The organism is Ruegeria sp. CDSC002 (genome assembly GCF_059610905.1).
On the sequence record NZ_JBXWOM010000009.1, the window covers coordinates 57,083 to 172,425 of the forward strand.

Below are 115,343 nucleotides of genomic sequence, written 5' to 3' on the forward strand. Positions count from 1 at the left end.
ATCCCAACTGCTGGAACCATTCGGGCCAGGTGGTCCAGGTGCGGTCTTCTGACTCCAGATGGATCAGCCGTTCAGAAGTCAGATCCTCAAGACCGGCATCCGCAAGCCGTTTTGCCATCTCCGGGCTTCCGACCGGGACTAGCTGGTCGCGAAACAGCGGGGTGTGTGACAGGTTGGGATCGCTGTCCCGCCCGTAGCGGATGAAAAAGTCGACGTCGGGCCGGTCACGAAAGGGTCGGTCCTGCGACAGCTGATCAACATTGACCTCGGGCATGTCCCGCCAGAACCGAATGACGGCCGGAGATAACCACAACGCGGCAACCGCGGTTGTCGATCCTACGGTCACCTTTCCGGCTGTCGATCGGTCGCGGATCATGCTCAGCGTTTTTGAGATGCGGCCGAAGGACGTGGACAGCGCGTCATAAAGCGCCTTGCCATCCTCGGTCAGATCAACGCCGCGATGCTTGCGTTGAAACAACGGTGTGTCCAGATCGCCTTCTAGTGCCTTGATCTGGTGACTGACCGCGCCGGGTGTGACAGACAGTTCAACGGCGGCGTTCTTAAAACTCAGATGGCGGGCGGCGGCCTCAAAAGCTGACAAGGTTGTCAGCGGCGGCAGGTTGTAGTGGCGTCTGGACATCGAAGCTGGTGAATCGTTTTTCGGTTTAGTTTAATTTTTATCAACTCAGTTTTAGTTTTTTTGAAGGTGAAAGCTATAGCGCTTTTGATGATTTGATGTTTTTCTGGCTCAAGTTAAAGGCGGATGTCGCATTTTTCGTCAATGCGTCGGTTCTGGCCGAATTTAGAACGGAGCGCCACTATAGTCAGTTCTACCAACAAACGTTGTGTTTTTCGGGCTTTTCGAGAGAATTTTCCGGACGTCGCAAGACGGTACTGCGACACAATGATGTCCCGAACTGACAAACGGGAAAGGTCGAAAGGGGAAGTGAAGGAGGCGCGAACCCATTCCCAGTTGGTAAGACCGAGTATCGCCTGATTGCACGGTGTGTTGAATTCAATGCAACTCAGAAGGCGTAAGACCATGCGGCGGTGCCGCATTTCTGAAACACAGAAACGAAACAAGAAAGAGCCGATACGTCTGCTGCAGCACCTTCCCCATCGTTCGAGGCGATTGGGCGAATTGCGTGAAATGCAGAGACAGTTTCGCAATTGATACAGCACCACGGAGGAGCAACATGTCGATACCCGAACCCTTTACGGATCTAGAAATAGAAACGGCCGATGCCGGATTCTATGAAAATTACAGCGTCCCAATCGCCCTAATCAGTAAGGGCATCATGGTTGCCCTTGTACTGTGGGCACTTGTCTTCCCGGCCAATGCCAACAGCACACTTGGCAGCTGGAATGGAAAGTTGCTGGAAATCTTCAACAGCTTCTACGTGGTCATTGTCGGCCTGTTTGTCATCTTCCTCGTCATTGTTGCCATCCTTCCAACGACCGGAAAGCGGGTTATGGGAACAGCGGGCGAAAAACCCGAGTTTTCGAACTTCTCCTGGTTCTCGATGATGTTCGGAGCAGGTCTGGGTGTCGGCCTGATGGTTTTTGCCACCGCTGAACCGTTGGGTCTGTGGGGATCGAACCCCGAGGTCGTGGCCGGTGCAGTTGCAGGCAATGATCCAGAGTCCGTTCAATCCGCGTATCGGTATACCTTCCTGCATTATGGCTTTCATGCCTGGGCAATTTACGTGGTGACCGGCTTGTCGCTGGCCTACTACGCCTATACTCGTGACATGCCTCTGACCATTCGCGCGGCTCTTACCCCGCTTTTCGGTCGTCTGATGAACGGTTTCCTCGGCCACGTCGTTGACGTTCTGGGCGTTGTTGCAACGATCCTGGGTGTGTCCGTTACGATCGGGTTTGGTGTCAGCCAGTTCATCGACGGTCTGTATGCAATCACCGGCATGGAATGGATCATGGATTTTGGCGGTGAAGTACCCACGCCAAGCAAAGTTGGTCTGATCGCGGGTCTGGTTGTCATCATGGGTCTGTCGATTATTTCGGCGGTCTCGGGTGTTGGTCGCGGTGTTAAATACCTGTCGAACCTGAACCTTGTTCTGTCGATCATCCTGCTGGGCACCTTTGTGATCTTCGGCTCTTTCGTATTCGCCATGACAACCTATGGCACAGCACTGTTTGACTACCTTCTGCACTTCCTCTCGCTGAGCTTTGGAGCATACGGTCCGTTGTCGACCGAAGCGTTTGCAGCGGCTCTGCCTGCAGAAGCGCAGGCGCATGCGGCTGATCTGGTGGGTGGCGCAACCAACGCATGGGGCAGCTTTGACGGCTTTAAGAGCGGTCTTGAAGGTGCTGCGGCTGAGTTGAGTGACGACACGCTGGCGGCTGTTTATGCAGCAGGTGAGCAAGGCCGTCAGTTTGGCTGGCAGTCGGGCTGGACCACCTTCTACTGGGCTTGGTGGATTGCGTTCTCACCGTTTGTGGGCCTGTTCCTGGCGCGCATCTCCAAGGGTCGGTCTGTGCGTGAGTTCATTCTGGGCTGCGTATTGGCGCCGGCGCTGGTTTGCTTTGCGTGGATGACTGTTCTAGGTGGTACTGCGATTGATCTGGAATTGGCTGGTGCAGCTGAAGGCGCGATCATCGGTGCGTCGAACACCAACAAGCTGTTCGTGACGCTGTCTTACATGATCGACGGTGGGCTTCTGTCCATGCTGAACGTCATGTGCGTGATCCTGATCATGACCTTCCTGGTGACCTCCGCGGACTCGGGCATTCTGGTTATGAACACCATCATGTCCGGTGGCAGCCAGGAAACCGGCGTCAAGCACCGTATCATCTGGGGTGTTATCCTGACCGCCGTGATCGGTGCGCTGATCTTGGCCGCTGGTGAAAACAACCCGATGGACGCGTTGCGCAATGCGATGATCATTGGTGCTCTGCCCTTTACTGTTGTTATGGGGCTGATGATGGTTTCGCTGACCAAGGCGCTTTATCGTGATGGTCGGCGCGACAAGCATGCTGATGCAAGCACGCAGGCCGCTGAATAAGCGCAGGTCTTAATGCCAAAACAGACGCCGCCCCAGTTGGGGCGGCGTTTTTCGTTCCGGGTTCCCGTGTCGTTTCCTGCAAACAGATATCGCAATCAGTGAGGCGCGCCGCCGCCGAATCCGTCAATCTGAAAAGTAAGATTGGAGGATTGCCCCGTGAACATTCGTACTGCGACGCGCTCGGGCGGACGCTCTGCCCGTCGCGCCCTGCGCACTGCCCCGAACTTTGAAATGCTGCCCGGCCTGACCAGAGGTATCCCCTTGTGTGAGGTGATGGATGGTGCCCAGGTCGAACGCATCGACAGTGCCTCGATGGACATCCTTGAGAACGTTGGCGTTCAGTTCCGAGACCCCATCGCGCTAGAAGACTGGAACAAGGCCGGTGCCAAGGTCAATGGCGAGCTGGTTTACCTCGACCGTGGTTTGGTGCGCGAGTTGATTGCCACCATACCCAGCGATTTCACATATCACGCGCGGGACCCGAAAAAGAATGTGCGGCTGGGCGGTAAGCACTCGATCTTTGTGCCTATGACCGGCGCCCCATTTCTGCGCGATCTGGACGACGTGCGCCGAAATCCGTTGCTGGAAGATCTGGCGATGTTCCACAAACTCAGCCACATGATGCCTGCGCTGCATTCCTCGGCGCACCACATCGTGGAACCTTATGACCATCCGATCAGTCAACGCCACCTGCGCATCACCTATTCGTCGATGAAACACTCGGACAAGACGTTCATGGGCATGACCACCTCGCCCAAGAACGCCGAGGACGTGCTGGACATGTGTGCGATCCTGTTTGGGGATGACTTCCTTGAGGATCACCCCGTCACAACAGGTAATTGCAACGGCAACTCGCCTTTGGTTTGGGACGAAACCATGCTGGGCGCTTTGCGCGCCTTCTGCCGTCGCAATCAGCCGGTTTTGTGCTCGCCCTTCGTTCTAGGAGGGGCCAATACCCCGGCATCCGTTCCAGCCACGGTGGCGCAATTGAATGCCGAGGCGCTGAGTGCGCTGGCCTACACGCAGGTCATCCGCAAGGGGGCTCCGGCGATCTATGGCCACTACCTGTCGACAGTGTCCATGAAATCAGGCGCGCCGATGGCAGGCACGCCCGAGATCAGCCTAATGAACTTCATGATTGGCCAGATGGCGCGGCACTACGATGTTCCGTGGCGCACCTCCAACACGCTGGGTGGGGCAAAAACGTTCGATGCGCAGGCCGGGTATGAATCCGCGACCACATTGCAGGCGGTCATACACGCTGGTGCCAACTACATCTGGCATTCAGCCGGATGGAATGAGGCCGGGATGCACTGTTCCGTCGCCAAGTTTATCGTCGACGCCGAACAATGCACGATGGCTTATTGCATGGCTGAGGGGCCGAAATGGCACGATTTCGATCAGGCCCTCGCAGCGGTTCCGGATGTTGGACCCGGTGGTCACTATCTTGGTCACCCCCATACACAGGACAATTTCCAGAGTGCATTCTTCATGCCCGAGCTGTTCGACAACAACTCGATCGAACAATGGCAGGCCGAAGGCAGCGTCGAAATCACGGAACGTGCCCTGAACCGCGCCCGGTCGCTGTTGGCCGAGTATGAGGAACCTAAGTTGGACGAAGCTAAGAACGAGGCTCTGCTGGACTATATCGCACGGCGCGAGCGTGAGATCCCCGCGGCTGATGAGCTGAACCAAAGTTACTGATATAATCTCCCTGAAACTCACCCGCCCGGACCATTGGGCGGGTTTTTTCCTTTCAATAACAGTACGGAATGCAAGCCGTGAAAATCGCCGAAATTCATATCTATAGCCATGATCTTCCGGTCAAAAACGGCCCATACACAATGGCCAAGGCCGAGGTCTGGGCACTGGACACCACCTTGGTCAAGCTGGTGGCCGACAATGGACTGGTCGGTTGGGGAGAGACGTGTCCAGTCGGTCCCACCTATGCCGAGGCGCACGCCGCGGGTGCCCGCGCCGCGCTGGTGCAGATGGCCGAAGGTTTGTTGGGGGCAGAGGTCTCTCCACTTGGGCTGCACAGACGGATGGACGGTCTTCTGAACGGACACAACTATGCCAAAGCAGCCCTCGACATCGCTGCACATGACCTGCTGGGCAAGCAATATGGAATCAGTGTTTCGGATCTGCTCGGCGGGGCCGAAGTCGACAAGGTACCTTCATACTATGCTACAGGCGTCGGCGCTCCGGATGATATCGCCCGTCTGGCCAGGGACAAACTGGCGGAAGGTTATCCGCGCTTGCAGATCAAGGTCGGTGGCCGGCCGGTTGAGTTGGATATCGAAACGATCCGCAAAGTGTGGGAGGTCATCGGTGGGTCCGGCATGCGTCTTGCCGTGGATGGGAACCGCGGCTGGACAACCCGCGACGCGCTGCGCGTCAGCCGCGAATGCCCGCACATCCCGTTTGTCATGGAACAACCTTGCAACACGATCGAAGATCTACAGAAAATTCGGTCACAAGTGAGCCACGCGATCTATATGGATGAGAACAGCACCAGCCTGAATACGGCGATCACCGCGGCGGGCACCGGTCTGGTGGATGGCTTCGGCATGAAAGTCACACGCATTGGCGGACTGCACCCTATGCGCGCATTCCGGGACCTTTGCGAAGTGCGAAATCTGCCCCATACCTGCGATGACAGCTGGGGCGGGGACATAATCGCCGCTGCCTGCACGCATATCGGCGCGACTGTTCGGCCTGATCTGCTGGAAGGCGTCTGGTTGGCCGCGCCATACATCGAAGGTAATTATGATGCCCAAAATGGAATCCGCATTGACTGTGGGTATATCCCAATTCCGACCGGGCCGGGGCTGGGTGTCGTGCCAGACGAAGATTGTTTTGGCGCACCAGTTGCGTCTTTCTGATGGAGCAGGTCATGGGATTTGAAGGAAAGTCGGCTTTGGTCACGGGGGCTGCTGGCGGAATCGGAACCTCTCTGGTGCGCCGCTTGCGTGCCGCCGGCGCGCAGGTTGCCGTTGCTGACCGCTTGACCGACGGGATTGAGGCCGAGGCTCATCTGCCTGGCGATTTGATGAACCCGGCCTATGCAGATGCTCTGCCGCAAAGGGCAGCGGATGCGCTGGGCGGGTTGGACATTGTTGTTAACAACGCAGGTGTCATTACGCGGGGTGCCGTCACTGAAACCTCGGATCAGGATTGGTCTCTGTCTCTGGGCGTGAACGTCGAAGCCCCCTTTCGCATTTGCCGCGCTGCGATCCCGACTATGGCTGCCAACGGAGGCGGTGCGATCGTAAACACCGCATCCTGCTGGGGCCTGCGCCCCGGTCCAAACCACGCTGCCTATTGCATGACCAAGGCCGCGATTGCCTCTCTGACTCAATGCATGGGGATGGACCACGCCCATCAGGGCATCCGCATCAACGCGGTTTGCCCGAACGAGGTGAACACGCCTATGTTGCGATCCGGTTTTGCCAAGCGCGGCTTCGACCCGGACACAGCTGTCGCCAAGCTGGGGCAGACTGTTCCCTTGGGGCGAATTGCTGAACCCGAAGACATTGCTGATGTAATCCTGTTTCTGGCCTCGGATGCGTCGCGCTATATCTGCGGCGCGGTGCTTGAGGTGAACGGAGGCAAGCCAGTATCATGACCCGATTTGAAGGCAAAACCGCCCTTGTCACCGGCGGACGCAGCGGGATCGGTCGGGCTATTGCTGAGCGATTGTGTCAGGACGGGGCGCAGGTGTTTACCGCGCAGCGCGGGCAAGATCCCAGGTTCGAAGGGATCGAGGCAGATTTTGGTGATCCGAGCAGCCCGCAATCTGTGGTAAATCAGGTCGTTGAGCGGGCAGGGCGTCTGGATATCCTCGTCAACAACGCGGGCATGATGCAGGAAGTCCTTGTCGAAGACATGAGCCTGGAGGATTGGCAGCGCAACCTGACAGTCAACCTGACGGCTCCTTTTCTGCTGATCAAGGCGGCGCTGCCCCATCTGCGGCAGACGCAAGGGAACATCGTCAATATCGGCTCAATCGAAGGATTGGGCTGTAATCCTGGCCATGCGGCCTATTGTGCGACCAAAGCCGGGTTGCACGGATTGACCCGTGCCGTCGCCGTGGATCACGGGGCGGAGGGGGTCCGGTGCAACGCGGTGGCGCCCGGCTGGATCGACACTGAGCTGAACATGGGTTTCATCGACGCTCAGCCGGATCCGGATGCATTTCGCCGCGACATTGGCCTCATTCATCCCGTCGCCCGGACTGGCCGACCAGAGGAGGTCGCGGCAGTGGTAGCGTTTCTTGCGTCCGAGGACGCAAGCTTTGTCACCGGTCAGATTTACACGGTGGATGGGGGTCGCATGACCAAGCTCAGCCTGCCCTGACAGGTCATTCCTTTCCTGAACGCCACTCTTTCCAAATCAGATAGCTATTTGCACCCAATGATGCGAACGGCTCTGGCGGCAGGCGCGACGGCATCGGTTGGGTCAGGAAATGATCCGCGATGTCCGATCCGCCCTGCGTGAACAATTCCGCCACTGCCATGCCCTGCAATGTCCCTCGGGCAATTCCCAAGCCGTTCTGACAACAGGCCGAGAAGACACCCTCATCCAACTCTCCGAATGCTGCTGATCCGTTTCGGCTAAGGCAAAGCATTCCGGCCCAACGATGCTCCATTTGCACCTGGGGCAGATGCGGGAACCGTTCGCGAAATTTGCGGTCGTGCACCCAGCCTGCATTGCGCAGGCGCATTGGGCTGGTCTCGATGGTCGGGTGAAAAGTTGAACAGGACCGGATCAGGATCCGGTCGCCATAGCTGCCCGAGACCCGCCGGACCGAGGTGCCCATCGGATCAGCCGGAGTGACCGACCAGCGGGATTGACCGCCCAATGTCGTGATCTGTTCAGGCGTCAAACGCTCCGTGATCGACGCGTAAAGGCAGATATGCATCAGTCGGCGTTCGAAAAAGCCGAAACTCTCCAGATGGCCGTTATTGGCCAAAATGACCTGGCCCGCCGAAACCTGCGCTTCAGGTGTTTTCACCAGCCATCCCGCGCCTTGTTTTTCAAAGCCGGTAACGGGAGAGTTTTCGAACAGATCAACCTGTGACGACAGGTGAGAGGACAGAGCCCGAATGTAACCGGCGGGCTGGATCATCACCGTGCCGGGCGCATAAAGGCCCGAGGAATAGTGCGGACTGCCCGTGATCTCTTGCATCTGTTGGCGGTCAAAAAGCGTGCTGGGCTCTCCCAACCGATCCAGATGTGCGGCGAATGCGCGGTTGTGTCTGTCCCCGGCTCGTGTGGCGGCGGCATTGTACTTGCCACATGGGTCGAACATTTCCTGCGGCAGGTCGCATTCATCTGCCACGCTCGTTGCAAATCTTATTGCGCGGCGGTTTAGGGCTATGGTTGCGCGGTCCGCTTCCAGCCCGCCTCCGGCGTAATTGTCCGAGGCCAGATCATGGGGCAGATCGATCATGAAGCCCGAATTACGGCCAGCGGAACCTTCCGCAAAGCGACCAGCCTCTAGCAGAACAACCTTGAGCGCTGGGTCAAGCTGGCGCAGCCTGCGCGCGGCGCTCAGCCCGGCAAACCCGCCACCGACAATTGTGACGTCGGCTGAGGTGTTCTGTTCAAGTCGGGGTCGCGATGTTTGGGGCGGCAGAATGGCGTTCCACCCCGCCGGCCCGGTCTGTCGTGGCAGCCGTTTTGCAGTATAGGCCGTCAATCGATCGCCTCGTCCGCGTCATCGGCCAGATCAATCCAGATGGTTTTCAACTGGGTGTACTGGTCGTGGGCGTGGACCGAGTTGTCGCGGCCACCAAAACCGGATTGTTTGTAGCCGCCGAAGGGGGTGGTGATGTCACCCTCGCCAAAGCTGTTCACCGTCACGGTTCCGGCGCGGATCGCCCGCGCGCCGCGGATGGCTCGCTTGGCGTTAGCCGTAAAGATCGAAGCACACAGGCCATAGTCGGTGTCATTGGCAATCTTGATGGCCTCGTCAAAGCCAGACACTTCGATCACCGACAGAACGGGACCAAAGATCTCTTCGCGCGCAAGAGTGCTGTGATTGCTGGGCACTTCGACCACGGTCGCTTCGACAAAACCCTTGTTGGCATTGCCACCAATCACCACGTTTTCGGCTTGTTCTAAGTAGCCGCAGACCTTGTTGTAGTGGCCTTCGCTGACCAACGCACCCATTCGGGTTTCCGGGTCCAGCGGATCACCGATGTTCCACTGCTTCGCGTGATGGGCGATCCGCTCCAGCAACTCGGCCTTTACGTCCTTGTGCACGATCAGACGGGACGAGGCGGAACAGTTCTCACCCATATTCCAGAACGCGCCATTCACGACATGGGCCGCCACGCGGTCAAGGTTCTCGGCGTCATCCATCACGATGGCCGGGTTCTTGCCGCCCATCTCCAACACAACCTCCTTGGCGTTGCTTTCCGCCGAATAGGTCAGGAACCGTTTGCCAGTGACGGTCGAGCCGGTGAAAGAGACCATGTCGATATCCATGTGTCGACCAATCGGCTCACCGACATCAGCACCGCCGCCCGGAACGATGTTCAGAACGCCGCGCGGCAGGCCCGCCTCCATCGCCAGTTCCGCGAGGCGCAGGGCGGTCAGCGTGGTTTCGGTTGCCGGTTTCACCACAACCGAGCAGCCCGCCGCCAAGGCAGGCCCGATCTTCCACGCCAGCATCAGCAGCGGGAAGTTCCACGGCAGCACCAACCCCACAACTCCGATGGGTTCGCGAACCACCATGGCGATGTGGTCGTCGCTGGCGGGCGAGACCTGATCATAGATTTTGTCGATCGCCTCGGCATGCCATTTCAGGCAGTGGATCGTTTCGGGGATATCCACGGTTTCGCAGTCATAGATGGTCTTGCCGCTGTCGATACTCTCCATCACTGCCAATTCACGGGCATTGCGAGTCATCAACTTGGACAGCCGGATCAGTATGTCCTTGCGATCCGAGGGGTGCATTCTGGACCAGCGTCCATCGTCAAACGCCTCGCGCGCTTTTTCGACGGCAAAATCCACATCCGCCGCGTCGCAAGCGGCAATATCGGCCAGATTCTCACCTGTAGCAGGGTTCACCGTCTCAAAAATCTTGCCAGAGACAGCCGGGCGGAAAGCGCCGTCGATGAAGGCCCCGGTGGGCAAGGTCAGGCCCGCAGCGATGGATTTGTATTCGTCTTGTGTCAGCAATTCCATGCCTTAGCCCTCCGCCACGATATCTGCGATTGTTTTCTTCAGCACGCGCGTCACCTGTTCCAATGCGCGTTTGTCATCCTTGTTCAGCCCCTTAAGCGGGGGCCGCATCGCGCCTGCGTCGATCCCGTTCATGGTGACGCCATGCTTTATGGTCTGGATGAACTTGCCGCCCTGTTCCAGCACCCGCATCAACGGCATCATGGCGGACATAATGCGGCGGCCCTTGGCGAAGTTCCTTTCGACAACGCAGGCTTGATATAGTGCTACATGTTCGGCTGGCAGGAAGTTCGACCCACCGCAGACCCAGAACGGTGCGCCCCAGGCGAAGAATTCCAGCGCCTGATCATCCATGCCGCAGCCAAGCTGGATATGCGGGTAATCCCGCGCCAACAAATGCACCCGGTTGATATCCCCCGAGCTTTCCTTGATGCCGCAGAAGTTTCGGCTGCGCCCCACGCGGTCAAGGAATTCTTCCCCCATCATTGTACCGGTGCGGTGCGGGTAGTTGTACAACATCACCGGCAAGTCAGCGGCCTTGTCGATAGCCAGCGCGTTCAGGGCGTTTTCCCGATCGGTCGGCACAGAATAGGGTGGGCTGGCCAGCAGGATCGCGTCCGCGCCAATCTCACGCGCGCCCGAGGCCAGCGCGATGGAATCCGGCGTCAGCATCGCTCCAGTTCCGACAACCAGAGGCAACCGGCCTTTCAACTGTTTATGCGTGAACGACGCCAGTTCCAGTCGTTCTTCGACAGTCTGGGCATAGTTCTCACCCGTTGATCCGCCCGATATCAGCCCGTGCACACCATTCTCGATCAGGTATTCGATCACGTGGGACAGGGCATCCCAGTTCACGCGGCCATCTTGGTGATAGGGCGTGACCACCGGGGTATAGATCCCCTCAAATCTGAAAATCGGGTTCATTCCGTCCTCATGCAGGTTTCGAAAGGGGCGGGATACCCATCGGGATATCCAGCGCAGCAGGCATCACGAACAATTCGATTTGGTCGCGTGACAGGTTCCAGTGATCCTCGGCCAGCTGCGCAGCCGCCGCCTCATCGCCCGCCTCGATGGCGGCGATGATGGCGTCATGCTGGCGACTTGCTTCAGACAGATTCTCGGTCTTGTGCACGGATTGGGGTCTATAGAAGGTCATCCCGATCCGGGCATGGTCGATCAGCAACCGGTTGAATGATGGCCGCAAGTAGACATTGCCTGACATCTCTCCGGTCACATCATGAAAGCGGTTATTGGCCAGCGCCCGATCTTCGGCGGATCCGGATTGCAACGCAGCCTTGAACGCCTGTTGCGCGTCTTTCAGGTCGTTGATCTGAGTTCGTGTGGCGTTCTGCGCGGCAAGTCGCAAAACCGCGCCATAGACCATGGGTGCAGCCAGAAAGAAGTCACGCAGGGTGGTATAAGACATCTCGGACACCCGGGCACTGCGATTGGTGCGCAAGTCCAGATAGCCTTCGCCCGCCAGTTGCCGGAACACTTCACGCAATGGCGTGCGGGACAGGCCGAAAGCGTCGGACAGATGCGCTTCGTCCAAATCTGTGCCTGGTTGCAGGCGCAGCGTCAGGATCGACACCTTCAGGTGCTCCATCAACTCTGCCTTACGGGATTTGGCGTCGTCTTTCATCCGTTCCTCCAACAGTCGCTGCGCGAATCGTGTCGGCTAATTCGTTCATTCTCTGTATTCTAAAAAAATACAAGTTGTATACAGAAAAGAATCGTGCAGCATAGGGCGTCGACCACGTCAAACTGAAACGGACGTCTATGCGCCAACCCCGTCACATCACTTTCATCCTGATCGAGGAATTCTCGCATCTCGCCTTTTCCTGCGCGGTCGAGCCGCTGCGCATTGCCAACCTCGTCAGCGGTCAAGATCTGTATGAGTGGTCTTTTGTATCCGAACACAGCAAGCAGGCCGTCTGTTCCAACGGGTCGGTGACTTTGGTTCATGGTGGACTGAATGCGCTGCCAAAGACTGACCAGCTGTTCGTGCTGTCAGGTATTCATATGCGCAACCATGTCTCGCGCCCTTTGCTTGCAACCCTGCGGCGCGAGCGGGCGAGAGGTACGGCCATCGGCGCTTTGTGTTCGGGCGCGTGGTTGCTGGCCGAGGCAGGATTTCTGGACGGGATGCAGGCCGCTATTCACTGGGAATACCATGATGCCTTTATGGAAGCCTTTCCCGAAGTGAACCTGGTGCGCAGTGTCTTTGTCGCCGATGAAAAGCACATCACCGCCTCGGGTGGCACGGCGACCGCCGACCTGATGTTGCACCTGATTGAAAGGGACCACGGCGAGGAGTTGTCCATCGCGGTTGCTGACCAGATGGTCTACAACGCCGTGCGCAATGCCACGGCCAAACAGCGCGTGTCCCTTCAATCGCGCAACGGGATGCGTAACGCGCATCTCGCCAAGGCAATTCATATCATGCAGGACTGCATCGAGGCACCGGTTTCCCCATCTGATATTGCCGGGGATCTGGGGATTTCAACGCGCCAGTTGGAACGGCTGTTCGGTAAATACCTCAACACGTCGCCCAAGAAGTACTTTATGGAGCTTCGGCTGGAGCGCGCCCAGAAGCTGTTATTGCAAACCGAGGCATCCGTGACCGAAGTGGCAATGGCCTGCGGGTTCGAAAATCCGGGACATTTTTCGCGCGTTTACCGGTCGAGTTTTGGCGTGACGCCACATGCTCAAAAGAACAAGATAGACTAAGTGATAAGGACGGGGGGAGCGTCTCTGTCCTAAGGCGAGCCTGGCTGAACAGGCGCTCACCCCCTGATCCTGCTTCGTACCCCCTCGTTAAAACTTTACTGGTAAACTGGTCAGCAGGATTGAGTATTCATACATATCGAAGTGGGCATAACTATTACAAGATCGTGTCAGATATGTGTGCTTTTTGTTTAAAACATTAACGTTTGCGGTGTTCACCAGTTGACCAAATGGCTCAAAACAGGCCAACTTATAGGGTGAAATGTATAGACAGACTCTGAAGTTGGCCAAAAAAGACGACAAATCGGGAAATTCTGACCGCAATTCCCATGCCGGCGATGCCGTCAGATTTTATATCTTCATCACAATTTGACGGTGGAGGATATCAATGCACTTGGAAATCGGTAAATCTGACTCCTGCTTCGCCAACGGCGCGGTTTCTCGTGCCAGTCGCGAGCGTCAGATTTGCGATGCGGCCAAATTGGCTGAAGCTGCCTTTTCCGAACTGACCGCTGTTGCGGGTCGCGCGCCGGATATGGCGGCGTCCAACGGTCAGGTTTTTCAGGTGTTCCGTTGGTATTTCTTGTCGGCTTATTGCACGCGACTGCTGACCAACGCCGCCCATCGGCTAGAGCGTCAAACTTTACAGGTCTCGATGGACGTGTTCAGCGCCGTTAGAATGGTCCTGCCGGACACAGAGGTTGAAGCATCCATGGCCCTGGCTCAGGGTGAAGTGACAACACCGGCCGCGGCGCGCTTGAACAAGATCGGATGCCGTGGACATTCTGCGGGCTGGATCGCCGCAAAGCTGAATCAGCAAGGTCGGGACATCCCATCAGAGATCAAGAGCTCGCTTGCGGGCGCATTGTCAGCGTCGGAACGGCGCATTTGACGTGACCGGGGATCCCAGCACGCGCTGGGTAGTTTCGACAAAAAATAATTCAACGCACTGTCGGTTTCTCAATGGGAGAGTCGATCGACAAATTCAAGTTTATCCCGGCAAGTGGGGCTTGCATACGCAAGTCTCACCCCCGTTTGAGGAAGGTTGCATTCATACTCCGGGAACAAGGCGTTGAGCTGAATGGTTCAAAGTAAACTCAACGCGTCACGCGCAATTCGAACCGCGCTATTGGGGCTTGATGCGCCCATGGCACATGCAAGCGGGTACTGGACTGCCATGCTCATAACCGAGCAACGTGTGCATTATTCAATGGAGATTATATGGTGCTGCTGGAGAGAATTGAACTCTCGACCTCTCCCTTACCAAGGGAGTGCTCTACCTCTGAGCTACAGCAGCGCTGTGGGCGGGTGATTAGACTCAAACGAAACGCGGCGCAAGGGTGTCTGGACGGTTTTTTTCGTCTCCTGTAGAGAAAGACAATGGCAGATAAAAATTCACCTAAAAAAGACGGTAAATCCGGGGACGCGCGCGAAGAACGGCTTAAGGCCGCGCTTAAGGCGAATATGGCGCGGCGCAAGGCGCAGGCCAAGGCGCGGGCGGCATCCGAGGACAAGACCGGCAAGGACGAGGGATAAGAGCAGATGGATTCGATTTTGGTAACGGGCAACGGGCCGCTGAACGGTCAGATACCGATTGCGGGGGCCAAGAACGCATGCCTGACGCTGATGCCCGCAACGTTGCTCAGCGAAGAACCGCTGACGCTAACCAATGCACCGCGACTGAGTGACATCAAAACAATGACTGCGCTGTTGCAATCGCTCGGGGCCGAGGTGTCCTCGTTGCAGGATGGTCAGGTGCTGGCGATGTCCAGCCATGATCTGACCAGTCAGACAGCGGATTATGAGATCGTGCGCAAGATGCGGGCGTCCAATCTGGTGCTGGGTCCTTTGCTGGCGCGTTTTGGACAGGCCGTTGTGTCGTTGCCGGGGGGGTGTGCCATCGGTGCGCGGCCGATGGACCTGCATGTCGAAGGTCTTGAGGCGCTGGGCGCCGAGATCGAGCTTAAAGACGGTTACTTGCACGCCAAAGCCCCGGGTGGGCTGAAAGGCGCAGTGCATGAGATGCGCTTTGCCTCGGTGGGCGCAACTGAGAACATCGTTATGGCCGCCACGCTGGCCAAAGGCACGACCGTTCTGAAGAACGCCGCGCGTGAGCCTGAGATTGTTGACCTGGTTGAGTGCCTACGCAAGATGGGTGCGCAAATTTCGGGTGAGGGGACCTCGACCATCGAGATTCAGGGCGTTGATCGCCTGCATGGTGCAACGCATCAGGTGGTGACCGACCGGATCGAACTGGGCACATATATGTTGGCCCCGGCCATGTGCGGCGGTGAAGTTGAGTTGTTGGGTGGTCGGATGGCTTTGGTCGAATCTTTTGCGGCCAAGTTGGATGCGGCAGGAGTGCATGTCGAAGAAACCCCAAATGGCCTGAAGGTCGCCCGTAAGAACGGACGTGTTAACGCTGTGGATGTTGTGACCGAGCCGTTTCCCGGTTTCCCGACGGATTTGCAGGCGCAGATGATGGCGCTGATGTGCACGGCCGAAGGTACCTCGGTTCTGGAAGAACGTATCTTTGAGAACCGCTTCATGCATGCCCCGGAATTGGTGCGCATGGGCGCGAATATTGAAGTGCACGGTGGTACGGCGACCGTGACCGGGGTTGAACGTCTGAAGGGAGCGCCCGTGATGGCGACGGATTTGCGGGCCTCAGTCTCGTTGATTCTGGCCGGAATGGCGGCTGAAGGGGAAACGACAGTCAGTCGGGTCTATCATCTGGACCGCGGATATGAACATGTGGTGCGTAAGCTGGAAGGCGTGGGCGCAAAGATTGAACGGATCAAAGGCCAATGACAGATGCAAGTTTCGAAGACGGACGCGAAGCCCCACTGAATCTGGGGGCCGAGGATGCTGATGACCTTCAGGTGATTTCGACCCTGGCGCAGGATGCGATTTTCCCAATCACCGAGATGACGTGGCGGCCCTCTGAGCGTCGCTTTGGCCTGTTGCTGAACCGGTTCCGCTGGGAAGACAAGGATGCTGCCGCCCGCCGCGACCGCCCGTTTGAACGGGTACAGTCGGTTCTGGTTTTCGATTCAGTGCTGTCTGTGGCGAGCCAGGGGGTCGAACGCGGCGACAAGGAAATGGTGATGTCCCTGCTGTCGATTGATTTCGAAGCGGGCGAAGACGGTGCCGGGCAGATCATGCTGACACTGGCCGGAGACGGTACGATCCGCTTGTCGGTCGAGGCGCTGGATGTCACCCTCAAGGACGTGACCCGACCGTATCAGGCCCCATCCGGTCAGGCACCGCACCATCCGGAATAAGCGCGGCATAGCGCAGGCATTCACCGGACCCCCACAGGGTTTGGTGCTGCGCCGTGCGACCGTTTTCGACGTGTTCGATCTGAGCCGTGTTCTGATCCGGTCAATTACCGACCTTTGCACGGCGGACCATCAGGATGATCCTGAGGTGATCGCGCAATGGGTCGCAAACAAGGATCTGGAGACGATCAGAGGCTGGATCAGGAACGGGGCACAAATCTGGCTTGCCGAGAATAACGGGCAGCCTGCAGCCGTTGGTGGGCTGACCGAAGCCGGAGAAATCACCCTGTTGTATATCGATCCCGATCATACCGGTTGCGGTATTGGCGGCGCTTTGTTGAAGACGCTTGAGCAGGAACTTATCGCCTTTGGCTGTACCGAGGGACGGCTTGAAGCCACCCAAACGGCACAGGGTTTCTATGTGCGGCACGGCTGGGAAGCCACCGGAAGATGCAGTCAGCGCAATGACGTGTCCTGTCTGAGTATGCGCAAATCGCTGCACCTACAGGACTGAGGGTTGAGGCCGGTCCATCTGGGCGGTATGTCCCGATCAAACGCTCCGGAGTGCCAGTACATGCCTGTTTTCCTCGACACGACGTCGTCTGAATTCGAGACCGCCTTCAAAACACTATTGTCCGCCAAGCGCGAGGACAGCCCGGATGTGGACGCCGTTGTCGCCGGGATTATCGATGACGTGCGGAAACGTGGCGATGCGGCGGTGATCGAGCTGACCGCCAAGTTTGACCGACTGGAGCTGACGCCCGAAACAATGGCCTTCAGCGCTGAAAAGATCACCGAGGCTGTGGATCAGGTCTCGTCCGAAGATCGGGCTGCTTTGGAATTGGCCGCTGAGCGCATCAGATCCTATCACGAAAAGCAGTTGCCAGAGGATCACGAGTGGACAGATTCGTCGGGCGCAATGCTGGGTTGGCGTTGGTCTGCTGTGTCGGCTGCCGGTCTCTACGTGCCCGGCGGGCTGGCATCGTACCCGTCTTCCGTGCTGATGAACGCAATCCCCGCGAAGGTCGCTGGGGTTGAGCGTCTGGCCATTGCCGTGCCGACACCGGACGGGCAAGTGAACCCGTTGGTCCTGCTGGCGGCGCAGCTTTCCGGTGTGGACACGATCTATCGTATTGGCGGGGCACAGGCGATTGCCGCACTGGCCTATGGCACCGACACAATTGCAGCGGTCGACAAGATCACGGGTCCGGGCAACGCATTTGTAGCCGCCGCCAAGCGCCGCGTATTCGGGAAGGTTGGCATCGACATGATTGCAGGCCCGTCCGAGATTCTGGTCATCGCCGACAAGGAGAACGATCCCGACTGGATCGCACTGGACCTTCTTAGCCAGGCAGAACATGACGAAAGCGCGCAATCGATCCTGATTACAGATGACGCAGGATTTGGACAGGCTGTCGCCAAAGCCGTCGACAAACGCCTGGAAACCCTGCAGCGCCGCGCCATCGCGGGCGCAAGCTGGCGTGATTTTGGCGCGATAATCACCGTACGTGATTTGGACGAGGCGGCGGCATTGTCGAACCGCATCGCGCCCGAACACCTGGAGCTGTGCGTGGCGGACCCAGTGGCGCTGAGCGCTAAGACTGTCCACGCCGGGGCCATCTTCTTGGGCCAGTACACACCGGAGGCCATTGGCGATTATGTCGGTGGTCCCAATCACGTGCTGCCAACAGCGCGTTCGGCCCGCTTCTCCTCTGGTCTCAGTGTGATGGATTTCCTCAAGCGCACGACACTCAGCCAAATGACACCAGAAGCCCTGCGTGCGATTGGACCCGCAGCCGAGCAGCTGGCCCACTCCGAAAGCCTTGAGGCGCATGGACTTTCAGTAACGGCGCGGTTGAAGCGACTGAACGGCTAAATCCTTATGGCCTAAGGGTCACACCCGCCGCGAACCTGCACGGATTATGTAGGTAGGGACTTGAAACAACCGGTTGTTCAACGGCGCCTTGACAGAAGGGCCTGACAAATAGGAGCCAGACTTGGAACGCGTGGCAACACTCTGGATCGGCAAGCGGTTTAGTTTTCTGGAGCATTTGTGCCTGAAATCCTTCGCGGATGTGGACCAGAAGCCGATCGTCTACCACTATGGCGACCTAGAGGATATTCCGGACTACATTGAGGCGCGCGACGCACGCGAAATTTTTGATACGTCCGAGATTTACCGTGATCCAATCACCCGATCCGTTGCCGTTCATGCGGATCTGTTCCGCCTGAAACTTATGCAGGATACGGACTATATCTGGGTGGATGCCGATGCCTATGCGAACAGACCGTTCGAGACGAACCAGGGCTACCTGTTCCCGCAAGGGAACCGTAACAAACAACGGTTGATGAATGGCGTCCTGGCCTTTCCATCTGGAAGCCTAGCGTTAAAGCAGATGTGCGAATTTGCATTCGAAAGCGATCTTGTTCCGCCCTGGTGGCCGGAAGATCAGCAACAAGCCTACCTGCGTATCTTTGGAAAATCCACGTATTGGAGTTTGCCCCTGTTTAGCCTGGGGCCTCCAATGCTGTATTACTATGTCTCTAGAAGCGACGAGAATTCGATGGCAACGCCGCGAACCGAATTGTATTCAATTCCGCCGCGCTTCCGTGCTTTGTGGAACGACCCAGATATCTCAAAGCTGGATTTTCTCGAGTGGCAGGACAAGATGTCGATCCACTTTTATGGATCATGGTTCCGTCGGATGTTTTCAGGCGTAAAGAGCTTCAATGAAGGCTCTCTGATCGATCAGCTTCTGAAAAACCATCAAATCGACCCTGCGGAGCATCCGATTTGATCTGCTCTTGCGTTGTTCATCATTTTTAATTGCGATAAGTCTGTCCCGACCTGAACGGACCACGCATTATGACTCGTATCTCGCACATCGAACTAGATGACCGAAACCTGCCACCGCCGACCCCCGAAATCGAGCAGGAGCGTAAGGTTGCGATCTATGATCTACTGGAAGAAAACAGCTTTGCGCTGCCTGTACGCGATGACCGTGTCGTGCCCGACGGACCGTACCGTGTGCAGCTATCGATCCGCGACAAACGGCTGGTCTTCGACATCGCCACAGAGGCTGAGGAAAAGGCGGCAGAGTTTCATCTGTCACTGGGGCCGTTTCGCCAGGTGGTCAAAGATTACTTTCAGATCTGCGAAAGCTATTTCAACGCGGTAAAGACCCTGCCGCCCAGCCAGATCGAAACCATCGACATGGCCCGTCGCGGCATCCACAACGAAGGCAGCCGCGTTTTGCAAGAACGTCTTGAAGGTAAGGCTGACATCGACACCGATACCGCACGCCGTTTGTTCACGCTGATCTGCGTGCTGCATTTCGGGGGCTGACGCGTGAAGCCTTTGCCGCAGTCGGTCCTGTTTTGTTGCGACCATAACGCGGTTCGGTCCCCTATGGCCGAAGGGCTCATGAAAAAGTTCTACGGCACCGGCACCTACGTACAATCCGCCGGTGTGCGAAATGACCTTGAGATTGACGGGTTCTGCATCGCGGTTTGCCAAGAAGTCGGCGTTGAACTGTCCCGTCACCGGTCACGCTCGTTTGATGAAATGCAGGAATGGGGCGACGACCTAAGCTCGTTCGACCTGATCGTTGCGTTGTCGCCGGCCAGTCAACGCCAGGCTCTGGAATTGACGCGCATTTTTCACTTGGATGTCGATTATTGGCCAATAATGGACCCTACCGGACTGGGCGAAAGCCGCGCGGACAAGTTAATTCACTACCGACAGACCCGCGACCAGATCATTCAGCATCTGAAAGGCCGCTGGGGCGAACCTACGGAGTGACCATGAACCAGACCGTCAAAACCTATTTCGACGCTTTCAACGCCGGTGACGTCGACGGCATGTTGGCCTGCCTGTCCGATGATGTGGCGCATCACGTGAACGAAGGCCAGATCCGCACCGGTAAGGAAAAATTCACGGCCTTTTGCGCCCATATGAACCACTGCTACAAGGAACACCTAACGGATATCGTGGTGTTTGAGGCCGCAGGCGGTACTCGTGCTGCGGCAGAGTTCACTGTGAACGGCACCTATCTGGAAACCGACGAAGGTCTGCCCGATGCGCATGGCCAGACCTATCGCCTGCCGGCCGGATCGTTCTTTGACCTGAAGGATGGCAAGATCACCCGCGTCACCACCTTTTACAACCTTGCCGACTGGACCAAGCAGGTTTCAAATGGCTGAGGTCACGTCTGTTCGTTCCCTGACCGGGGCGGCGCTGACGGATGCCTTGGACGACGTGGCGCGTTTGCGGATCCAGGTGTTTCGGGCGTGGCCATATCTGTATGACGGCGACATAAAATACGAGCGGAAGTACCTTCAGTCCTACCGGGACAGCGATAGGGCTATCGTGGTCGGGGCATTTGATAGAGACCGCCTGATAGGCGCTTCGACCGGTGCCCCACTGACCGACCACGCTGATGATTTCGCTGCCGCCTTTGATGGCTCTGGTCTGGATCTGAACGAAGTCTTCTATTGCGCCGAGTCTGTCCTTTTATCGGATTATCGAGGGCAGGGAGTTGGCCATAAGTTCTTTGACCTTCGCGAGGAACACGCACGCAAGCTGGGCTTCAGAAAATGCGCCTTTTGCAGCGTGCAGCGCCCTGTTGATCACCCGATGCGTCCGGAAAACTATCGCCCCCTGGATGCCTTCTGGCACGCGCGTGGATACGAACCGCTACGTGGTGTGATCGCGCAGTTTTCTTGGAAGGATGTTGGCGAAGAGGGCGAAACAGCAAAGCGACTGCAGTTTTGGATGCGGGATTTATAGATAGTTTTCTGTTCTCTGTGGACGATATCGACGTTCTGCATCCCCGCGCAAACGGTAAGTGCCCGCGATTCACGGCCGAAGCAGGAAACGCTCGTGGCGCATTCCGATGCCTCGCGGTGGACGCGAAGAGAAACTGAGCTACCCGTCATCTTTCGGATAGATAAACCCGTTCACTGGGTAGAAATTGCCATACCGGCCCGGTTGGGTTTCAACACGGACCAAGGTCCAATCATTGCGTTTGGATACGTCCCTGACGCCCATTTTCAACGATACCTTGTTTCGGAGCCAGTTGGCGTGATTCACAATAACTTCCCGGTCCGTGACAATATCCGACACGACAGCCACATGACCCAGGGGCATTCCGCGGGTTGCCCGAAACGACATCACAGCACCGACAGCTGGTTCATTGCCGCGTTCAAATGTACTGCGCGCCCTTCCCCACCAATCCTTGGCGTTGCCACGAATTTGGATGCCGCTGAGGTTCCGTGCGTAGGGAACGCACCACACCCTTTGCCCCCGGGCTTGCTTTTGCGCGACCTCCCGCAAAGCCATTGACTGACGTTCCGGATTGAGGTCTGCATCGGTTGGACGCTCGGAGCAGGCGGAGACAAGACAAAAAACACCCACCGCAATCGCGGTTCGGGCGGTGCCGGACAGGCGCGGCCAAATCGTATTTGTTTTGTAGGTGCTGTATTCCAAGACGCTTCATTGCCGGTTCGAAGACTAACGGGGTTCTACGATGGTTTGACCGAAAATGAAAAGGGGCTTGCCAATTCTCCCGCAAGATTTTGCCAGTTCCCTGTGCCGTTGTTAACCCAATGGCTGAACTGGAAGACGCATATGCACTCGTTGTGATAGATGTTGCGCTTGAAAAAGAAGTCGGCACTGAGCCCACAGTGGAGTTGTTCATTCAATACACATGTTGACAGGATGGGGCTATACAGACCGCGAACTCACACTTAAATTCGCCCGAGTTTGGACCGCAAGGATAGCCCATGAAAGTCGCTACTGCCGCCTATAACCTCGATTGGCTCGACAGCTGGGCGCAGTATGAAGACAAGCTGGACCGCTGGGTCTCAGACGCCGCGGGGCAGGGGGCGGACCTGCTGGTTTTTCCTGAATATGGCGCGATGGAGCTGTCTACGCTCGACGGGGCCGAGGTGGCGGGTGATCTGGAGCGGTCGATCCACGCGGTCTCGGATCGGATGGCGGATGTGCGAAATCTGCACCGGCGCCTCGCGCAGGAGTACAAGACGTACATTTTGGGCGCATCGGCCCCGGTTGTGGATGGCCCTGGTCGACCTTTGAACCGGGCTGCATTCTATGCCCCAGATGGCAAACAGGACCACCAGGACAAACAGATCATGACCCGGTTCGAACGCGAGTCGTGGGATATTGCCCCTGGCGGCCCACTGAAACTGTTCGATACTGCGCTGGGCAAAATCGGGGTGCTGATCTGTTACGATAGTGAGTTCCCGCTGTTGGGTCGTGCTCTCAGCGAGGCAGACCTTATCCTTGTCCCATCCTGCACCGAGGCGTTGTCAGGCTATTGGCGGGTGCGTATCGGCGCGATGTCCAGAGCATTGGAAAATCAATGCGTTACGGTGATGTCGTCCCTGGTGGGCGCTAATGATTGGTCCGAAGCCGTTGATCTGAACACCGGCACTGGCGGTATATTTGGTCCACCGGACAAGGGCTTTCCCGCGACCGGAGTGCTGGCCGAAGGCACCCTGAACCAACCCGGCTGGACTTATGCTGAAGTCGACATGTCGGCCATCGCCTGTGTGCGTTCCGATGGCCATGTCCTCAACCGAACTCATTGGGATGAGCAATCACCCCGAGTCGATTCGGTCACAATATCCGCCCTATAGGTGATTCCGCCCTTGAAATAGGGCCAAAATAGGCTCATTTAAGCGCACATCCCCGCAGATTCTGCGGGTGCAACTTAAATGTGGAGACAACATGGCCAAGGAAGATACGCTCGAATTTCCCGGTGTCGTGAAGGAACTCCTGCCTAATGCGACGTTTCGGGTCGAGCTGGAAAACGGCCATGAGATCATCGCACATACGGCAGGCAAGATGCGCAAGAACCGCATCCGTGTTCTGGCCGGCGACAAAGTTCAGGTCGAGATGACCCCCTATGATCTGACCAAGGGTCGGATCAACTACCGCTTCAAGTAACGCCTGCCGCAATGGCGTTTATCTTAGGATCGGGCAGCCCAAGGCGGCTGGACCTGTTGGCCCAGCTTGGCGTGCAGCCCGATGCCATCCGTGCACCCGACATTGATGAAACGCCGCTGAAAGGTGAGCTGCCGGTGCCCTATTGCAATCGCATTACACGGGCAAAAGTGCAGGCGGTACAGGCCGATGGCGACGATGTAACTCTTTGTGCGGATACCACTGTCGCACTGGGTCGCCGTATTCTTGGAAAACCGGAAGACGCGGGCCAGGCGGCTGAATTCCTGCATGCTTTGTCCGGTCGACGGCACCGCGTAATCACCTCGGTCGCTGTACGGCGCGGGGTCCGCGTTCTGCAACGTGATGTGGTGTCTCAGGTCAAGGTCAAACGCCTGTCAGACGTCGAAATCAACGCTTACCTGGCGACCGGAGACTGGCAGGGCAAAGCAGGCGCTTACGCCATTCAAGGCCCCGCCGGGGCATTCATCCCGTGGATTTCTGGTTCGTTTACCGGCATCGTGGGGCTCCCCCTGTCCGAGACTGCCGCGCTTTTGCAAGGCATCGGCTATCCCCTGTATCGTGAGGTGTCATGAAGGGTCGAACCATTGTTCTGGATCACATCGAAAACCGCGAAGCTGCCGCCCTTATGGTCGACGGTCAGCTGGACGATTTCCTGATTGCAGCTGACGCGTCCGCGCCGGGTACGATTTACCGTGCCCGTGCCGACCGACCGGTCAAAGGGCAGGGCGGCATGTTCCTGACCACACCTGACGGTCCGGCCTTTCTACGACAGATCAAAGGGCTCGCACCCGGTGCACTGATGTTGGTTCAGGTGACGGGCTATGCCGAACCCGGTAAGGCGTTGCCAGTGACCGATCGGGTTCTGTTCAAAAGCCGCTATGCGATTGTCACGCCTGATGCGCCCGGTTTGAATATCTCACGTTCCATCCACGACGAAGATGAGCGTGACCGCCTTCTTGAAATCGCTCATGAGAGCATGGAGGGCAGCAGCCATGGCCTGATCCTGCGGTCCTGTTGTGAGGGCGAAGGTGCGGCTGAAATCGCCGAAGATATCGGCGCGATGCTGGCCCATGCGGATCAGGTTTTGAACGATCCGGGAACTGAGCCCGAGCTGCTGCTGGAAGGTGACGGGCCCCATGTTCTGGCCTGGCGCGACTGGACCGACCCGGCTGAGGTTGTGACGCAGCCGGGCAGTTTCGAAACGCATGGCGTATTGGATGCATTGGACGTGGCGCGTGGTATTTCCGAGCCACTGCCCGGAGGCGGGTATCTATATATTCAGCCCACCCGGGCCTTGGTCGCTGTGGATGTCAACACCGGGTCCGACACGTCGATGGCAGGCGGAACCAAGGTCAATTTTGCCTGTGCCAAGGGGCTTGCCCGTGCCTTGCGCGTTCGCGGTCTTGGGGGGCAAATCACTCTGGACCTAGCACCAATGCCTAAAAAGGATCGCCGTGGGTTCGAGGCCTCTCTGCGCGCTGCGTTGAAGGCAGATTCGGTCGAAACCACGCTGGCAGGTTGGACCCCTCTTGGCCACTACGAGCTACAGCGCAAACGCGGCCGTATCCCGTTGTCGGAAGTGCTGAAATGAGCTGCCCGATCTGCGCAGAAAAGTCTGTAACCGAGTTTCGGCCATTCTGTTCGAAGCGGTGTGCTGATATTGATCTGGCCAAGTGGCTGAACGGGTCCTACGCGGTTCCATCGCAGCGGGAAGAGGACGTTGAAACAGAAGTTTCCGATCCCGAACCAGAGCAACAACGTCCACATTGAAAAAATGTGAAAAAGCCTCTGGACACTGCCTGTAGCAAGTCATAGAAGGCCTCCACCCAACGGTAAACGCCGTTCCCGTGCCCGGGTAGCTCAGGGGTAGAGCAGTGGATTGAAAATCCTCGTGTCGGTGGTTCGATTCCGCCCCCGGGCACCACTTTATCTGGTAAAGTATTGGTTTCGCATCGGCTTTTGACAGTTGGCTGAAACTGCAGACAAGTTCATCAAAAGATACCTACGTGACCGGCGGTTTTTTACTTCGGTCACCACAAAAGACACGGCTATACATTGCCAGCGACTCCCGTTAAGAGGCGGTCTTTAACCTTGGAAGATGCGCTGATTGCAATACCGCAAGGCACGTATCCCCCGGCTGATACAAAGAACACCACCGTGAAACAGACCATCGCAGATGCGCTTGCCCGCAAGGGTTACGATACTTTGACACAAGTCCAGCAGGCCGTGACACAGCCCGAGCTGGAAGGGCGCGATATGTTGGTTTCGGCGCAAACCGGATCGGGAAAAACCATCGGGTTCGGGTTGGCGATCGCACCACAGTTGCTGGGCGAAGATGAGACGTTCGGGGCGTCCGGCGCGCCGTTGGCTTTGGTGGTTGCGCCAACGCGGGAACTGGCCATGCAGGTCAAGCGCGAGCTGACCTGGCTGTACTCGGATGCTGGTGCGTTTCTGGCCTCGTGTGTTGGTGGCATGGATATGCGTGATGAACGCCGGGCTCTGGCGCGTGGGGCGCATATTGTTGTCGCAACGCCGGGTCGCCTGCGCGATCATATCATGCGTGGTTCCATTGATCTGACCGCGATCCGGGCTGTGGTTCTGGACGAAGCCGATGAAATGCTGGACCTTGGATTTCGCGAGGATCTTGAGTTCATCCTGGATGAAACTCCGGCAGAGCGGCAAACGTTGCTGTTCTCGGCTACAGTCCCGCGCGCCATTGCTAGCCTGGCAACGCGCTATCAGCGCGATGCCGAGCGGGTGAGCACGGTCAGCGAGAAAACCCAACATGCTGATATCGAATATCGTGCGATGATGGTGGCGCCGCGGGACGGGGATAACGCGATCATCAATGCACTGCGGTATTACGAAGCCCCAAATGCTATCGTTTTCTGTAACACCCGCGCGATGGTGTCGCGGCTGACCACGCGGCTTTCCAACCGCGGGTTTTCGGTGGTGGCACTGTCTGGTGAGCTGACGCAGAGTGAACGCTCTAACGCGTTGCAGTCGATGCGCGATGGGCGTGCGAGGGTATGTGTGGCGACAGATGTCGCGGCGCGCGGGATTGATTTGCCGAACCTCGATCTGGTGATCCATGCTGAATTGCCTAACAGTCACGAGACGCTATTGCATCGCTCTGGACGCACGGGCCGGGCAGGGCGAAAGGGCGTCAGCGCCCTGGTGGTCGAACCGTCATCGCGGAAAAAGGCTGAGCGTATTCTGAAGTTCGCAAAGCTCACGGCGGATTGGGGCGTCGCCCCGTCTTCGGATGAGGTGAACGAGCGAGATCAGACGCGGATGCTCGCCTCTGATGACTGGCAAGTCGAAGTTACCGAAAGCGAACGGGACGCGGTTCGGCACCTGGTTGAAAAATTTACCCCTGAGCAAATAGCAGCAGCGTATCTACGTCAGTATAAATTGCGCCATTCAGCACCGGAAGAGTTGGCCCCGGTTACGGCGGACCGCCCCAAACCCCGCGCCGCCTTTGGTCCGAGCGTTTGGTTTTCCTTGTCTGAAGGTCGCAACCAAAATGCTTCGCCGCGCCATTTGCTGCCGATGATCTGCAAGGCCGGTGATCTGACCAAAGACGATATCGGTGCGATCCGGATTGCCGATGATGTGTCTTACGTCGAGATCCGCGAAGCCAGTGTTGCGGGCTTTCTGGCGGCTGTTGGACCGGGTATGAAAATCGAAGGTTCGAAAGACGTTGTGCGCTTGGATGGCGCGCCTGACGTGCCAGCGTTTGAGCGTCCAAGGTCCAACCGCCCACCCAAGGGTAAACCGCGCCCGCGCAAAGGGGACACCACCCCCGTTGATTGGAACGATGCCCCGACGCCCCGTAACCGCAAACCCAAGCCCGAAGATCGCAAGCCCAGTAAAGCAGCGGAACGCGGTTTCAAACAGACCCGATCAAAAGAACATGGCTCGACACCGCACCGCGACTCGTCACTGAGCGAGCCGGATGTTAAATTCACGGCAACGAGCGCAAAGAAGAAAACCCACAAAACGCCCGCTAACAAGAGCAAAGACGGAAGCGTAAAGCCCGGCGGTAAATCTACCAAAGGCCTGCCGCCGCCCAAGGGAAAACCCAGCAGCAAGAAAAATCGCGCCCGCGCTGCGACCGCGAAACCGGGAAAAGGTGGAGACGCCTTGCCGAAACGGCGCAAGACTTAGCGCCGTTCAATGCACGGGGTCGGCCCCGGCTGCGCGCCAGCGGTCATAGTCCCGCTAGTGCTCAGCCCTGATCGTCAACGATTTCGAGTATCCGGTTGCGCTGAATCTTACCCGATGGCCCCTTTGGCAGATCATGCAGGATGTGAACCTCGTCAGGGGATTTGAACCGACCCAGCTTGGTCTCACAAATCTCTAATAGGGTAAGCGGCGTCAGTTCGGACCCGTCCCGGATTTTGACAGCGGCCTCGACGGTTTCGCCGTAGCTGCGGCAGGGACGTGCAAAGGCTGCGGCTTCGACAACGTCGGGGTGGGAATAAAGTGCCTCGTCGATCTCACGCGGGGCGATGTTCTCGCCGCCTTTGATGATCAGCTCTTTCAGGCGGCCGGTGACATAGACATACCCATCCTCATCCATACGCGCCAGATCGCCGGTGCGAAGCCATCCATCGGCAGTAAACGTGCCTTCGGTCGCATCCGGATCCTTAAGGTATTCAAGCATCACGTTCGGGCCGCGTATGACCAGCTCACCCTCGGTTCCGTGTGGGACGGGCTGTTGGTTTGCATCTCGGATCGCAGCGTCGTTTCCATAGGCAACACCAGGTGAGCCGATCTTGCGCACACCCGGCGGAAGTGGGTTCGAAAGGATCTGCGCGGCGGTTTCGGTGAGGCCCATGGTTTCGACGATGGGAACGTCGAACCGTTCTTCGAAAGCCCGTTGTACGTCCGGTGCCAGCGCAGATGAGGCAGAGCGCCCGAACCGCAACCGCTGACGGGTTTGGATGTCCGGGTTGGTGTCGGATTGCAGCAAATGAGAGATGATGGTCGGGACTACCGAAAACCAAGTTGCCTCAGTTTTTCCAAGATTGTCCCAGAACCGGCTGGCCGAAAACCGTTCGCACATAGCCAGGGACCCGCCTGAAACTAGGGTTCCCATCACAGTCACACAAAGACCGTTGATGTGATAGATCGGCAGGACGCAGAAACCGCGATCCGTGGCGGTCAGTTCATGTGCGACAGCGGTGGTCCAGCCGCCTGCCAAAAGGCTGGAATGGGTATGAACGACGCCCTTTGGTCTGCCGGTTGTTCCTGAGGTGTACATGAGCAGAGCATGGTCGTCGGGCGTCAGGTGATAAAGCTGGGTATCCGCGGCACCAGCATCGTCGATCTGCAAAGGCTTGGTCACGGTAGGGTCGGCTGTTCGGCCGAACAACTCGGCTTGATCCGGGTGCACGAAGGCAAAGCGCGCGCCGCTGTGTTCAAGGGCGTAGGCCACGGCACTGTCGCCAGCGACAAGATTGATCATGGTCGCCCGGAATCCGCCATAAAGAACGCCAAACAATGTGATAAGCGCTTCGCGGCAATTGGGATAGACAAGGGCGACGCTTTCGCCTTTTTGCGCCCCAAGGCTGGTCAACATACCTGCTACGTTTCTGGCCGAGCCGCGCAGTTCAGCCCAGCTCAGATCCTGGGCGCCATCGGAAAAAACAAACCCGGTTCCGCCCTGATCGGCTCTCAGGTCCAGCCAATCGCGGACCGTTCCTTTGGGCGGTTCCATCATTGGCCAGCCTCCCTCCAGTACGCGCCGAATATATCCTCGAGTGCGGGTTCGCGTGGGGCTATTTCACGCACAATTTTGGTGGTCTGGACGAAGTGCCGCCAATGCAGGTTGGTATCGATAGAGTTTCCGCCCCAACTGCCGCATCCCATAGACAGAGAGAAAGGCATTCCGTTGGTGAAGCTGCCGCCGGTGGCAAAGGTATGGGCCTGGTTCACGATAACCCGGCAGGTGGGTAACTCTCGGCCCAACTCAATGGCGCGCGCGTCGTCGCTGGTGTGGAGGCCGACCGAATGTCCGGCACCTTGATGGGCCAGGACACGCGCTGCGGTCGCCTTGGCAGCCGCATAGTCCGACGCCCGGTACAGCGCCAGAACGCGGCTCAGCTTCTCCCCAGACAGAGGATGATCGGGACCGATCCCATCGGTCTCTACTGCCAGAAACTTCGTGCCGTCGGGTGCTTTGTCTGCCATCCCCAACGCATCAAGCGTCTTGCCGGCATCCTGAGCGATCGCCGATCGGTTGAGGTGCCCGTCCGGCCAGAGACGTGCAATGATCCCTGCGGCATCGGAAGCAGGGACCAGCGCACCGCCTTCGGCCGCCATTGCTGCGACGAAGTCGTCATAGACTGCGTCCACCACCACAACCGCGTTCTCGGACGAGCACGAAGTCGCATTATCAAAACACTTTGACGCTGTGATCTTGGCCGCGGCCGCCGACAGATCGGCGGTTTCATCGACAATCACGATGACATTGCCCGCACCGACCGCGACGGCCGGTGTGCCGCAGGACTGGGCCCGGTGGACGTTGTTCTGGCTGCCGGTGCAGATCACCCGATCCGAGGTCTCCATCAGCCGTTGGGTTTTGGCCTTTGACCCCGGCGCGGGGATCATCTGAACCAGATCCCGATCCAGACCCAGCTTGTCAAACTCCGCGTGGATGAAGCTTAACAGCGTCTCACAGGATGCGACGCCCTTGGGCGAGGGGGCGACGACGATGGCGTTACCACCTTTGAGAGCGTTAATAATGTTGTTGGCCGGTGTTGCGGCCGGATTGGTCGAAGGAACCACCGCGCCTACGACGCCGATCGCACGGGCGATTTCTGTAATGCCTGTTTCAGGATCGTCGCTGATGATTCCGTATGTCTTTGCTTCGGCAATGTCGCGCAAAAGACCCAGAGTTTTGCGGTGGTTCTTAGTAATCTTGTCGGGGACATTGCCCAGTCCGGTGGTTTCAACCGCTAGTTCTGCCAGTGCCTGGTTGCGAGTGGGTTCCATGATCGCCCAACCTGCCGCCAGCGCCGCCTTGTCATAGAGCGCCTGACTGCCTGTAGCCTCATAGGCAGCCTGAGCCTTGCGCGCATGTGCCACGATCCGGTCCACTTCGGCGATTTCGGGGGCTATGTCGTTTGGAGCGTTCATTTTGGTCCTCGATTGGTTGTCCGGGACGGGGTCTACCCGCCCCGATTTGGGTCGGTTAAAGACCAGCCAGCAATTCGTTCAGCGTCTGCTGGCGTTGCGCCCACATCTCGATCACTTCGTCACGTGTCATGATGTGCATGGGCGAGCCACCCGCTTCCATCTTCTTGGAAACGCGAGAATTGGCGAACATCTCGGGCACGGTTGCGGCCAATTTTTCAATCACCTCAGGAGGTGTTCCCTTGGGCACCATTACACCCCGGAAATTGACCGAGGAGTTGTCCACGTCCAGCCCCTGTTCCATCATCGTCGGAACATCCGGCAGGAACGCGTTGCGTTCAAGATCGGCAACGCCGAGAATCTTCACATTGCCCGCCTCTTGCGCACGGAATGCATCGGACAGGTTGTTGATGCCGCCCATGACTTCACCAGCGATGACGGCCTTCATGGCTGCTGCTCCGCCACCTTTGGTCGGGATGTAGGCCATCTTGGTCCCGGCTGCCTTGTCGATCTGCAGCGCCGCGATGTGGTGGCCCACAAAAAGGCCCGCGCCGGATACGGTCAGCTTGCCTGGGTTTTCCTTGGCATAGGCGACCACATCATCCATCGAGTTGAATTCGCTGTCGGCACCAACCACGAACACGGCCGGGTCTGCACCCCAGTTCGCGATGGGTTCGAAGCTGTCGGTCGAATATTCGACGCCACCCTTGATCGACTGGGCGATGAAATGAGGAACGTTGTAGGCACCCAGCGTATAGCCGTCCGGATCGGCCTGAGTTGCGAACCAGTTCCAGCCAACGCGCCCACCGGCACCAGGCTTGTTGATGATGGCGATGGGCATCCCCAGCGCATCCTCGTTGCCCGAGGTCATGGTGACGATCCGTGCCTGAAAATCGGTCGCGCCTCCGGCCCCGTAACTGACCATCATCATGATCGGCCGTTCGGGATATTCCTCGGCCATTGCCGCGCCCGTCAGGCCCGTCAGAGCCATTGCTGCCCCTGCAATCAATCGTTTCATTTTGTGTTTCCTCCCTGATTTAGTTCATCCGCGCATTTGCGTGTTCAGAACAGAATTTCTCTTGGTGTGTAGACGTTCAAAAGCATGGCAAAGAGCCCGTACATCACTGCCACAAAGACCGCCGTGATGATCCCGCGTTTGATCCAGGTTTTGACCTCGGAATGGGGCGCGGGGTCGTAGATCGACAAAAGGGTAAAAAAGGCGATGGTCGTTGCGGTGTAGAACCCCAGCGTCTTCGCCGCCCAAAATACGTAGATCAGCGTGATGATCAGACCCGGCAGCATGTTCACGAACATCGTCCGCGTCACGCCGTTTCCGACCTTGGACAGACCCATGACCGCTTTGCCAAATGTCCATCCGGCCAGAACCACAAAGACCGTTGCGATCAGGCGTGGGAACAGGAATGCCTCGGCGGGTTGTTGCGTGTAACTGACCCATGCGACCCACAGGCCAACGGCAAAGACCAGACCTGACCCGAATACGTGCTGCGAGCGGTTCATGCCTGTGCCTCCTCTTTGGTGGTGTAGCGGCGGCTGCGCAGTTCCATCCAGACCGAATAGGCGATCGAGGCCAGTACCACGGCGATCAGGAACAGGTTCAATCCGCCGGTCATGAAGTATGAGGCTTTACCAACGGTGGCGTCAGCGATCATTCCACCCTGGATGAAGTTGGCCTCGGCGATTGGCCCAAGGATCAGGCCCAGTACCAGCGGTGCAGCCGAGAAACCGAAGCGTTCCAGGAAGAACATGCCAATGCCCAGGCACGCCATGACATAGACATCACCCATGGAACCCTGAACCGAGTATGCACCGAAGACCGACAAGGCCAGAACGATGGCTGCCATCACGGATTGCGGAACCTGTGCAACACGCGCTGCAAGACCGGCGACATAGAGGCCGAAGATACACATCAGCACCTGCCCGATCAGCATCGAGTTGATGAAAGTCCACGCCACGTCCGGATGGTTATCGAACAAATCCGATCCCGGGAAAATCCCGTGGATCAGCAACCCGCCCAACAGCACGGCGGCGGTCGGGCTGCCGGGGATGGACAGCGTCAACAGTGGAACAAGCGAAGGTCCAACCATCGCGTTGTTGGCAGATTCCGCGGCAATCACGCCCTCGGAATGTCCAGTGCCGAACTTGTCCTTTTCGGACGAAAACTTCTTGGTCTGGTCATAAGCGACAAGGCCCGCGATCTGTCCACCGACGCCAGGGATCAGGCCGATGATCGAACCTGTCAGCGTTCCGATGCTCAGCGCTCGGGTGCGGCTGAACAGTTCCCTGAACGCCGCCAAGATCGAGTGGCGTTGCACTTCGATCACTTCGGCGCCTGTGTTGTGCCGCCCTTTGGCAAACATGGTCAACACCTGTGGGATCGCAAACAGGCCAATCAACGCGGCGATTATGTTGATGCCGCCGCCCAGTGCGGGGTGAAAGATAAAGCGTTGTGCACCCATGATGTCGTCGAACCCGATGGTCGCCAGCCACAACCCAATACAGCCCGACAGCAAACCCTTGACCACTGAGGCCGAGTCCAGCGTGCCAATGACCGTCACTCCTAGAATGGCCAGCCAAAACAGGTGCGATGGTCCAAAGGCCAGCGCCCATTGCGCCAAAACGGGCGTCAGGAAGATCAGCAGCAGAACGCCAAAAATTCCGCCCACGGCCGATGCCAGAAAAGACAGCTGCAAGGCGCGGGCACCTTCGCCTTTTTGGGCCATCGTGTGGCCATCCAGAGTGGTGGCGATATTCGCCGGAGCGCCAGGGATCTTCAGTAGGATGGCGCTGACCGCGCCGCCAGCCACGGTCGAGGTATAGGCTGCCCCCAGCAGGATCAGGCCTTGCGCGGCCTCAAGTTGGAAGGTGAACGGGATCAACAGGGCCACCGCCATCGTTGGCGACAGGCCCGGTGTCGCGCCCAGGATCAGCCCTCCGATCGTGCCGCCTAAAAGCAGCAGGAACGACATCGGCGTGAACACATCTCCGAAGTAGTAAATGAATTCCATCCTGGGCCTCCCAACCCGTCCGTTCGCACTTTTATCTTTGTTGACAAATCAGGTTAGGGGATGAAAATAGTATTGCAAATGTTTTCATAAATTTGACCGGGTATGGTAAAATTATGGCTAACTTTCAAAAGGGTAAGGTGGATATTGTGGCCGTTGCAAAGGCTGCAAAGGTGTCGCCGTCTACGGTTTCACGTACTTTCAATCACCCCGATCTGGTCAACCCGGCGACTCGCAAAAAGATCAACAAGGCCGTGCAGCGATTGGGTTACATCCGCAACCGCGCGGCCCAAACGATGCATGGAAAACGGTCGGGAACAATTGGCCTTGTCGTGCCCACAATCAACCACGCCATTTTTTCCGAGGTCATTCAGGCCTTTTCGGATTCGATCGACAAAGCGGGGTTTAGCCTGTTGCTGGCGTCGCATGGGTATGACCTGGATCGGGAATACGCGATGGTTCGCAAGTTTCTTGAACATCGCGTGGACGGTGTGGCGCTGGTTGGGTTGGAACATTCCGACGCCACCAACCGCTTAATCACGCAGCAAAAGATACCCGCGCTGGCAATCTGGAATTACTCAGAAGAATCACCCCTTCCTTGCGTGGGTGCGGATAACCATCTGGCCGGACGATTGGCGGCGGAACACCTGCTGGAGCTGGGGCACCGTGACATCGGGTTGATCTTTCCCGAAACTCAGGGGAACGACCGCGCACAGCACCGCCTTTCCGCAGTGCATGACGCGTTGGGCGAACAGGGGGTTTCCGTACCTGATGAGCATGAAACCCAAGCGCCATATAGTGTTTCTCAGGCCAAGCAGGCGGCCCTGGCCCTTTTGACGACGCCGAAACGTCCGACGGCATTGCTGTGTGGCAATGACGTTATTGCGCAGGGGGCGCTGTTTGCTGCCCAAAAACTTGGTCTAAGCGTGCCCGATGATCTGTCGATAATTGGTATCGGGGATTTCAAAGGCTCAGCTGACGTCGAGCCCGGCCTTACAACCATCCGCATTCCCGCAGAAAACATCGGAGCACTGGCCGGTGAGAAATTCACCGATTTCATCACGTCGGATGACCCAGAGCATTTCAGCATCCGCTGTGATTTGGAATGTGTCGCCAGACAAACGACCCGTTCGCTGGCGACCTAACAGACCTGGGCAGAATAGCTAGGCTATGATTGCCTCAATCTTATCCAGCGTGGCCGCATTGACGGCAACACCGTCGGTCTGTGCCTGCCTGCGCTTGCCACCGCGCCCATCGCCGGGCAGATGCGCTCCGTTCTGTGCGCGGATTGCGCCGACCAACTCGCTGATCCCCGAAGCAAACGCATCGCCAGAGGTGGCGGTCGGGTCTATCGCAATGAAGAACTGCCCGGTCTTGGGCGGCCCACCGGCGGTGCCGGAAAAGGGCGAGGCGTTAATGCCAAGGGTCGCGCCGGTCAGGGCTGCGGCCATAATCTCTGTCAGTAGGGCAACACCGACGCCTTTGTAGCCGCCTGACGGTGCCATCGACCCCTTAAGGCCGACGTTGGGGTCTGTGGTCGGGTTGCCATCTGCGTCCAGAGCCCAGCCAACCGGGATCGGTTTGCCTTCGCGCGCGTGTTTCATGACCTCGCTTTTAGCAATCGTGCTGGCGCTTTGGTCGATCAGCAGGGCGGGCTGGCCGTCCGCGCCGGGCGCGGCGATCGAGAAGGGGTTGGTTCCGACGACGGGTTTCGCACCGCCCGAAGGCGCGATCGAAGCCGGAGCATTGGTGAACCCCAACCCAACCAACCCGGCCTGCGCCAACCGGTATGTGTGGTAGCCAAGGACACCGCAGTTATAGCTGTTGCGGATCGACAGTGCCGCGATCCCTTGTTCATGTGCAGCTGGGATAAGGACCTCAAAACCCATATCAATTGCGGAATGGGCAAAGCCGGTTGCTGCGTCCACATTCACTGCGCCGGGGCGCGGGCGCGACAGTTCCGGTTGGGCCGTTCCGTCCACTTTCCCACATTGCACGTGCTCGCAATATATCGGGATGTAGGCCAGCCCGTGGCTGGCAACCCCATCCGCCTCGGTTGCAGCCGTCGCAACGGCCAATGGCCGGGCGTTGGCTTCAGCGGTTCCTGCGGCAACAAGCGCACGGAAGGCGAGATCTTCGATCTGCTCAAGGGTCAGTGTACGGGTTTCAATCATTGGGGCCTCTTCAATCGTTGTCGGATAAGCCCGCTCCGGCCCCGCGCAGGCGGGATTCCTCGGTGGCGGGGGCGTATGTGCGGTGGGCGAACCGGTTTAGTACCGCCCAATCGGTCGGATCGGGTTCAGCCCGTGTTCGATGCGGGACGGGGGCGGTAAGTTGGCCGCCAAGGTGCACAGATACCTGATGTGCCCGGTCCGGGATCGGGGCGTCCAGGGACAAGTCAAAACCGTCGGTTTCCGCTAGTGTGTGGTCATAATCTACGCTCACGCAGGTCGCTAGAAAGCGTGCGGCATTGGCCGCAAATGGAAGCAGCAGTGCGGGTACGGCTACGTTTCTTATTGCTATCGGGGATGAATTTAGGCGGTGGGCACAATCGGACAATAATGCTCCGGTCACCAATGGGCACAGCTGGTTTTCGCTCTGCCATTCGCCGCTCAGATCGGACGGGGCGTGTGTCTTTGGTGTGCTCGCCAAATCCAGTTGCAGCAGCTGAGCCAAAGCACCGGTACCGTTTTGCCCGTGCGCGCACAGCCAGCGCGTTGCTTTCGCGGCTTCCTCAGCAAGTCCCCAGCTATATCCAGCTCCTCGGGTCGCACGCTTTGCGGTGGCTTCGACCTCATTCAGCGAGACGTTCATTGGGAAAGCTCCGGATAAACCCACAGATCTGCGGTTTTGGCATTCAGATCTTCGGGGTAGGGGGCGCCAGCGTACATGCAGATACGCACCCAGCGGTCCGAGCGTGGGTCAAAATGCGTAGCACCAAAAAAGGATAACTTGGCCCGGAGCATATCGATGGGCATGACCCCAGCGCTGATCGTGTTGTCGCGAAGTTCGCCATATGGCGCGACAAGGCCGATCTGCGCACGCCGGATCGTGTGACGGTGTTCAGGATGGCGCAGTAGGAACTCGGCTATCGACCTGTCGTCCTGCCATTTCTCAAGGTCCGCGAAAGCCAGCGCGGCGTCTCTGGCCGGGGCAAGGGGCTGTTCGTATTCGGCAATTGGTTCCTCGAACCGTTCACCCAAGCGTGGTTCCAGTTTTTCTTCAGACACGTACCAGGCGCGCGCGCAGTTTGCCTCTGCCGACCATTCCAAATCCAACGCCCAACCAAAGCGGTCCTGAATCGCGGTGCGGACCTGATCGACGGGCATACCCCCGTTGATAACCTGTGCCTGCGCATTCCCGTCAGCCATACAGCCGGTCAGGCCATCCACCAGATCGCCATAGGGTTCCAGAACAAGTGAGGCGAGCAGTTCCTGCCCTTCTTCGCCAATTGCGGTTTCGGACCATCGGATCAGCCTGTCCCACGGGTGGTCCTGCGTCAGGTCATTCTGATCCAGGTAGCTGGTAATTGCCGCAAGATCTGCATTCAGCGACGCAAGCTTCTCGATCTGGACCGGATGTTCTGATCGCCACCACGACATCGACAGTTTGCTGCGATCGTAGATTTCACGAAAGTGTCGGGCCTCATCCTCAGACGCTGTTTGCAGGGATCGCACCCGTGCCAAAGCTTCCTCGCGCGTCATAATCCAATTGTTGAACAGCACCGGGTGGTTCACGATGAACGGAGCCATGCCAAGGCCGGTAGAGTTACCGATGCCCAGCCACTGCGCAATCTCGGGGTCCAGATCCGCCGTCTGCATACCGCCTTTGGCGAGGGCCATATGTTGCACCAGATCGCGGACAAAAGTTCGCGTGAGGTAGACCGACAGCATTTCCGCCTGAAACGGTGCGTGCAGTTCTGGCCGGTTCGCTATCTTCTCGCGATCTGCGGCGCCGAACTTGCCCGATCCGTAAACGGCCGTCGTCCGCATCAGGTAGCCAACTTTATGGATTTGCTCCAAGTCGGGCTGTTGTCCGGCAGCCAGCCTGTCGACCACGTGTTTCCACAAACGCACGGACCGGTTGGCACGAGACAGTGACAGCTCGCTTTCGCTGACGCGCCCTGCCTCTTGCAAAGGAACGTTTTCTGACAGGCGTTGGATGTCCTGCTCCGTTGGGATGCCATCGAATAATGCGAAAGTGGCGTCCCACGCCTCGGCGATCACCCGGTCCGACCGTTGTTCGGGCGGCAGGTCATGGGCAAACGCAACCAGCGAATAGGCGCGATCCGGACCTTGCGCCGTGTAGACAGCGTGGCCGACGCCGTTTTCGTCGATCTCAAAAACAGGGCGCGTAAAGGCCCAGTTCTCACGCGCCATACGCCGGGTCAGTTGCCGCATGAAGCTGAGTCTGCACTGATGCAGCGAGCCCAGCCGCGACAGGCGCATAACCTGCGCAGGATCGCGTCGAGGGATATCAGTACTGACGTGGTTCATGCAGTTCGCGGTCCAAAGTTCTGATCGAAAAAGCGGTACCAGTTGCCGCCCATGATGCCCGAGACTTCTTCGGCGTTCATGCCAACGTTGCGCAGCCCGGTTTCGATATTGCCGAAGTCGCGATTGTCTTCAAACCAGCTCGGCATTGGCGGAAAGCCGGGATTGCTGGCTGAACCTTCACCATAGTCAATTTCTTTGGTCCAGCGACCAACGCGCATCCATTCGACGATGCTGTCGGGTTGATCCTGACACAGGTCAGTTCCAATCCCCAGATGTTGTGCACCGTATTTTTCGGCCGTACGGGCGATCATCTCGCAAAAACTCTCTAGCGTGCAGTCGGATTTGTCTTTCAGGTGATGAGGGTAGACCGAAAAGCCCAACATCCCACCGTTTTCGGTCACTGCGCGGATCACCGCATCGCGCTTGTTGCGCAGGGCAGGGGACCATTCGTGCGGGTTGGCGTGCGTAATGGCAATGGGGCGTTCGGACATCTCGGCGGCCTCGATGGTCGAGCGATCCGCCGAATGGCTCATGTCTACGACAAGCCCAACACGGTTCATTTCTTTGATGACCTGTTTGCCCATGCGGGTGATGCCGGTGTCTTCGGCCTCATAGCAGCCGGTCGCCAGCAGCGACTGGTTGTTATAGGTCAGCTGCATGAACCGCGCGCCCAGATCGTGCAGGATTTCCACCAGCCCGATATCATCTTCGATAGGCGAGGGGTTCTGGAAACCAAAGAACACAGCGGTCCGCCCGGTTTCCCGGGCGATGTCGATATCACTGGCCCAGCGGCCCTTCATGATCAGGTTGGGGTATTGCTCGAACCAGCGGTTCCACTTTTCAAAGTTCAGAACCGTTTCGCGGAAGTTCTCGTGATACGAGATGGTGACGTGGATCGCATCCACCCCCCCTTCGCGCAACTGGCGGAAGATCTTCTCAGACCAATTGGCGTATTGCAGCCCGTCGATGCGCATCAGACCGGTGTTCCCGCGCTGATGTAGGCTGTTTTAACAGTGGTATAGAATTCAGCCGCTGCCTTACCCTGCTCACGTGGACCGTACGAGCTGTCGCCGCGCCCGCCGAACGGAACGTGATAGTCAGTGCCTGCGGTCGGCAGGTTGACTGTGACAACACCGGTGCGTGCGTTGCGGCGGAAGTGCGTTGCGCGCGCAAGGCTTTGTGTCACGATGCCCGAAGTCAGTCCAAAGTTGGTTGCGTTCACCACGCTCAGCGCTTCGTCATAGCTGCCGACCTTGATGACGCTGGTCAACGGCGCGAACATCTCTTCGCGGTTGATCCGCATATCGTTGTTGGTGTTCAGGAACACGCCGGGGGACATGTAGAACCCGTCATGCGGCATCTCAAGTCGCTGACCACCGCAGGCCAGTTCTGCGCCTTCGGATTTGCCCAGATCGACATAGGCGAGGTTTTCGCCCAGCTGTTGTTCGCTGACGACCGGCCCCATCTGAACGCCTTCTTCCAGGGCGTGGCCAACTTTCATGGCCTGCGCACCCGCGACAAGTTTTTCGACAAATGCATCGTGCACACTGGCATGAACGACCAGACGCGAGGATGCGGTACATTTTTGACCTGTACCGCCAAAAGCTCCGCCCAATGCCAGCGTCACCGCCAAATCCAGATCGGCGTCATCCATCACGGCCAGCGCGTTTTTCGATCCCATCTCCATCTGAACTTTGGTCAGGTTCTGAATCGCAGCGGCGGCGATGCCTTTGCCAACCGGAACGGAACCGGTGAAGGAAATCGCGTTGACCTTGGGGCTTTCAACCAGCCGCTGACCGATCGAGCGGCCCGACCCCATGACAAGGCTGAACAGACCCTTGGGGATGTCCTGACGTTCGATGATCTCGGTCAGGGCTACGGCAGAAGCTGGCGTGATGTTGGCGGGTTTCCAGACAACTGCGTTGCCATAGCACAGCGCCGGAGCAATCTTCCAAGAGGCCGTCGCGGTCGGGAAGTTCCACGGGCTGATGATGGCAACCACACCCACGGCCTCGCGGCGAACGTCAATTTCAACACCGGGGCGGACGCTGTCGGCGTTCTCACCGATCTGGCGCAGGCATTCGGCTGCGTAATAGGTAAAGAACTGACCGGCGCGATAAACCTCGCCCTTGCCTTCGGCCAGCGGCTTGCCTTCTTCGCGGGCCAGCAGGGTGCCCAGCTCTTCGGCGCGCGACATCAGCTCGTTGCCGATATTCATCAGAACCGCTTGCTTGCGTTCGGGGCCGTAGGCTTCCCATTCTGCCTGTGCAACACGCGCCTGATCCAATGTGGCCTCAAGCTGATCCGCGCTTGCCTGTGCGAACATGCCAACCAGATCGCTCAGATCCGAAGGGTTACGGTTTTCAATTTCGGTCTCGCCCGCCAGCCATTCGCCAGCAATCAGGTTCAGTTTTGTCACGATGCGCCCCAGAGTCATGAAAATTGGTCTGGCGCAGAATGGCTTTTTGAGTAGATATCAGTCAAACTCAAATAAATTGAGCAAACTTCAAAAAAGGTGAAGCTTGGCAATCAAGATCGAGACCCTACGGTGTTTTTGCACCGTTGCCCAAACAGGCAACCTGATCGAGGCGGCCGACCGGTTGGGCCGCACGCAGTCGGCGGTCTCGATGACCCTCAAGCAATTTGAGGATCATCTGGGTAAAAAGCTCTTTGAAGGAGAGCGCAAAAACCAGTTGTCCCCGTTGGGGTTACAGGTTTTCGAAGTGGCATTGAAACAAGTCCGCCAATTCGATCAGGCCGTCTTGGATATCATGGCCGCAGCAAAAGCAGAGCACGGGTTGCTGCGCATCGCGTCCGTTCCATCGGTTGCGGCGCTGATTTTTCCTAAGGTTCTGGCCTATGTCACAGAACGCTTTCCCGGCGTAAAAGTCGAATTGCGCGACACAGATACTCAGCAGGTATTGGACGCACTGGTTGAGGGTAAAGCGGATATTGGCATCGCCTCAGGTCAGCACGCGCTGAACGGAGTTCGGTCGCTTCCGTTGTTCAAAGACAGGTTTGGGCTGGTATGCGCCTCTGATCACCGTTTGATACGACAGCCAAATACGCCAACAATTGACGAAGTCCTGACACTTCCGTTTATACGAAACGCGCTCTGCGATCTGATTCAATCGCCCAAGTTCCGGGCATCCGAAGCGCAGGCGGATGTTACTGTTCACAACACCCATTCCCTTATCACAATGGTCAAGACCGGGGATTGGGTAACGGTGTTGCCGCAATCGGTCGCAAGTTTCATGCCCGAGGCGACGGCGTTTCGCGAAATTGCGGATTTGCCCGATCAGCGCCAGGTCTGCCTCTATGTCAGTGAACATGCGCGGTTCAAGCATCTGACCGAAGAGGCGGTCGCCTACATTCTGGAACTGGGCGCTGCCTGATGGCAGAGTACGAGTTCACGGCCAATTTTCGACAAAGCCGAAACATTTCTATGATAATATCGAATTTGAGTACTTCTTGGACGTAACGCTTGATGGGTGACGCGTCACCATGTTTCAATTTTTCTTGCCGGGTCGGCGCATCGTGCGGCTGACCCAAAAATGGGAAAGCATCGGCTTTCCGACTTTGTTTGCAAGGTGCACCACGGCCCTCGGGCATAGAAAAACAGCGCCGCAGACGTCCAACATGGAGACACAAATGAGAAAATTAGCCACGTTACTGGGAGGCGCATCCGCTGTGATCGCTGGACCCGCCCTTGCTGCTGATATCGTGATCGGCGTGCCGAACTGGCCTTCGGTAAATGCGACGGCACATATTTTGAAAGTTGCGATCGAACAGAACCTCGGTCTTGAGGTTGAACTTCAGAATGGCACCAACCCGATTGTGTTCGAGGCGATGGACTCCGGTGCCATGCACGTACACCCCGAAGTTTGGATGCCCAACCAACAAAACCTGCATGATACCTACGTAAAAGATAAGGGAACGGTTACGTTCAACGCAAACGGAGTTGAAGCCTTTCAGGGTATGTGCGTCGACAAGGCAACCGCCGAAGCACATGGCATTACGTCCATTGAAGACCTGACAAATCCCGACAACGCCGCGCTGTTCGACAGCAACGGTGACGGGCAGGGTGAGCTATGGATCGGTGCGCCGGGATGGGCGTCGACCAACGTCGAAAAAATTCGGGCCAAATCCTACGGTTATGACCAAGTTTTTGAACTGACAGAAATTGACGAGACAGTGGCTTACGCGAATCTCGACAATGCAATCAAGGCAGGCGAGCCGTGGGTTGGGTTCTGCTACACGCCGCACTATGTGTTTGCCCTGCATGACATGCAGATCTTGGAAGAACCGGCGTACGACGCAGCCAAGTGGAACGTGCTGCAGCCCACAGATGATCCGGACTGGCTAGAAAAATCCGAGGCCGGCGTTGCCTGGGATCTTGCCTACCTGCATTTGCACTTCGCAAAGTCGCTTGAGGAAGAATATCCGGAAGTGGCGACCATGCTGTCCAACATGAAACTGGATACGGACACTGTTTCGGCGATGACCTTTGCATTGGTGATCGAAGGCCAAGAGCCTTTGGCTTATGCCGAGGAATGGGTCGGTGCGAACGAAGATGCCGTTCTGGGCTGGATGTCAAATTGATTGACGCCCACCGGAATTGAAACTCTGGCAGGCCGTCGGGACAGCCCCGGCGGCCTGTTTTGCACCAAAGGGACAAAAATGACCGAAACAGTCGTTAAACTGACGGATGTCTGGAAAATCTTTGGCGCAAAAGCCGAAGAAGCCATGGAAGCCGTCCGGAATGAAGGCATCGGAAAGCCTGAAGTTCTGGAAAGATTCAATTGTGTTGTTGGCGTGCAGGGCGCGTCCTTCGAAGTGCCAAGGGGCGAGATTTTCTGCATCATGGGCCTGTCAGGCTCTGGCAAGTCTACGCTGGTACGACACGTCAATCGCCTGATCGAACCGACCGCCGGAAAGATCGAAATTCTGGGGCAGGATGTCTCCAAGATTTCCGAGGCCGAGCTGCGTCGCATTCGGGCCATGCAAATCGGGATGGTGTTTCAGCACATGGCACTGATGCCGCACCGCTCGGTTCGCGATAATGTCGCCTACCCGCTGGAAATCCGCAAAGTGTCGAAATCGAAACGCTGGGCGGTTTCGGATCACGCATTAGGGTTGGTAGACCTGACAGGCTACGAAGACCGCCTGCCCAAAGAATTATCGGGCGGCATGCAGCAACGTGTTGGGATTGCCCGCGCGCTGGCCTCGGACCCCGAGATCCTGCTGATGGATGAGCCGTTTTCAGCCCTTGATCCGCTGATCCGCCTGCAATTGCAGGACCAGTTCAAGGCACTGGTGGCGCAATTGAAAAAGACGACGCTGTTCATCACGCACGATCTGGACGAGGCCATTCGCATAGGCCATCGCATCGCCATCATGAAAGACGGTGTCATTGTGCAGATCGGTACGCCGGAAGATATCGTCATGAACCCGGCAGACGATTACGTGCGAGAGTTCGTGCAGGGCATTTCCAAGCTGAAACTGGTCAAGGCGCATTCGATCATGGAGCCGATCGAAAGTTACTCTGGCCCGACCGATGGCGCACCACGCGCGGATGAAGGGGCGGATTTGGACCAGTTGATCGACCTTGCCGTCAATACGGACCTTCCGGTCATCATTACCGATGCTGGCGCTGATGTAGGCGTGGTCACTAAACCGCGTTTGCTGCGCGGAATTCAGGGGGGCAAAAATGACTGATGCAACCACGGAAGTAAAAGTCACGGCCGCCTCGGATATCGAAGTCGACCGCGAGGCGCTGGACCGCTCGATCCACGAATTTACCGGGCCAAACGGCGACTACTACGTCAACGCGTTTCACAAAATCCATGACGCGACCAGCGGTATTCCCAATACCTTCAACATCTGGGCGGCTGTTTTGGGACCATTCTGGTCTGCGTCCCGCGCGATCTGGGGGATGTTCTGGACTTTCCTGATCCTGGAAATCATCGCCTGGGTTCAGATCGGCCGCGGTGCCTGGGGCAACCCCGGCGCTGATCTGGCCGAACGGGCTGAACGTCAGCAGACCCGCGCGAACGAGCTATTGGAACGTGCGACTGCGGCCACCGAAAAGGCGGACATTGACCGGTTCAACAAGTTGGCAGCGAATATCCAGAAGGCCGCAGATGCCAGTTTTGAGAAAGCGGCGTCCGCCCAGTCTGAGGCGTTTGGCATCATGGTTACAGGCCTGTTGATGTTGTTGGTTTTCAAGCTTGCGCAAGGTTTTTATGCGGACCGCGTGTACGAAAAGCAGTACTCGAATTGGCGGACAGATCCTGCCAGCACCGAAAGCGGCCGCTCGACCCGCAACACTGTTCTGGGTGCTGTTTTGGTGGCCGCAATTGGCCCACTGATCGTGTACAAATTCACCGTCAACGCCTCACTCCCATTGTTGGATGCATTCCCCGAGCAGGAAGTCTCCGCGATGATATTGGGCGAAGGCAACGGAACGTTGTTCTCAAATCTGGCAAGCTGGATGGAGGCGCAGATAGATGCAGCCGCCGCAGCCGGCGGGGATGTATTCGACGGTATCGTGGCGGGTGTGCGATCTGTTCTGGATGCGTTGACGGTGGCATTGATCGGTTCCCCGTGGCCGGTTGTGATGTTGGTGATCTGTGTGACCGCGTGGCGCGCGGCAGGGCCAAGGGTGGCAATCTTCACCGCGTCTTCGTTGGCCTATATCGCGCTTCTGGGGTATTGGGATGTGGCGATGGAAACCGTGGCCTTGGTGGGCGCGGCGGTGCTGTTGTGCGTTGTGTTCGGCATTCCGCTGGGAATTTGGTTTGGTAAATCCAAACGCGCCTATCGAGCGGCGGAACCAGTGTTGGACCTGATGCAGACATTGCCGGCGTTTGTCTACCTGATCCCAATCATCGCTTTCTTTGGCACCGGTAACCCCCCGGGCATTCTGGCGACGATCATCTTTGGTATGCCGCCGGTCATTCGTCTGACCGCGCTGGGGATGCGCGGGGTTCCGGAAAGCATCAAAGAGGCTGCCGTGGCTTTTGGGGCATCGAAATGGCAGTTGCTCAAGGATGTTGAGATCCCGCTTGCCCTGCCGTCGATCATGACCGGCGTGAACCAGACCATTCTGATGTGCTTGTCGATGGTGGTGATTATCTCGCTGATCGGCGGTGGAGGTCTGGGCAAGGAAATCCTTGAGGCGCTGCAATACGCTGCCAAAGGTCCGGGCCTGCTGGGTGGGTTCGCCATCCTGTTCCTGGCCATGGTCATGGACCGTATCGTTCAAGGTGCCTTCCGCCGAGAAGACGAGAAACTCTGAACGCAAACGCCCCCGGTTCACATCGGGGGTGTTTTTCTTTCACCGGAGACGCAGATGACCGACCGTTACGAACAGTCTATGATGGACAATCTATATTGGTGGGGGATACCGACCCTATTTCGGTGCCCCAATCAAGGTCCCGAAGGGCAGGACATCGCTTTGGTCGGAGTGCCGCATTCGGCAGGCAACGGCACAACCGAGCGGGATCAGCATTTGGGCCCGCGTGCTTTGCGGCATGTCTCGGCCGTACAGCGGCGGGTACATTCGGTGTTTGAAATTGATCCGTGGAATAGCGCAAAGATTGCAGATGTGGGCGACGTTCCATTTCCGCGGGCAAACGATAACGAAGACTGCATCGAACGGATTACGGCTTTTTACAAAGACATCGATGCAGCCGGTGCGCGCCCGGTGTCGATTGGCGGCGACCACTCCATCACTGGCGGGATAGTGCAAGCGCTGGGTTGCGGTAGACTGGCTGGTGGAGAGCCTGTCAGCTTTCTGCATTTGGACGCGCATACTGACGTCTTCACCAAGGTCGATCATTTCCTGGGGGCGAAGAAATCAGCGGCCCATTGGGGCGCGTATCTGGCGGATCAGGGGCAGGTCGACCCCACGCGATCCATGCAAATCGGACTTAGGGGCCATCCACGAAGCTTGGACTGGCTGCAGCCGTCCTACGACTATGGCTACAACATCGTCACCATGCGTGAATTTCGCCAGCGCGGGCTGGCGGATGTCGTGGCTCAGACCAAAGAAATTCTGGGCGACCGCCCGGTCTATATCACGTTCGATCTGGATTGCCTTGATCCCACTGTCGCGCCTGCCGTGTCCAATCTGGAACCGGGCGAGAAGGGTTTCGATATTGACGAGGCTGTCGGCATTCTGCGTGCCGCGCGCGGGTTGAACATTGTGGGCGGGGACGTCGTTTGCATGATGCCAACCAAGGACAGCCCGAACAACATCACCGCGCTAACGGCAGCTGCGGTGATGTTCGAAATGATCTCGATGATCGCCGAAAACGCCAGCTAGCGCCGTGCGTCCACAGCCTGCGCCAAAACGCAGAGCAGTTCGAACATCAGCGAAATGCCCAGCCACGCGGTGCCTCCATTCGGATCGAATGGGGGCGATACTTCGACCAGATCAGCGCCAATCAGGTTCACACCAGACATCCGGCGGATGACCTGCTGCGCCTGAAAACTGTTTGGTCCCCCGATCTCGGGCGTTCCGGTGCCAGGGGCGTAGGTTGGGTCAACAAAATCTATGTCATAGGTGCAATAGGTTGGTGCTTGCCCAACGATACCGCGCACCTCGGCCATCACGTCGTCGATGCCCCGATCAAATAGTTCCTCGATACGGATGATGCGAATACCCTGTGCCTCGCCCCATTCGATGTCTTCGGTGTTGTAGGCGGTGCCTCGGATGCCAACCTGAACATAGCGTTTGGGGTCGACCAGTCCTTCTTCTACCGCGCGCCGAAACGGAGTGCCGTGGGTGAACTTATGGCCGCCAAAATAGCTGTCGAACAGGTCCGTGTGGCTGTCGAACTGGATCAGGCCGACGGGGCCTGCGGCTGCAAGCGCGCGCAAAACGGGCAGGGTGGTCAGGTGGTCCCCGCCAGCGGTGAGCGGAACAATGCCTTTTGCCTGTAGGGTTGAGTAGAAATCCGTAACTCGGTTCAGAGTATCTTCGATATCAACCGGATTGGGCGCAACGTCGCCAAGATCGGCGCAATTGACCATTGAGAACGGCGCGACGCCTGTGACTGGGTTCATCGCGCGGATCATCGTGGAATAGTCCCGCAATTGTCGCGGACCATGCCGCGCGCCAGGGCGATTGGTAGTGCCGCCATCCCACGGGATGCCGATGAGACCGACCTGAACATCCAAAATCCGTTCGTGATCCAGGTCCAGGCTGGGCAAACGCATGAACGAGGGGATGCCGGCAAACCGGGCCAGCTCCATCGCCGATACCGGCTGAAAAAATGAATCGGTCATGGCCTTATCCTTCGCGCAATTCCCATTGGACCCTAGCGGCCCAATGAAGTGTTGGGAATGCTCTGTGGCTTTTATATCAGAATGCGGAAACGTTTCCGGATTTCGGCATCCAGTTCGGCGCTCAGGTATTGTGGGTGATGACTGGCCAGAACCTCTTTTGCGTGATGTCGGGCAGATGACCATGCGTCTTTCGCACCATCGTTTTGCCACGTGCGGGGCTCCTGTCGATCGGCGAGTTCGGGGTAAAAGTAATCCCGCTCCATCGCCGCATAGGTTTGTTCACTTCCCAAAAAATGCCCGTCACCCAGAACAGAATGGCAGATGGCGTCAAAACCCAGGTTTTCCTCGCTCACCTCAATCCCGCGCAGCGCCCGATAAGTGTGTGAGTGCATTTCGTTATCCAGAACAAAACCCTCGAAACTAGCGCCCAATAGCGATGCGGTCATGCCTGAGCTTTCATAGATCAGGTTGCCCCCGGCCAAGGCCGCTGCAAGCGAGGTCATGCCTTTTTCAAGGCCATATTGTGCGTCGATGGCCTTTGCGTCGGTCATGGACGCGGCTACGCCCGAGGGCAGACCTAACCAGTTCGTGATCTGCGCTGAGGCGGCATTCAGAACAGCCGTCTCTCCGCTGCCGCCGGCAAAAGACCCGGTCCTGAGGTCTACGATGAAAGGCCAATTGGAAAACACCATCGGAAATCCGGGTCTGATCGCGTAGACCATGACAAGGCTGGCCAATGTCTCGGCCAGCGATTGCGCCAAAAACCCGGCCAAAGTCGCCGGGGCCGTGGCACCGGCCTGCGCGGCCGTGATGCACGACATGGGAATGTTGTGGGCGACGCATTCATAGACGACATCAACCGCATCCTCCCCATACCGCAGTGGCGAAATCACTGGGCTGATATGAGCTTTCAGGAAGGGGCGTTTGGCGAATTCACCCGGCCCTCCGGCGACGATATCCAGCAACTCGACAATGGGGCCGACATGTTCGGCCAGAGTAAACGATGTTGCCACTGGTTTGGTCGTATTGCGCACCAGCGCATAGGCGGTGTTGACGTCCAGATCGAATACATCAGGTACGTCTGTGGCCACGCAGCATCGGGTGAACCAGCTGACATTGGCCAGCGTGTCCTGCAATCGGGTGAAGTCGTGCAAATCCGCCAAGGTAGAGGGGCGATAAAGGCCGCTATCGATGTCCAGCGTTTGAACGGCGGCGCCACCCGTGCCGAAATACACGCGGTCGCCGCCAACCTCGATCGAGCGGTTTTCGTCCCGGCCATGGAGCACGAAACTTTTGGGGGCTGTATCGATTGCGCGCTGAACCATTTCACGCGGGAACAGCAACCGGTCTTGCTGACCCGCCTGCGCACCTGCGGCTTTGAGGTCTGCCGCTAATTTGTCTGGCACGTTTCCCATGCCCAAACGTTCCAACAGCTGCAGTGCTGTATCGTATATCTGTTCGATCTCGCGTTGGCTCAGAGGTTTATAAGCGCCGCCCTTCTGGCCGGGTGGGCAGGGGTCTACGACCGGTTTGGCTGCTCGCTGGGCATGCCGCGCTTTTCGGCCGCTGCGTTTAGAACCCTCTGATGACATCCGGTCCAATTCCTTTTTATCACTTTCCTGCACCGTAAGGGGCGGAACATCCCGGCATCAAAGGCGAATTGCCGTTTTCAGAATCCGAAATCGCAGTTTCGATTTTCCTGCACCCGCATTTGCGCAGTTGTCGCCTAAGCCTTTTCTTCCGCAAAACTTGGACGAAATCTTACGGAGCAAAGCCAATGAAGTCGCGTACCAAAGTCGTTGTGATAGGTGGCGGCATCGCCGGATGTTCGACCCTCTATCATTTGACGCAAGAGGGGTGGACCGACGTGGTGCTGGTCGAACGGAACGAATTGACCTCGGGCACGACATGGCATTCGGCCGCGCAGGTGACGAACTTTGGCATGAACCAGACGATGGTGGGCCTGAAAACGCACTCAATCCAATTGTACAAGGAGTTAGCCGACGATCCGGATTATCCGATCAACTACCACCACGGGGATGGGGGGATACGCCTCGCCAACACCGAAGGCCAGATGCAGGGCTATCACCACTTTGCATCCATGGCGCGGGGTATGGATGTGCACTTCGAGGTGATTGACGCGGACGAATGCGCCCGCCGCCACCCTCTGATTTCAACCGACAACCTGATCGGCGGGCTGTGGGACCCGCTGGACGGCGATATTGACCCCGCTCAGTTGTGTCAGGCATTGGCGCGCCGGGCGCGCAAGGCAGGGGCAGAGGTTTATCGGAATACACCAGTGACTGGTCTGGTGCAGCACGCCGACGACACCTGGACTGTGCAGACCAAGCATGGTGACATCGATTGCGACATCGTGGTCAACGCCTGCGGATATCGCGTCAACGAAGTCGGCGCCATGATGGGCGTTCATCATCCTGTTTCGTCGATGGAGCACCAGTACTTCCTAACCGAAGAGATACAAGCGATACGCGACGCGGGTCACCGGATGCCGCTACTGCGTTGTCCGATCAGCGACTATTATTGCCGGCAGGAAAAAAACGGCCTGTTGCTCGGGTTTTACGAACAGGACTGCAAAACCTGGGGTATGGACGGGATTGATCCGAACTTTGTGAACGCCCTTTGCCCCGACGATCTGGATCGCGTGACGGACGTGTTGGAGGGCGCATTCGCGCGGATGCCAGCGCTAATGGAGGTTGGTATTCACACCGTGGTCAATGGGCCGATTACTTATACGATCGACGGGGCTCCGCTGGTGGGACCAATCCCTGGCAAACGCAACGCCTTTTGTATCATCGGTCTGCGCGCAGGGCTGGGTGAAGGTGGCGGGCATGGGTGGTTGCTGGCCCAGCAGATCGTGCATGGCGAGGCTTGTTACGATACGTGGTGCCTCGACCCTCGGCGGTTCACTGGTCATGCAAATGTCGAATTGACCGCGCTCAAGGCCATCGAAGATTATCAAAACGAATTCCGGTTCCACTTTCCGCATGAACATCGCCCAGCAGGGCGTCCCGCCAAGACCACACCTCTGACGCCGGTGCTGGCGGCGGAAGGGGCCGAGTTCACTGTGGTCAATGGGTGGGAGAGGGTGGATTACATCAAACCCTCGCCGGAGTTTACGCCGACGCATAGTTTCGGTTTTGACGAAACATTTGATGTGGTCGCCGCTGAGGTTCGGAATGTGCAATCGGGTGTTGGACTGGCCGAGGTGAACGGGTTCAATCGGATCGAAATCACTGGAAACGACCGGCATGCTTTTCTGGACCGGATGTTCTGCGGGCTTGTGACCCGGCGCGAGGGGCGTGTTGGGCTAGGATACCTGCTGAACCATCATGGTATGATCAAAGCAGAGGCTACTGTCGCCAATCTACCGGCCAGCGACCGGGGGGAGGCGCGCGTCTGGTATGGCTCAGCCGCAGCAAGCGAATTTCATGACATGGATTGGCTGCGTCAGCACATGCACGGCGATGAAGACGTTCAACTGCGAAGTCTGACAAATGACCAAACCATATTGGTCCTCGCTGGCCCGAAGGCGCGAGACGTCTTGTCGGCCTGCGCGCGCGGTGATTGGTCGGCCGAGGTTTTCCCATGGCTCGGTGTGCGCGAGTGCTTCGTTGGCATCGCTCCGGCTACGGTCATGAACCTCAGCTTTTCCGGTGAATTGGCTTATGAGATACACGTGCCCAACGCCTCGCTCTACGCGGCCTATCTGGCGTTACGGCGAGCAGGTGAGGCGCACGGGTTGAAACTGTTCGGAGCGCGGGCTGTTGAATCGATGCGGATGGAGAAGAGCTTTCTTCATTGGAAAGCAGACCTGATCACCGAGTTCGATCCGTTTGAAACCGGATTGGACAGGTTCGTCCGATTGAATAAGGGTGATTTTGTCGGGCGCGACGCGTTGATGAAACGGCAATCGGAAGGGCCTCGCAAAAAGCTTGTCGCACTTCAGGTCTCCTCGACCCTGGGTCCTGCACATCCCGGAGCGTCCTTGATGCAGGGGGATCAGGTGGTCGGCACCGTCACGTCAGGCGAATGGGGGCACCGCACCGGGCTGAACCTGGCGCATGCTTTTGTCGATCCCGTCTGCACGGATATAGGCTCGGAAATGGAATTGGACAGCTGCGGACAGAGGGTGCACGCAACGGTCATTCCACCATGCCCATATGACCCGGGCTTTGACCGGATGAAGGCGTAAGCCTGAACCCAAAGTCACATTCAGCATTGCCGTTCGGTCAAATCTTTGCTTGGCTAGTTTCGAGCAAATCGAAACAATGATTGGCACCCATGTCCAAATCGCTGAGCCTGAGATGGTTGGAAATCTTCCAATTGATCGCCAAATCCGGATCGATCCAACAGGTCGCGTCCGAAACGGGTCTGTCGATCAGCACGGTCTCGAACCACCTGCGCAGCTTGGAGAACGCGCTTGGTATCGAGCTGGTCGATCATGGGCGCAGACCCATGGGCCTGACACCCGCGGGCGAGGTCTTTGCGCGGTACGTCCGCGACGGTTTGACTGTTCTAAAGCGGGGCGAGGCCGAAATCCGAACGGGCAACTGGCAACACGCGACCGACTTGCGATTGGCGCTTATTGACGATTTCGACAACCAGATCGCGCCTGATATGGTCCGGTTTCTGGCGCAGGCATTGCCACGCTGCAATTTTCGTCACTATACGCGTCCCAGCCACGAAATCCTCGCCAAGCTACAGGAACATAAACTGGATGTGGGCGTTGCCACCCGACCACCGGGACGAACCGAAGGATTGATCGAATACCCGTTGATGCGCGACCCGTTTTTGGTCGTGCTTCCCAACAGTTTTGAAGGGTCGCCCGAAGAGTTGTTTCATCCGGACGCGGATCTACCCCTGTTGCGATATTCTCGGGACTACGTGATCGGGAAGCAAATCGAGATCCAGCTGGCGCGTAGCAAGTTCAGCTTACCGAACAGGTTCGAACTGGAATGCAACCAGTCGATCATCGGTTTGGTAGCCCAGGGTAGCGGTTGGGCGATCACAACGGCCGCCTGTTTTCATCGGACTCAGCGGTTCCATAACAGCGTCAAAGCAATGCCGTTTCCGGGCAGAAATTTCGTGCGAACCGTGTCGCTGTTCACGACCGAAGTGTATCCCGTGACGACCTCGGAATTGATCCAGAAAGTTATGGTGAAATTGATCCGGCAACATTTTACCCGCCCAATGTGCGCCAAGCATCCCTGGTTGAAAGACGATTTCCGCACGATGGAGGGCGAAGCGGCTTAGCCCGACGCGGGCTTACCAAGCGACGGTCGATTTACAATTCTCGTCGCCAGTTGTTCGCCAGTCCCTGCGGTTTGGTTTTCGACCATCTCAATCAATTGCAGGGCTGCTTTATGCCCCATTTCACGGTGGGGGACATGCACTGTGGTCAGAGCCGGGGAGACGATCCGGGCCAGTTCGATATCATCGAAGCCCGTGATCGAAACATCGCCGGGTACATCGAGCCCCATTTTTTGCGCCTGTCGCAAAGCACCAGCGGCTAACACGTCATTACCACACAGGATTGCTGTCGGCGGCGTGGTGGCGTTCATCAGGTCGCTAAAGGCTTTGGCGCCGTTTTCGATTTCATACGACGTTTCGATAACGGTCAGATTGTTGGCCTCAAGCCCACGATCAGCGACTGCTTCTCGGATGCCCTGAACCCTGAGACGGGCGCGGTCATTTCCGTCAACGCGAGCCGAGATCACGCCGATCCGCGTGTGCCCCAACCCAATAACGTGACTGGCGAGGTCGAACATCGCCGCGCGATTGTCAAAGCCGACCGAAGGCAGTTTGGAGTCCGGCAGATAAGACCAGGCGACCAAAGCAGGAATATTGCGCTGGTCCAGAAAGTCATAGATCTCGGGATCGCGGTCATGCCCGATTAGCAGCAACCCGTCAGCACCACGCGCAATCAAGGTCCGGATTTGTTCTTCTTCGATTTCCGGTTTGTAGGCCGAACTTGAAACCAAAAGCGTATAGCCGCGCTGATGCAGTTCCTCCTGAAATGCCTGTAGGCCCCGCGCAAAAATCGCGTTTTCCATGGTTGGAATGATCGCGCCGATGGTGAACGACCGCTTGGCCGCCATTACACGGGCTGCAAAGTTTGGCGTGTACCCAAGCGCATCAACCGCGGACTGCACGCGTTCACGGGTAGCTTTGACCACCCGGTCCGGACTGTTGAGGCAGCGCGACACAGTGGCCGTCGAAACACCTGCCATTTTTGCCACATCATCCAGTGTCGGCGCCGACCGGGATTTCGCCATTTCCAAACTCGCAATTTGCTTTTGCTGATAACTCTAAACTCAACTGCGGTGATAGGGAAGCAATTATGTAAGCGCTTGCATTTTGCATGTAAGCGCTTACAAATGACGTTGGGCCGAATCTGAAAAGGGAGTCCAAGAGATGTTTCTGGCTGCGTCCGCACTCGTGTTTGCCGTCTATTTTGCGAACGTGGCGTTGGGGGCTTTTGCAAACAGCGCCTTTCTTGGTGACGTCGGAGAGATGTTGGTTCTGTTCGCGGCGTCGATCCTGTTCGTTGTCGCAATTCTAAAAAGGGAAGCTGTCCGCGACGCAAAAAAGGATGGCTGAATTTTTTGCTTGGGAGGGCACTAAATGAAAAACGACAGAAATGAACTGGCGTCCGTCGAACGCCGTAATTTCCTGAAGCTCAGCGCCAGTGGGTCATTCACTGCAGCGCTGGTCGCAGGTGCAGGCGGCGTCCTTTGGTCGTCCGAGGCCGTGGCGCAGACAGCCAAAGAAGAAAGTGAGCGTGAAAAGGCCGCCGATCATGTCATGACGGTCGCGACCGCATATGTACTGGGCGCGTCACGTAGCTATCCGATCATGCAGCTTGATCTGAAAGAAAACATCCAGAACGCGACGAACGGCAAGGTGTACGTCAAACTTGCGCCGGGTGGTCAGCTGGGTGCCGGTGGTGCATTGGTGCAGAAAGTGCAGGGCGGAACCATTCAGGCGGCGCAGCATTCGCTGTCCAACTTCGCCCCGTTCGCGTCGACAGTAGACCTTATCAATATGCCGTATCTGTGCGGGTCGAACCAGCGGTTCACCAACCTTGTGCATTCCGACACATGGCAGAACGAAGTACACCCGAAAGTCGAAGCAGCCGGCTTCAAGGCCCTGTTCTATGTGGTGATCGACCCGCGCGTCGTTGCCGTGCGTCAGGGTGGTAATGCCATCATCACGCCGGGTGACATGAGCGGCGTGAAGTTCCGCGTGCCCGGCTCGAAAATGCTGCAGCAGTACTACCGCATGGTCGGCGCGAACCCGACACCTGTTGCCTGGGGTGAGACCCCATCGGCGATCAAACAGGGTGTTGCGGATGCGCTCGATCCGTCGGTCGGAGCGCTGTATGTGTTTGGCTTCAAGGACATCCTCAGCCACGTGACCTTTACGCAGGCCGTTCCGGACAGTCAGGTTTATTCGTGTAACCTCGAATGGTTCAATTCGATGCCGCCGGACGTTCAGGAAGGCATCATGTGGGGTTCGGAAATGACCAGCCATCAGAACCTTTCCAAAGTTCCCTCGGCCCGTGCCTTTGCCATGGCCGAACTGAACAAGGCCGGAGTGGAATTCCATTCGCTCAACGCGGATCAACTGGCTGAATGGGAAAGTGTCGGCGGCTACCAAAACGCCGATTGGGATCCGTTCAAGACAGAGTTGGCCGGGTCGATGGACGCATTTGAGAAACTTGTCGAGGCGGCCGGGACGCAAGGCAAGTACTACGTCCACGACGCATGACCTAAACCGGCGGGCGTCTTTTTGGTGTCCGCAATCACTCAACAGCAGTCAGGCCTGAAAGGGCCCTAAACAGAAGGCCGTGCCTGACTGTTCTGTCGCCGAGGGAACACGATGACCTTACTCCGAAATATTGATCGCAACGCCGAGCGCTGGCTGCTGCTGGTGTTCTACGTGATGCTGGTCATCACCATGGCCATCGAGGTTCTGCGGCGCGAGATATTCGCTTATTCCTCGATCTGGGGAGAAGAAATCGTCCGATATTCCTTCATCTATCTGGCCTGGATCGGTGCTGCGGCGGCGGTCAAAGAGCGGGCGCATATCCGGATTGATGTCGTCATGCATTACCTCGGGCCGCGTCCCAAGGCCCTGCTGTACATCTTTGGCGATCTTGTGATGTTCGCCGTCGCTGTGATCGCGCTTTATTGGTCATATGAGGCGGTTCACGTCTCGGCCAAGTTCGGGTCAGTGACTGACGGCCTCCGGGTGTCCAAAGTCTGGTTCCTGATGGCGGTGCCGACCGGCTTTGCGCTGATGATCTGGCGCCTGATCCAATCGTTTATGCGTGACATCAAATCCCTTCGCGACGGCACGCCCGTCTTCGAAGGTGACAAGCTGTTTGACTGAGGGGATTTGAGATGCTCTGGAACACTCTCAATCAAACCGTAGAACTGGGCTGGGATTTCTACCTGCCCGTCATTCTGTTCGTTGTTCTGATCGCCATGGCTGTTCCGGTTTGGGCGGCGATTGGTTCTGCTGCCATCGTGATGTTGGTCATGTCGGGCGATCTACCGCTGAGCCTGGTGGGCGAGAGCCTGTTTACCGGGATCGACGCCTTTGCCCTGACAGCGGTGCCGCTGTTTATCCTGACAGGTGACGTGCTGGTCCGTACCGGTTTGTCACGTAAATTCCTGGATGTGGCTGAGGCGCTGACTTGCTTCGCCAAGGGCGGGTTTGGCTCGGCCACCGTTCTGGTTTGCGGCATGTTCGCCGCCATTTCGGGTTCGGATGCCGCTGGCGCGGCCGCTGTCGGTCGCATGACCATCAACCGGCTGGTCGAAAGTGGATATCCGCGCCCCTACGCCTGCGCCTTGGTCGCGGCGGGGGCTTGTACCGGCATCCTGATCCCACCGTCGATTGCCTACATCATCATCGGTTTGGTGCTGGGGATTTCCGCGTCGACCCTGTTCCTGGCTGCCCTGATTCCCGGTCTGGCGATTCTGGTTTCGATCCTGATCACCAACATCATCATGAACCGTCTTTACGCTTATGAGGGTGGCGGCATGATGACGATGGGCGAGTGGCTGGCCAATTTGGGCAAGGCCCTGAAATCCGGCTGGTACGCCTTTATTGTGCCCGGGATTATCTTCTACGGCATCTTCTCGGGTCGCCTGACCCCAACCGAGGCGGGCGCTACTGCCGTGGTTGTCACCATCATCATGGGTTTCATCATGCGCACCCTGACACTGGCCGACTTTCCGTCGATGTTGGTCAGCTCAGCCAAGGTGAACGGGGTGATCCTGCCGATCATTGCCTTTTCGGCCCCCTTGGCCGAGGCGCTGGCGATCATGGGCGTGCCTCAGGGGTTCGTCGCCTCGATCACTTCGCTGACCGACGATCCGTACCTGCTGATCCTACTGATGATCGGTATCCTGATTGCTGCGGGCTGCGTTATGGAAACGACCCCCAACATCGTGATCCTCGCCCCGATCCTTAAACCGTTGGCCGATAACATCGGGATGAACGAAATCCAGTTCTGCATTATGATGATCACCGCGCTGGGTGTCGGGTTTATTACGCCTCCACTTGGCCTGAACCTGTTCGTCGTATCTGGCATTACGGGTGAGTCCATTCTGAAGATTGCGGCCCGTGCTATTCCATTCGTATTAACAATGCTGATCGTAGTTCTTCTGATTGCTTACGTTCCGGCGGTTTCGACCACTTTGCTTCCTGAAATCTACCAATAGGACCTACTGAAAATGCCTCGCGACTATCTGAAAAAGGCGACCCTGACAGCTCAATCTCATGCCACGGAAGTGCATGATACAGTGAAGACTATCCTTGCCGACATTGAGGCTGGCGGGGATGCCAAAGCGCTGGAATATGCGGTCAAGTTCGACAAGTTTGACGGCAACGTGTTGATGACCGCCGATGAGATCGAGGCCGCCTGCGCGCTTGTCCCCGAAAGGCTCAAGGCGGATATTCGGTTTGCTCACGACAACGTTCGCCGGTTTGCTGAAACGCAGAAATCCACGGTGTCTGACGTTGAGATGGAAATTGTCCCGGGCTTCGTCGCTGGCCAAAAGGCCATCCCTGTGGACGCGGCTGGCTGCTATGTGCCCGGCGGACGCTATAGCCATATTGCCAGCGCGATCATGACGGTCACTACGGCAAAGGTTGCCGGGTGCCGCCACATCACAGCCTGTTCGCCGCCACGTCCGGGTGAAGGCGTGGCGCCTGCGATTGTCTATGCAGCGCATATCTGCGGTGCAGACAGCATTCTGGCCATGGGCGGCGTTCAGGGCGTGGCCGCCATGACCTATGGTTTGTTCGGCCTGCCGAGCGCAAATATTCTTGTGGGCCCAGGCAATCAGTTTGTGGCCGAGGCTAAACGTATTCTCTATGGCAAAGTTGGCATCGACATGATTGCCGGGCCGACGGACAGCCTGATCCTTGCGGACGGTTCCGCAGATGCGCATGTAGTTGCCACCGATTTGGTGAGCCAGGCGGAACACGGGTACAATTCTCCGGTTTGGTTGGTGACGGATGACCGGGACCTAGCGCAAAAAGTCATGGAGCTGGTGCCAGCACTGATCGAGGATCTGCCTGAACTCAACCGGGAAAACGCCTTTGCTGCGTGGCGCGATTATGCCGAAGTCATCGTCTGTTCAGATCGTGAAGAAATGGCGGCCTGTTCGGACGACTATGCGCCCGAACACCTGACCGTTCAGGCCGAGGACCTGGATTGGTGGCTGGGTCGGTTGACCTGCTATGGATCGCTGTTCCTGGGTGAAGAAACCACAGTGTCCTACGGTGACAAGGCGACTGGTACGAACCACGTTCTGCCGACATCCGGCGCGGCCAGCTACACTGGCGGTTTGAGCGTTCACAAGTACATGAAAATCGTCACATGGCAGCGCGCTACACGCGAAGGCTCGAAATCCATTGCCGAGGCGACCGCTCGTATTTCCCGGCTGGAAGGCATGGAAGGGCATGCGCGGGCTGCAGACGTGCGCCTTGCCAAATATTTCCCTGACGAACAGTTCAACCTGACCGCCGATGAATGATCCGCGCGCGTTGTTCGATCTGACCGGGCGTGTCGCTTGCGTGACCGGCGCAAGCGCGGGCCTTGGGCGTCGTGCGGCGATTGTGTTGGCCTCAGCGGGTGCGTGCGTCGTTGGTGTCGCCCGTCGACCGGAAGCACTGGCAGATTTGCAAGCTGAAGGGGGCGACAGCGTGGCCACAGTTGTTGCCGACGTGGCCGATCGGTCGCGCATGGCATCGCTCGCCCAAGAGGTCTCAGCCAGTTTTGGCGCGCCGGACATCATTGTACATGCGGCGGGCATCAATACGCGCGAAGTGGCAGATGACGTGACCGCCGAAGGCTGGGACAAGACGCTTGAGCTGAACCTGAGCGCCCCGTTCTTCCTAAGCCAGGCATTGGTGCCTGCGATGAAAGCTCGGGGGTGGGGGCGGATCGTGAATTTCGCCTCGCTCCAGACCACGCGCGCTTTTCCGGGCGGTATTGCATACGGAGCCAGTAAGGCCGGGGTTGGGCAACTGACGCGGGCCATGGCCGAGGCTTGGTCCGCTGACGGCATCACTGCAAACGCCATCGGGCCGGGGTTTTTCCCGACCGAGCTAACGCAGGCCGTTTTCGATGACCCCGACCGGGCAAATCGTAACGCGGCGCAAACCTGCATGAACCGGAACGGGCAGATGGAGGATATCGATGGGCCGATCCTGTTCTTGTGCTCACCGGCATCCGACTACGTCACAGGGCAAGTTTTGATGGTCGATGGAGGGTTTACTGCGAAATGAAAGCGCTTGTTTATCAGGGTGTTGAGCATTTGGCCTATGAGGACGTACCAGATGCTGCGCCCGACATAGGTGAGCAATTGATCCGGGTCGAGGCCGTCGGGATTTGCGGCTCGGATATGCACGCCTATTTGGGTCACGACGCGCGCCGACCTGCACCGCTTATTCTGGGTCACGAGGCCGCAGGGACGATTGTTGGAGGTCCACGCGACGGTACGCGCGTAACGATCAATCCTTTGGTCAACTGCGGTGTCTGCCCAGCGTGTGAGGCAGGTCGGGAAAACCTATGCCCCAGCCGGCAGATCATCTCGATGCCACCGCGTGAAGGGGCTTTTGCCCAATATGTGGCCATGCCAGATGCAAATCTGGTTGAGGTGCCGGACCACGTATCATTTCAGCAGGCCGCTTTGGCTGAGCCATTGGCGGTTAGCTGGCATGCGGTTCGTTTGGGCCTTGAGGCGCTGTATCAGGGAATGGCGCGTGATGCACTGGTGATTGGCGGCGGCGCGATTGGTGTGGCGGCAGCTTTGGCACTGGCAGCAGCCGGCGTTGACGATATTGTCATCATCGAACCGAATGATATGCGGCGCGCCTATTTACAGAGTTTGGGCTCTTTTAATGTGGTCGAAGCCACGGATGATACGTTCTCATTGGTTGTTGACGCGGTAGGGTATTCTGCAACCCGCGCAGCGGCGTCCCATCACGTTCATCCGGGCGGCGTTATCGTGCATGTTGGGTTGGGTGAGGATGCTGGCGGTTTGGATATACGTCGTATGACCTTGCAGGAGATCACGTTTATCGGCACCTATACTTATACTGCCGAGGATTTCAGAAAAACCGCGCAGGCGATTTTCGATGGCCGTTTAGGCCCGTTGAACTGGATACAGGAACGGGCCTTGTCTGACGCTGCCGACGCCTTTCGCGATTTACGGAAAGGTGCCGTGGCCGCACCCAAAATCATCCTCGCACCCTGGGACTAGACCAGGCAGAAACGGAGGTATTCATGTACAAAAAAATTCTCGTCCCAATGGCGTTGGATCATGGGATTTCGCCGCACACTTTGGAAATCGCCAAGGCCTTATCGGCTGAAGGGGCCGAGATTGTGGCCCTGCATGTCTACGAGATGCCTCAGGGTTCTGTCAGTGCCTATCTCGACAAGGATGTCGTCGCCGAAGGCTTTCGCGCGGCACGCACCTTGTTGCGGGAAAAAGTTTCGGGGCTTGAAGGTGTTCAGGCCGAGATTGTCAAAGGTCACACGGCTCGCACGGTGATCGACTTTGCGACACAAAACAAATTTGACTGCATCGTCATCGGTTCGCACGAACCGGGCGTCAGCGACTATTTTCTGGGATCGACCGCCTCGCGTGTCGTCCGTCATGCGCCTTGCGCCGTGCATGTGCACCGCAGGCTTTAACCCGTCAATCGCGCCTATAGCGCCCATACAGGACTTACATATCGGACATGAACATAGACAAAAAGATCACCGACGATCTGGTGGCCAACGACATCTCATTTGTCACCACGGTTCCCTGCAAGCAATTGGCCGGCGTTATCGACGAAATCGACGCGCGTGAAGACATCTTTCACATCCCGTCGAACAAAGAGGATGAGGGCATGGGCCTGTGCGCCGGTGCCTGGATGGGCGGTAAACGCCCCGCGATAATCATGCAGAACACTGCCATCGGCGTAACCATCAACACGTTGGCAACGTTGATCCAGTACTACCGCATGCCATTGCCCATGCTGATCTCATATCGTGGAGAGCTGCGCGAACCCGTCGCCTGCCAGGTCGAGATGGCGGTGCATACCAAGGCGCTTCTGGCACAGATGAACATCCCGACCTACCACTTCCATCATCAGGCAGATGTCGAGGAGCTGGATGCGATCCTGAAATACACCTTCATGTGCAACAAGCCGGTCGCCATTCTGACCGACGCCAATTTCTGGGGAGGCTATGGCGACCAATGATCCGTTCTGAAATCCTGAAAGAAATCGCTCCGATCCTGCGAGATCAACTGGTTGTCTGCAATATCGGCATCCCCAGCCAGGAGCTGCACGCCATCGACGACCAGCCCACCAATTTCTACATGCTGGGCACAATGGGGTTGGCCTCAAGCATCGGCCTGGGTCTGGCCTTGTCTCAGCCAAAGCCGGTCATCGTAATCGACGGTGACGGGTCCATCCTGACCAACCTCGGCACCTTGCCGACCATCGCCAACAACGTGGCTGACAATTACATCTTGCTGATTGTCGATAACGGATCTTATGGGTCGACCGGGGATCAGCCGACTTACGCGGGCAAAAAGACATCGCTGGCGGCTGTGGCGCAGGCCTGTGGTTGCGAGAATGTGGTCGAGTGCCATGCCGAGGACACGGGGGCCGCATTGCAGGCTGCGCTCGACAGCGGCCAAATGACAATCATCGTCAGCAAGTGCGAAAGCGGCAATGCCAAGATGCCGGTAATCACGATGGACCCGGTTGTGATCCGCGACCGCTTTATGAAGGCCGTCCAAGCGTCCTAAAGAAGTCGACCTGCAGGTATTCAGCTTACGCCGTCCCGTTCGGGGCGGCGTTTCTTTGGTCGATTGCACTCCAATTTGATGCAGTTTCCTGAATGTGATATGACGCTACGTAAAGTGAATTTCAAAAACATTTTTAGAAGTTTCATCGCAAGGGGGAAAATTATGAAATTCAAATTGCTTGCGCAGAGTGTACTTATCGGTGCCGGGCTGTTGATGGTTGGCCTAACGCCGGCGCAGTCTCAGACCCGCGAGGAAAGTCAGGGCATGGTTCTGCTGCGCGGTCTGCCGACGTTGGATACAAATCACAGCATCGCGATTGTCGAGCTGGATCCGGAATCCGACCAGTTCGGAGAGCTACTGAGTGAAGTTGAGCAGCCCGATATTCAGCATCCATTGCATCACCTCTACTACAGCCCGAACGGGCGTCTCTATTCGACCGGGTTGGACCCGTCCTGCAGCCTGGCTGAAATTGGACTGTCCCGCGATTCCAGCGGAACGCCGGTGATTGAGGGCTTTACCTGTCTGGATACCCAAGGGCAGATTGTTGGCGAGGACATCATGTGGGCCACGTCGAACGGGCAGGAGTATATGTTCGTGACCTTCATGGGTGGCACTGGAGGCGATGATGGCGGCTCGGTCGGTGTTTTCGACACACAGACCAACGAGGTGGTCAAAATTATCGAAGCACGCAAAAGCCAAGTCGGCGAGGGTGAGCCATATATCATGTACCCACACGGGATATCTGCGTTCGACGACCGCATGGTGGTCACCTCGACGATACATCCCGATATGACGACTGGCGTAGGGAATGTGTTGACGATCATAGACCTCAACACGCTTGAACCCATCCAAAACATCGTGGTGGAAAACGAAAAGCCGTTGGACTTCCCGTCTTCACCGGTCGAGGTGCTGTTCGCACGGCCTGACATGCATGCTGACATTGAACCGGCCATTCTGGCCAATACGATGTTCGGGTTCGAGACCTGGAAAATCCCCTACGACGCCGGTTCCAAAACCTTTGGTGAAGCCGAAGTCATATATAGTGGCGTGGCCAATGAAACCGCTGTTCCGCTGGAGTTCTATGGCACTGAAGATGAGCTGTTCATCTCTCATGGATTACCGGGTGTTGTGAAGCGCTATGAACTGGCCGCACTGCCCGAGCTTGTGTCCAGCGGGCCGGACATCGTTGCCGATCCGGGTGCACATCACATGATCTTTTTCACGTCCGCTTCGGGCAGAGACCTGATCGCCGTTCAAAATAACCTGCTCAATCTGGGCAACGCGGCTGATGACGACCCAACGGATGTGGATTTTATTGCCGACCTAAACGCACACACGATCACGATCCATGATCTTGAGACGGGCGAACGTATCGCCGAGGTCAATTTCAAGGAGCGCTACAACAAAGGCGTGGACAACGTTGAAGGGCTGTTTGGTTCGGGTTTTGTGCACCACCATTAATGCTCTGGGGGCGTTATGCTTCGGGTGTTTTTGACAGCGGCCGTCGCCGTGGTGATCGCGGCGACGGCGTGGGTTTTCTGGGACCGGGCACGCAGGCCGACGGCGACGCCGATTGCTGGCTTCTCGGCGCCTTTTGTTTTCGGACGCTTTGCTGTGCCGCCGGACAACCCGCTGACGGAAGAGGCCTTTGCCCTTGGGCGCCACCTGTTCTACGACCCTATCCTGTCCGGCAACAATCAGGTGTCCTGCGCGACATGCCATATGCAGGCTCTTGCCTTCACTGATGGTCTGGCAAAGTCGCCCGCATTGTCGGGCGGAGAGCTGGAGTTCAGCTCCATGAGTTTGACCAACCTTCTTTGGGGCCAAGAGCGGTTCTTCTGGGACGGTCGCGCAACGTCGTTGGAAGCGCAGGCATTGATGCCGATTCAACACCCGGACGAGATGGATCAGGACCTAGGAGAGCTTGTCACAGAATTGCAGGCATCCCGCGACTATCGGCGGATGTTCCGCAAGGCATACGGGGAAGTCAGCGCCGAAAACGTGGCCCGGGCATTGTCTACCTTCATGCGAATGCTGATTTCGTCGGATTCAAAATACGACAGGTTTCTGCGTGGCGAAGTGCGTTTGACCGCGCAGGAAGAACACGGGCGCAAACTATTCATGGCGCATCCGGACACCAAGGTTTCATTACGTGGTGGGAACTGCATCGACTGCCACAGCCAGTTTTTGACTTCCGGGTTTCGGGACGCATTGGATGGGTTTTCAAACAATGGGCTGGATTCCGATGACGACCTGCCGGATGGCCTGATGGCCGTGACCGGCAATCCGGCGCACAAGGGCTTCTTCAAAGTGCCGACACTGCGCAACATCGCAGTAACCGCGCCCTACATGCATGATGGCCGGTTCGAGACATTGGAAGAGGTCATGGATCACTACAATGACGGGATTGTCGTCAGCGATACGCTCAGCCCTTTGATCCTTGAGGCCGACAATGCGCCAGAGGCCGGGCAGGGCACTGTGGGCCTGCGTATGACGCCCGACGAGGTGCAGTCCATCATCGCGTTCCTGAACACGCTGACGGATGAGGGTTTTCTGACAAACACACAGTTTTCCAATCCGTTCGAAGGAGACGGCTGATGCGTATTTGGATGACGGCGCTTGCGATACTGTTGTTCGTTGGCGGAGCGCTGTTCTTTGCCCTTGGTCCTCAGCGCACTACGACGATTACTTTGACCTTTCATGCGAAGATGGGTGATCATCCGTTGGTGTTTGATGAGTTCGTGTACGAAAACCCCGCCGGGCGCGGCACGTTCAGGGTTCGTGACTTCCGGCTCTACCTCAGCAACCTGACCCTCTCGCAAGATGGAGCGCTGTTTGCTGAGCCTGACAGCTATCATCTGCTCCGGTTCGACAATCCGGAAACAACCCATTCGATCAGGCTGAACGACATTCCCTTGAGCAGCATTGAGCACATCCGTTTCATGATCGGCGTAGACCCAGAAGCCAATGGCTCGATCCAAGCGCGCGGGGATCTTGATCCCAACAGTCAAATGGCATGGAATTGGGAGGTCGGCTATAAATTCGTCGTGATGGAAGGAACGCTGCGGATTGGCGAAGAGGTCTCGCCGTTGGTCTATCACGTTGGGTTTTCGGAAAACGCGCGCGAGGTCGATATCCAGTTGCCACCGGATATCGTTGTTGAGGGCGATGTGGACCTGCACATGAACGTCGATGTTGCAAAGCTATTTGACGGGCCCACGCAAGTCGACCTGCGTATGCTCTCATCAGTCAAATTCAACCGCGAAGACGCCGCCATGCTGGCCGACAACTACGCGGTCATGATCACCCCGATGTTTAAGTGACTTTGGATAGGGTAAGGTTTGAAGGGCTAAAAGAGCCCCTCAGAACCGATAAGTCGCACCAATCATGGGGCCGGACTGTTCGAACGTGAAATCGTTGCCGTCAATCTCGTGATCGAAAGAGATATAGCGATAACCGCCGCGGATCACCCACCTGTCGTTGATTTCATAATCCGCAGTCAGCAAGACCTGCCATGTTTCGCTGTCGCTGCTGAAGCCGCCGTAATCAAAAAAGCCAGTGCCGGACCACCTGTCGTTGAATGCGACGCGGGCTCGAACGCCGATGACCGGGTCTGTCCAGCTTTCATCGACACTGACGGACCGGCCCGGGGCTGCTCCGGGAAGGACGGTGAAATCGGTCTGCGTCCGAAACCAGCGGAAACCGCCGACCAGGTCCACGTAGGACGTATCTGTAGTATAAGCCCGGTAACCTACATAACCGCTGAAAAATTGCGTTGTGAGAGAGGTTTCAAGACCAGAACTTGCCGGACCGGGCGTGTCATTGCTGAAAGAGACGTCCACGTAGTTATAGTCGGCCAATAGTGACCAGCGCCCGTTCGACGCACCAAAGACGCCCATGAACGCCAGATCGAGATTTTTTAGCGCGTCAGAGAAACTCAGCGTTCCATCAACGGTGCCGCGGGCTGTTTCCTGCGTAACCTCCGTTTCAGGCATGAACAGGTATATTGTTGCCTCATAGGACCAGTCGGACTGCTGCGCCACAGCGGCAGTTGTCATTGGAATCCAGGTCGCCACGGCCCACGCAGCGGTTGTTATTGCCCTCTTAAAGACCATTTTGATCCTCCGTTTGTTCCAATTTGGCAATCTGATCTGATTGCTCACTCATTCAGCGGCTTCGCCAGACTGTTGTACGCGCGCACCGACACGGTTGATATCGGTTTCCGGAAAGAACTCGGACCAGACATGCCAGAATACACCGGCACGCAGGGTCTCGACGCGTTGCAGTTTTCCCTGATCCGACATCCCCCAGAAATCGCAGCGGGTGATTGGCTGGCCTTTGTCATTGTACCAAACGCCAAGGCTTTCGTACTTTGGGTCCAGACTGACAACCACGTCTCGTCCACCGACATTTGCGTTTACGATCCAGTCATTCTCGACCACGAAATCATCGGTCCAGCAGGCGGCATCATTGCCGATCGTGATCCCCCAGACATAGGACTTATTCGGAAGCCGGTCGTCCGATCGGTCCATATTGTCCATGACGGGCGCATCTTCCTGATGCTGGCGCGCGATCCCCCAGCCAAACGTAATTTCCGTCACCATATCCAGCAGCCGCAAAAACGGGTTCGGCGAGGGCTTGTTCAGATACACCTCGCCATCGGGAAACGCTTTTTGAAATCCGCGGAACGTCATCCGATACGTGGGCCAGGGCTGCATCTTTGCTTCGGGGCGCACAGGGCAGGCGGGCCCATCCGCGCCAGTATCGCGATCCGTCTCGCGAAACCCATAGATCTGCTGGATGGGTTCCCCGGTTTCGTTGTCCCGCAGGATCAGGTTGTTGCCGTGTTGGGCCAGAACTTCAAGATCCAGTCGGTTGCCCTCGATGCGTGGGGCATAGCCTTGCCCAAGGTTGGCCATCGCGCAAAAGGTCATGACGATATCTTCGCCACCCAGCCCGTCAGCATTGCCGGCCAAGTGGGGTCGCATGATTTGCGCATCGGGATGCGCGCGGGCGTGACCATTGTTTTCAATAACGATGACCGGCGCGGTCGGGCCGATGAATTTTTGCGCCTCGGCAATAGGAAAGAAGGCCGCAGTGTTGAGTTGGTTCCTCAGCCCCAGATGGACCCACACATAGGGAAATCCATACAAAACCAAAACTAGCAGCGCCGCAATCAGCCACAGCCAGAACGGGCCGCCGCCCAGAATGAAATGCGCAAGCGTAGCGATGGCAAATCCGCTCAACCCCACTGCGATCAGGCGGTATTCGTGCCGGATAAACCGGATCATGTTTTTGCGTTTAACCTTAAGCACCATTTGCGAAATGTCGCCAAGATCGCGGAAATAGACGAACCCGATACCCAGTGAAACGACTAAACCCAGAGCGAAAATGATGTTTCCTGCCATATGGTTATCCTATTTTCGGGTTCCAATAGGCCGCCTGCGGGAAAACTGCGGGCGGTCAGGGATTATTGCTGTGGTGCCGCGCGTTTTATGAGAAACGCGTCGACGGCTAGCTGGGTTTCGGGGCGGGTGTTTTCGATCCCCTCGTAGGGCGCGCCATATGCTGGAGGCACATCCGGGAATTTTTCCTTTCGTGCCATGTGACGACCCAAGATGCGCACAAATTCCTGGCCGCCCCATGCGCCAACCTCGGTCGAGACTGAAAATTCTTCACGAGTATCTCGATAGAGGTCAAAGAACTTGGCCGCGATCGGGTTCTTGCCCGGAGGCGGCAAGATGAGTTTGAGCTGATCCTTGACGATCGCCTCGGGTTTTTTGTCCGAATAGATGATCACGTGATCGCGACGCGATTTGGATTCATCGTCGAAAAGTAGCGCAGCGGATTGATCCACTCCGTCAATCAGGCGGTCGCGCGGTATGAACTCATCAGCACCGGCAAAGCGCGACAAGGTGGTATAAAGGTCCGAGACGTGGATGATACTGTTGAGCAGCCCGTCCGCTTCGATCATGCCGGGCCATCGGATAAAGGCGTCAACTCGTACGCCACCTTCAGTGGTGTCGGCCTTGCCGCCACGGAAGATCATCGGTGTGAACCCAGATTGCGGTGAATATTTGGTAAAATGGCCGTTGTCGCCCATTACAATAACGATGGTGTTCTCAGCCAATCCAAGCTCGTCAATCTTGGCAAAGAGATCTCCAAGCCATTGGTCAAGTAGCTGCATTTTGTCGACATAAAGGCCGCCATTTGCGCTTTTTGGTCCGGTCCGGCCGGTCCGTGTGTTGTCCAGTGGGATCATCGGCCAGTATTGCAGGAAGAACTGATCCTCGTCACCAGCCAAGCGCTCTAGTTCTTCCATGGTCTTGTCTTGGAAGGCTTGGTTCATCTCGTCATACTTGGCCGCGTTCCAACGTTCGCCGGGTTTCATCCTAATTTCGCGGATGGGACCCCCGGCCTCGCCTTCAATCACGGTCATCATGGCCGAGGCGTCGGGGCGGAACCACTTGTCGACAGTATACTTGTCGTCATAATCGTTGATGGCTACGGAAACCTGCTCCTTAATCGCGTCATCGTGGAATATGGTTAACTGCCCCTGCTGATGAATCGCATGCTGGGCATAGTCAAACCCCTGATTCATTGCCCAGCTTTCTGAAATGTCACCCATATGCCATTTGCCAACATGACTCGTGGAGTAGCCGGCCTGCTTAAGCACTTCAGCGAGTGTAATTTCGCCACCCGGCAGGCCTTCTCCGGCAATATCAACTTGTGTGTTCCCCATACCCATACGGACAGGCAGGCGTCCGGTCATTTGTGCCACGCGCGTCGGCGTGCACGATGGTTCGGTGTACATCCGAACCATCCGCATGGCCTGATCCGAGAAGTCATTAATGTTCGGTGTTTCATACCCGCGTACTGCATTCAGCTCTGGGATGCCCATATCCCCAAAGCCCAAGTCATCGATCAGCACACTGACGATATTTGGAGGGTTTCCATCGTTACCTTCCCGAAACGCAGCTAATGCTTGGTCAACGGCTGCGTCATCTTGGGCCCATTGCGATCCAAGCTGTGCCTTCAGGATATAGAATTCCGCATCGTGTTGAATTGGGTTTTCCTGCGCTTCAGCTGATAAGGCGGCAAAGCCGATCGACAACACAAAAACACACTGCAATTTCATTCTAATCTCCCCTTCAGAATGCCGACTCCACAGCGCAGGCTGTTTGTCATATTGAAACATTATTATATTTGCTGTTGAAACGCTACGCTGCAAAAGCCGAGTGGATGCTACCTCTCGATTTCTTGGGAAAGTCCGTCACACGCCGGCCGTATGCCACGTGTCTTAGCGGTTGACAGGAGGAACCCCGGAAGGTTGCGCAAAACCACGCGGAATGTACGAGCGCAGCGGCGTGAGTGAACGGCGTGTTTCGGCAGTCAAACACTTGGCCCGAACACTGACCAACCGGTTGCGCGGACCAGTTCCTGAAATGCAATGCTTGCCAGATGAGAGTTGCCTTTTGCGTCCAGTCCCGGGCTCCATGCTGTGACGGCTGCGACGCCTGGAACAATACACAGGATGCCGCCGCCGACACCGCTTTTGGCAGGAAGTCCGACGCGGAATGCAAACTCGCCCGAGGCGTCATAAGATCCACACATCATCATCAGCGCAGTCACTCTGCGGGCGCGCTGCGCGGACAGAACGGTTGAACCGTCTGCAGGGTTCTGGCCTGCGGCGGCCAAATAGCGGCCCGCAACCGCCAACTGACGACACGACATGGCGATGCTGCATTGGCGGAAATACAGCGACAGAACATCTTCGACCGGCGCTTTTAGGTTTCCCTCGGCTTTCATGAAATGCGCAAGTGCCCTGTTTCTGGACCCTGTCCGCATCTCGGAGTCTGCAACGGCTTTATCCACTTGAATGGACGCATCCTCTGCGAGCGTCCGGCAAAGGTTCAGTACATCATTGACCGCCTCATCAGAGCTTCGGTCTTCTAGCAGAACGTCGGCCACGACGATGGCGCCGGGGTTAATAAACGGGTTTCTGGGAATTCCACGTTCATGTTCGAGCTGGACGATTGAATTAAACGGATCGCCGGAAGGTTCGCGCCCCACACGTTGCCAAAGGGTCGCGCCGACATGTTGCAGGGCCTCTGTCAGCGAAAAAACCTTGGAAATGCTTTGAATGGAAAACAGCGTGTCCGCATTTCCGGCCGAAACAGGCGCGCCGTCAATGGGTGCGACAGCGATGCCGAACTGGTTCAGGTCAACACTGGCAAGTTCGGGAATATATTGGGCGACCTTCCCGCGTTCCGACATGCCGGCAACGCGATCGGCGATGTCATCCAGAATGACCTGCAATTCACCGGTTTCAATCACGCTGGGGCTCGGCATATGCCTCCTCCGTCCAGACCGAGTGATCTACACCTTTGTCAAATTCAGGGAATTTGCTTGCCACAAAGCGGGGCTCAAGATTCTGTCTGCGCTGTGTGAAATAGTCCACGGTCAGTTTGTACACCGTGCCCGACAGCAGCACGATGGCGACCAGGTTGATGGTTGCCATTACGCCCATGGCTGCATCTGCAAAATTGAACACTGTGCTGACCGCCTGCACCGCGCCCCAGACGACCATGGCAAGACAACCCAGGCGCAAGATGTAGATAGGCACTTTGCCTTCCAGCTTCAGAAACGTCATGGCGTTTTCTGCGTATGAGTAATTACCCAATATCGACGTAAAACCAAAAAACACGATTGCGATTGCGATAAAATGGCGGCCGATCTCACCCAGATGGACCGCTGCCGCATCCTGAGTTAGACGCATACCGGTGGCCCCGTCCGGTTCGATGGCGCCGGACAGCAAGATCAGCAATGCGGTCGCGGTGGCGACCAGTATCGTATCCACGAAACAGCCAAACGCCTGCACCAAACCCTGGCTCGACGGGTGGTGCGGAGCCGGTGTGGCAACAGCCGCGATATTGGGGGCCGAGCCCATGCCAGCTTCGTTTGAAAACAACCCGCGCTTGATACCATTGAGCGCTGCTGCCATCACGCCACCTGTGACGCCGCCTGCGGCTTCCTGAAGGCCAAAGGCCCCTGCAACGATAGACCACAGCATTGCAGGCACCTGTGGCAGGTTCAGGACAACGACAACACAGGCCAGCAACAGGTAAAGCCCGGCCATGAGCGGCACGACGATTTCGGCAAATCGCGCAATGGTTCGGATGCCGCCAAAGATGACCACAGCAGCGGCAGCCGCCAGCGCCAGACCAGCAATCAATTTGTTCAACCCGAACGCGCCTTCGAACGCCTCAGCGATTGAGTTGGATTGGACGGCGACAAAAACCAGGCCGAAACTGACGATCAGGCAGATCGAAAAGATCACCCCGGCCCAGGGCGCGTTCAGGGCATTGGCCATGTAAAAAGCAGGACCGCCACGGAACCGCCCGTTCGAAGACGTGACCTTGTAAAGTTGCGCCAGTGTGCTTTCAGAATAGGCCGTGGCCATCCCGACCAAGGCTACGATCCACATCCAGAAAATTGCGCCGGGGCCACCCAGGGTCAAAGCCACGGCGACACCGGCCAGGTTTCCGGTGCCAACGCGTGACGCCAGACTAACGGTCAGTGCCTGAAACGGTGTAATTCCGCGTTTGTCAGTGGATTTGGACGAGGTAAGGACGCGGATCATCTCGCCGAAATGTAGAAACTGCAGCGCACCCAGACGAATGGTGAAAAATATGCCGACGCCGAGCAACCCGTAGATCAGGACGTAGTTCCAAAGAATAGAGTTAATGCCGTTAACAATTGCTTCCATCGTCCGCCTCCTGAGAACTTAGACCGTTCGAAAAAGCAGCTAAAATACGATGCTTATTCGTCCATCATGCACGAAGGGAGGGTTGTCGAGTCAAGCTTCAAACCCGAAAATCGGCGAAACGTCCCGACATATACAATTGATTTAACGATGAGAATTCATTCGGATGACGTCTTTTTGCGCGGCTTCAACTACAGACTGACCTGCGTGTTCCGAAGGTTGTGAGCGCGCTGCGAAAAGCGCATTCGGGGCGCAGACCGTCCCGAATGCCATAGTCATAGAAGCGTCCAGATGAAGTGTGCTTTGCCTATTCAGCGGCCATCTGTGCCGAAGGTGTCGACATCGAAATCGCACGCTCGTCTTCGGTCATATCTTCTTCGATCCCGTCGAAAAGTGGCGTGGAGAGATAGCGCTCGCCCGTGTCTGGCAACATCACCAGAAAAACGGATCCCTGTGGCGCTTGCTCGGCCACTTTCATAGCAACAGCAAGCGTCGAGCCACCAGATATTCCCGTAAAAATCCCTTCTTCCGACGCCAGCCGTCTGGACCAATCAATCCCCTCGGCACCGGGGACAGGGATCAATTCATCATAGTAATCCTTGTCGATCGCCTCTTGCAGAACCCATGGGATAAAGTCTGGGGTCCAGCCCTGAATAGGGTGAGGTTCAAAATTCGGATGGCTTTCCGTGGGTTGGTGACCCTCGTTGCGGGTGTTTGTATAACCCGATGACACAATCGCCGCGTTGGCGGGTTCTGTCAGGATGATTTTCGTGCCGGGGCGCTCTGCCCGAAGAACGCGTGCGACACCGGAAACGGTCCCGCCGGTGCCATAGCCGGTGACCCAGTAATCCAGCCGCTCACCTTCGAAATCTGCCATGATTTCTCGGGCAGTGGTGTTCTCGTGAATATCGGCATTTGCCGACGTCTCGAACTGGCTGGCCAGAAACCATCCATTCTGTTCGGCCAGTTCCTTGGCTTTGACATACATGCCAAAGCCCTTTTGCGCGCGCGGCGTCAGCACGACCTTCGCCCCCAGAAAGCGCATCAGCTTGCGGCGTTCTACCGAGAAGCTGTCGGCCATGGTCAACACCAGGGGATACCCTTTGGCAGCACACACCATCGCAAGGCCGATCCCAGTGTTGCCTGATGTGGCCTCGACCACGGTCTGGCCGGGTTTCAGCCGCCCGTCACGTTCCGCCGCCTCGATAATGTTCAGCGCCAAACGATCCTTGACCGAAGCTGCAGGATTGAAAGCCTCGAATTTCACATAGACCGTCACATGCGACGGCGCGATCTTGTTGATCCGAATGCAGGGCGTGTCACCTACGGTATCGAGAACACTGTCATAAAGCCGTTTGCGTCCCTCAGTCTGCCGAATTCCCATGGCAATATCCCTCTCTTGGTTGGAAAAATCCGTGCCAGTTTATACCAAGTTCGCTGCTTCGGCGCTTTAAACATTTGTCTTGGGAATGAGCGGCGGAGTCACACGCTGGACCGTCAGTTCAGGATGCCCATAGGCTTCGGGATATGCCATGGGAACAAACGGGCCTGCGGGAATAACACCATTCCAGCTTCGGCCGAAGTACCCTTGCCGACAGTGATCCAGTGAACTGCTGTTCGCCACCCCGGGCAGGTCATGGACGCGACAAAGCCAGCGCCAGAGATGCGGGTAGTCAAGGATCTTGGCGCCGTTCAGCTTCATTCGCACGTAGTAAACAGGGTCGTGGCGGTAGAGCGTCGGGAAAAGGCGCAGATCGACTTCTGTAAATCGCTCCCCGGTTAGAAAAGGTCTGCCATCGCTGGCCAAGCGATCTTCCAACTGCGCCAATGTCTTGAAGTAAGTCCCGAAACTGGTGGCATAGACGTTTTGATCAGACGAGAACCCGGCCTTGTATGCCCCGTTGTTGATGGCGACGTAGATTTGCACGTTCAGTTCGTCAATTTCAGCCCGGATCGCAGGATCATCCGGGTAGAGGTTGGGCCGGTTGGCTTCATTGCAGTAGCTGCCCAGCAGCGCCGCATTGCCACTCAGCATTCGAATGATCTCGGCGCTTTCATTGTTCACGATACGGCCGGCTATTTTGTCATACAGGATTGGGACTGAACGTTCTTCTGAGCCTTCAGCCCGGTAAATTTCGCGAACCAACCTGAAACCTTGTCCCGTTGCGGTTTCCAAGGTGCATTCAGGCAACGTTGCCCCAGTTGCTGAAGCAACAAGCTCGGGGGCGAACTGCCAGTTGTTCGGACCCTCTGGGTCGTCTTCTGTGGTGCGATTGGGAAAGGCCACATCCATCGAAATGCTGTCCTGCAAACCCAACACATTGCGCGCCAGCGTCACCCGATGACACCATGGGCAATTCAGCGCAACAAACAGGTGATAGCGCCCTGGTTCAGCCGGGAACTCTGGATCGCCGATAGCATGTCGGAATCCGCTGACGCCGCGCACGAACTCTCCTCGTGCGCGGCGTTCTGAGGCATGGGCCTGATCTTCCTGTTTGGAATGGTCGGTCATGCGTGGCCTTATCCTCTTAGGCGGTGGTGCAGGATGATCGGAACCGCAAGGTCTTCCTCATCGCTCAGGTGGCGTTTCAGAAAGGCCTCGATGGCTTCTGAGGTGTCGCGCAGAGATCCGACTTCGGATCGGGCCTGAGCCTCATCCAATTGGATGAGCTTGATCACACGATTGGCCGTCCTTGTGTATTGGTCAAGAACCAGATCGAGGTCGGCATGGTCCTTTTCCAAAACCTTCAGTCCGGCGTCAAAGCGGGAATCCGCGGCAGAAAGCTCGGGGAAGTAGCTATGATCTTCCCAACCGTGATGGCCGTGCAAGTTTCCAACAAGCGCGTTTCCATAATAGGACAGGCGCGCGGCGTACTCTTCGGGGGACAGGTCCTTTTCAAGATAGCTTTCTGCATCAGAGCGAACCAGCCGGGCAAGGCGCCGAAACATCAGATGGGCACCCAGCCAATGGCGGGTTTTCTCGGTGAAGCCGGGGTGTGCTTCCCAGCTGTCGCGTGGATATTGTTCGAGCAAGATCTGCATCTCGCCCGGCATATCGGCGGTGCGAATGTCGTATGTATCAAGCATGCGCTTACTCCTTTCCGCAGACATGTGTGTGCTGAAAACTCGCACCGTTAGGCTCAAAGATGCACAGTTGGTGTCTATCTCTGCACATCGTCAAAAGTTGTGTCGATCAAATCGGCTATCTTGCATGGCGCGTTCAATCTTAAGATTGTCACGTCGGCGGGTGCCAATGGAGCGAAGGTGACCCCGTTGGCGCAAGGCCGCAGGATTATGCGGCAGCAGGCATTCGTTTGCCTGCCCTTCTAGCGGCAACCAAACGATTGCTTGGCATAGCTTTTGCAGCCTGTCTATTATCGCCCAAAACACAAAGCGCCTAGGTTAAATGGGGCGTTTCAGTCTCGGGTGGTATGGCAACATGAGTGAGAACAAATTGAATTCTGATAGCGAAACTTGGAATGTTCCAGGTTTTGGCGTGCATCACATTGCCAAGCTTCTGGAAAACCGTGGTTCGGATATTGTTACGCTTCTGAGATCGGTCAACCTACCCGTTGATCTCCACGAAACACCACCGGAATTTGTTGATGTCCGGAATGAGCTTCGCCTCCTAGAGCTTGCCATTGAAGAGACCGGGGACCCCCTATTTGCAATCTCAGCAGGAAGAACATTTAACCCCCGAAAAACGACACTTCTCAGCTACGTCGTTTTGAACTCTCCGACCGCTGGCGACGCAATTGAGAAGGCAGTGACCTACGCGCGCCTGGCGCGGGGCTTCGCCAAATTGTCGTTTTATGAAGAAGAGCGTGGCATGTTCTTGGAGATAGATTCCATCGCTGAACTAATGCGTTCTGACGGAGCTCATAATGAGTTTCGAATATCCGCTTTCTTGACCAGTATTCAGATTGCAGCTGAAGCGCCCTTACCAGTCCTTGAGATACGTTTTCCGCATGAATTGACCGAAGAAAGGCAATCCGAAATCTCCGGTGCTTTAGCGGTCAATATCAAACAGAGTCAAAGGGTTCCGGGTATCCTGTTTGACCAGACAGTGATGGATATTCCGATCAAAGATACAGACCCCGCATTGCTTCTGCATCTTGAAAAACATGTGCAAAATTTGATGAAGGATTTGCCGCCCGCAATCGGCGAAACAAGTTCTTTGGTGCAAAGCGAGATTACGTCGCGACTGTCTTTTAACGCTCCTACACAAGATGAAATCGCGAAGACGCTGGGGATGAGCATCAGTACACTCGGACGCAAACTTGCCAAAGAAGGCACAACCTAAAAACAACTGCTCAAAGACATTCGCGCAAGGCTGGCAGAACAGTATCTTGATGACCCCAAGCTAAGTCTTTCCGATATTGCTTTTGCGCTCGGTTACTCTGATCAGGCTGCGTTTACCAATGCCTACAAGACCTGGACGGGCCAATCTCCGGGTAGTGTTCGAACAGTTTAGGTTGATCTCAGGGCATGCAACTCGGTTGTTACAGTGATCTCGGGCAAGAAAGCGGATGCTGATCTACTGAAACGTAGCCTCAGGCATCCGCTTTTTATGTGTCAGCGCGTTTATGAGAAGGCATCACTGCATGAATCACAAGAGTCGGAATTCGATAGCTCTGGTGTCACCTGGAAGCCGGGGCCGGACAGATTTACGGTTTGTTGGTCGATGTCACCCAACGGGTGCGCCGAGGACATTCCAGCACTTGCGATCAGCGCGAACACGGTAGCGGATGCAATTATTACTTTTTTCATTTCTTGGTCCCTTTCGGTTGAGCGTGCTTGAAACGCTTTGTGTGCATTCAATTTGCCATTCTGCGGCACAGGTTTATTGCGATTGCACGTCAAGGTTTTGAGAAAAGACATCAAGCTAACGTCGCCTTGAGAACATTGATTAACACGGCATGGGGTCGCTTTGAGCCCATTTTGATCAATGCTGTGCAGGGCATGAATGCCCGGTAGCCATAACAAAGCTGCGGATAGGAGATCTTACAGGTCGTCAGATGGGATTAAACCTGCACGGTTCAGCAGACAGGCTTTTTTTCGCAACCCACCACATTCACTAAATCACTTAGGCTAAAATTCTCTATTCGAGTTCTTTGGTGTTCGCGATGCGGTTGGATCCGTCAGTGGTATGCCACACGCTGGTACTGGGGTAACCCCGTGTGGCATTGTTCTACGCAATCAGGTTTTGGTCGATCGCCTCGAACGAGAATTCGTCGACTGTAAACATGGTGTCGTCGATCGCTGACAGCTCTACCGCATCAAAGGTTGTGCGCCCGAGTGAGCCCGAGAAATCACCGTCGTCAGCATCCGCCACCAAGGTGCCGACAAGAACACCGTCATCGTAGAAGGCAACCTCGACTTCACCGCTGCCGTGACTGTCGCCAAAGCTGAAGATGAATTCCACCGCTTCTAGGTCCGTGTCCTCCAACGCAATTCTGAGGCTTTCGTCACCGTCAACCGATGCAGCATCGCGGCTAAACAACGAGTCGTCGAATGAGAACACGCCAATCGCCCCATGCTTGATCGCGACCAGTTCAAAATCGGTCGGATCGACCGCATCCACTTTGATACCTACGTCCGAAAACGTCAGGCTGTTCCGAACCGGACCAAGCTTGTCGACATCCACGACTTCGCCGTCAATGCTTTCAAAGGCCTTGGTTTTGAACCAGCGGCCCGCTTCGAACTCAACGGCCAAACTCTGGGTTTCTGGAATGAACAGGCTTGCCACCATGGGATCGTGATCCGAGGCGCGCCCGCTGGTTGCGGCGAACTCTGAATTGACGTGAACGATGTCAACCTGTGCGCCGGAATGCAGATCCTCGGACACCAGAATATGATCCAACGACTGGCTGTTGCCCTGAAACTCAAAGCTATAGCGTTCGTCTTCCGGGATATCGTTTGTCAGGTTGACGAGGTCGGTATTGGCCTCAAGGTCAGCTACGGGTGAGACAAATTCAAATTCGTTGAAGTCACCCAACACAACTGCATTGGCGCCATCACCCAGTCCGTTGACGAAATCCTGAACAGCCTGGCTCTGGGCCTGGCGCTCATCCAGACTGCCGTTCACATCAACGTCTTCCTGGCGAGCGGCAAAGTCCTGTTCGGTTCCCAGGATAGGCGCAGAACCACCTTTGGATGAAAAGTGATTGTTGACCACCGTGACGGTTTCACCGTTGAAAACAAAATCTGCGACCAAAGGCAAACGTGCGCCCTCAAAGGCCTCGCCTTCACCTTGCCCACTGATGGTCTGCACGGATCCTTCCACTAACGAGACACGATCAGGATTGTAGAGAAAGGCGGTTCGGATGTTGCCGCCGGGCTGACCCCCGGATGTTCCGTCCCCGATAAAGGGGTTGTCGATCACCTCATAAGCCGGACCACCCGCCGCCAGAATAGCCGCGGCCAGTTCCGCCAGGGTTTCCGACGCCGAAACGGTTCCGTCATCGTCCGAGCCCGAATTGTCCTGCACCTCTTGCAGACCAATGATGTCCGGGCTGTTGAGATTATTGGTGATCTGCTCGGCAATGGCGGCAAACCGACCGTCGGCGACATCTTGGTCGCCGTCGCCATCATTGGGGTCGAGATTAAGAACATTGTATGTGGCAATCGTCAGCTCGTTGCTTGAACCGGCGAGGGTGGTCGTTTCCTGTTCCAACCCTGCTGACTGGATATTCGGTGTAAAATCCTCGGTCGGCAGGATTTCGTAATTTCCGAAACTATAGCCTACCACACCCGTGACGTCGCCAAGGTGATCGCCGACATTCACCGTGGGAAAGTCGAAATCGAAAATTCCACTGTCTTCGTCGATCTGGATTTTCTCAGGATTGAAGTCATCTGGTGAGATATTGAGCGTGCCACGCTCAGAAAGACCGGTTGCGCCACTACCCTGATCGGCAACAGCAAAGATTTCGCCGAACCGGCTGGTTCCGCTGACGGCTTGCAAATCCGTTGCAGTCACGCGCATCCCTTCCAGGCTTTCGAAGAAGTCAATGCCATCCTGGGTTGGATCGAATGAGGCAAACGCATCATCGTCGATGCTTTGGTTGGGCACCGCTCGCTCACCCGGATCATTGCCAATCAGAACCGCTTCGGGCAGCGCATTGCCCGATGACTGCACCTCAAGGTCAAAAACACTGGTTAGTTGGGTGGTCGGCAGGTTGCCACTGCCAGTGCCGCCAGGAAAGAATTCGGCAACGGTTCCGCCCACGGAAATGGCGTCACCTACTGACACTATAGGGCTTGATCCGGTGAACACGAAAATCGCGTCCGAGGTCGCATCGTTTCCGTCGCCTTCCGGATCCTGAAGATAGAATCCGTTGGAATCTACCGCAGTGACGATGCCACTGGTTGAAACCATATCGCCCAGAACGTTTGATGGGCCGGCAGGCAAGTCCTCGAAGAATTCGGCAACCGTTTGCCCATCTGCCAGAACAAATTCAGACACATGGCCTGAGCCCTGGATTTCATAGATTGACACTATTTCGATGTCGCTGGCCGAGATGGATACCTCGACAACAGGGGCCAGAATACCGTCAAAGGCGGGATCGCCCGAGGTTACCGTGTGCTGAATGTCCGCGACCTCGGCTGCTTCGGGCAGATCGTCGTCAACGGCCGTGACTATGACCTGTTGTGGCTGATCAAAATTGGTCGCGTCAAAAACCAATTCGGTTGGTGCAACGTCAAGATCAGCTCCTGCGGCTATGGTGATCGTGACGGGTTGCTCGGGCGCGACAGACAACGTGACTTCATAACTATCCGCCATGCCCCCTTCATCGGCCGCCAGGTCCAGATCATTTATGATGACCGATGGTGAAGGCGCGGCATCCGTGACCTTAAAGCCTGCAGGCTCAACATCTTCAATTCTGGAATTGTCGGTCGTCCAGTTGGCGGGATCGTTAATGGCGGCCTGCAATTCAGCTTTGGTACCGGTAAGCGGGCCGGAATAAACACCGTTATCGGTTTCGGTGAGGGCGATTGCGCTGGTGCCGACTGTCAGCCCCGAGGGCAGTGCAGACGTATTCGACGATGTTGCGTCAGCCTCATATCCGTCTTCATTGAAATGAACCGATGCGACAAAACTGGGCGTGTCGTCATCACCCTGATACGCGTGGATCTGATCGCCGCTGGCCGAAAAGTTTGGCCCGGTAAATGCGGGGTTTATCACTGTACCCGCAGCGATGTTCGCAGGTGCCGTCCAGACGAATATACCCTCACTGCTGCGGAATCCGCCGGCTGCAAACCAACCGTTATCAGTGAAGTTGATCTCGGTTCCTGCCTCGATGTCGGTCAAAGCAACAAATGTGAACTCGTCGGGGTTGTCGGAATTGAACCCAGTAAACGCAATATCACCCGCAGCCAATGTAGTAACCATGTGAGCCTCGCTTTTTGATCTGGTGAATGGATGGCGGGTCGATATGCGACTCGCCTCAATACAACCTAAGGTAGCTTAACCTGACGATGTTAGTTAATTGGTTGTACGGAGCAGGCCTAATACGGCGGAGCTTTGCCGCCTGAAAACGCGGCATCCTTTTCATCCGTGCTCGGCTGTCCAACCATCTGTCACCTGAGGTCAGGGTTTTCCGCCGAAACGGCGGCACAAAACGGCCTGTGACTAACGAAATCGTGATCCCACCTGACAAGCGATGGATTTCTAGCCGGACGAGCTGCGATTTATATCAGACGGTAAAAGGAAATTTATGGCTGGGGTGGTAGGATTTTTTGTCAACATATTTAAAATTAACAAAATAAAGGAAATGTGGTCAATGGGTAGTGTTCGGAAATTGGTTTGAGTCCAGTATTGTGCCTCACTGTTCTGCTTTTGACATTTTGGACGTTAGCGAGTTCGCCGGTCATACGACTTGCGCGGGATCGGACGGAAACTGAACCTTCGCTGTGCATTGCGCCAGTGTCCGCTCCATTGAGGCCTTGCTACCTACGTACCGCTCAATTTGCGAAACTTAGATGGTGAAATTCCAAACCAGCTGGCAAATGTGCGGCGGAAGCTGTTGACCTCGCTGAACCCAAGATTGAAGGCAACCTCCGCGACAGAAAGGTCAGTGCCCGACAGCAGCGACCTGGCTCGATCTGTCTGTTCAGTCACACGGATCTCTTTGAAATTGGTGTTCTCCGCAGTGAGTTGCCGTTGCAGCTTGCGTACGCTGACACCCAATGTGGCCGCCACCGTTTCGATGTCGGCGTGCCCCATGGCGAGTTGCGCGCGCAAGGCGTTCCCAACCACCTCTTTGGTGGTTGAGGGCGTTTGCCGCGACCGCACATCGCGGATGCCTGCCAACGTCATCGCCAGCCTCTCATCGGTTGTCCGCGGATTAGGGGTTTCGATTTCTGACAGAGGGATCGCAATGCTGGCGGCGGATCCCCCAACACGCACCTCTGCGTTATAGATGTACTGCAGCGCGGTTTCGGTGCCTCGGTGCAACTCTGGCATCTCAACCCAGCTCGGCCGCCAGCGGCGTCCACAGAACTCGCGCACCACAGACTGCAGCACAAACGGCAGGTCTTGATCGATCAAATTTGCCCCGGCGATTCCGCCGAGCATGGCATCAAACCCAAGCACAAAATGATCGCCAACCACGCGGGTGCGCATAACTGACCCCCGTTGCAGGAACGGCAGGATTTTTTCGGCCCGCACCAGGGCCACATCCAGTTTCGGCGCACCGAGCACATAGTCTGCGTAGGCCCCAAAGGAGGCGTAATGGAAGTCTTGCGTGATATAGGCACCGATGTGTTTTTCGGAGATCTTCAGGCTGGCGGCTTGCATGAACCGCGCCTGAAGTCGATAGGGGAGGAACACCGTCGGGTCTTCCATTACTGCTCGCGTCAGCCCGGCTTCCTTCAGCGCATGTTCGGACACCCGCGGCGATGCAATTTGGTCAAGCCCTTGTAGCGCGGGGCGAAACGCCAAGGTGCTTTGCAAAACCGTGTCCATGACGGATAGTTTGTCGTGAAATGATCACTTTTGGAAGTGGCGTGGCCTCCCCCCGCAAATTACCTTCATTTTAGCGAAACGAACAACCCAAACTGAAAGTTGGAGACCAAATATGAAACGCCGTTCCGTCCTGAAAGTTGTTCTGACAAGCGCACTGATTGCGGCTCTTTCGGTGCCTGCGGCCGCCACTGCAGACAGCGCAAAACCCGTGATTGAAGGTCTGCCAATGGCGGCGCGGACCGCACCGGTTCCTGCGGGCGTGTCCCCGGAATTGGCTGGGCTCATCGAAAGCCGTCAAGTTGGTACGCATGCCGATACCCCATCCTCCACTGAGCAATGGCTTGCGTTGCAAGCTGAGTTTGACGCTGCCTCCCTGCAAGGGGTCGCACGTTTGCTTGAGATGACCGGCGCTCAATTCGCCATCGAGAACGTGGCGGGGGTGACCACCTACCGTGTCACGCCAACCACCATTGATCCCCGGTGGGCGGACACCGTTTTTGTGCATGTGCATGGCGGAGCCTTTGTCTTTAATGGTGGTGAGGCCGCCATGGCCGAAGCGATCTGGATGGCGCATGGTTTGGGTGTTGAGGTGGTGTCTGTCGACTATCGCCGCCCACCGCTGCATCCGTTTCCTGCCGCAACAGATGATGTGATCGCCGTGTGGCAGCAAGTTATCAAGGACCATGATCCAGCCAAAGCTGCGATGTTTGGCACCTCTGCGGGGGGCAACCTGGTGTTGTCGACGGTTTTACAACTGCGCGACATGGGTACCCCATTGCCTGGAGCCATTATGGCAGGCACGCCCGCTGTGGATCTGGCGCAGACGTCGGACAGCTGGATCACGTTGCAGGGTCTTGATCCGCTTGGCGCCCGCGAGGGTGTGATTGAAGGCACGTTTGACATTTATGCAGACGGTACCGACCGCACCGATCCGCGACTGTCCCCGATCTATGCCAATCTGGACAACCTACCGCCGACGGTTCTTCTGACCGGCACACGCGACCTGTTGCTAAGCGACACGGTGCGCATGCACCGCGCCCTGCGCGCCGCCGGGGTTGCCGCCGATCTGCATGTCTACGACGGCCAGTCACACGGCGACTACATGGCAGGTTTCTTCGTAAACGCGCCAGAGACTCATGACGCTTGGCGTGAGCTCAACACCTTCTTTGACCTGCATCTGAGTGACTAACCATGACTGGTTTTGCAAAACTCCCACTTCTGCTGTTGGGTCTTCTGATGACACACAGTGCCCACGCAGAGCCTGTGAAAGACTTCACCAACATGCTCGCCGCAGAGACATTTGCCGGACGGATAGAGGCCAGTGAGAGCGCCCTTGTGGCCAATTCGGTGCGCGGCATCCTCGCGGCGGTGCATTTCAAGCCGGGCGATACGGTGGAGAAAGGCCAATTGCTGTTTGAAATTGCGGCCCCGGCTTACGAACAAAAGCTCGCCGCAAGCCGTGCGGTCGAAAACCGTCGTGAGGCCGAATTGGCAACAGCGGAGGCCGAGGCGCGACGGCAGGCGAAACTTGGCACGCGCGATGTGGTTTCCGAACAGGCCGTTCAAGACGCTATGGACCGGCTGATACTGGCCAAGGTGGCGTTGCAAGAGGCGCAGGCGCACCGTGCATTGGCAGAGCTTGAGCTGGCTTCGACACAGATCAGGGCGCCGATTTCAGGGCAAATTGGGCTCGCCCGCAAACAGGTGGGCACCTATCTGGACACAGAAAACGGTCAAGCGCTGGCGCAGATTGTGCACACAGACACGGTCCGAGTTGTGTACGGAATGCCGTACAAATCCCTGATCGCGCTGGACCAGTCGACGCCAGAGGGCCTGAGTGCTCTGATGGAGCGCTTTCAGGTCGACTTGCATTTGCCAGGTGACGTTCAGCCACTGGCACAGGGTGGCCGTGTGCTTTTTTCTGAAAGCGTGCTGGTTGCGGACGAAACCCTCCGCATCTGGGCGGAAATCCCAAATCTTGAGCGCGGCCTCATTCCCGGCTTGAACGTCGAAGTCAAAGTCAGATTACCAAACTAAAACAGGTCGCGCGTCAGGCGCGGTCCACTTTCCCTCTCTTTCCTGGAGCAGTTCCATGGCCCGGTTCAGCGATCAAATCCATACCCTGAAATACCTGTTTATCGCGGTCGCGGCGATACAGTTGGTGACTGCGGCATCGGGCACCATCGTCGCGCTCTATTTTGCCCAAACCGGCGCGTCTCAGGAAATCGCCGCGCTGGCGCCCGCTGCTTACTCGTTGGGATTCCTGATCGGCTGTTTCTACATTGCAGGCTGGATCACCAGCATTGGACATATTCGTGCATTTTCTGCGGCGGCGGCCATATGTACCGCTGCCGCCCTGCTGTTTTCCGTTACTGACAACGAGCCCACGCTGCTAATCGTGCGCCTGATGACCGGCGTTGCAACCGCAGGCCTTTTTGCCATCGGTGACGCCTGGATCAGCGAAACCGTCGACGAAAAATCGCGGGGCCGGTTGCTTGCCGTGTTTGCCATTATCCTCGGGTTGATGTCGGTTCTCAGTCAGGTTCTCGTCATCGTTTCACCCGACGACCTGAATCAGTCTTTTGTGCTGATGTCCTTGCTCTACTGTCTGGCAATTGTGGTGATCGCCGCGACGCCCAGCACGCCGCCCGAGGGCAAAGAACGGGCGAATGTACGCTTCAAGGCGCTGTTTCAAGACGCGCCCACTGCCGCTCTCGGCGCGCTCACCGTTGGTATCGTGTCCACAGTGTTCATGAATGTTGTGCCGTATCGGGCGGCTGTCATTGGCATTGATGCCACGGATGTGGCTATTGGCATCGCTGCTATTTACGTCGGGCGTATCCTGTTTCTCTATCCGCTTGGATTTGTGTCAGACCGCATGGATCGGCGCCGCGTCATTGTAGTGACGGCGACAGTCGCAACCGGCGCCCTTGCGGCCTTCGCCATTTTCGCCACTGGCGACGGTGTGCGCCACTCCGCCATCGTGGGCACACCACTTTACATTGCAATGCTCGCCGGATTGATCCTCCTGGGCGGATCGATGCTCACCCTCTACTCGCTGCTTTTGGCTCACGCGATGGACCGCACTGTGCCCGTCTATGTCGCGTCCAGTGCTGTCACAATGCTGTTTGTCTTCACTATCGGCGGCATTGCAGGCCCTCTCATAACCAGCGCGCTTTCGGCGGTACTTGGCGATGCGGTCATGGGCTGGATGCTTGTGTTTGCGATGGCCGCCTTCGCGGGCTTCACCGCATTCAGGATCAAAACAGTGGCCCCGGCTGCCAGAGCGGAACAAACCCACTTTAAGGCGACCGAAACCACCAGCCTCAAATCCGTCCCCACCCAGAAACGGTAAGGTAGGAGACCACCATGACCACCCCCTCCACAAACCTCTTTCGGGCAGAAAAAGCCACTCTGCTCATCTGGGTCGTATTTTTTGCCATGACCCTCGCCGGCGACCTCATCAAGCCAACGGCCATGGGTTCCAGCATGTCCTGGCTACTGCTGGGCGGTATTTTTGGGGTGATGCTGTCCGCGGTCTTCCGCGTGGTGCACCACGCCGAGTGCTTGGCCGTCATCTTTGGCGAGCCTTATGGCACATTGATCCTGACATTGTCGGTGATCGGCATCGAAGTGGCTCTGATCACAGCTGTTATGCTGACCGGGGACAACAACCCGACACTGGCTCGGGACACTATGTTTTCCGTGTTGATGATTGTCATGAACGGATTGGTTGGTCTCAGCCTGCTGATTGGGGGGCTGCGGCACGGGCTGCAGGTGTTCAACCTCTCGGGTGCTAATGCCTACCTTGTGGTGCTGTTGCCAGTGGCCATCGTCAGCCTCGTCTTGCCAAGCTTCACCACATCCGCCCCGGGCGGTGGTCTGTCGGCTCTGCAAACTGTCTTCATGATCGCCATGTCCGTGGTGCTCTATGGGATTTTCCTCGTCTACCAAACCGCCGGCAAACCCGAGATTTTTCGACAGCCTGAGGAAGACCTGCCAACAACCGGTGGCTCGGATGCGCATCATCTGGAAACCAAAAGCATCGGTTTCCATGTTCTTTATTTGGTGCTGGCGATGTTGCCCCTGGTTTTGATGTCCAAAAAACTGGCGCTGTTTGTCGATTTCAAATTGCTGGAATTTGGCGCACCTGTCGCGTTGGGTGGCTTTCTGGTTGCCGCCATGATCCTGACACCCGAAGCACTCGCCGCGCTGGACGCTGCACGGGCCAACAAACTGCAACGGGCCGTGAACATCTGTCTGGGGTCGGCTTTGGCAACCATTGGCCTAACAGTGCCCGCTGTGCTGATCGCGGCACATTTTGTTGCGCTTCCCATCGAACTTGGGCTCGGCGGCGCGGAAATCGTCCTCCTGGCCCTGACAATAGGGATCAGCATCCTGACCTTTGTCGGAACCCGCACCAACGCGCTTCAGGGTGTCGTGCATCTGGCCGCCTTTATGACCTATGTGTTCCTGATATTTGACTCATGACCGTAGGTTTAAGTTGCGTTGGGTGAGCTCAAAAGGCAGCCCCTCACTGGCGGCTTCTTGCACCAGACCGAGTTTAATATTGCTAATTCGGACCTTCACTGCCCGACGCGTGAAGGTCCGCTTTGGGCCGTTCACAAACTTCTCGATTTAGATGTAGAATTATGAGTTATTCCCTGCCAAATCGACCTGAAGACGTCGAAGCACTCAATCAGCATGCCGCCTTACATAGCCTCCAACGTGTGGGTGAGGCCGTTTCGGATGTGATCTTCCAACAGTTTCTTGGCCATATTCGCGTCTCTGGCCAATGCGGCATCGAACATGTGTTTGTGTTCTTTGGCTGCTACCTCACCGCGATAGGTCAGTACGAGCATCTGGTAGCGAAGATATTTGTCATAGATGATTGAGTGAAGGGATAGAAGATTCTTGGAGTTGCAGGCCGCTATCATTGCTTGATGAAACTCCGAGTCGTACCTCTTCCAGGTTTCTTTCTCAGAGTCATCTCCTTTGAGAAGCCGCTGCTCCATCAAATGCAGCTTATGATGCGCGGCGACGAGGTTCCCCTCCCAATCCGTGTCACCATTCTCGATGGATAACTCCAACGCGTGGCATTCCAACAGGACACGCAGCTCTGATATCTCGATCAGGTCTTCACGGGAGACCGGTGTAACCAGGAACCCCCGTTGCTCAGGAGCTTCGACAAATCCGTCGCTGGCGAGCCTGTTCAGCGTTTCACGAAGTGTCGAAAGGCTTGCCGAGTAGCGTTCCTTCAAGGCGTCCAGCTTCAGTTTGGAGCCGGGCTGCAACTCCCCGAAGATGATATCCCGCTTGATGCGCTGATAGGTGCTTGCACCTATCGTAGACGGCTGTTTCGCCATGCGTTTCACCCGATATTATCAGTTTCCTCGTTTAATTAGCATTTTTCAGAGACATCAGCAATCCAAACTGATGTATGGTAAAAATAAAAATATCATACATTATTGCGGAATCGCGAAAACCCCAATACGGTCGTGGCCAAGTAGGGCAAAGCAGCCCGATCGCAATCATCGGTTTCGGGATTTTCCGGACCCTCCGGAAGGAAGCAAAGTGTCTAAGAACTTTCGCATTGCCATTGTCGGCATTGGCCTTGTTGGACGCCGCCACGCAGACGCTATCCGAGCGTTGCGCCATGTTGATCTCGTCGCGGTGGTGGACCCCAGCGATGAAGGTCGTGCCTACGCCGTTGAGCACGGGGTCGCATGTTACGCGACCCTCGAGGAAATGTTTGCAAATCAAACTCCGGACGGAGCTGTTCTTGCGACCCCGACCACACTTCATGTCGAACAAGGCCTCAAGTGTGTTCGAAATGGGTGTCCCGTACTTGTCGAAAAACCGATCGCCGTAGAAGCCACCGCTGCACTTGAGCTTGTTCAAGCAGCGGAGAAGGCCAATGTGCCACTGATGGTCGGACATCATCGTCGACACAATCCTCTGATCCGGTCGGCTAAGGAAGCCATTGCCGATGGGAAGATTGGAGATGTGCGCGCTGTCCATGCGAATTGCTGGTTCTATAAACCAGACGAGTATTTTGATGCTGCGCCTTGGAGAAAGAAACCCGGTGCAGGGCCCATCTCGGTAAATCTTGTCCACGATGTGGATCTGCTGCGGCACCTGGCCGGAGAAGTCATGACCGTACAGGCTCAGTCGGCTGCATCGCAGCGGGGTTACGACAACGAAGATGTTGCCGGTGCTCTATTGACGTTCGAAAGCGGAGCGATAGGGACCATAAGTGTGTCCGACAGCATCGTTGCTCCATGGAGCTGGGAGATGACGTCTCAAGAATATCCAATCTATCCTTCAATCACTGAGAGTAGCTACATGATAGGTGGCTCTCATGGTTCGTTGTCTGTTCCCGATCTTCGATTGTGGAGTTACCAGAGTGAGCAAAGGGACTGGTGGACACCTATTTCATCGACCGCGCTGAAGAAGGGTGCGTCTGACCCTCTGGTCAATCAGCTCAGGCACTTTGTTGAAGTAGCTCGGCACGAAGCAGTGCCGATTGTGTCTGGATGGGAAGGGTTCAGAACGCTTCAAGTTATTGAAGCTATTCAGAATTCTTGCAGAACTGGCGAGACTGTCAGGATAAGAAACCTTCAGGAAACGCAGCAACAGAGATTGCAGGTAATGAAAAATATCTGATATTTTGTAAAACATCTTGCAAAATGTCCAAAATAGGTCAAAACTCTGAATCGCAAAAAAGAAGCATCATGATGTCTCAGGGAGGAGCAAAGTGATTACCAAACTTACCCGCCGGGCTGCTGTATCAGCCCTGGTCGTAACCGGTGTTCTGTTTAGCGCAACAAGTGGTGCGCTGGCAGAAGACAAAGTACAACTACGCCTCGCAACATCAGGATCGGAGACCGATCAGCGTTCGGTCGCAATGGCCGAGGTTTTCGCGCCCATGGTCGCCGATTTCGCAAGCTATGAACCCAGCTATAACGGTACCATCTTCGCTCAGGGCACCGAGTTGGACGCCCTCAGCCGAGGCAACTTGGAAATGTCGATCACTTCGGCGCAGGAACTGGCACAGTTCTTCCCCGAGTTTTCGATCTTTACCGCAGGCTACGTGCATCAGGACGCGGCGCATCAGGTGGCCGTTTTCAACGACCCCTTGATGGATGCCTTCAAGCAAAAGGCCGAAGAGGAACTGGGCGTCAAACTCCTGTCAGTCATGTATCTCGGCCGACGTCAGGTGAACCTGCGCCAGCCAAAGGATGAGCTGACAATTGCGACGCCCGCCGATCTGGAAGGTGTAAACCTGCGGATGCCGGGCACCGATGCGTGGCAGTTCCTTGGCAAGGCACTGGGTGCTGCCCCGACACCAATGGCATTCTCTGAAGTCTATACGGCATTGTCGACCGGTGCCGTTGACGGTCAGGACAATCCGCTGCCGACCGTGGTTGATGCCAAATTCTACGAAGTGACCAATCAGATCGTACTGACATCGCACTTGGTTGATTTGAACTATATCGCCATTGGCAAACAGGTTTGGGATGGGCTGACCCCCGAACAGCAGGCCAAGGTGCAGGAGGCTGCTGACGCAGCCGCTGAATCGGGTCGCCAGAAGCAGCTGCAAAAAGAAGAGGATCTTGTCAGCTTCCTGAAAGAGCAAGGCATGGCGATCTACGAACCCGATCTCGCGGCGTTCCGCGATCAGGTACAGTCTATGTATCTGGACAGCGAGTTCGCTGGCTCGTGGCCTGAGGGCGTTCTGGATCAGATCAACGCTCTGGGCAACTGAGCCCAGTAAGACAAGGGAGGGAGAACCATAATGAAAGCCTTTATGAAGGGGTTCTCCCGACTGACCGAAGCGATTGCCGGCGGGATGCTGGCGGCAATCTTCTTGATCTTTCTATTGCAAATACTCTTGCGCTACTTCTTTACCCCCGCCGGATGGACGCTTGAACTTATCGGCATTCTGTGGGTCTGGGTGATCTTCTTCAGTTGCGCTTTCATAGTGCGTGAACGTGATCACGTGAAGTTCGACATTATCTATCTTTCGGTGCCGATGCGGGTGCGCCAGATCTTTGCGATGCTGGCAGCCGCAGCGATCGTGGTCGGGATGCTCTACAGTTTCCTGCCGACGTGGGACTACATCGACTGGATGAAAATCCGCAAGACATCGACTGTCCGCAATCCGTTCTCGGGTGAGAAGATACCGCTGCGGACCGTGTTCTCGATTTATGTCGTGTTCATGCTTGTTGTGGCGGCGCGCTACGGGTGGCTGTTCTTTGACATCATGCGCAACGGGCCGCCAAAAACCGAACTTGAAATGGTCGTTGGGTACAACGTGGTCGACGACCATCCCCGTGTCGATGTGGAAGACGACGAGGACGCTGACAAATGAGTTTTGAACTTCTTTCCTGCCTGCTCGCTCTCTTTCTTCTGGCAGGCATCGGGACACCTATCGGCTATTCCATCCTCTTGGCCTCATTAGTGTACCTGGGCACGGCCGGACTGGACGTCGCCCTCGCGGGCGAGAAGATCCTGCAAGGCTTCTACAAAAGCACGATCCTGCTTGCCGTGCCTTTGTTCATCGTCGCTGCGAATATCATGAACGCCGGATCGATCACGGACCGCCTGTTGAACTTCTGCGTCGCTGCTGTCGGTCGTTTCAAGGGCGGCCTCGGGCACGTAAACGTAGTGGCGTCGTTGATTTTCTCCGGCATGTCTGGCTCCGCTGTCGCTGACGCGGCAGGGATCGGTAAGATCATCATTGAGATGATGACCAAGGATGGTCGCTACAGCCGAGGCTATGCCGCCGCGATCACTGCGGCGTCGGCGACGATTGGCCCGATCATTCCGCCGTCGATCCCGATGGTTTTGTACGCGCTCGTTTCCAAGGCCTCTATCGGGTCGCTGTTCCTGGCCGGTATTCTGCCGGGCCTGATCATGGGCGTCGTCCTCATGGCGATGAACTACTATCTGGCCGGAAAGCGGAACTTTGCATTGGAAGAACCTGTTCCACTGCGCGAATTGCCGGCTAAAACCGCCAACGCGTTTCCGGCACTGCTGATGCCCGCCATCTTGCTGTACGGCATATATGGCGGCGTCACCACTCCGACCGAGGCTGCAGCCGTGGCTGCGTTCTACGCCCTGCTACTTGCAGCGTTGTTCTACCGCGCACTGACCTTCCGTGGCCTTTATCAAGTGTTCGTCGACAGCGCGCGCTCTTCCGCGGCGGTCGGGGTGGTCATTGGTGGCGCGTTCATTCTGAACTTCATCGTCATTCAGGAGCAAATCCCTCAGTCGATCTCGGCGCTGCTGGAGGGTTCTGATGTAAGCCCGATTGTGTTCCTGATCCTGGTTAACCTGCTGATCCTTGCGTTGGGATGCGTGTTAGACGCAACAACGATCATCCTCGTGATTGTGCCCCTGTTCATTCCAACCTGCGAAGCGCTTGGGATTGATCTGGTGCATTTCGGAGTGCTGGTCGTCGTGAACTCGATGATCGGCCTGATCACTCCGCCTTATGGCATTCTACTCTTTGTGATCAACGCCGTGACGGACATTCCGCTGCGCGAAATCATCTCCGAAATCTGGGCCTTCCTCGCGGTTCTCATCTTCGCCCTGGTGATAATGATGCTGATGCCGGATCTGGTCCTGTGGTTGCCGCGTATGTTTGGATATCAGGGATAATGTGCCTCTCGGTTTCGACAACGTCGATCCCCGGTGATCTGGCCGAAAAACTGAGTGCTATCGCTGACGCGGGATTCGGAGGTGTCGAATTACACGAACCGGATTTGACCGCTTTTGACGGGCCGCCATCGCAAATTCGGAACATTGCATCAGATCTCGGCCTGAAGATTTGCCTGCTACAACCCTTCCATAACCTTGAAGGCCAGGCCGACGCCGGACGGGAGCGCGCCTTTGATCGGCTGAAGCGTAAACTCGACCTGATGAGCGATTTGGGAACGGAATTACTGCTTATCGGGTCTGCCTTCGAGGTCGATGCCGCTGCGACCGAAGAACAGGTAGTCGCAGATCTTGGCGAAGCGGCCCAGATCGCGAAAGAGATGGGATTGCGTCTGGCCTATATGGGCTTGCCGTGGTCAGATCTTATTCACTCGGATGAACAGGCGTTAGGCGTCGTTGAAGCTGTCGACAGCCCTCATCTGGGGTTGGCTTTGAATTCTTTCTTCTCGCTTGCCGACGGGTCCAAACCAGCCCGCCTTCGGGACATTCCCGGAGAGCGGCTGTTCCATGTGCAACTGTCCGATGCACCCTGGCTTGAGATGGATATACGTCGGCTCAAGCGGCACTTTGGGCGTCTGCCGGGGCTTGGGTCGCTGAATCTTGCGGGCTTTGTGCGCGTGCTTGCCCGCGCCGGATACAAAGGGCCTTGGTCGGTTGCACGCGTCAACGAAGCAGCTCCTCAACCCGGTGGCCGAACACTGGCCCGAGACAGCTACAGGTCGCTGGTGAACCTCCTGGATGAGGTATCCCGGACCGAGCCGGGAACCGATTTCGGCATCCCGGACCTGCCGGAACGCGTCTATGCGTCAGGCTTTGAGTTCGTCGAATTTACAGCCGACGAAACAAGCGGCGCGCAGCTGGCAGATATGCTGTCAGCAATGTGTTTTCGAATGGAGCGAAAACACGTCGCCAAGTCCGTCGAGCTGTGGCGGCAAGGCGCGATCAACATCGTTGTGAATACCGAAAAGGAAGGTTTTGCCCATTCGGCCTTCCTGAGTCACGGCCCTTCCGTTTGTGATATGGGGTTGCGTGTCAAAGATGCGGATCAGACGGTTCGGCGAGCGACCGCGTTGGGCGCACCGAATTTCTCACAGCCGGTAGGGACTGGGGAACTGGACATCCCGGCCATCCGAGGTGTTGGTGGCAATGTTGTCCATTTCATAGATGAGAAATCCGATCTGCATCGGGTTTGGGACATCGAGTTCGAGCCAGTCGCCAAGACCAAAGCGATCCAGCCTGCCGGTCTGCGCCGCATCGACCATCTGGCACAGACGATGCGTAACGATGAGATGCAAAGCCGGCTGCTCTATTACATTTCGACTTTTGAGATGGCAAAATCCCCGATCGTGAACGTTGCCGACCCGTCGGGTGTTGTGCAAAGCCAAGCTATCGAAAGCCCCGAAGGCGAAGTGCGTTTAAACCTGAATGGTGCAGTTGGGCGTCGAACACTGGCGGCTTCATTCCTGGAAGACGGTTTTGGTGCCGGTGTTCAGCACATCGCCTTCCAGTCGGACGACATATTTGAAACCTCAGCCCAATTGCGGAAGTCCGGTTTTCCCAGCCTGTCCATCCCAGAAAACTACTACGCTGATCTGCAAGCGACATTCGGGTTAAGTGAAGACCTGATCGCCCAAATGCGCAGGGATAACATACTCTACGATCAGGCGGCGGGTGCCGAGTACTTTCAGATCTACAGTCGCCCTATCTTTAACGGCTTTTTCTTTGAAATTGTTGAGCGCCGAACTGGTTACGCCGGCTATGGCGCGCGTAACGCTGCGTTTCGATTAGCGGCGCAAACGCGACACCACGTGGCGGAAGGAACAACCTAATATGAAGGCCGCACTAATCGGACAAGGGATTTCTGGCTCCATGACGCCAGAGATGCACGAGGCGGAGGGCCGGGCGCAGGGTATCGATCTGAGCTACGGTAGGATCGACACGGCAAAAGAGCCATTTCGTGGAATGTCGGTCGCTGATTTACTGCATTATTCCGTTGAAATAGGCTGTGCGGCGGTCAACGTGACACACCCCTACAAAGCGTCGGTCATTGATCATCTCGATGAGCTTTCCAAGACTGCTGAGGAGCTTCAAGCTGTCAACGCGGTGGTTTTTTGTGACGACCGAATGGTTGGCCACAACACCGATTACATAGGTTTCCACAGTGCCTTCGGAGATTTTTTGGGATCATCGAAGACTGAAACGGTTCTCATGTTTGGTGCTGGTGGCGCGGGCAGTGCAGTCTCTTTGGCTTTGCTTGATTCAGGTGTTCGAGATCTGGAGATCATCGATCCTGACTTCCACCGAGCGCAGGCGCTGGTCAGTCGACTAAAGGTCTTGCGCCCTTGTGCGAAGCTTCAGGGTTCCCCCTCGATTTCGTTGGAACGGGTCAAATTTGTGGACGGAGTGGTCAATGCAACACCGCTCGGGATGGATAAGTACCCCGGGTCGGTAATTGATCCATCATTGTTGCGGCCGGATGCTTGGGTGGCAGATATAGTATATTTCCCGCTCGAGACACATCTTCTGAGCAGCGCCCGCACAACTGGGTTAAAAGTGATGAATGGTGCTGGAATGGCAGTTCATCAGGCTGCAGCGTCTTTTGAAATCTTCACCGGCTGCACCGCCTCAATCAGTCGTCTTCAAAACGTTTTCGATTCACTTCGTCAGCAGCGCATGCGCGAGTTTAGAGGTGCAACGGTATGACAAACGACGAGCAAGCTATCCGCCAATGGTGGCGTACCTCCATCATCGACATGAAGCCCGGTCAGATCGCTTTTCGTGGCAACGCCATAGAGGACCTGATCGGGAACGTATCTTTCCCGCAGATGATCTGGCTGATGGTGCGGGGTGATCTGCCCAGCGACGCACAAGCGCGCTTGTTCGAAGCTGCTTTGGTCGCAGGCGTGGATCACGGCCCACAGGCTCCCTCAATCGCGGCTGCGCGTATGGCCGCCACCTGCGGGGTAGGTCTCAATAATGCGATGGCGACTGCGGTGAACTTGCTGGGCGACGTGCACGGCGGGGCAGGAGAGCAGTGTGCAGAGCTGTACTATGATATCGCAGTCCGCATGGATGCGGGAGCTTCGCTGAATGACGCTGTTCGGGATGGCTTGGACAGTTGGCGCGAGACCTACGGCAAGATCGTATCGGGCTTTGGTCACAGGTTTCACAAGCCTGTCGACCCACGCGCACCACGATTGATGAAACTTGTTCGTGATGCGGCGGCAGTAGGCGCAGTATCTGGCCGGTTTGCCGATATCGGAGAAGAGGTTCAAGCCGAACTCGGTCGTCAACGCGGCGGTCGGCCAATTGCCATGAATATCGACGGCGCGACAGCTGTGATCTTCTGCGAACTTGGCTTTCCTGCGCCCTTGTCACGAGGGCTGTTCTGCCTGTCCCGCTCGGTCGGAATACTCGCCCACGCTTGGGAGCAAATGGGGCAGGGCGGTCGGAACAAAGGGCCGATGCCCCCGAATTACTTACCCCTCTACGAAGACAGGAATGATGACACGTGAGACATCGAAATCCTTCCGGGTCGGCCTTATTGGCTGTGGTCGTATCAGCGATATTTATCTAAAGACACTATCCAATTTTTCGAGCGTCGAGGTCGTGGCTTGTACATGCCTTGATCCTTCGGAAAGCCGCGCCAAAGCGGATCAATACGGTGTCGCCAAGGCCTGCACGCCAGATGAAGTGTTTGACGATCCGACGATTGACTGCGTTCTGAATCTGACAATTCCGGCGGCGCATGCCGAAATCAGCCTGCGCGCGTTGGAGGCGGGCAAGCACGTCTATTCCGAAAAGCCGCTGGTTATGAATCGAACGGATGGTAAGGCGATCCTGCACATGGCCTCTGAAAAGGGGTTACTGGTCGGTTGCGCACCCGACACGTTTCTGGGCGGTCGCTGGCAGACCGTTCGGCGCTTGATCGACGAGGGTGCCATTGGCAAACCGACAGGGGTTTTTGCCCATGTCGGTACCCACGGGACAGAACGCCACCATCCCAACCCGGATTTCTACTATAAGGCGGGTGGTGGGCCATTGCTGGACCTTGGGCCGTACTACCTGACCGCCATGATCTGCTGCCTTGGTCCCGTTGACCGGGTTGCCGGAATGGCTCGGCGCACGTTCGACAATAGGATGATCGAAAACGGCCCTCGCAACGGCGAATGGATAGATGTCGAAGTCGACACGCACTCCCTAAGCCTACTTCAGTTCTCATCCGGAGCTATAGGGTCGATGACCATGAGCTTCGACGTCTGGGACAGCGAAACTCCGCGGTTCGAGATATACGGTGAAAACGGCACCATCAGCATTCCTGATCCTGACCCGGTTCATGGTGCCAATATCTTTCAAGGGGATGTCTGGCTGAAAACGCGGGAGACCTCGCGCTGGTCTCATCAGCCTCGTCCAACCGGTCGCGAAGACTGGCAGGTGGTCGAAAACAAACACGGGTTCAATGAAGACAGCCGTGGGCTCGGCCTTTTGGATCTGGCCCTGGCGGCGCAAGAAGGACGCCAACCCCGTGCAAGTGGAGCGCTTGCCTACCACGTTTTCGAGGTCATGGACGCGATCGAACGGGCACCGAAATTTGGCGCCTATCAGACGATAGAAAGCCGTTGCGCGGCTCCGGAGCTTTTGCCGGTCGATTTCCTTAACGATGAAAGGAAGGAATTGGTTCATGCCGATTGAGACACTCGACTTTGTTCAGCCATTCTTTCGCGTCCAGCACATAACTGACGAGCGCAGAATTTCTATCGAGGGTCGCGCCATCGTCCTTAACCTTGGGGGGCGAAATCTCTCTGTCGAGGATCAGACCATTGGACCGCTTTCCTCTGTGATCGTGCAAGACAGCACGCTTAGCGGCGTGGAACGTGCAGTCATTGTCCACGATTTCGACGCCCATGCGGATGACAACGAGTTGTTCGCATGGGTGAAAGATACATGGCCATCTGCTTTTGAAGTTCGCCAAGAGGAGCGTCTGCTTGGTGTCAGCCACTACATGTCGCCGAAGGTCTTTGTGGGTAACGTTGGACTGACTATGTACCATTCCGGTTCGGTCCCATTGAATGTCGGGTTGCATAAGGATCATCCGTTCTGCCCGGTACCGGGGTTTCGCGAAGTGCATACGCAAATCGTTGGCTTTGGCAAAATGCAGCAATGCCGCGAACGGGACGTTGAAACCCTTTACCTTGAAGAATTCATGGCTCCGGGCACGACGCACAAGCCGATGTATGACGCCGAAGGCAACTATCCCTGGCATCAATACGAGACAATTACCCCCAGCATTTTCATGGCGGTGGAAATGCTTCCGGAAGGCGCGCGGGTCCCGGACATGGAGATTCAGAATGGCTGAGAGACTTTTACCCGAAGACCTGAACTTTGACGGACCTTTCCCCCGGTTGTCTCGCCGTTTGCGACTGGGCGTTGTTGGCGGCGGACGTATCTCTGTCACGCAAGCAACGGCTGCGCGGATGACCGACCGTTGGGAGGTCACCGCAGGCGCGCTCAGTTCTGACGCTGCGCGCAGCAAGGCGCGTGGGGCCGAGTGGTTTCTGCCGGCCGACCGGTGCTATGCGTCATTCGACGAGATGGCAAAGGCCGAGGCGGCGCGCCTGGATGGTGTGGATGCCGTCATGATTACGACCCCGAACCACGTTCATTTCGAAGCGGCCAAAGCGTTTCTGGAGGCAGGAATTGACGTGCTCTGCGACAAGCCCCTGACCAACGAAGTCGACGAGGCCGAGGGGCTTGAGGACATTACCGCGCGCACGGGACACATCTTTGCTGTCGGCTATGCGATGTCATGTTTTCCAGTAATCCGTCAGGCCAAACAAATCGTGGCGGAAGGCGGCATCGGTAAAATCAACCAAATCCACGTCGAGTTCATGCAAGACTGGATGACGCCCGATGATGTGGCTGATGCGCCCCACGTCAAATGGCGGCTGGACCCAAAGATTTCTGGTCCGACCAGCTGTGTCGGCGATATCGGCACCCATGCCGCGCATCTCGCCAGTTTTGTCTCGGGCCTGCCCTTGACCGACCTACGGGCTGAGTTTCATGTCTGCGGCGCGCCAAAGCCTTTGGAAGACACGGTGTTCATGTTCACCCGCTACCAAAATGAAATTCCGGGAACCTTGATGGCAACACGCCTTGCCCCGGGAAATCGGGGTGGGTTGAGGTTGCGGATATTTGGGAGCGAAGGCGGCCTCGAGTGGGATTTAGAGAATTCGGAGCAGCTGAAGTTCAATCGGTTTGGTGAACCGGATAATATCATAAGCCGAGGTCACGGGCATGGCATCGGCCCCGGCGCAGAACGTCTGATCCGTACCGCGCGCGGCTTCCCCGAAGGGATTATCGAAGCTTGGGCCAACCTTTACACGGAATTTGCCATGGCCGTAGCCGCGCGTCGGGATGGCGTTACCGTTCCGGCCGATTGGCTTGCTTACCCCAGTGTCGAACAAGGCGCAGACGGTGTCCGATTCATTGATGCCTCTGTGCGCTCTCACCAGTCCGGAGGTGACTGGGTCACCATCTAATGCTCTGCCAGCACAAAGGTTAAACACGCCCGGGCTATTGCTCGGGCGTTTCTATTTTCTGCTCAGCATTAAAAGTTGATATTTTATAAAATATCAGATATTTTTTACTACGTGTGATGAAAATAAGATTCGCAGACACCCGGAGCTGTCATTCATGGCGAAACCCGAAGAGGCTGGCACACGCCCCTCTCTCTATTCCTTGGCGCATCTGACGCTGATTGGCTGTACGCCGCCCGAGCTGGTCTATATCGCCGCACGGGCCGGTTACGATGCCGTCAGCCCCCGGTTCATTCCGATGCATGTGCCTGGAGAGTTCACCCAGTCCCCGATCGACAAGGCTCAGGTGCAGGCTACCAAAACTGCGCTTTCAACAACCGGTCTGAAAGTCCTCGATGTCGAGCTTGCGCGCATTACCGAAGATGTTGATCCGCGCAGTTTCGAGCCGTCGCTGGAGATCGGCGGGGAACTGGGCGCCAAGCGTATGATCATGAGCGCGTGGACCAACACCCGCGATGATCGTGACTTCCTGATCGACGTCTATTCCGAGACCTGCGAACTGGCGGCTCCGTATGGGCTAACAGTGGACCTTGAGTTTCCAAGCTTCTCCCGCTTGCGCACTCTGGATGAGGCGCTTGATATCGTGCGTGCCTCCGATCAGCCCAACGGCGGTATTCTGGTCGATACGCTTTACCTGCACCTCAGCCGCGTGGATTTGGGAGAGTTGCTACACGTCCCCTCGGATCTGTTTCATTTCCTGCATATCTCTGATTGCCTGCCTGGCATCGCCGATACGCGTGAGGGCATGATCCAGTTGGCCCGCGATGCGCGGCTCTATCCCGGCGAAGGCTGGATTGACTTCACCGGCATCATCGAACGGATGCCGCCCGTCGACTACTCCATTGAATTACCCAACCAAAGCCGCGTTGCTGAGTTGGGATATGAAGAACACGCGCGTCGCTGTCTCAGCCACGCCAAGCGAACATTCGGCGAGGCGCGGTCACAGCGTCGGGTGCCCAATGCTGCAATTCTAAAACACCAAGAGGATCATCATGGGCAAAGAGCTCACTGAAAACGACCGCAACATGGCGGCCGATATGCTGGCACGCGCCCGCGCTGCTATGGCCGAGATCGAGGATTGGGATCAGGACAGGCTGGACCGCCTGTCTCAGGCAATTGCGTGGTATGCTGGGAACGAGAAGACCTTCACGCGTCTGGCCCAGCAAGGCGTGGACGAAAGCGGTATCGGAGATCGCGAAGGGCGCCCTGCGAAGCGATTTAAGATTCACATGGTGCTGCGTGATGTTCTGCGCACGCCCTCGACGGGAATTGTCGAAGTCGATGAAGAAAAGGGGCTCTCGAAATACGCCAAACCTGCTGGTGTGATCGCATCCTTGATTCCCATGACCAACCCTGCGATGACGCCACCGGTGACCGGCGTGTCCGCCGCGAACGCTCGGAATGCGGTCATCTTCAGCCCGCACCCGCGAACCGCCCATACCACCTTTGAGATGGTCGAGGTCATGCGCGCAGCCTGCCGTGCCGCCGGTGCCCCCGAAGACCTATTCCAGTCGATCCGCAAACCATCGATCCCGTTAACACAGCACCTCATGGAGATTTGTGACCTGACTCTGGCAACGGGTGGCAAGCCGATGGTCAAAGCGGCCTACAGTTCTGGGCGCCCGGCCTATGGCGTCGGCGCGGGCAATTCGTCCATCGTCATCGATGAAACCGCCGATCTGGACATCGCTGCGCAGAACACTCGCATTTCAAAGACCTCCGACTTTGGGTCGGGCTGCTCGGCCGACGGCAACATCATCATCCAGCGCTCAGTTTACGACGATATGGTCCAGGCGCTTCAAGCTGAGGGTGGCTACCTGTGTTCGGATGAAGAGAAGGCCATGCTAGAAGCGGCCATGTGGGACGAGAAGGGAAACCGTACGTTCCCGACCATCGCCTGTCCGCCGCAGCAAACGGCCAAGGTCTCCGGTTTTAGCATCCCCGAAGATCGCAAGTTTCTGATGGTTGAAAATCAGGGGCAAATCGGGCCGCAGCACAAGTTCTCGAAGGAAAAACTGACCACGCTGATGGCGCTTTATCACTTCGACACGTTCGATGACGCGTTGGAAACGGTCAGCCGGATTTACAATACCGGAGGTAAGGGCCATTCCTGCGGGATTTATAGCCATAATGACGATCACATCGATCGGCTCGCTCGCCTTGCTCCGGTCAGCCGTATGATGGTGCGACAGCCTCAGTCCAAGGCCAATGCGGGTGCCTGGACCAATGGCATGCCTATGACCAGCAGCCTTGGTTGCGGCATCTGGGGCGGCAACATCACCAATGAAAACGTCACCATGAAACACATGATGAACTACACCTGGGTCAGCCGTCCGATCCCCGAGGATCGCCCCTCGGAGCCGGACCTGTTCGGTGAGTTCTACGGACAGGAGGTCGCGTGATGGACGGAGCTAAATTGGAAGGCAAAACCGTTGCTGAGCACATCGTCGATTTCCTTGAGCGTCGTGAGGTCAAACATGTGTTCGGTCTATGCGGCCACACGAATATAGCGGTTCTGGCCGCGTTGGCGGAAAACCCCATCGAATTCGTCACCGTGCGGCATGAGCAGATCGCTAGCCACGCGGCGGACGCTTATGCCCGTGTGACGGGCAAGGCCTCGGTGGTACTGTCCCATCTCTCCCCGGGGCTGACCAATTGTGCCACCGGGGTCGCCAACGCGGCCTTGGACTGTATCCCTATGGTCGTGATCGCGGGCGATATTCCTACGCATTACTATGGTAAACACCCGCATCAGGAGGTGAACCTGCACGCGGACGCTGCCCAATGGGAGATTTATCGCCCCTTTGTCAAACGCGCCTGGCGGGTAGACCGCGCGGATTTAATGGCCGAAATCTTGGAGAAGGCGTTCCATCTGGCCGAAAGTGGCCAACCCGGGCCTGTGCTGGTCAATGTCCCCATGGACATCTTTTCAGAGGTGATCCCCTCAGACAGTTTCGACCGTATTCGCGACAACACACGAGCACTCAAGAAACCGTCGATTGACGACGAGACAGCGGGAGAGATTGTCGAAGCGTTGGCTAAAGCAGAAAACCCAGTCGCTTATGTCGGAGGTGGTATTCTTCTGGCAAAAGCCAGCGAAGAGTTGCGAGAATTTGTTGACCATATGGGCCTGCCAGTCGCGCATTCCCTGATGGGTAAAGGCGCTTTGCGGGACGACCATCCGCTTGTGCTGGGAATGACCGGGTTTTGGGGCACCGAATTGGTCAACCAGTCCTGCTTGAATGCGGACTACATCTTTGCCGTGGGCACTCGGTTCAAAGAGGCTGATTGCTCCAGTTGGTACCCTGGCTACACGTTCAACATTCCCGGCTCGAAGGTCATTCATATCGACATCGAACCGCAGGAAATCGGTCGGAACTATCCCACCGAGATCGGCGTCGTTGCTGACGCCAAGGCCGCTTTGCGCGTCCTCAACCGGGTCGCCCGCGAGATGTATCCGGACGGTTTCAAACGCCCCGCTCTGGAACAGAAGATCGCCGACTTCCGAACGGATTTCAAAGCGCACAACGTGGAAATGGCGACGTCAGCAGCCTTTCCGATGATGCCCGAGCGTATTCTGGCAGATACCCGCAAGGCACTGCCCGAGGATGCCATCATCACCACTGACGTTGGGTGGAACAAGAACGGTGTCGGGCAACAGTTTGACATTTTGACGCCGGGTTCAATCCTGACCCCGGGTGGGTTCGCGACGATGGGTTTCGGTCCTCCGGGTGCGATCGGCGCGAAACTGGCGGCACCTGATCGTGTGGTGATCAGCCTTGTTGGCGATGGTGGTTTCGGCCAAAACCCGTCGATGCTGGCAACGGCCGTCGAACTCGATCTGGGCGTTATCTGGCTGGTCATGAACAACAATGCCTTCGGAACCATAGCAGGTCTGCAAAAGGCGCATTACGGTCTGACCTATGGAACCACGTTCCCCGGATCAGCCGCCGCACCCGCAAACGGACCGGGCTATGCCGACATAGCGCGAGCCTACGGCGCGGAAGGGCACAGGCTCAGCGCTGCCGACGAACTGTTGCCGGCACTGGAAGCGGCAATCGCCAGTGGCAAGCCAACCGTGCTCGATGTGCCAATGATCAACAACCCAACACCAACGACCGGACATTGGAATATCTTGGACATATACTCGCCGGACAAAGAGATATCTCACGTCGCGACTTGACGAAACTGGGCGCGTTCAGGCGCGCCCAGTTTCTTGTGAGAATGAACATCCGTGCTCGAGCAAATACCCGTCTTAGTGTTGCAAAGATTGCTATGGCAAACCGAAGATTAGTCGCGGCCTGACATCAAGCGGCGTAGGCTGAAAGAAAGACAGAAAGAAAAACGGAAGCTGTTATTTCCTTCATGGCCTTGGTGGGATAGTTTTTGTGGTTCCTGTGCGTGCCCGGGAAAGCTGAACCGGTGCCTGAACGAACTTGTCGAAGTCATCCAGCCGTGTTCAGCCAAGAGTTCCGAGCCGGCATAGTGCACGTCGTCGCCTTCTTGCGCGGCAACTTCCGCGTCATTGAGCCGACGTTGCAAAGCTGTCGCACGTTTGCCCAGATCGTTTGAAATCGGCGTTGGAAGATTTAGGGCAACGCGGTCTCCAGCGGCGCGCAGCAAAGGCTCGACGTCGGTCCATTGTCTGTTCCTTGCGGCCTGCCGGAGACGTCGGTTTTCTTCCTGCAGCGCTTCGATCCTCTGGTCGACCTCGCCAGCGCTCAAGGCACTGTCTTGGTTTTGCTCTTGCAACATGACCTCAAGTGCTGAGCGTAGCATCTCGGTCAAGACGGCTTTGGCGGTCTCGGGGGTCCGCGAATCTTTAATCAGTGCTTCCACGTGTATCTTCTCCATCTGCTCGAGGACGGTGAGCAACGCGGCTGCGCGCTTCACGGCGTCGAGCGGGAGGTCGGTTTGCAGCGGCAGGCAAAGAAACTGGTTTGGGACCTGGTTTGATATTTTTTTTGGCAGGCGTTTTCGGAAATAGAAAATACGGTCGCGGCGCATTAGTTAGGGGCCTGCATAGTCACCGGGTTTGCGCTACAGACCGCCGTATCGATTTCTGGCAGTCTGTGTTACATCGGATTTTTCGGGGGCTCTGTCGCCCCTTATTTTCCTGACTTTTCTTGAAAAGGTGGCTGGGGTGGTAGGATTCGAACCTACGGTACACTGTACCAAAAACAGTTGCCTTACCACTTGGCTACACCCCAACGGTGAGGCGCTGTCTACGATTGTTGATCGGTGGGTTCAAGACCTTTCAGACAAAAAAATGAGTGCGGATTGAAAAAAATCTAAAGGCGCTAACCGAAGACCTGAGAGTGGCTTGTTTTCCTGGGAAAGGTGTTCAATCCTGCTGTGATCTGGTCGTTTGCCAGGGCCGCGGCGTTTATGCGGAATGGGTCGCTCATAGAGCCTGATCTTGCGGTGCGGTTTTTGAAATCTAATGTTTCGCGATGGGCTGGATGCGCGCATTGGTGGCAGGGCGTTCGGGTTGGAAACTCTGAAAGGGAAGAGAATGAAGTTTCTACGTACGCCAGATACCTGGTTTGACGGGCTCTCAGATTATCCGTTTGCACCGAATTACGCGCAGGTGGATGACACCGAAGGCGGCCAGTTGCGGATGCATTATGTGGATGAAGGGCCAGCCGAGGCCGATCCGATACTGATGATGCATGGCGAGCCAAGCTGGTCCTACCTTTACCGTCACATGATTGCGGGATTCGTCGCGCAGGGACATCGCGCGGTTGCGCCAGACCTGATTGGGTTCGGGCGATCCGACAAGCCAACTGAACGAAGCGACTACACTTATGAGCGGCACGTGGCTTGGATGGGTGAGTGGCTGCGCAAGGTAAACCTGCGCAACATCACTCTGGTTTGCCAGGACTGGGGCGGGCTAATCGGGCTGCGGTTATGGGCAGAGCTGCCGGAGAGGTTCGCGCGCATAGTGATTGCCAACACGGCGCTGCCAACTGGCGATCAGCCAATGGGCGCAGCGTTTGAGAACTGGCGCAGGTTCAGCCAGGAGGTTCCGGTATTTCCGGCCGGTGGAATTCTGAAAGGCGGAACTGTATCGTCACTGTCCGAAGACGTTATCGCGGCCTATGATGCGCCTTTTCCAGATGAAAGTTACAAGGCCGGGGCGCGGCAGTTTCCTATGCTAGTGCCAGCGACGCCTGGTGATCCGTCCTCGGGTCCGAACCGGCGGGCTTGGGAGGTGATCCGAGGGCTTCAGACACCTGTCCTCACTGCTTTCGGGGCCGATGATCTGGTCATGGCGGGGATTGATGCGGTGTTCCAGAAACTGTGCCCGGGGGCCGCAGGGCAGCCTCATGTTATCTTGCCGAATGCGGGGCATTTCTTGCAAGAAGACGTTGGTCCGGAACTGGTCAAGCTGACCTGCGATTTCATCGCGCGCACACCCCTATCCGACTAGGTTATTCTCGGATTTCGGCTGGGTCGACGCCCCAAAGGTTCGTTTTCTGTGCCCAGCCGCGATACCCGCCCGCAGAAATCTGACACCAATCCAACGAACAGCTGCCAAGGCGCGCCACGACGCCGGTTTCAAATTGGGCGCTGACCGGGGCCTTTGGGTCCGGACTGGTGTACACGGGCAGTAGTTCGGCATCGACTAACACCGTTCGAACACCGGACAACAGGGCGTAGTGCACCCATCCCCCGGCGCCGTCGCGGTCCTGAACCCTGCGCCAGTTTCCGTATTCTGCCGTTATCTGCAGTGGCATGCCGCGCCGTTTGAAAACCCAATCGATTCGGTGAGTCAGTGATGGGCCTCGGCGCACATTGCCCTCGGCGGCTTTCATCGAGACAAACCGTGGAAGGGGCAGGTTGGTGACTTGGCCACGCTTGTCCTGCGCGCTGGCGGGCAGGGTGCCAAGCACGGTTAGGAAAACAGCGAATGCCGCCGAAACAAGGCGTTTTACGGGTAGAAAACCACTCACTTACTGTCTGCTCTTGTGCCTGTTGATCTTGCTTCGAAAAAAGGTCGACTCAATGCCTATGGGGTTCTTGTGCCCCGCCTTATCCTGCGCCACGATGACATGGCGCGCGAAGGTTTGCAAAGCAGTGGGAGTGCAGAGGTGTCAAGAGAACGTCTGAGTGTTGTCGTTACGCGACGGTTGCCCGAGGCGGTTGAAACCCGGTTAAGCGAATTGTTCGATGTGCAGTTGCGCGACGATGACAGCCCGATGACCCGCGAAGAACTGGTGAAGGCCGTGAAAACCGCCGATGTTCTGGTGCCAACCGTGACCGATACGATCGACGGTGGCCTTTTGGGGCAAGCGGGTGAAAACCTGCGCTTGATCGCGAATTACGGGGCAGGGGTCGACAATATCGATGTCTCGACCGCGCGTCAGAGGGGCATTCTGGTGTCGAACACTCCGGGGGTTCTGACCGACGATACCGCTGATATGACCATGGCGCTGATTCTCGCTGTGACCCGCCGAATTCCCGAGGGTCTGTCTGTCATGCAGAAAGGCGATTGGACCGGGTGGGCGCCGAATGCCTTGTTGGGCGGACGTATCGGCGGGCGGCGTTTGGGCGTTCTTGGCATGGGGCGTATCGGCCAGGCCGTGGCCCGCCGTGCCAGCGCATTTGGAATGCAGGTACATTACCACAACCGTCGCAGGCTTCGCCCCGAGACCGAACAAGAGATGGAAGCGACCTACTGGGAAAGCCTCGACCAGATGGTGGCGCGAATGGATGTGATTTCGGTCCATTGCCCGTCGACACCGTCTACCTTCCATTTGATGAATGCACGACGGCTGAAATTGATGAAGCCGACAGCCGTTATCGTGAATACCTCAAGGGGTGAGGTGATCGACGAAAACGCTCTGACGCGTCGGATACGCTCGGGCGAAATCGCCGGCGCGGGCCTAGATGTCTATGAGCATGGGACGGATGTGAACCCAAGATTGCGACAGTTACCAAACGTTGTTCTGCTGCCCCACATGGGGTCGGCCACGTTAGAGGGTCGGATCGAAATGGGCGAGAAAGTTATTATAAATATCAAGACTTTCGAAGACGGTCACCGCCCACCGGATCAGGTGGTCCCCGCAATGCTTTGATCAGGTGTTTCCCGTGTTTTGATGCGGGCGGTGCCAATTTACACACGCATATTTTCAGGAGGATACGATGAAACGAAGTCTGATTTCGGGAGTGTTGCTGTCGGCGGTGGTGCTGGCAGGACCATTGACTGCTCAGGAAACGGCGGATGCCGTTGCGCCCGAAGGCGCGTCCGAGGGGCAGGTGCAAGGCCTGACCGAAGAGGTGATCGCTGCGCTTGAGGCCAAGATGGCAGGGCAGCCGGTCACATCTGAAAACTGGATGGTCGCTGCTGCGAATCCATTGGCGGTTGAAGCAGGCGCAAAGGTTTTGCGCGCTGGCGGGTCGGCGGCTGATGCAATGGTCGCCGTTCAGGTTGTGCTGGGGTTGGTCGAACCGCAATCGTCGGGCCTTGGTGGCGGTGCATTTTTGGTTTGGTATGACGCTGCATCGGGCAAGCTGACCACACTGGACGGGCGTGAAACGGCCCCGCTTGAGGCGAACCACAGGCTGTTCCATGACGAAAACGGCGAACCGCTGAAGTTCTTTGATGCAGTTGTCGGCGGATTGTCGGTGGGCACACCCGGGACACCGGCCTTGCTGGAAGAGGCACACCGGCGCTGGGGCCGCAGTCCCTGGCCAAGCCTGTTTGCCGATGGCATCGCGTTGGCGGACGACGGCTTCTTGGTATCTCCGCGCCTTGCTGGCCTGGTCGAAAAAGATGCCGAACGCCTGTCGCGCTTTCCTGCAACCGCAGAATATTTCTTGCCCGACGGTAAGCCGCTTGAGCAGGGGCAACGCCTGACCAACCCGGCCTATGCCGAAACTCTGCGTATTTTGGCCGACGAAGGCTCGGCTGGCTTTTATGGTGGTGAAGTTGCCGCTGGCATCGTCAGCACCGTACGCAACGCCGAAGGCAACCCGGGCGTTCTGTCGGGAATTGATCTGGCGCTGTATCAGGTGATCGAGCGTGAACCAGTGTGCGCTACCTATCGCGCCTATGAGGTCTGCGGCATGGGCCCACCATCGTCAGGCGCGCTGACTGTCGGTCAGATTCTGGGCATGCTGGACGGCTATGATCTGGCTGCAATGGGCCCCGAAGACACCAATGCATGGCGCCTGATCGGTGATGCCTCTCGTTTGGCTTTCGCAGATCGCGGTCGCTATATGGCCGATCATGATTTTGTTCCCATGCCCACACAGGGCTTGGTTGATCCATCTTATCTGTCCGACCGTGGCGCTCTGTTAGGCGGAGAAGCCGCCCTGACAGAGGTCGCACCGGGTAACCCCGAGTTTGATCATGCGTCGAATTGGGCCGACGATGTCTCGATCGAGTTACCCTCAACCTCGCATATCTCGATCGTTGATCAGTACGGAAACGTCCTGTCGATGACGACGACGATTGAGAACGGGTTCGGTTCACGACTGATGACAAACGGGTTTCTGCTAAACAACGAATTGACGGACTTCTCGTTCAAAACGCACAGTGACGGTGTTCCAATTGCCAACCGGTTGGAGCCTGGCAAACGCCCACGTTCGTCGATGAGCCCGACAATTGTGATGCAGGACGGCGCGCCTGTTCTGGCCATCGGATCGCCGGGCGGTAGCCGTATCATCGGCTATGTTGCCAAGTCGATCATCGCATGGGCAGATTGGGACATGGATGTGCAGCAAGCTCTTTCACTACCGCATCTCGTCAATCGTTTTGGCACTTATGATGTCGAAGTGGGAACCGCCGCCGAAGGATTCTCGGACCCGCTAATCGAGCTGGGTTTTGAAGTAAACCCGCGCGACCTGACATCGGGCCTGCATGCGATTGAGATCGGGGATGTGCTGGTCGGCGGTGCCGATCCACGTCGTGAGGGAATTGCGCTGGGCGAATAGCCCGGCGTTTCAAAGGGGAAGACCATGGTGCAGGCAGTCGCTTTGCCGCGAAATGAAGTGGGGATCGAGGCAGCTGTCGGCATCCTGAAACAAAAGTTTGGTGACCGGTTGCAAACCGGTCAGGCAATCCGCGAACAACATGGTCACACGACCACCTGGATCGAAAACCAATCCCCGGATGCCGTGGTTTTTCCGCATTCCACGGAAGAGGTCTCCGAGATCGTCAAAACCTGCGCCATGCACAAGGTACCGGTGATTGCATTTGGTACGGGTACATCGTTGGAGGGTCACGTGAACGCCCCTGCTGGTGGTATCTCGGTTGACCTGACCCAGATGAACAAGGTGCTGGCTGTGAACCCGGGTGATCTGGATTGCGTCGTACAGCCGGGTGTGACGCGCGAAGACCTGAATACCCATTTGCGGGATCAGGGTTTGTTCTTTCCGATTGACCCCGGCGCGAATGCTTCGTTGGGCGGAATGGCGGCGACGCGGGCGTCCGGGACCAACGCGGTGCGCTATGGCACGATGAAGGACAATGTCCTTAGTCTTGAGGCGGTCATGCCGGATGGGCAGATCATCCGAACCGGGCACCGGGCCAAGAAATCCTCGGCGGGTTACGACCTGACCCGACTGCTGATCGGGGCCGAAGGGACGCTGGGAATCATCACCGAACTTACCCTGCGCCTGCAGGGCATCCCCGAGGCGATCACCTCGGCCCGTTGTTCATTTCCGTCTGTGGATGCGGCCTGTCAGGCTGTCATGATGACGATCCAATATGGTGTTCCGGTGGCGCGGATTGAGCTGCTGGATGAAATGTCGGTCCAGGCCGCTAATGCCTATTCCGGGCTGAGCCTGCCGGAAACGCCATTGCTCTTGCTCGAGTTCCACGGATCGGAAAACGGTGCGGTCGAACAGTCCGAAACCTTCAACCAGATCGCGGAAGAGTTCGGTGGCACCGATTTTGCGGCGACCTCAACGACTGAGGAACGCAATAAACTCTGGCAAGCCCGGCATGATATGTACTGGGCTTCCTTGCAACTGCGTCCGGGCGCGCGGGGAATTTCCACGGATGTCTGCGTCCCGATCTCGCGTTTGGCAAAGTGCGTCACAGCGACTCAGGACAAAGCGCGTGAGCTAGGACTTATGGCCCCCGTGGTTGGGCATGTCGGGGATGGCAACTTTCATTCCTTGCTGCTGATCGACATGGAAAACGCGGACGAAGTCAGCAAAGCTGACCAATTCGTCGGTTGGCTGAATGATCTGGCTATTTCGATGGAAGGCACGTGCACGGGCGAACATGGGATCGGACAGGGCAAACAGCCCTACCTGGTCAAAGAGCTCGGACCAGCGGTCACGTATATGACTGCCATCAAAAAGGCACTGGACCCCGATAACATCATGAACCCCGGAAAGATCCTGTCGAACACGTAGAAACGGCGCATCCTTGGGAATTCCGCCTCAGAGCCACAAGGGTGCCCAATTCTGCTGCTATCAATTGCGAAAATGAGGAGCAATTGATTTTGAGGTCATAATGGGCGCGCTAAGGTTCATTGGGTTTGCGTTGATAGTTGGTCTGGTCCTTGCGGGGCTAGATTACTTCCAGCAGGACAAAAAAACAGACGGTACGCTTTCGTTGAGCGGTTATGTTGAAACCATCTCAGCTCGGTTCGATCAAAGCCAAAAAGAGCGGGAAGTGAAACAAGCGGCGCGAGAACGTCAAAAGCTATGGGATGCCGGTGCAAAAGCCTTTCTTCCGAGCCCCCCAGAAGGGTGGGCGCAATATGCCCTGACCGAGCCCGACGCCAAGGCAGTCTCCAGAGTTCTTTCAGAATTTGGGGCAGTACCCCTTATCAGTTCGATCAGCGGGCCCGCCGAATTGCTTCAGCTCAACGCTGCCGGTAAAGACGGTGCGCTTCGAAAGCTGGATGAGACAGGCACTGTTTACGCAAAAGAAGGTGAACTGATCTGGCTTGATATCACCCTCAAACCCCAAGCGGCACGAAACACATTGGCCGGATTGGCATTGAGTGCGCAGGATGCGTTTCTGGATGGGATGAAGGCCGAACAAGGGTATGCGGTGATTGACGGCGTCGCTTTCATCGAAACAATCGGAAATCTGCTGGATGATGGCAAAAAGACCAACTACCGCGCATTCAGAGGCCGTATCGGTTTTGATCAAGAGGTGGTTATCCGCCTTCATGCAGATGCCAGCGATGCGACGATCCGAGAGTTTCTTGGCCTCGTCGATTACGCAGGCCTGAACGCATTGCTGCCGCATCCGGCCCTGGTTGTCGGCAACGGAATCGAAGTTCCCCTGATCCGGCAGCCCGAAATAGCGGATGAAATGCACGATCTCTATGAAACGATGCAAATCGCGCAGCTAAGGTTGGGTCAGGAAAAGCTGGAAAATCTGGATGCGGCCGCTTTGGTAGCGAACACGCTAAGCAGTTCGGGCTTTAATTCCGAGGGCGTCATGGACATCACCAACGGCGAAGTCTTCGAAAATCAGGAACTGTCGCAGCTATCTTACATTCGCACACAGAACCTGCTGCTTGCCTCCGCGTTGAGCGAGGTGGAAACCGAAGTGGCCAGCACAGGTGGTATCGGCGGGTTCATTAAGGGATTGATGGGCAAAGTGGCCCACGCCAACGCGAACGCGGATGAGCCCGAACCTCAGGTTGCCCCATCGGCTGAGGTCAAGGTCAGGAAGGGCGGTTTGGGTAAGTCATCCTGTGCCACGTTGGGCAGCAGCAAACGGTGCTCTGTCGGGGGCAACTGAAACCCTTCGCACGAAAAATCGACGCTCTGCGCCGTGCACGGGTCGTTTTCTTTATATCACTGGTCGGATGAATGTCGCGCCGGGGCATTCAAATGCGCCATATGGTGTCAACTGAATTCAAGGGGAGACGCCCGGTAATGAAAACCCAAGTCAAAGCACTGGTTGTTGGCGGCGGTGCCGTCGGCACTTCGATTGCATATCACCTGGCCAAGGCAGGCTGGGACGATGTGATGCTAGTTGAACGGGATGAGCTGACCTCAGGGTCCACATGGCACGCAGCGGGGCTGTTGCCGCTGTTCAACATGTCTTATGCGACGACACACATCCACAAGTACTCGGTCGACTTCTACAAGCAGCTTGAGGAAGAAACCGGTTTGAACGCGGGCTTTGCCGTAGTTGGCAATCTGCGCATGGCACAGACGCAAGAGCGCATGGATGAATACATGCTCTATGCGTCGACGGCTGAGACTTGTGATGTCGCATATGAATGGCTGACCCCTGATCAAATCAAGGAACGCTGGCCACTGATCGAGACTTCGGATCTGAAGGGCGCGATTTATCACACCGAAGACGGTTATATTAACCCCGCTGACGTGACCCAGGCGATGGCCAAGGGCGCCCGTCAGCGCGGTGTGGATATTGTCCGTAAGATGCAGGCCGATGCCTTCCACTGGAATGGCACTCATTGGGAAGTCACCTGCACCAAAATGGTCGAGAAGGGCGGTAACCTCATTCCGTCGGATGAGCAGGTGGTTATCACCGCCGAGCATGTCGTGACCGCATCGGGCAACCACGCGCAGCGGACCGCCAATATGCTGGGCATCAAAATGCCCGCAATTCCGGTCGAGCACACCTTCATCGTCATGGACAAAGACCCAGAGTTGGTCAAATGGCGTGAAGCGGGCAACCCCGAACACCCTGTTGTCCGTGATGCTGACAACGAATCTTATGCACGCGAGGAGCGCGGCGGTTGGATTTTGGGGATCTATGAACATGGTGCGCCGGCGCAGTTCGAACATGGTGTACCGGACAGCTTCCGTGCTGATCTGTTCCCGCTCGATCTCGACCGGATTGCAGACCAGTATATGGCAATGGCCGAGCGCGTGCCGTCCTGTGCCGATTCCGGCTTGAAAGACGATTTCAACGGCCCGATCTGCTACACGCCCGACGGCAACCCGCTGGTTGGTCCCGCGCCTGGCTTGCGCAACATGTGGCTGGCCGAGGGGTTCTCGTTCGGTATCACCGCCGCAGGCGGCACCGGCTATTATCTGGCGCAGATGATGGTCGACGGCGAAGCCGAGATCGACATGGCTTCGCTGGACCCCAAACGTTACTCGTCGAACTGGATGACCACCGAGTTTGCAGCACGTAAGAATGAAGAGTGCTATGAGCACGTCTATATCCTGCACCACCCCGACGAAGAGCGCGCGGCCTGCCGCCCGCTGCGGACTGTTCCGGCCTATGACCGTCAGAAAGCGCGTGGCGCACAGTTTGGCTGGGTTAACGGCTGGGAGCGCCCGAACTATTTCGGTCCGCTGGATGCACCCGAAAACTTCGACCATGATGCCCGCTCGTTCCGCCGCGGTGGCTGGTGGCAGCATGCCGTTGACGAAGCAAAGGCGATCCGCGAAGGCGTTGGCCTGATCGACGCATCGGCCTTCACAAAGCATGTCGTCAAAGGCCCCGGTGCGACCCAGTTCCTGGATTGGTTCACCTGCAACAAGCTGCCCAAGGTCGGTCGTATTAACCTGACCTACGCGCTGACCTCGCACGGTACCACCCGCACCGAATACACCATCGTCCGTAACGGCGAGAACAACTACTACATTGTCTCTGCCGGTGCCTGGACTGAGTACGACGCCGATTACCTGCGCAAGGCGGCCGAGGACAAGATGGAGGAGTTCGGTTACATCGAGATCCAGGACGTGACCACTCAGTGGGGCGTTTTTGCCATCGCCGGACCCAAATCGCGGGACGTTCTGAAAGAGGTCATCAAAGACGCCGATCCGGAAACCGCACTGTCCAACAAGCGCTTCCCATGGCTGTCGGCCCGTCAGATCGAACTGGGCATGTGCCCGGTCAACGCGATCCGCGTGGCCTATACCGGTGAGCTTGGCTGGGAACTGCACCACCCGATTGAGATGCAGAACTACCTGTTCGACCTGCTGGAAAAAGCTGGTGAGAAACACGGTATGAAGCTGGTCGGTGCCCGCGCCCAGAACTGGCTGCGTCAGGAGAAATCCTATCGCGCCTTCGGCACCGAGCTGGGCCGCGACGCGACCCCGCTGGAAGCCGACCTGCCGCGCTTTGTCGACCTGTCCAAAGACTTCTATGGCAAGGCCAAGCTGGAAGAGACTGGCGTTCGCGTGAAATGCTGCACCTTGCTGATCGATGGACCGGAGGATGCCGATCCGTGGGGCCGTGAAGTGCTGTATACGCCGGAAGGCGAACGCGTCGGTCGTCTGACCTCGGGCGGTTATTCGGTGGCCTTCGAGAAATCCATCGGCATGGGCTATGTGAAGCCCGATCTGGCGGTCGAAGGCACCAAGCTGAAGGTCAAGCTTCAGGACAAACTGTGGGATGCGGTTGTCACCTGCGACAGCCCCTATGATCCGAAAAACGAAACCATCCGCAAGGACGGCTGACTAAGCAAAGGTCCCGGAGATCTCCGGGGCCTTTCTTCATACTGATAGCTCGTCAAAGCATTCCAACGCCTTGGCCGCATACATCATCGACGGTCCTCCGCCCATTTGAATGGCCATGGCCAGAACGTCTGACACTTCTTCGCGGCTTGCTCCGGCATTGATCAGAGCTTCGGTGTGTAGCGTTATACAAGGTTCGCAGCGGGCAGCGATGGACATACCCAAAGCGATCAGCTCTTTGGTTTTGTAGTCCAGCGAACCGCCTTCTTTGACGGTTTTTCCCAGCGCACCGAAGGCACGGGCGGTATCAGGGATTGCAGCGTTGAGGTTGCGCAGATTGTTGCGCGTATCCGAGAGCTTGTCTTGCCAGTTCATTAGTGGGCTTCCTTTAAACATATCACCTTGTGAATATGTTCGTGGAAGCCGCCTGACTTTGATCTTGATCAGACTTCAGGTCTTTCAGCGATAAATGCCAGGTTGTTTGCCGGCATTTTAACAGCACCGATTAAATTCAGTTGAACTCGACGCAGCAGGTCCAGAATGTCGGCGTCATCCTTGTATCCGATGTCCGGGTCTTGTTGGCTCAACGCAGCATGAAAGTTCTGGTCTCCGGTACTGGTTAACCGACCGCCGCGCATGAATGGCCCGTAGAGGATTAGCCGACCGCCCGGGTTCAGCGCCAGCGCGGCCTCGGTCACCAAGGCTTCCACCTCCGACCAGCTGATCAGATGCAGCAAGTTGATCAAGAGGATCAGGTCACTTCCCCCGTGAACAGAATGCCAACCGGGTTGGACCGCATCGAGTTCTATCGCCGGGGCTATGTTTTCTACGCCTTCGGCATACGCGTCGATTGAAGCGCGTCGTTCAGTGTCAATCTCGCTGGGTTGCCAATTCAGGCCGGGCAGTCGATTTGCAAAAGCCACGACGTGCTGCCCTGTACCACTGGCCAGTTCCAGCGCGCGACCGGACACAGGGGCGAACTGAGCCAGCAGATCACACAGCGCGTCGGCATTCCTGCTGGCCGCCGGAGCGACCAATTTTTGCCCATCGGATACCGTCGCCACGCTGGCATTTACGGGAAGTTTGCGTTTCGTCATCCACGTAACCTTTCTGGCCTTAGGGCGGAAACGCTCGCCGCCTCCAATTCTGAACGAGCACCAGTCGTCAAATCTGCCACCAGCTGTGAGGCCGCCGGTGCCGTTTGAAAGCCATAACCACCTTGCGCAGCCGACCAGATAAACGTGGGTTCGGCGGGGTCGGGGCCTAAGACCAGCGTACCATCCGGCGCAAAGCTGCGAAGCCCAGCCCAGTTCGCCTCGACCCTTGTGACCGGCTCGGTCACCATCGCTTCGTACCTCGCCAGACCCTCGGCCAACACCATGTCGTCCGCATAGGCATCATGGGGAAAGGTCGGGTCAGCCTCGCAAGGGGAAACGATCAGCTTTCCGGCATCCGGTTTCGCATACCAACCTTCGCCAGCGCCCAACATCAAAGGCCAACCCGTCACGTCATGACCAGCAGGGGCGCGAATACGGGCCACTGATCGTCGGCGCGGTTCTATGCCGATCGGTGTAACGCCGACCATCATGGCGATCTCATCCACCCACGCGCCTGCGGCATTAACAAGGGCTCGGGCCTCGAAGGTTTCTGCCGCTTCGACAAGCCAGTGTCGGGCTTTGATGATGCCGTTGACCTTCTGACGGGTCAGAACCAAGCCGTCGTTGGCCCGGATTACACGTGCGAAATCTTGCATCATCCGGTCGGTATCAATGTCAAAAGCAACGCTGCTGGCGGCGGCAAACCCAACAGTCTGTGGGTTCAGTATCGGAACCCGCGAAATGGCCTCGTCAACCGAGATTTCTGACAGACGAAGGTCAGCCTGATCCTGAAGAAACGCGTCCCGTTGATCATGCCCGGCAATCAGCATCAACCCGCGTGGCGACAGATAGCCGTTCGATCTGAGGTAAGCTTCGCTCGCTGCATTCAGGGTCTTGACGGAAGGTGGTCCATACCCCTTTTCAAACAACGCCGCTGACCGGCCAGAGGTGTGATATCCCAGCGCGTCTTCGCCTTCGAGCACGACGACATGACCATGTTCGGACAAACGCGCGCCCGCGCTTAATCCGGCGATGCCGCCACCGATGACCAGGAAATCGATCATGTTAGAAACTCCGCCCTAGGATCACCCCAAAACGGGTGGATTTGAGATCTGCTTTTATTCATGCGCAAAGCTTCGCATGCGTAACACTATTGGAAAAGAGGCGTAATTTCCGCAATGTAAACTTGAACCAAAGAGACCGGCCTGTTTTTAGTGCAGCTATCATCGGAATCGGAGAAAGACGTGACACCGGCAGAATTACATCCAATGGCCACGGGGCATATCCCCTCATACGTCACGCAGGCAGATGGCA

105 protein-coding genes and 3 tRNA genes (2 of these 108 running past the window's edge) are annotated in these 115,343 nt (G+C 56.8%); 71 read left to right on the plus strand and 37 right to left on the minus strand.

Translation table 11 applies throughout. From position 1 onward, the window contains the following. Positions 1-640 carry the 5' portion of a LysR substrate-binding domain-containing protein gene (locus AC2FJE_RS16750; RefSeq protein ID WP_496757311.1) on the minus strand. 266 nt of this gene lie to the left of the window's left edge, so only the first 640 of its 906 coding nucleotides appear in the window; its start codon is at positions 638-640; its stop codon lies beyond the left edge, outside the window. Between the two features lie 556 nt (positions 641-1,196). Between AC2FJE_RS16750 and AC2FJE_RS16755 the strand changes: the two genes are divergently transcribed. The 5 genes from AC2FJE_RS16755 to AC2FJE_RS16775 all read left to right on the plus strand — a co-directional run bounded on the left by AC2FJE_RS16755 (position 1,197) and on the right by AC2FJE_RS16775 (position 7,382). Continuing rightward, the gene (locus AC2FJE_RS16755; RefSeq protein WP_282121115.1) at positions 1,197-3,023 is read left to right on the plus strand and encodes a BCCT family transporter; all 1,827 of its coding nucleotides are present in this window, start codon (positions 1,197-1,199) and stop codon (positions 3,021-3,023) included. A 156-nt stretch (positions 3,024-3,179) separates the two neighbouring features. Beyond that, the gene (locus AC2FJE_RS16760) at positions 3,180-4,727 is read left to right on the plus strand and encodes a trimethylamine methyltransferase family protein (RefSeq protein ID WP_496761190.1); all 1,548 of its coding nucleotides are present in this window, start codon (positions 3,180-3,182) and stop codon (positions 4,725-4,727) included. Between the two features lie 68 nt (positions 4,728-4,795). Continuing rightward, entirely contained in the window at positions 4,796-5,908 is a 1,113-nt protein-coding gene (locus tag AC2FJE_RS16765; RefSeq protein ID WP_496761192.1) for a mandelate racemase/muconate lactonizing enzyme family protein, read from the plus strand. Between the two features lie 11 nt (positions 5,909-5,919). Next, positions 5,920-6,651, plus strand: coding sequence for an SDR family NAD(P)-dependent oxidoreductase (locus AC2FJE_RS16770; RefSeq protein ID WP_496757317.1), 732 nt, complete (start codon positions 5,920-5,922; stop codon positions 6,649-6,651). After that, positions 6,648-7,382, plus strand: a complete 735-nt coding sequence (locus tag AC2FJE_RS16775) for an SDR family NAD(P)-dependent oxidoreductase (protein ID WP_496757319.1) — start codon at positions 6,648-6,650, stop codon at positions 7,380-7,382. The genes AC2FJE_RS16770 and AC2FJE_RS16775 overlap by 4 nt, the downstream gene beginning before the upstream one ends. A 4-nt stretch (positions 7,383-7,386) precedes the next feature. Here AC2FJE_RS16775 and AC2FJE_RS16780 read toward each other — a convergent pair whose 3' ends face one another. The 4 genes from AC2FJE_RS16780 to AC2FJE_RS16795 are packed head-to-tail and all read right to left on the minus strand — an operon-like array spanning position 7,387 to position 11,859. Continuing rightward, positions 7,387-8,727 (minus strand): NAD(P)/FAD-dependent oxidoreductase, encoded by a 1,341-nt coding sequence (locus AC2FJE_RS16780; protein ID WP_496761194.1) that lies wholly within the window; start codon positions 8,725-8,727, stop codon positions 7,387-7,389. Next, positions 8,724-10,220 (minus strand): aldehyde dehydrogenase, encoded by a 1,497-nt coding sequence (locus AC2FJE_RS16785; RefSeq protein WP_282121121.1) that lies wholly within the window; start codon positions 10,218-10,220, stop codon positions 8,724-8,726. Before AC2FJE_RS16785 ends, AC2FJE_RS16780 begins: the two co-directional genes overlap by 4 nt. Positions 10,221-10,223: 3 nt before the next feature. Further along, positions 10,224-11,141, minus strand: a complete 918-nt coding sequence (locus AC2FJE_RS16790; RefSeq protein ID WP_282121122.1) for a dihydrodipicolinate synthase family protein — start codon at positions 11,139-11,141, stop codon at positions 10,224-10,226. Between the two features lie 7 nt (positions 11,142-11,148). Further along, the gene (locus tag AC2FJE_RS16795; protein ID WP_282121123.1) at positions 11,149-11,859 is read right to left on the minus strand and encodes a GntR family transcriptional regulator; all 711 of its coding nucleotides are present in this window, start codon (positions 11,857-11,859) and stop codon (positions 11,149-11,151) included. A 137-nt stretch (positions 11,860-11,996) separates the two neighbouring features. Between AC2FJE_RS16795 and AC2FJE_RS16800 the strand changes: the two genes are divergently transcribed. Both AC2FJE_RS16800 and AC2FJE_RS16805 read left to right on the plus strand, forming a co-directional pair. Continuing rightward, entirely contained in the window at positions 11,997-12,947 is a 951-nt protein-coding gene (locus AC2FJE_RS16800; protein ID WP_496757330.1) for a GlxA family transcriptional regulator, read from the plus strand. A gap of 385 nt (positions 12,948-13,332) precedes the next feature. Beyond that, positions 13,333-13,836 (plus strand): hypothetical protein, encoded by a 504-nt coding sequence (locus AC2FJE_RS16805; RefSeq protein ID WP_496757332.1) that lies wholly within the window; start codon positions 13,333-13,335, stop codon positions 13,834-13,836. Between the two features lie 330 nt (positions 13,837-14,166). On the opposite strand, the gene AC2FJE_RS16810 is transcribed toward AC2FJE_RS16805, so the two are convergent. Then, positions 14,167-14,241: transfer RNA gene (locus AC2FJE_RS16810), tRNA-Thr, on the minus strand. Positions 14,242-14,324: 83 nt separating this feature from the next. On the opposite strand from AC2FJE_RS16810, the gene AC2FJE_RS16815 reads away from it, so the two are divergent. The 10 genes from AC2FJE_RS16815 (at position 14,325) to AC2FJE_RS16860 (ending at position 21,014) form a co-directional block, all read left to right on the plus strand. Beyond that, on the plus strand, positions 14,325-14,480 hold the full coding sequence (locus AC2FJE_RS16815) for a hypothetical protein (RefSeq protein WP_199520031.1): 156 nt from the start codon (positions 14,325-14,327) through the stop codon (positions 14,478-14,480). Between the two features lie 6 nt (positions 14,481-14,486). Then, complete coding sequence (gene murA, locus AC2FJE_RS16820; protein ID WP_109312459.1) at positions 14,487-15,755, plus strand: UDP-N-acetylglucosamine 1-carboxyvinyltransferase; 1,269 nt, start codon at positions 14,487-14,489, stop codon at positions 15,753-15,755. Further along, a complete protein-coding gene (locus AC2FJE_RS16825; protein ID WP_058275388.1) occupies positions 15,752-16,228 on the plus strand; it encodes a DUF2948 family protein in 477 nt (158 codons plus the stop codon). Before murA ends, AC2FJE_RS16825 begins: the two co-directional genes overlap by 4 nt. A 43-nt stretch (positions 16,229-16,271) precedes the next feature. Next, positions 16,272-16,739, plus strand: coding sequence for a GNAT family N-acetyltransferase (locus AC2FJE_RS16830; protein WP_496761196.1), 468 nt, complete (start codon positions 16,272-16,274; stop codon positions 16,737-16,739). 60 nt (positions 16,740-16,799) lie between these two features. Further along, on the plus strand, positions 16,800-18,101 hold the full coding sequence (hisD, locus tag AC2FJE_RS16835) for a histidinol dehydrogenase (RefSeq protein ID WP_496761198.1): 1,302 nt from the start codon (positions 16,800-16,802) through the stop codon (positions 18,099-18,101). Positions 18,102-18,222: 121 nt separating this feature from the next. Then, on the plus strand, positions 18,223-19,023 hold the full coding sequence (locus AC2FJE_RS16840; RefSeq protein ID WP_496696379.1) for a hypothetical protein: 801 nt from the start codon (positions 18,223-18,225) through the stop codon (positions 19,021-19,023). 68 nt (positions 19,024-19,091) lie between these two features. Then, entirely contained in the window at positions 19,092-19,571 is a 480-nt protein-coding gene (locus AC2FJE_RS16845) for a UPF0262 family protein (protein WP_058279383.1), read from the plus strand. 3 nt (positions 19,572-19,574) lie between these two features. Continuing rightward, positions 19,575-20,027 (plus strand): arsenate-mycothiol transferase ArsC, encoded by a 453-nt coding sequence (locus AC2FJE_RS16850; RefSeq protein ID WP_058275393.1) that lies wholly within the window; start codon positions 19,575-19,577, stop codon positions 20,025-20,027. Between the two features lie 2 nt (positions 20,028-20,029). After that, complete coding sequence (locus AC2FJE_RS16855; protein ID WP_496757348.1) at positions 20,030-20,428, plus strand: ketosteroid isomerase-related protein; 399 nt, start codon at positions 20,030-20,032, stop codon at positions 20,426-20,428. Beyond that, the gene (locus tag AC2FJE_RS16860; protein WP_496761199.1) at positions 20,421-21,014 is read left to right on the plus strand and encodes a GNAT family N-acetyltransferase; all 594 of its coding nucleotides are present in this window, start codon (positions 20,421-20,423) and stop codon (positions 21,012-21,014) included. Before AC2FJE_RS16855 ends, AC2FJE_RS16860 begins: the two co-directional genes overlap by 8 nt. Positions 21,015-21,152: 138 nt before the next feature. Here the strand turns inward: AC2FJE_RS16860 and AC2FJE_RS16865 are convergent, their stop codons facing one another. Beyond that, a complete protein-coding gene (locus AC2FJE_RS16865; RefSeq protein WP_348774900.1) occupies positions 21,153-21,566 on the minus strand; it encodes a CHAP domain-containing protein in 414 nt (137 codons plus the stop codon). A gap of 443 nt (positions 21,567-22,009) precedes the next feature. Between AC2FJE_RS16865 and AC2FJE_RS16870 the strand changes: the two genes are divergently transcribed. From AC2FJE_RS16870 to AC2FJE_RS16900, 7 genes are all read left to right on the plus strand, one after another. Next, complete coding sequence (locus AC2FJE_RS16870; RefSeq protein ID WP_496761201.1) at positions 22,010-22,885, plus strand: carbon-nitrogen hydrolase family protein; 876 nt, start codon at positions 22,010-22,012, stop codon at positions 22,883-22,885. A 91-nt stretch (positions 22,886-22,976) separates the two neighbouring features. Then, positions 22,977-23,195: a translation initiation factor IF-1 gene (gene infA, locus AC2FJE_RS16875; RefSeq protein ID WP_005978431.1), complete on the plus strand. Its 219-nt coding sequence runs from the start codon at positions 22,977-22,979 to the stop codon at positions 23,193-23,195. A gap of 11 nt (positions 23,196-23,206) precedes the next feature. Next, on the plus strand, positions 23,207-23,785 hold the full coding sequence (locus tag AC2FJE_RS16880; RefSeq protein WP_058275397.1) for a Maf family protein: 579 nt from the start codon (positions 23,207-23,209) through the stop codon (positions 23,783-23,785). Next, a complete protein-coding gene (locus AC2FJE_RS16885) occupies positions 23,782-24,804 on the plus strand; it encodes a ribonuclease E/G (RefSeq protein ID WP_496757358.1) in 1,023 nt (340 codons plus the stop codon). The genes AC2FJE_RS16880 and AC2FJE_RS16885 overlap by 4 nt, the downstream gene beginning before the upstream one ends. Next, complete coding sequence (locus AC2FJE_RS16890; RefSeq protein WP_058275399.1) at positions 24,801-24,983, plus strand: DNA gyrase inhibitor YacG; 183 nt, start codon at positions 24,801-24,803, stop codon at positions 24,981-24,983. Before AC2FJE_RS16885 ends, AC2FJE_RS16890 begins: the two co-directional genes overlap by 4 nt. A gap of 79 nt (positions 24,984-25,062) precedes the next feature. Next, positions 25,063-25,137 (plus strand) — tRNA-Phe (locus AC2FJE_RS16895). A 233-nt stretch (positions 25,138-25,370) separates the two neighbouring features. Then, positions 25,371-27,383: a DEAD/DEAH box helicase gene (locus tag AC2FJE_RS16900; protein ID WP_496757362.1), complete on the plus strand. Its 2,013-nt coding sequence runs from the start codon at positions 25,371-25,373 to the stop codon at positions 27,381-27,383. A 61-nt stretch (positions 27,384-27,444) separates the two neighbouring features. Here the strand turns inward: AC2FJE_RS16900 and AC2FJE_RS16905 are convergent, their stop codons facing one another. From AC2FJE_RS16905 to AC2FJE_RS16925, 5 genes are read right to left on the minus strand one after another with little or no spacing between them, the layout of a single operon-like run. Continuing rightward, positions 27,445-28,941, minus strand: a complete 1,497-nt coding sequence (locus tag AC2FJE_RS16905) for a class I adenylate-forming enzyme family protein (RefSeq protein ID WP_496761203.1) — start codon at positions 28,939-28,941, stop codon at positions 27,445-27,447. Further along, positions 28,938-30,359: an acylating sulfoacetaldehyde dehydrogenase gene (gene sauS / locus AC2FJE_RS16910; protein ID WP_496757367.1), complete on the minus strand. Its 1,422-nt coding sequence runs from the start codon at positions 30,357-30,359 to the stop codon at positions 28,938-28,940. The genes AC2FJE_RS16905 and sauS overlap by 4 nt, the downstream gene beginning before the upstream one ends. Positions 30,360-30,414: 55 nt before the next feature. Continuing rightward, positions 30,415-31,374, minus strand: a complete 960-nt coding sequence (locus AC2FJE_RS16915; protein ID WP_472723032.1) for a Bug family tripartite tricarboxylate transporter substrate binding protein — start codon at positions 31,372-31,374, stop codon at positions 30,415-30,417. 44 nt (positions 31,375-31,418) lie between these two features. Continuing rightward, a complete protein-coding gene (locus AC2FJE_RS16920; RefSeq protein ID WP_496696361.1) occupies positions 31,419-31,874 on the minus strand; it encodes a tripartite tricarboxylate transporter TctB family protein in 456 nt (151 codons plus the stop codon). Continuing rightward, complete coding sequence (locus AC2FJE_RS16925) at positions 31,871-33,382, minus strand: tripartite tricarboxylate transporter permease (RefSeq protein ID WP_282118881.1); 1,512 nt, start codon at positions 33,380-33,382, stop codon at positions 31,871-31,873. The genes AC2FJE_RS16920 and AC2FJE_RS16925 overlap by 4 nt, the downstream gene beginning before the upstream one ends. 113 nt (positions 33,383-33,495) lie before the next feature. On the opposite strand from AC2FJE_RS16925, the gene AC2FJE_RS16930 reads away from it, so the two are divergent. Then, positions 33,496-34,524, plus strand: a complete 1,029-nt coding sequence (locus AC2FJE_RS16930; RefSeq protein ID WP_282169056.1) for a LacI family DNA-binding transcriptional regulator — start codon at positions 33,496-33,498, stop codon at positions 34,522-34,524. Between the two features lie 18 nt (positions 34,525-34,542). On the opposite strand, the gene AC2FJE_RS16935 is transcribed toward AC2FJE_RS16930, so the two are convergent. The 5 genes from AC2FJE_RS16935 to AC2FJE_RS16955 are packed head-to-tail and all read right to left on the minus strand — an operon-like array spanning position 34,543 to position 40,312. Continuing rightward, positions 34,543-35,553, minus strand: coding sequence for an Ldh family oxidoreductase (locus AC2FJE_RS16935; RefSeq protein WP_282169055.1), 1,011 nt, complete (start codon positions 35,551-35,553; stop codon positions 34,543-34,545). A gap of 10 nt (positions 35,554-35,563) precedes the next feature. After that, entirely contained in the window at positions 35,564-36,193 is a 630-nt protein-coding gene (locus tag AC2FJE_RS16940; RefSeq protein WP_282169054.1) for a DUF3726 domain-containing protein, read from the minus strand. Further along, on the minus strand, positions 36,190-37,875 hold the full coding sequence (locus AC2FJE_RS16945; RefSeq protein WP_496757379.1) for a hypothetical protein: 1,686 nt from the start codon (positions 37,873-37,875) through the stop codon (positions 36,190-36,192). The genes AC2FJE_RS16940 and AC2FJE_RS16945 overlap by 4 nt, the downstream gene beginning before the upstream one ends. Further along, a complete protein-coding gene (locus AC2FJE_RS16950) occupies positions 37,872-38,849 on the minus strand; it encodes a membrane dipeptidase (protein ID WP_496757381.1) in 978 nt (325 codons plus the stop codon). Before AC2FJE_RS16950 ends, AC2FJE_RS16945 begins: the two co-directional genes overlap by 4 nt. Beyond that, the gene (locus tag AC2FJE_RS16955) at positions 38,849-40,312 is read right to left on the minus strand and encodes an aldehyde dehydrogenase family protein (protein WP_496757383.1); all 1,464 of its coding nucleotides are present in this window, start codon (positions 40,310-40,312) and stop codon (positions 38,849-38,851) included. Before AC2FJE_RS16955 ends, AC2FJE_RS16950 begins: the two co-directional genes overlap by 1 nt. 85 nt (positions 40,313-40,397) lie before the next feature. Here AC2FJE_RS16955 and AC2FJE_RS16960 point away from each other — a divergent pair, with 85 nt between their 5' ends. The 5 genes from AC2FJE_RS16960 to AC2FJE_RS16980 all read left to right on the plus strand — a co-directional run bounded on the left by AC2FJE_RS16960 (position 40,398) and on the right by AC2FJE_RS16980 (position 46,204). Then, on the plus strand, positions 40,398-41,270 hold the full coding sequence (locus AC2FJE_RS16960; protein ID WP_496761204.1) for a LysR family transcriptional regulator: 873 nt from the start codon (positions 40,398-40,400) through the stop codon (positions 41,268-41,270). Between the two features lie 256 nt (positions 41,271-41,526). Then, on the plus strand, positions 41,527-42,477 hold the full coding sequence (locus AC2FJE_RS16965) for an ABC transporter substrate-binding protein (protein WP_282169050.1): 951 nt from the start codon (positions 41,527-41,529) through the stop codon (positions 42,475-42,477). A gap of 78 nt (positions 42,478-42,555) precedes the next feature. Then, positions 42,556-43,593 carry a quaternary amine ABC transporter ATP-binding protein gene (locus tag AC2FJE_RS16970; protein ID WP_058275713.1) on the plus strand — a complete coding sequence of 346 codons (1,038 nt, stop codon included), beginning with the start codon at positions 42,556-42,558 and terminating at the stop codon, positions 43,591-43,593. After that, complete coding sequence (locus AC2FJE_RS16975) at positions 43,586-45,175, plus strand: ABC transporter permease (protein ID WP_058275411.1); 1,590 nt, start codon at positions 43,586-43,588, stop codon at positions 45,173-45,175. Before AC2FJE_RS16970 ends, AC2FJE_RS16975 begins: the two co-directional genes overlap by 8 nt. Positions 45,176-45,229: 54 nt before the next feature. After that, entirely contained in the window at positions 45,230-46,204 is a 975-nt protein-coding gene (locus AC2FJE_RS16980) for an arginase family protein (RefSeq protein ID WP_282118890.1), read from the plus strand. Here the strand turns inward: AC2FJE_RS16980 and AC2FJE_RS16985 are convergent. Together AC2FJE_RS16985 and AC2FJE_RS16990 are read right to left on the minus strand one after the other, a co-directional pair. Then, the gene (locus AC2FJE_RS16985) at positions 46,201-47,169 is read right to left on the minus strand and encodes an agmatinase (RefSeq protein ID WP_496761206.1); all 969 of its coding nucleotides are present in this window, start codon (positions 47,167-47,169) and stop codon (positions 46,201-46,203) included. The two genes, AC2FJE_RS16980 and AC2FJE_RS16985, sit on opposite strands and share 4 nt — an antisense overlap. Before the next feature lie 71 nt (positions 47,170-47,240). Continuing rightward, positions 47,241-48,761, minus strand: coding sequence for a trimethylamine methyltransferase family protein (locus AC2FJE_RS16990; protein ID WP_282118892.1), 1,521 nt, complete (start codon positions 48,759-48,761; stop codon positions 47,241-47,243). Between the two features lie 185 nt (positions 48,762-48,946). On the opposite strand from AC2FJE_RS16990, the gene AC2FJE_RS16995 reads away from it, so the two are divergent. Then, entirely contained in the window at positions 48,947-51,382 is a 2,436-nt protein-coding gene (locus AC2FJE_RS16995; RefSeq protein ID WP_496757392.1) for a GcvT family protein, read from the plus strand. 89 nt (positions 51,383-51,471) lie between these two features. After that, positions 51,472-52,443, plus strand: coding sequence for a LysR family transcriptional regulator (locus AC2FJE_RS17000; protein WP_282118894.1), 972 nt, complete (start codon positions 51,472-51,474; stop codon positions 52,441-52,443). Here the strand turns inward: AC2FJE_RS17000 and AC2FJE_RS17005 are convergent. Beyond that, on the minus strand, positions 52,440-53,465 hold the full coding sequence (locus AC2FJE_RS17005; RefSeq protein ID WP_282118895.1) for a LacI family DNA-binding transcriptional regulator: 1,026 nt from the start codon (positions 53,463-53,465) through the stop codon (positions 52,440-52,442). The genes AC2FJE_RS17000 and AC2FJE_RS17005 overlap by 4 nt on opposite strands. Before the next feature lie 139 nt (positions 53,466-53,604). On the opposite strand from AC2FJE_RS17005, the gene AC2FJE_RS17010 reads away from it, so the two are divergent. The 13 genes from AC2FJE_RS17010 (at position 53,605) to AC2FJE_RS17070 (ending at position 64,840) form a co-directional block, all read left to right on the plus strand. Continuing rightward, positions 53,605-53,790, plus strand: a complete 186-nt coding sequence (locus AC2FJE_RS17010; RefSeq protein WP_108860892.1) for a hypothetical protein — start codon at positions 53,605-53,607, stop codon at positions 53,788-53,790. Positions 53,791-53,814: 24 nt separating this feature from the next. Beyond that, complete coding sequence (locus AC2FJE_RS17015; protein ID WP_058275419.1) at positions 53,815-54,960, plus strand: TRAP transporter substrate-binding protein; 1,146 nt, start codon at positions 53,815-53,817, stop codon at positions 54,958-54,960. 111 nt (positions 54,961-55,071) lie between these two features. Next, on the plus strand, positions 55,072-55,584 hold the full coding sequence (locus AC2FJE_RS17020; RefSeq protein ID WP_058275420.1) for a TRAP transporter small permease: 513 nt from the start codon (positions 55,072-55,074) through the stop codon (positions 55,582-55,584). 11 nt (positions 55,585-55,595) lie between these two features. After that, positions 55,596-56,924: a TRAP transporter large permease gene (locus AC2FJE_RS17025; RefSeq protein WP_108860893.1), complete on the plus strand. Its 1,329-nt coding sequence runs from the start codon at positions 55,596-55,598 to the stop codon at positions 56,922-56,924. A gap of 12 nt (positions 56,925-56,936) precedes the next feature. After that, positions 56,937-58,244, plus strand: coding sequence for a histidinol dehydrogenase (gene hisD / locus AC2FJE_RS17030; protein ID WP_109312497.1), 1,308 nt, complete (start codon positions 56,937-56,939; stop codon positions 58,242-58,244). Next, positions 58,237-58,998 carry an SDR family NAD(P)-dependent oxidoreductase gene (locus AC2FJE_RS17035; protein ID WP_496757397.1) on the plus strand — a complete coding sequence of 254 codons (762 nt, stop codon included), beginning with the start codon at positions 58,237-58,239 and terminating at the stop codon, positions 58,996-58,998. The genes hisD (AC2FJE_RS17030) and AC2FJE_RS17035 overlap by 8 nt, the downstream gene beginning before the upstream one ends. Further along, complete coding sequence (locus tag AC2FJE_RS17040) at positions 58,995-59,975, plus strand: zinc-dependent alcohol dehydrogenase (protein WP_472723046.1); 981 nt, start codon at positions 58,995-58,997, stop codon at positions 59,973-59,975. Before AC2FJE_RS17035 ends, AC2FJE_RS17040 begins: the two co-directional genes overlap by 4 nt. 23 nt (positions 59,976-59,998) lie before the next feature. Beyond that, on the plus strand, positions 59,999-60,409 hold the full coding sequence (locus AC2FJE_RS17045; protein WP_108860897.1) for a universal stress protein: 411 nt from the start codon (positions 59,999-60,001) through the stop codon (positions 60,407-60,409). Positions 60,410-60,456: 47 nt separating this feature from the next. After that, complete coding sequence (gene comD / locus AC2FJE_RS17050) at positions 60,457-60,963, plus strand: sulfopyruvate decarboxylase subunit alpha (RefSeq protein WP_058275426.1); 507 nt, start codon at positions 60,457-60,459, stop codon at positions 60,961-60,963. Continuing rightward, positions 60,960-61,517, plus strand: a complete 558-nt coding sequence (comE, locus tag AC2FJE_RS17055) for a sulfopyruvate decarboxylase subunit beta (RefSeq protein WP_496757399.1) — start codon at positions 60,960-60,962, stop codon at positions 61,515-61,517. Before comD ends, comE begins: the two co-directional genes overlap by 4 nt. Positions 61,518-61,679: 162 nt before the next feature. After that, positions 61,680-62,978, plus strand: coding sequence for a hypothetical protein (locus AC2FJE_RS17060; protein ID WP_496757401.1), 1,299 nt, complete (start codon positions 61,680-61,682; stop codon positions 62,976-62,978). Positions 62,979-62,993: 15 nt separating this feature from the next. Further along, the gene (locus AC2FJE_RS17065; RefSeq protein WP_496696328.1) at positions 62,994-64,115 is read left to right on the plus strand and encodes a cytochrome-c peroxidase; all 1,122 of its coding nucleotides are present in this window, start codon (positions 62,994-62,996) and stop codon (positions 64,113-64,115) included. Continuing rightward, positions 64,115-64,840 carry an MbnP family protein gene (locus AC2FJE_RS17070; protein ID WP_282169036.1) on the plus strand — a complete coding sequence of 242 codons (726 nt, stop codon included), beginning with the start codon at positions 64,115-64,117 and terminating at the stop codon, positions 64,838-64,840. The genes AC2FJE_RS17065 and AC2FJE_RS17070 overlap by 1 nt, the downstream gene beginning before the upstream one ends. A 39-nt stretch (positions 64,841-64,879) precedes the next feature. Here the strand turns inward: AC2FJE_RS17070 and AC2FJE_RS17075 are convergent, their stop codons facing one another. The 8 genes from AC2FJE_RS17075 to AC2FJE_RS17110 form a co-directional block, all read right to left on the minus strand. Continuing rightward, a complete protein-coding gene (locus AC2FJE_RS17075; protein ID WP_109312619.1) occupies positions 64,880-65,575 on the minus strand; it encodes an outer membrane protein in 696 nt (231 codons plus the stop codon). A gap of 105 nt (positions 65,576-65,680) precedes the next feature. Further along, positions 65,681-66,925: a DUF3179 domain-containing (seleno)protein gene (locus AC2FJE_RS17080; RefSeq protein ID WP_282169035.1), complete on the minus strand. Its 1,245-nt coding sequence runs from the start codon at positions 66,923-66,925 to the stop codon at positions 65,681-65,683. A gap of 62 nt (positions 66,926-66,987) precedes the next feature. Beyond that, positions 66,988-68,655, minus strand: coding sequence for a sulfatase-like hydrolase/transferase (locus AC2FJE_RS17085; RefSeq protein WP_496761208.1), 1,668 nt, complete (start codon positions 68,653-68,655; stop codon positions 66,988-66,990). A 254-nt stretch (positions 68,656-68,909) separates the two neighbouring features. After that, positions 68,910-69,869, minus strand: coding sequence for a glutaminase (locus AC2FJE_RS17090; RefSeq protein WP_496757404.1), 960 nt, complete (start codon positions 69,867-69,869; stop codon positions 68,910-68,912). Beyond that, positions 69,847-71,286 (minus strand): alanine/glycine:cation symporter family protein, encoded by a 1,440-nt coding sequence (locus tag AC2FJE_RS17095; protein WP_496757407.1) that lies wholly within the window; start codon positions 71,284-71,286, stop codon positions 69,847-69,849. Before AC2FJE_RS17095 ends, AC2FJE_RS17090 begins: the two co-directional genes overlap by 23 nt. 304 nt (positions 71,287-71,590) lie before the next feature. Beyond that, complete coding sequence (locus AC2FJE_RS17100) at positions 71,591-72,667, minus strand: PLP-dependent cysteine synthase family protein (RefSeq protein WP_496757410.1); 1,077 nt, start codon at positions 72,665-72,667, stop codon at positions 71,591-71,593. Between the two features lie 66 nt (positions 72,668-72,733). Beyond that, positions 72,734-73,795: a glutathione S-transferase C-terminal domain-containing protein gene (locus AC2FJE_RS17105; protein ID WP_496757411.1), complete on the minus strand. Its 1,062-nt coding sequence runs from the start codon at positions 73,793-73,795 to the stop codon at positions 72,734-72,736. 8 nt (positions 73,796-73,803) lie between these two features. Next, entirely contained in the window at positions 73,804-74,370 is a 567-nt protein-coding gene (locus AC2FJE_RS17110; RefSeq protein WP_282118908.1) for a hemerythrin domain-containing protein, read from the minus strand. A 352-nt stretch (positions 74,371-74,722) separates the two neighbouring features. On the opposite strand from AC2FJE_RS17110, the gene AC2FJE_RS17115 reads away from it, so the two are divergent. Together AC2FJE_RS17115 and AC2FJE_RS17120 are read left to right on the plus strand one after the other, a co-directional pair. Then, positions 74,723-75,586, plus strand: a complete 864-nt coding sequence (locus AC2FJE_RS17115; protein WP_496761210.1) for an AraC family transcriptional regulator ligand-binding domain-containing protein — start codon at positions 74,723-74,725, stop codon at positions 75,584-75,586. A gap of 6 nt (positions 75,587-75,592) precedes the next feature. Continuing rightward, positions 75,593-75,757: a helix-turn-helix domain-containing protein gene (locus AC2FJE_RS17120; RefSeq protein ID WP_496761231.1), complete on the plus strand. Its 165-nt coding sequence runs from the start codon at positions 75,593-75,595 to the stop codon at positions 75,755-75,757. Positions 75,758-76,474: 717 nt separating this feature from the next. On the opposite strand, the gene AC2FJE_RS17125 is transcribed toward AC2FJE_RS17120, so the two are convergent. Next, entirely contained in the window at positions 76,475-79,675 is a 3,201-nt protein-coding gene (locus AC2FJE_RS17125; RefSeq protein ID WP_496757417.1) for a DUF8508 domain-containing protein, read from the minus strand. A gap of 561 nt (positions 79,676-80,236) precedes the next feature. Next, the gene (locus AC2FJE_RS17130) at positions 80,237-81,250 is read right to left on the minus strand and encodes a helix-turn-helix transcriptional regulator (RefSeq protein WP_496761212.1); all 1,014 of its coding nucleotides are present in this window, start codon (positions 81,248-81,250) and stop codon (positions 80,237-80,239) included. 112 nt (positions 81,251-81,362) lie between these two features. Here AC2FJE_RS17130 and AC2FJE_RS17135 point away from each other — a divergent pair, with 112 nt between their 5' ends. The 4 genes from AC2FJE_RS17135 to AC2FJE_RS17150 are packed head-to-tail and all read left to right on the plus strand — an operon-like array spanning position 81,363 to position 85,741. After that, the gene (locus AC2FJE_RS17135) at positions 81,363-82,439 is read left to right on the plus strand and encodes an alpha/beta hydrolase (RefSeq protein WP_496757422.1); all 1,077 of its coding nucleotides are present in this window, start codon (positions 81,363-81,365) and stop codon (positions 82,437-82,439) included. A gap of 47 nt (positions 82,440-82,486) precedes the next feature. Beyond that, entirely contained in the window at positions 82,487-83,287 is an 801-nt protein-coding gene (locus tag AC2FJE_RS17140; protein ID WP_282118913.1) for an efflux RND transporter periplasmic adaptor subunit, read from the plus strand. Between the two features lie 55 nt (positions 83,288-83,342). After that, positions 83,343-84,605, plus strand: a complete 1,263-nt coding sequence (locus AC2FJE_RS17145) for an MFS transporter (RefSeq protein ID WP_496696302.1) — start codon at positions 83,343-83,345, stop codon at positions 84,603-84,605. A gap of 14 nt (positions 84,606-84,619) precedes the next feature. After that, positions 84,620-85,741 carry a calcium:cation antiporter gene (locus tag AC2FJE_RS17150; RefSeq protein WP_496761215.1) on the plus strand — a complete coding sequence of 374 codons (1,122 nt, stop codon included), beginning with the start codon at positions 84,620-84,622 and terminating at the stop codon, positions 85,739-85,741. 221 nt (positions 85,742-85,962) lie between these two features. On the opposite strand, the gene AC2FJE_RS17155 is transcribed toward AC2FJE_RS17150, so the two are convergent. Then, entirely contained in the window at positions 85,963-86,616 is a 654-nt protein-coding gene (locus AC2FJE_RS17155; protein WP_170385853.1) for a GntR family transcriptional regulator, read from the minus strand. Between AC2FJE_RS17155 and AC2FJE_RS17160 the strand changes: the two genes are divergently transcribed. The 13 genes from AC2FJE_RS17160 to AC2FJE_RS17220 all read left to right on the plus strand — a co-directional run bounded on the left by AC2FJE_RS17160 (position 86,615) and on the right by AC2FJE_RS17220 (position 101,752). After that, positions 86,615-87,916 (plus strand): Gfo/Idh/MocA family protein, encoded by a 1,302-nt coding sequence (locus tag AC2FJE_RS17160; RefSeq protein WP_496757431.1) that lies wholly within the window; start codon positions 86,615-86,617, stop codon positions 87,914-87,916. The two genes, AC2FJE_RS17155 and AC2FJE_RS17160, sit on opposite strands and share 2 nt — an antisense overlap. A gap of 91 nt (positions 87,917-88,007) precedes the next feature. Beyond that, the gene (locus AC2FJE_RS17165) at positions 88,008-89,018 is read left to right on the plus strand and encodes a sialic acid TRAP transporter substrate-binding protein SiaP (protein WP_496761216.1); all 1,011 of its coding nucleotides are present in this window, start codon (positions 88,008-88,010) and stop codon (positions 89,016-89,018) included. A 30-nt stretch (positions 89,019-89,048) separates the two neighbouring features. Next, entirely contained in the window at positions 89,049-89,624 is a 576-nt protein-coding gene (locus tag AC2FJE_RS17170; RefSeq protein WP_496757435.1) for a TRAP transporter small permease, read from the plus strand. After that, positions 89,621-90,916: a TRAP transporter large permease gene (locus AC2FJE_RS17175; protein WP_170328647.1), complete on the plus strand. Its 1,296-nt coding sequence runs from the start codon at positions 89,621-89,623 to the stop codon at positions 90,914-90,916. Before AC2FJE_RS17170 ends, AC2FJE_RS17175 begins: the two co-directional genes overlap by 4 nt. Then, entirely contained in the window at positions 90,916-92,802 is a 1,887-nt protein-coding gene (locus AC2FJE_RS17180) for a bifunctional sugar phosphate isomerase/epimerase/4-hydroxyphenylpyruvate dioxygenase family protein (RefSeq protein ID WP_496761217.1), read from the plus strand. The genes AC2FJE_RS17175 and AC2FJE_RS17180 overlap by 1 nt, the downstream gene beginning before the upstream one ends. 1 nt (position 92,803) lies before the next feature. Continuing rightward, positions 92,804-93,676 (plus strand): shikimate dehydrogenase, encoded by an 873-nt coding sequence (locus tag AC2FJE_RS17185; RefSeq protein WP_496757440.1) that lies wholly within the window; start codon positions 92,804-92,806, stop codon positions 93,674-93,676. Then, on the plus strand, positions 93,673-94,488 hold the full coding sequence (locus AC2FJE_RS17190; protein WP_496761218.1) for a citryl-CoA lyase: 816 nt from the start codon (positions 93,673-93,675) through the stop codon (positions 94,486-94,488). The genes AC2FJE_RS17185 and AC2FJE_RS17190 overlap by 4 nt, the downstream gene beginning before the upstream one ends. After that, positions 94,478-95,665, plus strand: a complete 1,188-nt coding sequence (locus AC2FJE_RS17195) for a Gfo/Idh/MocA family protein (RefSeq protein ID WP_282118922.1) — start codon at positions 94,478-94,480, stop codon at positions 95,663-95,665. Before AC2FJE_RS17190 ends, AC2FJE_RS17195 begins: the two co-directional genes overlap by 11 nt. Then, positions 95,655-96,329, plus strand: a complete 675-nt coding sequence (locus AC2FJE_RS17200; RefSeq protein WP_496761220.1) for a hypothetical protein — start codon at positions 95,655-95,657, stop codon at positions 96,327-96,329. Before AC2FJE_RS17195 ends, AC2FJE_RS17200 begins: the two co-directional genes overlap by 11 nt. Then, complete coding sequence (locus AC2FJE_RS17205) at positions 96,322-97,512, plus strand: Gfo/Idh/MocA family protein (protein WP_496757450.1); 1,191 nt, start codon at positions 96,322-96,324, stop codon at positions 97,510-97,512. Before AC2FJE_RS17200 ends, AC2FJE_RS17205 begins: the two co-directional genes overlap by 8 nt. A 154-nt stretch (positions 97,513-97,666) precedes the next feature. After that, positions 97,667-98,581 carry a sugar phosphate isomerase/epimerase family protein gene (locus AC2FJE_RS17210; protein WP_282118925.1) on the plus strand — a complete coding sequence of 305 codons (915 nt, stop codon included), beginning with the start codon at positions 97,667-97,669 and terminating at the stop codon, positions 98,579-98,581. Continuing rightward, a complete protein-coding gene (locus AC2FJE_RS17215) occupies positions 98,562-99,971 on the plus strand; it encodes an aldehyde dehydrogenase family protein (RefSeq protein WP_282118926.1) in 1,410 nt (469 codons plus the stop codon). Before AC2FJE_RS17210 ends, AC2FJE_RS17215 begins: the two co-directional genes overlap by 20 nt. Further along, a complete protein-coding gene (locus AC2FJE_RS17220) occupies positions 99,971-101,752 on the plus strand; it encodes a thiamine pyrophosphate-binding protein (protein ID WP_496757458.1) in 1,782 nt (593 codons plus the stop codon). Before AC2FJE_RS17215 ends, AC2FJE_RS17220 begins: the two co-directional genes overlap by 1 nt. A gap of 107 nt (positions 101,753-101,859) precedes the next feature. Here AC2FJE_RS17220 and AC2FJE_RS17225 read toward each other — a convergent pair whose 3' ends face one another. Beyond that, on the minus strand, positions 101,860-102,576 hold the full coding sequence (locus AC2FJE_RS17225; protein WP_496757461.1) for a hypothetical protein: 717 nt from the start codon (positions 102,574-102,576) through the stop codon (positions 101,860-101,862). Between the two features lie 128 nt (positions 102,577-102,704). Further along, positions 102,705-102,779, minus strand: a tRNA-Gln gene (locus AC2FJE_RS17230). Between the two features lie 305 nt (positions 102,780-103,084). On the opposite strand from AC2FJE_RS17230, the gene AC2FJE_RS17235 reads away from it, so the two are divergent. Further along, positions 103,085-104,002, plus strand: coding sequence for a haloalkane dehalogenase (locus tag AC2FJE_RS17235; protein WP_496757465.1), 918 nt, complete (start codon positions 103,085-103,087; stop codon positions 104,000-104,002). 1 nt (position 104,003) lies between these two features. Here AC2FJE_RS17235 and AC2FJE_RS17240 read toward each other — a convergent pair whose 3' ends face one another. Further along, entirely contained in the window at positions 104,004-104,465 is a 462-nt protein-coding gene (locus tag AC2FJE_RS17240; protein WP_234416571.1) for an SH3 domain-containing protein, read from the minus strand. Positions 104,466-104,663: 198 nt separating this feature from the next. Here AC2FJE_RS17240 and AC2FJE_RS17245 point away from each other — a divergent pair, with 198 nt between their 5' ends. From AC2FJE_RS17245 to AC2FJE_RS17265, 5 genes are all read left to right on the plus strand, one after another. Next, on the plus strand, positions 104,664-105,650 hold the full coding sequence (locus AC2FJE_RS17245) for a 2-hydroxyacid dehydrogenase (RefSeq protein WP_282169011.1): 987 nt from the start codon (positions 104,664-104,666) through the stop codon (positions 105,648-105,650). Positions 105,651-105,717: 67 nt separating this feature from the next. Continuing rightward, positions 105,718-107,511 carry a gamma-glutamyltransferase gene (ggt, locus tag AC2FJE_RS17250; protein WP_282169010.1) on the plus strand — a complete coding sequence of 598 codons (1,794 nt, stop codon included), beginning with the start codon at positions 105,718-105,720 and terminating at the stop codon, positions 107,509-107,511. Positions 107,512-107,535: 24 nt separating this feature from the next. Then, positions 107,536-108,942: an FAD-binding oxidoreductase gene (locus tag AC2FJE_RS17255; RefSeq protein ID WP_496761223.1), complete on the plus strand. Its 1,407-nt coding sequence runs from the start codon at positions 107,536-107,538 to the stop codon at positions 108,940-108,942. A 100-nt stretch (positions 108,943-109,042) separates the two neighbouring features. Beyond that, entirely contained in the window at positions 109,043-110,290 is a 1,248-nt protein-coding gene (locus AC2FJE_RS17260) for a hypothetical protein (RefSeq protein ID WP_496757469.1), read from the plus strand. A gap of 137 nt (positions 110,291-110,427) precedes the next feature. Next, positions 110,428-112,935 carry a GcvT family protein gene (locus AC2FJE_RS17265; protein WP_496757472.1) on the plus strand — a complete coding sequence of 836 codons (2,508 nt, stop codon included), beginning with the start codon at positions 110,428-110,430 and terminating at the stop codon, positions 112,933-112,935. Between the two features lie 36 nt (positions 112,936-112,971). Here AC2FJE_RS17265 and AC2FJE_RS17270 read toward each other — a convergent pair whose 3' ends face one another. The 3 genes from AC2FJE_RS17270 to AC2FJE_RS17280 form a co-directional block, all read right to left on the minus strand. Then, the gene (locus AC2FJE_RS17270; RefSeq protein WP_058275472.1) at positions 112,972-113,307 is read right to left on the minus strand and encodes a carboxymuconolactone decarboxylase family protein; all 336 of its coding nucleotides are present in this window, start codon (positions 113,305-113,307) and stop codon (positions 112,972-112,974) included. Between the two features lie 68 nt (positions 113,308-113,375). Next, positions 113,376-114,029 (minus strand): DUF938 domain-containing protein, encoded by a 654-nt coding sequence (locus AC2FJE_RS17275; protein WP_496757474.1) that lies wholly within the window; start codon positions 114,027-114,029, stop codon positions 113,376-113,378. Further along, complete coding sequence (locus AC2FJE_RS17280) at positions 114,026-115,093, minus strand: NAD(P)/FAD-dependent oxidoreductase (protein WP_496757479.1); 1,068 nt, start codon at positions 115,091-115,093, stop codon at positions 114,026-114,028. Before AC2FJE_RS17280 ends, AC2FJE_RS17275 begins: the two co-directional genes overlap by 4 nt. Positions 115,094-115,273: 180 nt before the next feature. On the opposite strand from AC2FJE_RS17280, the gene AC2FJE_RS17285 reads away from it, so the two are divergent. Further along, positions 115,274-115,343: the 5' portion of a hypothetical protein gene (locus tag AC2FJE_RS17285; protein ID WP_370246295.1), read on the plus strand. It continues 335 nt past the right edge of the window; the window shows 70 of its 405 coding nt (coding positions 1-70); its start codon is at positions 115,274-115,276; its stop codon lies off the right edge, out of view.

Bases quoted from the DNA above. Each gene is read 5' to 3' on its own strand.
- AC2FJE_RS16755 (WP_282121115.1), top strand. From the start codon at position 1,197: ATGTCGATACCCGAACCCTTTACGGATCTAGAAATAGAAACGGCCGAT.
- AC2FJE_RS17220 (WP_496757458.1), top strand. From the start codon at position 99,971: ATGGACGGAGCTAAATTGGAAGGCAAAACCGTTGCTGAGCACATCGTC.
- AC2FJE_RS17225 (WP_496757461.1), bottom strand. From the start codon at position 102,576: ATGCGCCGCGACCGTATTTTCTATTTCCGAAAACGCCTGCCAAAAAAA.
- AC2FJE_RS16790 (WP_282121122.1), bottom strand. From the start codon at position 11,141: ATGAACCCGATTTTCAGATTTGAGGGGATCTATACCCCGGTGGTCACG.
- AC2FJE_RS16980 (WP_282118890.1), top strand. From the start codon at position 45,230: ATGACCGACCGTTACGAACAGTCTATGATGGACAATCTATATTGGTGG.
- AC2FJE_RS16870 (WP_496761201.1), top strand. From the start codon at position 22,010: ATGAAAGTCGCTACTGCCGCCTATAACCTCGATTGGCTCGACAGCTGG.
- AC2FJE_RS16770 (WP_496757317.1), top strand. From the start codon at position 5,920: ATGGGATTTGAAGGAAAGTCGGCTTTGGTCACGGGGGCTGCTGGCGGA.
- AC2FJE_RS16930 (WP_282169056.1), top strand. From the start codon at position 33,496: ATGGCTAACTTTCAAAAGGGTAAGGTGGATATTGTGGCCGTTGCAAAG.
- AC2FJE_RS17110 (WP_282118908.1), bottom strand. From the start codon at position 74,370: ATGCTTGATACATACGACATTCGCACCGCCGATATGCCGGGCGAGATG.
- AC2FJE_RS17140 (WP_282118913.1), top strand. From the start codon at position 82,487: ATGACACACAGTGCCCACGCAGAGCCTGTGAAAGACTTCACCAACATG.
- sauS (WP_496757367.1), bottom strand. From the start codon at position 30,359: ATGAACGCTCCAAACGACATAGCCCCCGAAATCGCCGAAGTGGACCGG.
- AC2FJE_RS17200 (WP_496761220.1), top strand. From the start codon at position 95,655: ATGCCGATTGAGACACTCGACTTTGTTCAGCCATTCTTTCGCGTCCAG.
- AC2FJE_RS17000 (WP_282118894.1), top strand. From the start codon at position 51,472: ATGTCCAAATCGCTGAGCCTGAGATGGTTGGAAATCTTCCAATTGATC.
- AC2FJE_RS17045 (WP_108860897.1), top strand. From the start codon at position 59,999: ATGTACAAAAAAATTCTCGTCCCAATGGCGTTGGATCATGGGATTTCG.
- AC2FJE_RS17150 (WP_496761215.1), top strand. From the start codon at position 84,620: ATGACCACCCCCTCCACAAACCTCTTTCGGGCAGAAAAAGCCACTCTG.
- AC2FJE_RS17015 (WP_058275419.1), top strand. From the start codon at position 53,815: ATGAAAAACGACAGAAATGAACTGGCGTCCGTCGAACGCCGTAATTTC.
- AC2FJE_RS17235 (WP_496757465.1), top strand. From the start codon at position 103,085: ATGAAGTTTCTACGTACGCCAGATACCTGGTTTGACGGGCTCTCAGAT.
- AC2FJE_RS16795 (WP_282121123.1), bottom strand. From the start codon at position 11,859: ATGAAAGACGACGCCAAATCCCGTAAGGCAGAGTTGATGGAGCACCTG.
- AC2FJE_RS17255 (WP_496761223.1), top strand. From the start codon at position 107,536: ATGGTGCAGGCAGTCGCTTTGCCGCGAAATGAAGTGGGGATCGAGGCA.
- AC2FJE_RS16955 (WP_496757383.1), bottom strand. From the start codon at position 40,312: ATGACTCTGGGGCGCATCGTGACAAAACTGAACCTGATTGCTGGCGAA.
- AC2FJE_RS17145 (WP_496696302.1), top strand. From the start codon at position 83,343: ATGGCCCGGTTCAGCGATCAAATCCATACCCTGAAATACCTGTTTATC.
- AC2FJE_RS17090 (WP_496757404.1), bottom strand. From the start codon at position 69,869: ATGCCGAGCCCCAGCGTGATTGAAACCGGTGAATTGCAGGTCATTCTG.
- AC2FJE_RS17195 (WP_282118922.1), top strand. From the start codon at position 94,478: ATGACACGTGAGACATCGAAATCCTTCCGGGTCGGCCTTATTGGCTGT.
- AC2FJE_RS16765 (WP_496761192.1), top strand. From the start codon at position 4,796: ATGCAAGCCGTGAAAATCGCCGAAATTCATATCTATAGCCATGATCTT.
- AC2FJE_RS17070 (WP_282169036.1), top strand. From the start codon at position 64,115: ATGCGTATTTGGATGACGGCGCTTGCGATACTGTTGTTCGTTGGCGGA.
- AC2FJE_RS16985 (WP_496761206.1), bottom strand. From the start codon at position 47,169: ATGACCGATTCATTTTTTCAGCCGGTATCGGCGATGGAGCTGGCCCGG.
- AC2FJE_RS16915 (WP_472723032.1), bottom strand. From the start codon at position 31,374: ATGAAACGATTGATTGCAGGGGCAGCAATGGCTCTGACGGGCCTGACG.
- AC2FJE_RS17065 (WP_496696328.1), top strand. From the start codon at position 62,994: ATGCTTCGGGTGTTTTTGACAGCGGCCGTCGCCGTGGTGATCGCGGCG.
- AC2FJE_RS17205 (WP_496757450.1), top strand. From the start codon at position 96,322: ATGGCTGAGAGACTTTTACCCGAAGACCTGAACTTTGACGGACCTTTC.
- AC2FJE_RS16920 (WP_496696361.1), bottom strand. From the start codon at position 31,874: ATGAACCGCTCGCAGCACGTATTCGGGTCAGGTCTGGTCTTTGCCGTT.
- AC2FJE_RS16965 (WP_282169050.1), top strand. From the start codon at position 41,527: ATGAGAAAATTAGCCACGTTACTGGGAGGCGCATCCGCTGTGATCGCT.
- AC2FJE_RS17180 (WP_496761217.1), top strand. From the start codon at position 90,916: ATGTGCCTCTCGGTTTCGACAACGTCGATCCCCGGTGATCTGGCCGAA.
- AC2FJE_RS17125 (WP_496757417.1), bottom strand. From the start codon at position 79,675: ATGGTTACTACATTGGCTGCGGGTGATATTGCGTTTACTGGGTTCAAT.
- AC2FJE_RS16950 (WP_496757381.1), bottom strand. From the start codon at position 38,849: ATGCGCATCGACGGGCTGCAATACGCCAATTGGTCTGAGAAGATCTTC.
- AC2FJE_RS17215 (WP_282118926.1), top strand. From the start codon at position 98,562: ATGGGCAAAGAGCTCACTGAAAACGACCGCAACATGGCGGCCGATATG.
- AC2FJE_RS17035 (WP_496757397.1), top strand. From the start codon at position 58,237: ATGAATGATCCGCGCGCGTTGTTCGATCTGACCGGGCGTGTCGCTTGC.
- AC2FJE_RS17100 (WP_496757410.1), bottom strand. From the start codon at position 72,667: ATGGGAATTCGGCAGACTGAGGGACGCAAACGGCTTTATGACAGTGTT.
- ggt (WP_282169010.1), top strand. From the start codon at position 105,718: ATGAAACGAAGTCTGATTTCGGGAGTGTTGCTGTCGGCGGTGGTGCTG.
- hisD (WP_496761198.1), top strand. From the start codon at position 16,800: ATGCCTGTTTTCCTCGACACGACGTCGTCTGAATTCGAGACCGCCTTC.
- AC2FJE_RS16855 (WP_496757348.1), top strand. From the start codon at position 20,030: ATGAACCAGACCGTCAAAACCTATTTCGACGCTTTCAACGCCGGTGAC.
- AC2FJE_RS16885 (WP_496757358.1), top strand. From the start codon at position 23,782: ATGAAGGGTCGAACCATTGTTCTGGATCACATCGAAAACCGCGAAGCT.
- AC2FJE_RS17190 (WP_496761218.1), top strand. From the start codon at position 93,673: ATGACAAACGACGAGCAAGCTATCCGCCAATGGTGGCGTACCTCCATC.
- AC2FJE_RS17155 (WP_170385853.1), bottom strand. From the start codon at position 86,616: ATGGCGAAACAGCCGTCTACGATAGGTGCAAGCACCTATCAGCGCATC.
- AC2FJE_RS16815 (WP_199520031.1), top strand. From the start codon at position 14,325: ATGGCAGATAAAAATTCACCTAAAAAAGACGGTAAATCCGGGGACGCG.
- AC2FJE_RS17075 (WP_109312619.1), bottom strand. From the start codon at position 65,575: ATGACAACTGCCGCTGTGGCGCAGCAGTCCGACTGGTCCTATGAGGCA.
- AC2FJE_RS17160 (WP_496757431.1), top strand. From the start codon at position 86,615: ATGCGTTTCACCCGATATTATCAGTTTCCTCGTTTAATTAGCATTTTT.
- AC2FJE_RS17175 (WP_170328647.1), top strand. From the start codon at position 89,621: ATGAGTTTTGAACTTCTTTCCTGCCTGCTCGCTCTCTTTCTTCTGGCA.
- AC2FJE_RS16845 (WP_058279383.1), top strand. From the start codon at position 19,092: ATGACTCGTATCTCGCACATCGAACTAGATGACCGAAACCTGCCACCG.
- AC2FJE_RS17210 (WP_282118925.1), top strand. From the start codon at position 97,667: ATGGCGAAACCCGAAGAGGCTGGCACACGCCCCTCTCTCTATTCCTTG.
- AC2FJE_RS17265 (WP_496757472.1), top strand. From the start codon at position 110,428: ATGAAAACCCAAGTCAAAGCACTGGTTGTTGGCGGCGGTGCCGTCGGC.
- AC2FJE_RS17020 (WP_058275420.1), top strand. From the start codon at position 55,072: ATGACCTTACTCCGAAATATTGATCGCAACGCCGAGCGCTGGCTGCTG.
- AC2FJE_RS17260 (WP_496757469.1), top strand. From the start codon at position 109,043: ATGGGCGCGCTAAGGTTCATTGGGTTTGCGTTGATAGTTGGTCTGGTC.
- AC2FJE_RS16785 (WP_282121121.1), bottom strand. From the start codon at position 10,220: ATGGAATTGCTGACACAAGACGAATACAAATCCATCGCTGCGGGCCTG.
- AC2FJE_RS16880 (WP_058275397.1), top strand. From the start codon at position 23,207: ATGGCGTTTATCTTAGGATCGGGCAGCCCAAGGCGGCTGGACCTGTTG.
- AC2FJE_RS16860 (WP_496761199.1), top strand. From the start codon at position 20,421: ATGGCTGAGGTCACGTCTGTTCGTTCCCTGACCGGGGCGGCGCTGACG.
- AC2FJE_RS16970 (WP_058275713.1), top strand. From the start codon at position 42,556: ATGACCGAAACAGTCGTTAAACTGACGGATGTCTGGAAAATCTTTGGC.
- AC2FJE_RS17185 (WP_496757440.1), top strand. From the start codon at position 92,804: ATGAAGGCCGCACTAATCGGACAAGGGATTTCTGGCTCCATGACGCCA.
- AC2FJE_RS17010 (WP_108860892.1), top strand. From the start codon at position 53,605: ATGTTTCTGGCTGCGTCCGCACTCGTGTTTGCCGTCTATTTTGCGAAC.
- AC2FJE_RS17275 (WP_496757474.1), bottom strand. From the start codon at position 114,029: ATGACGAAACGCAAACTTCCCGTAAATGCCAGCGTGGCGACGGTATCC.
- AC2FJE_RS16825 (WP_058275388.1), top strand. From the start codon at position 15,752: ATGACAGATGCAAGTTTCGAAGACGGACGCGAAGCCCCACTGAATCTG.
- AC2FJE_RS17085 (WP_496761208.1), bottom strand. From the start codon at position 68,655: ATGAAATTGCAGTGTGTTTTTGTGTTGTCGATCGGCTTTGCCGCCTTA.
- AC2FJE_RS17105 (WP_496757411.1), bottom strand. From the start codon at position 73,795: ATGACCGACCATTCCAAACAGGAAGATCAGGCCCATGCCTCAGAACGC.
- AC2FJE_RS16775 (WP_496757319.1), top strand. From the start codon at position 6,648: ATGACCCGATTTGAAGGCAAAACCGCCCTTGTCACCGGCGGACGCAGC.
- AC2FJE_RS17170 (WP_496757435.1), top strand. From the start codon at position 89,049: ATGAAAGCCTTTATGAAGGGGTTCTCCCGACTGACCGAAGCGATTGCC.
- AC2FJE_RS17025 (WP_108860893.1), top strand. From the start codon at position 55,596: ATGCTCTGGAACACTCTCAATCAAACCGTAGAACTGGGCTGGGATTTC.
- AC2FJE_RS17130 (WP_496761212.1), bottom strand. From the start codon at position 81,250: ATGGACACGGTTTTGCAAAGCACCTTGGCGTTTCGCCCCGCGCTACAA.
- AC2FJE_RS16995 (WP_496757392.1), top strand. From the start codon at position 48,947: ATGAAGTCGCGTACCAAAGTCGTTGTGATAGGTGGCGGCATCGCCGGA.
- AC2FJE_RS16805 (WP_496757332.1), top strand. From the start codon at position 13,333: ATGCACTTGGAAATCGGTAAATCTGACTCCTGCTTCGCCAACGGCGCG.
- murA (WP_109312459.1), top strand. From the start codon at position 14,487: ATGGATTCGATTTTGGTAACGGGCAACGGGCCGCTGAACGGTCAGATA.
- AC2FJE_RS17080 (WP_282169035.1), bottom strand. From the start codon at position 66,925: ATGGCAGGAAACATCATTTTCGCTCTGGGTTTAGTCGTTTCACTGGGT.
- AC2FJE_RS17280 (WP_496757479.1), bottom strand. From the start codon at position 115,093: ATGATCGATTTCCTGGTCATCGGTGGCGGCATCGCCGGATTAAGCGCG.
- AC2FJE_RS17095 (WP_496757407.1), bottom strand. From the start codon at position 71,286: ATGGAAGCAATTGTTAACGGCATTAACTCTATTCTTTGGAACTACGTC.
- AC2FJE_RS16990 (WP_282118892.1), bottom strand. From the start codon at position 48,761: ATGTCATCAGAGGGTTCTAAACGCAGCGGCCGAAAAGCGCGGCATGCC.
- infA (WP_005978431.1), top strand. From the start codon at position 22,977: ATGGCCAAGGAAGATACGCTCGAATTTCCCGGTGTCGTGAAGGAACTC.
- AC2FJE_RS16905 (WP_496761203.1), bottom strand. From the start codon at position 28,941: ATGATGGAACCGCCCAAAGGAACGGTCCGCGATTGGCTGGACCTGAGA.
- AC2FJE_RS16865 (WP_348774900.1), bottom strand. From the start codon at position 21,566: ATGGCTTTGCGGGAGGTCGCGCAAAAGCAAGCCCGGGGGCAAAGGGTG.
- comD (WP_058275426.1), top strand. From the start codon at position 60,457: ATGAACATAGACAAAAAGATCACCGACGATCTGGTGGCCAACGACATC.
- AC2FJE_RS17135 (WP_496757422.1), top strand. From the start codon at position 81,363: ATGAAACGCCGTTCCGTCCTGAAAGTTGTTCTGACAAGCGCACTGATT.
- AC2FJE_RS17040 (WP_472723046.1), top strand. From the start codon at position 58,995: ATGAAAGCGCTTGTTTATCAGGGTGTTGAGCATTTGGCCTATGAGGAC.
- AC2FJE_RS17060 (WP_496757401.1), top strand. From the start codon at position 61,680: ATGAAATTCAAATTGCTTGCGCAGAGTGTACTTATCGGTGCCGGGCTG.
- AC2FJE_RS16975 (WP_058275411.1), top strand. From the start codon at position 43,586: ATGACTGATGCAACCACGGAAGTAAAAGTCACGGCCGCCTCGGATATC.
- AC2FJE_RS17005 (WP_282118895.1), bottom strand. From the start codon at position 53,465: ATGGCGAAATCCCGGTCGGCGCCGACACTGGATGATGTGGCAAAAATG.
- AC2FJE_RS17270 (WP_058275472.1), bottom strand. From the start codon at position 113,307: ATGAACTGGCAAGACAAGCTCTCGGATACGCGCAACAATCTGCGCAAC.
- AC2FJE_RS16890 (WP_058275399.1), top strand. From the start codon at position 24,801: ATGAGCTGCCCGATCTGCGCAGAAAAGTCTGTAACCGAGTTTCGGCCA.
- comE (WP_496757399.1), top strand. From the start codon at position 60,960: ATGATCCGTTCTGAAATCCTGAAAGAAATCGCTCCGATCCTGCGAGAT.
- AC2FJE_RS16925 (WP_282118881.1), bottom strand. From the start codon at position 33,382: ATGGAATTCATTTACTACTTCGGAGATGTGTTCACGCCGATGTCGTTC.
- AC2FJE_RS16935 (WP_282169055.1), bottom strand. From the start codon at position 35,553: ATGATTGAAACCCGTACACTGACCCTTGAGCAGATCGAAGATCTCGCC.
- AC2FJE_RS16940 (WP_282169054.1), bottom strand. From the start codon at position 36,193: ATGAACGTCTCGCTGAATGAGGTCGAAGCCACCGCAAAGCGTGCGACC.
- AC2FJE_RS16945 (WP_496757379.1), bottom strand. From the start codon at position 37,875: ATGAACCACGTCAGTACTGATATCCCTCGACGCGATCCTGCGCAGGTT.
- AC2FJE_RS17115 (WP_496761210.1), top strand. From the start codon at position 74,723: ATGAGTGAGAACAAATTGAATTCTGATAGCGAAACTTGGAATGTTCCA.
- hisD (WP_109312497.1), top strand. From the start codon at position 56,937: ATGCCTCGCGACTATCTGAAAAAGGCGACCCTGACAGCTCAATCTCAT.
- AC2FJE_RS16800 (WP_496757330.1), top strand. From the start codon at position 11,997: ATGCGCCAACCCCGTCACATCACTTTCATCCTGATCGAGGAATTCTCG.